The 110337-nt window shown below is 58.9% G+C and carries 118 protein-coding genes, 2 tRNA genes and 2 pseudogenes (1 of these 122 only partly in view); 79 read left to right on the forward strand and 43 right to left on the reverse strand.

Annotation, left to right across the window (positions count from 1 at the left end; translation table 11 throughout):
• A pseudogene (locus VMV64_RS01060) lies at positions 1-358 on the forward strand (MFS transporter); the annotation flags it as partial.
• 342 nt (positions 359-700) lie between these two features.
• Here the strand turns inward: VMV64_RS01060 and VMV64_RS01065 are convergent.
• Positions 701-774: transfer RNA gene (locus tag VMV64_RS01065), tRNA-Gly, on the reverse strand.
• A gap of 253 nt (positions 775-1027) precedes the next feature.
• Here VMV64_RS01065 and VMV64_RS01070 point away from each other — a divergent pair.
• The 4 genes from VMV64_RS01070 to trmB all read left to right on the forward strand — a co-directional run bounded on the left by VMV64_RS01070 (position 1028) and on the right by trmB (position 4666).
• Entirely contained in the window at positions 1028-2659 is a 1632-nt protein-coding gene (locus VMV64_RS01070) for a methyl-accepting chemotaxis protein (RefSeq protein WP_325328091.1), read from the forward strand.
• 193 nt (positions 2660-2852) lie between these two features.
• Positions 2853-3062: a sulfur carrier protein ThiS gene (gene thiS / locus VMV64_RS01075; protein ID WP_325328092.1), complete on the forward strand. Its 210-nt coding sequence runs from the start codon at positions 2853-2855 to the stop codon at positions 3060-3062.
• Positions 3063-3127: 65 nt separating this feature from the next.
• Positions 3128-3907, forward strand: a complete 780-nt coding sequence (locus tag VMV64_RS01080; RefSeq protein ID WP_325328093.1) for a thiazole synthase — start codon at positions 3128-3130, stop codon at positions 3905-3907.
• Between the two features lie 90 nt (positions 3908-3997).
• On the forward strand, positions 3998-4666 hold the full coding sequence (gene trmB / locus VMV64_RS01085; protein WP_325328094.1) for a tRNA (guanosine(46)-N7)-methyltransferase TrmB: 669 nt from the start codon (positions 3998-4000) through the stop codon (positions 4664-4666).
• Here trmB and VMV64_RS01090 read toward each other — a convergent pair.
• The 4 genes from VMV64_RS01090 to VMV64_RS01105 are packed head-to-tail and all read right to left on the reverse strand — an operon-like array spanning position 4663 to position 6475.
• Positions 4663-5268 carry a nitroreductase family protein gene (locus VMV64_RS01090; protein WP_325328095.1) on the reverse strand — a complete coding sequence of 202 codons (606 nt, stop codon included), beginning with the start codon at positions 5266-5268 and terminating at the stop codon, positions 4663-4665. The two genes, trmB and VMV64_RS01090, sit on opposite strands and share 4 nt — an antisense overlap.
• Positions 5269-5281: 13 nt before the next feature.
• Positions 5282-5509: a sulfurtransferase TusA family protein gene (locus VMV64_RS01095; RefSeq protein WP_325328096.1), complete on the reverse strand. Its 228-nt coding sequence runs from the start codon at positions 5507-5509 to the stop codon at positions 5282-5284.
• 51 nt (positions 5510-5560) lie between these two features.
• Positions 5561-5788: a hypothetical protein gene (locus VMV64_RS01100; RefSeq protein WP_325328097.1), complete on the reverse strand. Its 228-nt coding sequence runs from the start codon at positions 5786-5788 to the stop codon at positions 5561-5563.
• A gap of 60 nt (positions 5789-5848) precedes the next feature.
• The gene (locus VMV64_RS01105) at positions 5849-6475 is read right to left on the reverse strand and encodes a TetR/AcrR family transcriptional regulator (RefSeq protein ID WP_325328098.1); all 627 of its coding nucleotides are present in this window, start codon (positions 6473-6475) and stop codon (positions 5849-5851) included.
• Positions 6476-6656: 181 nt separating this feature from the next.
• On the opposite strand from VMV64_RS01105, the gene VMV64_RS01110 reads away from it, so the two are divergent.
• Positions 6657-6998, forward strand: coding sequence for a PsiF family protein (locus VMV64_RS01110; protein WP_325328099.1), 342 nt, complete (start codon positions 6657-6659; stop codon positions 6996-6998).
• A 44-nt stretch (positions 6999-7042) separates the two neighbouring features.
• Here VMV64_RS01110 and folE read toward each other — a convergent pair whose 3' ends face one another.
• The 5 genes from folE to VMV64_RS01135 all read right to left on the reverse strand — a co-directional run bounded on the left by folE (position 7043) and on the right by VMV64_RS01135 (position 10508).
• Positions 7043-7681: a GTP cyclohydrolase I FolE gene (folE, locus tag VMV64_RS01115; RefSeq protein ID WP_325328100.1), complete on the reverse strand. Its 639-nt coding sequence runs from the start codon at positions 7679-7681 to the stop codon at positions 7043-7045.
• 11 nt (positions 7682-7692) lie between these two features.
• Positions 7693-8310 (reverse strand): TetR/AcrR family transcriptional regulator, encoded by a 618-nt coding sequence (locus VMV64_RS01120; RefSeq protein ID WP_325328101.1) that lies wholly within the window; start codon positions 8308-8310, stop codon positions 7693-7695.
• A 138-nt stretch (positions 8311-8448) separates the two neighbouring features.
• Positions 8449-8655: a DUF2892 domain-containing protein gene (locus tag VMV64_RS01125; RefSeq protein ID WP_325328102.1), complete on the reverse strand. Its 207-nt coding sequence runs from the start codon at positions 8653-8655 to the stop codon at positions 8449-8451.
• Between the two features lie 14 nt (positions 8656-8669).
• Positions 8670-9842, reverse strand: coding sequence for an OmpP1/FadL family transporter (locus VMV64_RS01130; RefSeq protein WP_325328103.1), 1173 nt, complete (start codon positions 9840-9842; stop codon positions 8670-8672).
• Between the two features lie 27 nt (positions 9843-9869).
• Positions 9870-10508, reverse strand: coding sequence for a hypothetical protein (locus VMV64_RS01135; protein ID WP_325328104.1), 639 nt, complete (start codon positions 10506-10508; stop codon positions 9870-9872).
• 167 nt (positions 10509-10675) lie between these two features.
• Here VMV64_RS01135 and VMV64_RS01140 point away from each other — a divergent pair, with 167 nt between their 5' ends.
• From VMV64_RS01140 to VMV64_RS01150, 3 genes are all read left to right on the forward strand, one after another.
• A complete protein-coding gene (locus VMV64_RS01140; RefSeq protein ID WP_325328105.1) occupies positions 10676-12175 on the forward strand; it encodes a class II aldolase/adducin family protein in 1500 nt (499 codons plus the stop codon).
• On the forward strand, positions 12172-13212 hold the full coding sequence (gene mtnA / locus VMV64_RS01145) for an S-methyl-5-thioribose-1-phosphate isomerase (RefSeq protein ID WP_325328106.1): 1041 nt from the start codon (positions 12172-12174) through the stop codon (positions 13210-13212). The genes VMV64_RS01140 and mtnA overlap by 4 nt, the downstream gene beginning before the upstream one ends.
• Positions 13213-13458: 246 nt before the next feature.
• The gene (locus VMV64_RS01150) at positions 13459-15093 is read left to right on the forward strand and encodes a methyl-accepting chemotaxis protein (RefSeq protein ID WP_325328107.1); all 1635 of its coding nucleotides are present in this window, start codon (positions 13459-13461) and stop codon (positions 15091-15093) included.
• Here the strand turns inward: VMV64_RS01150 and hemW are convergent.
• The 9 genes from hemW to VMV64_RS01195 form a co-directional block, all read right to left on the reverse strand.
• Complete coding sequence (hemW, locus tag VMV64_RS01155; RefSeq protein WP_325328108.1) at positions 15077-16282, reverse strand: radical SAM family heme chaperone HemW; 1206 nt, start codon at positions 16280-16282, stop codon at positions 15077-15079. The genes VMV64_RS01150 and hemW overlap by 17 nt on opposite strands.
• Positions 16279-16878 carry an RdgB/HAM1 family non-canonical purine NTP pyrophosphatase gene (gene rdgB / locus VMV64_RS01160; protein ID WP_325328109.1) on the reverse strand — a complete coding sequence of 200 codons (600 nt, stop codon included), beginning with the start codon at positions 16876-16878 and terminating at the stop codon, positions 16279-16281. Before rdgB ends, hemW begins: the two co-directional genes overlap by 4 nt.
• Before the next feature lie 3 nt (positions 16879-16881).
• On the reverse strand, positions 16882-17547 hold the full coding sequence (locus VMV64_RS01165; RefSeq protein WP_325328110.1) for a hypothetical protein: 666 nt from the start codon (positions 17545-17547) through the stop codon (positions 16882-16884).
• On the reverse strand, positions 17544-18014 hold the full coding sequence (locus tag VMV64_RS01170) for a universal stress protein (RefSeq protein WP_325328111.1): 471 nt from the start codon (positions 18012-18014) through the stop codon (positions 17544-17546). The genes VMV64_RS01165 and VMV64_RS01170 overlap by 4 nt, the downstream gene beginning before the upstream one ends.
• Before the next feature lie 65 nt (positions 18015-18079).
• A complete protein-coding gene (locus VMV64_RS01175) occupies positions 18080-18205 on the reverse strand; it encodes a hypothetical protein (protein ID WP_325328112.1) in 126 nt (41 codons plus the stop codon).
• A 14-nt stretch (positions 18206-18219) separates the two neighbouring features.
• Positions 18220-19980: a YeiH family protein gene (locus VMV64_RS01180; RefSeq protein ID WP_325328113.1), complete on the reverse strand. Its 1761-nt coding sequence runs from the start codon at positions 19978-19980 to the stop codon at positions 18220-18222.
• 96 nt (positions 19981-20076) lie between these two features.
• Complete coding sequence (locus VMV64_RS01185) at positions 20077-20532, reverse strand: rhodanese-like domain-containing protein (protein ID WP_325328114.1); 456 nt, start codon at positions 20530-20532, stop codon at positions 20077-20079.
• Positions 20533-20714: 182 nt separating this feature from the next.
• Complete coding sequence (locus tag VMV64_RS01190; protein ID WP_325328115.1) at positions 20715-22112, reverse strand: bifunctional serine/threonine-protein kinase/universal stress protein; 1398 nt, start codon at positions 22110-22112, stop codon at positions 20715-20717.
• Positions 22113-22120: 8 nt separating this feature from the next.
• The gene (locus VMV64_RS01195) at positions 22121-22864 is read right to left on the reverse strand and encodes a metallophosphoesterase family protein (protein ID WP_325328116.1); all 744 of its coding nucleotides are present in this window, start codon (positions 22862-22864) and stop codon (positions 22121-22123) included.
• A 102-nt stretch (positions 22865-22966) separates the two neighbouring features.
• Between VMV64_RS01195 and VMV64_RS01200 the strand changes: the two genes are divergently transcribed.
• Positions 22967-23125 (forward strand): hypothetical protein, encoded by a 159-nt coding sequence (locus VMV64_RS01200; protein ID WP_325328117.1) that lies wholly within the window; start codon positions 22967-22969, stop codon positions 23123-23125.
• A 163-nt stretch (positions 23126-23288) separates the two neighbouring features.
• Positions 23289-23807, forward strand: coding sequence for a DUF302 domain-containing protein (locus VMV64_RS01205; protein ID WP_325328118.1), 519 nt, complete (start codon positions 23289-23291; stop codon positions 23805-23807).
• Positions 23808-23907: 100 nt separating this feature from the next.
• Here the strand turns inward: VMV64_RS01205 and rph are convergent, their stop codons facing one another.
• Genes rph through VMV64_RS01220 form a run of 3 tightly spaced genes read right to left on the reverse strand, consistent with a single transcriptional unit; the run spans position 23908 to position 26541 of the window.
• Positions 23908-24627, reverse strand: a complete 720-nt coding sequence (gene rph / locus VMV64_RS01210) for a ribonuclease PH (RefSeq protein WP_325328119.1) — start codon at positions 24625-24627, stop codon at positions 23908-23910.
• Positions 24628-24670: 43 nt separating this feature from the next.
• Complete coding sequence (locus tag VMV64_RS01215; RefSeq protein ID WP_325328120.1) at positions 24671-25585, reverse strand: PP2C family protein-serine/threonine phosphatase; 915 nt, start codon at positions 25583-25585, stop codon at positions 24671-24673.
• The gene (locus VMV64_RS01220) at positions 25582-26541 is read right to left on the reverse strand and encodes a serine/threonine-protein kinase (RefSeq protein WP_325328121.1); all 960 of its coding nucleotides are present in this window, start codon (positions 26539-26541) and stop codon (positions 25582-25584) included. The genes VMV64_RS01215 and VMV64_RS01220 overlap by 4 nt, the downstream gene beginning before the upstream one ends.
• A gap of 207 nt (positions 26542-26748) precedes the next feature.
• Here VMV64_RS01220 and VMV64_RS01225 point away from each other — a divergent pair, with 207 nt between their 5' ends.
• The 10 genes from VMV64_RS01225 to VMV64_RS01270 all read left to right on the forward strand — a co-directional run bounded on the left by VMV64_RS01225 (position 26749) and on the right by VMV64_RS01270 (position 36189).
• The gene (locus tag VMV64_RS01225; protein ID WP_325328122.1) at positions 26749-27615 is read left to right on the forward strand and encodes a YicC/YloC family endoribonuclease; all 867 of its coding nucleotides are present in this window, start codon (positions 26749-26751) and stop codon (positions 27613-27615) included.
• Positions 27616-27692: 77 nt separating this feature from the next.
• Complete coding sequence (gmk, locus tag VMV64_RS01230; protein ID WP_325328123.1) at positions 27693-28304, forward strand: guanylate kinase; 612 nt, start codon at positions 27693-27695, stop codon at positions 28302-28304.
• A gap of 29 nt (positions 28305-28333) precedes the next feature.
• On the forward strand, positions 28334-28540 hold the full coding sequence (gene rpoZ, locus VMV64_RS01235) for a DNA-directed RNA polymerase subunit omega (protein WP_325328124.1): 207 nt from the start codon (positions 28334-28336) through the stop codon (positions 28538-28540).
• 197 nt (positions 28541-28737) lie between these two features.
• Entirely contained in the window at positions 28738-30855 is a 2118-nt protein-coding gene (locus tag VMV64_RS01240) for a bifunctional (p)ppGpp synthetase/guanosine-3',5'-bis(diphosphate) 3'-pyrophosphohydrolase (RefSeq protein WP_325328125.1), read from the forward strand.
• A gap of 249 nt (positions 30856-31104) precedes the next feature.
• A complete protein-coding gene (locus tag VMV64_RS01245) occupies positions 31105-31485 on the forward strand; it encodes a RidA family protein (RefSeq protein WP_325328126.1) in 381 nt (126 codons plus the stop codon).
• The gene (gene recG / locus VMV64_RS01250; RefSeq protein ID WP_325328127.1) at positions 31482-33515 is read left to right on the forward strand and encodes an ATP-dependent DNA helicase RecG; all 2034 of its coding nucleotides are present in this window, start codon (positions 31482-31484) and stop codon (positions 33513-33515) included. Before VMV64_RS01245 ends, recG begins: the two co-directional genes overlap by 4 nt.
• Positions 33516-33673: 158 nt before the next feature.
• The gene (locus VMV64_RS01255; protein WP_325328128.1) at positions 33674-34204 is read left to right on the forward strand and encodes a chorismate--pyruvate lyase family protein; all 531 of its coding nucleotides are present in this window, start codon (positions 33674-33676) and stop codon (positions 34202-34204) included.
• Positions 34201-35091 carry a 4-hydroxybenzoate octaprenyltransferase gene (ubiA, locus tag VMV64_RS01260; RefSeq protein ID WP_325328129.1) on the forward strand — a complete coding sequence of 297 codons (891 nt, stop codon included), beginning with the start codon at positions 34201-34203 and terminating at the stop codon, positions 35089-35091. The genes VMV64_RS01255 and ubiA overlap by 4 nt, the downstream gene beginning before the upstream one ends.
• 10 nt (positions 35092-35101) lie before the next feature.
• Positions 35102-35722: a cation diffusion facilitator family transporter gene (locus VMV64_RS01265; protein ID WP_325328130.1), complete on the forward strand. Its 621-nt coding sequence runs from the start codon at positions 35102-35104 to the stop codon at positions 35720-35722.
• Positions 35723-35730: 8 nt separating this feature from the next.
• Positions 35731-36189, forward strand: a complete 459-nt coding sequence (locus VMV64_RS01270; protein WP_325328131.1) for a cytochrome c — start codon at positions 35731-35733, stop codon at positions 36187-36189.
• Between the two features lie 57 nt (positions 36190-36246).
• Here the strand turns inward: VMV64_RS01270 and VMV64_RS01275 are convergent, their stop codons facing one another.
• Positions 36247-36531, reverse strand: coding sequence for a hypothetical protein (locus VMV64_RS01275; protein ID WP_325328132.1), 285 nt, complete (start codon positions 36529-36531; stop codon positions 36247-36249).
• Between the two features lie 209 nt (positions 36532-36740).
• On the opposite strand from VMV64_RS01275, the gene VMV64_RS01280 reads away from it, so the two are divergent.
• Together VMV64_RS01280 and ubiD are read left to right on the forward strand one after the other, a co-directional pair.
• Positions 36741-37079, forward strand: coding sequence for a hypothetical protein (locus VMV64_RS01280; protein ID WP_325328133.1), 339 nt, complete (start codon positions 36741-36743; stop codon positions 37077-37079).
• Positions 37076-38539, forward strand: a complete 1464-nt coding sequence (ubiD, locus tag VMV64_RS01285) for a 4-hydroxy-3-polyprenylbenzoate decarboxylase (RefSeq protein WP_325328134.1) — start codon at positions 37076-37078, stop codon at positions 38537-38539. The genes VMV64_RS01280 and ubiD overlap by 4 nt, the downstream gene beginning before the upstream one ends.
• A gap of 99 nt (positions 38540-38638) precedes the next feature.
• Here the strand turns inward: ubiD and VMV64_RS01290 are convergent, their stop codons facing one another.
• The 4 genes from VMV64_RS01290 to VMV64_RS01305 form a co-directional block, all read right to left on the reverse strand.
• Positions 38639-39526 (reverse strand): OmpA family protein, encoded by an 888-nt coding sequence (locus VMV64_RS01290; RefSeq protein ID WP_325328135.1) that lies wholly within the window; start codon positions 39524-39526, stop codon positions 38639-38641.
• A gap of 12 nt (positions 39527-39538) precedes the next feature.
• Complete coding sequence (locus tag VMV64_RS01295; protein WP_325328136.1) at positions 39539-39943, reverse strand: DUF4398 domain-containing protein; 405 nt, start codon at positions 39941-39943, stop codon at positions 39539-39541.
• 456 nt (positions 39944-40399) lie between these two features.
• The gene (locus VMV64_RS01300; RefSeq protein ID WP_325328137.1) at positions 40400-41311 is read right to left on the reverse strand and encodes an ice-binding family protein; all 912 of its coding nucleotides are present in this window, start codon (positions 41309-41311) and stop codon (positions 40400-40402) included.
• A 521-nt stretch (positions 41312-41832) separates the two neighbouring features.
• Positions 41833-42483, reverse strand: coding sequence for an outer membrane beta-barrel protein (locus VMV64_RS01305; RefSeq protein WP_325328138.1), 651 nt, complete (start codon positions 42481-42483; stop codon positions 41833-41835).
• Between the two features lie 119 nt (positions 42484-42602).
• Here VMV64_RS01305 and VMV64_RS01310 point away from each other — a divergent pair, with 119 nt between their 5' ends.
• On the forward strand, positions 42603-43172 hold the full coding sequence (locus tag VMV64_RS01310) for a bifunctional pyr operon transcriptional regulator/uracil phosphoribosyltransferase PyrR (RefSeq protein ID WP_325328139.1): 570 nt from the start codon (positions 42603-42605) through the stop codon (positions 43170-43172).
• Between the two features lie 170 nt (positions 43173-43342).
• Entirely contained in the window at positions 43343-43693 is a 351-nt protein-coding gene (gene fliW, locus VMV64_RS01315; RefSeq protein ID WP_325328140.1) for a flagellar assembly protein FliW, read from the forward strand.
• On the opposite strand, the gene dacB is transcribed toward fliW, so the two are convergent.
• Together dacB and bioA are read right to left on the reverse strand one after the other, a co-directional pair.
• Positions 43690-45078, reverse strand: a complete 1389-nt coding sequence (gene dacB, locus VMV64_RS01320; RefSeq protein ID WP_325328141.1) for a D-alanyl-D-alanine carboxypeptidase/D-alanyl-D-alanine endopeptidase — start codon at positions 45076-45078, stop codon at positions 43690-43692. The two genes, fliW and dacB, sit on opposite strands and share 4 nt — an antisense overlap.
• A 20-nt stretch (positions 45079-45098) precedes the next feature.
• Positions 45099-46403, reverse strand: coding sequence for an adenosylmethionine--8-amino-7-oxononanoate transaminase (gene bioA, locus VMV64_RS01325; protein ID WP_325328142.1), 1305 nt, complete (start codon positions 46401-46403; stop codon positions 45099-45101).
• A gap of 106 nt (positions 46404-46509) precedes the next feature.
• Here bioA and VMV64_RS01330 point away from each other — a divergent pair, with 106 nt between their 5' ends.
• From VMV64_RS01330 to VMV64_RS01410, 18 genes and pseudogenes are all read left to right on the forward strand, one after another.
• Positions 46510-46746 carry a WGR domain-containing protein gene (locus VMV64_RS01330; RefSeq protein ID WP_325328143.1) on the forward strand — a complete coding sequence of 79 codons (237 nt, stop codon included), beginning with the start codon at positions 46510-46512 and terminating at the stop codon, positions 46744-46746.
• 240 nt (positions 46747-46986) lie between these two features.
• Positions 46987-47280 (forward strand): co-chaperone GroES, encoded by a 294-nt coding sequence (gene groES / locus VMV64_RS01335; protein WP_325328144.1) that lies wholly within the window; start codon positions 46987-46989, stop codon positions 47278-47280.
• 27 nt (positions 47281-47307) lie between these two features.
• Positions 47308-48957: a chaperonin GroEL gene (gene groL / locus VMV64_RS01340; RefSeq protein ID WP_325328145.1), complete on the forward strand. Its 1650-nt coding sequence runs from the start codon at positions 47308-47310 to the stop codon at positions 48955-48957.
• A gap of 148 nt (positions 48958-49105) precedes the next feature.
• Positions 49106-49927 (forward strand): annotated as a pseudogene (locus tag VMV64_RS17320) (MASE1 domain-containing protein); the annotation flags it as partial.
• 393 nt (positions 49928-50320) lie between these two features.
• Positions 50321-50692, forward strand: coding sequence for a sensor histidine kinase (locus VMV64_RS17325; RefSeq protein ID WP_414718809.1), 372 nt, complete (start codon positions 50321-50323; stop codon positions 50690-50692).
• Positions 50685-51320 (forward strand): response regulator transcription factor, encoded by a 636-nt coding sequence (locus VMV64_RS01350; RefSeq protein WP_325328146.1) that lies wholly within the window; start codon positions 50685-50687, stop codon positions 51318-51320. The genes VMV64_RS17325 and VMV64_RS01350 overlap by 8 nt, the downstream gene beginning before the upstream one ends.
• Positions 51321-51493: 173 nt before the next feature.
• Positions 51494-51898 (forward strand): hypothetical protein, encoded by a 405-nt coding sequence (locus tag VMV64_RS01355; RefSeq protein WP_325328147.1) that lies wholly within the window; start codon positions 51494-51496, stop codon positions 51896-51898.
• Positions 51899-51939: 41 nt separating this feature from the next.
• Entirely contained in the window at positions 51940-52401 is a 462-nt protein-coding gene (locus tag VMV64_RS01360) for a CBS domain-containing protein (protein WP_325328148.1), read from the forward strand.
• A 1-nt stretch (position 52402) separates the two neighbouring features.
• Positions 52403-53740 (forward strand): ArsB/NhaD family transporter, encoded by a 1338-nt coding sequence (locus VMV64_RS01365; RefSeq protein WP_325328149.1) that lies wholly within the window; start codon positions 52403-52405, stop codon positions 53738-53740.
• Positions 53741-53855: 115 nt separating this feature from the next.
• Positions 53856-54377: a pentapeptide repeat-containing protein gene (locus VMV64_RS01370; RefSeq protein WP_325328150.1), complete on the forward strand. Its 522-nt coding sequence runs from the start codon at positions 53856-53858 to the stop codon at positions 54375-54377.
• Positions 54378-54611: 234 nt separating this feature from the next.
• Entirely contained in the window at positions 54612-55478 is an 867-nt protein-coding gene (gene galU, locus VMV64_RS01375) for a UTP--glucose-1-phosphate uridylyltransferase GalU (protein ID WP_325328151.1), read from the forward strand.
• Between the two features lie 243 nt (positions 55479-55721).
• Complete coding sequence (locus tag VMV64_RS01380) at positions 55722-57923, forward strand: HAD-IIB family hydrolase (RefSeq protein ID WP_325328152.1); 2202 nt, start codon at positions 55722-55724, stop codon at positions 57921-57923.
• The gene (locus VMV64_RS01385; protein WP_325328153.1) at positions 57920-59197 is read left to right on the forward strand and encodes a cell wall biosynthesis glycosyltransferase; all 1278 of its coding nucleotides are present in this window, start codon (positions 57920-57922) and stop codon (positions 59195-59197) included. Before VMV64_RS01380 ends, VMV64_RS01385 begins: the two co-directional genes overlap by 4 nt.
• Before the next feature lie 2 nt (positions 59198-59199).
• Positions 59200-59901, forward strand: a complete 702-nt coding sequence (locus tag VMV64_RS01390) for a mechanosensitive ion channel family protein (protein WP_325328154.1) — start codon at positions 59200-59202, stop codon at positions 59899-59901.
• Positions 59902-60049: 148 nt separating this feature from the next.
• Positions 60050-61258, forward strand: a complete 1209-nt coding sequence (locus VMV64_RS01395; RefSeq protein ID WP_325328155.1) for a glycosyl transferase — start codon at positions 60050-60052, stop codon at positions 61256-61258.
• Positions 61255-61464, forward strand: coding sequence for a hypothetical protein (locus VMV64_RS01400; protein WP_325328156.1), 210 nt, complete (start codon positions 61255-61257; stop codon positions 61462-61464). Before VMV64_RS01395 ends, VMV64_RS01400 begins: the two co-directional genes overlap by 4 nt.
• Positions 61465-61620: 156 nt before the next feature.
• Positions 61621-62859: a sodium:proton antiporter gene (locus tag VMV64_RS01405; RefSeq protein WP_325328157.1), complete on the forward strand. Its 1239-nt coding sequence runs from the start codon at positions 61621-61623 to the stop codon at positions 62857-62859.
• A 173-nt stretch (positions 62860-63032) separates the two neighbouring features.
• Positions 63033-64943, forward strand: a complete 1911-nt coding sequence (locus VMV64_RS01410; protein WP_325328158.1) for a DUF294 nucleotidyltransferase-like domain-containing protein — start codon at positions 63033-63035, stop codon at positions 64941-64943.
• Positions 64944-64950: 7 nt separating this feature from the next.
• Here VMV64_RS01410 and VMV64_RS01415 read toward each other — a convergent pair whose 3' ends face one another.
• Both VMV64_RS01415 and VMV64_RS01420 read right to left on the reverse strand, forming a co-directional pair.
• Positions 64951-66327, reverse strand: a complete 1377-nt coding sequence (locus VMV64_RS01415; protein ID WP_325328159.1) for a sensor histidine kinase — start codon at positions 66325-66327, stop codon at positions 64951-64953.
• Between the two features lie 83 nt (positions 66328-66410).
• On the reverse strand, positions 66411-67076 hold the full coding sequence (locus VMV64_RS01420) for a response regulator transcription factor (protein WP_325328160.1): 666 nt from the start codon (positions 67074-67076) through the stop codon (positions 66411-66413).
• Positions 67077-67195: 119 nt separating this feature from the next.
• Here VMV64_RS01420 and VMV64_RS01425 point away from each other — a divergent pair, with 119 nt between their 5' ends.
• The 6 genes from VMV64_RS01425 to VMV64_RS01450 all read left to right on the forward strand — a co-directional run bounded on the left by VMV64_RS01425 (position 67196) and on the right by VMV64_RS01450 (position 74584).
• Positions 67196-67516, forward strand: a complete 321-nt coding sequence (locus VMV64_RS01425) for a DUF485 domain-containing protein (protein ID WP_325328161.1) — start codon at positions 67196-67198, stop codon at positions 67514-67516.
• A gap of 2 nt (positions 67517-67518) precedes the next feature.
• Positions 67519-69555 (forward strand): cation acetate symporter, encoded by a 2037-nt coding sequence (locus VMV64_RS01430; RefSeq protein ID WP_325328162.1) that lies wholly within the window; start codon positions 67519-67521, stop codon positions 69553-69555.
• Positions 69556-69685: 130 nt separating this feature from the next.
• Complete coding sequence (locus tag VMV64_RS01435; protein WP_325328163.1) at positions 69686-69943, forward strand: DUF4212 domain-containing protein; 258 nt, start codon at positions 69686-69688, stop codon at positions 69941-69943.
• Positions 69924-71975 (forward strand): sodium:solute symporter family protein, encoded by a 2052-nt coding sequence (locus VMV64_RS01440; RefSeq protein ID WP_325328164.1) that lies wholly within the window; start codon positions 69924-69926, stop codon positions 71973-71975. Before VMV64_RS01435 ends, VMV64_RS01440 begins: the two co-directional genes overlap by 20 nt.
• Before the next feature lie 75 nt (positions 71976-72050).
• The gene (locus VMV64_RS01445) at positions 72051-73883 is read left to right on the forward strand and encodes a DUF294 nucleotidyltransferase-like domain-containing protein (protein WP_325328165.1); all 1833 of its coding nucleotides are present in this window, start codon (positions 72051-72053) and stop codon (positions 73881-73883) included.
• Entirely contained in the window at positions 73880-74584 is a 705-nt protein-coding gene (locus tag VMV64_RS01450; RefSeq protein ID WP_325328166.1) for a 3'-5' exonuclease, read from the forward strand. Before VMV64_RS01445 ends, VMV64_RS01450 begins: the two co-directional genes overlap by 4 nt.
• A 92-nt stretch (positions 74585-74676) precedes the next feature.
• On the opposite strand, the gene VMV64_RS01455 is transcribed toward VMV64_RS01450, so the two are convergent.
• The 3 genes from VMV64_RS01455 to VMV64_RS01465 are packed head-to-tail and all read right to left on the reverse strand — an operon-like array spanning position 74677 to position 77149.
• A complete protein-coding gene (locus VMV64_RS01455) occupies positions 74677-75453 on the reverse strand; it encodes a ferredoxin--NADP reductase (protein ID WP_325328167.1) in 777 nt (258 codons plus the stop codon).
• The gene (locus VMV64_RS01460) at positions 75450-76385 is read right to left on the reverse strand and encodes an electron transfer flavoprotein subunit alpha/FixB family protein (protein ID WP_325328168.1); all 936 of its coding nucleotides are present in this window, start codon (positions 76383-76385) and stop codon (positions 75450-75452) included. The genes VMV64_RS01455 and VMV64_RS01460 overlap by 4 nt, the downstream gene beginning before the upstream one ends.
• Positions 76382-77149: an electron transfer flavoprotein subunit beta/FixA family protein gene (locus VMV64_RS01465; RefSeq protein ID WP_325328169.1), complete on the reverse strand. Its 768-nt coding sequence runs from the start codon at positions 77147-77149 to the stop codon at positions 76382-76384. The genes VMV64_RS01460 and VMV64_RS01465 overlap by 4 nt, the downstream gene beginning before the upstream one ends.
• A gap of 105 nt (positions 77150-77254) precedes the next feature.
• Here VMV64_RS01465 and VMV64_RS01470 point away from each other — a divergent pair, with 105 nt between their 5' ends.
• On the forward strand, positions 77255-78202 hold the full coding sequence (locus VMV64_RS01470; protein ID WP_325328170.1) for a LysR family transcriptional regulator: 948 nt from the start codon (positions 77255-77257) through the stop codon (positions 78200-78202).
• A 15-nt stretch (positions 78203-78217) separates the two neighbouring features.
• On the forward strand, positions 78218-79870 hold the full coding sequence (locus tag VMV64_RS01475) for an electron transfer flavoprotein-ubiquinone oxidoreductase (RefSeq protein ID WP_325328171.1): 1653 nt from the start codon (positions 78218-78220) through the stop codon (positions 79868-79870).
• 118 nt (positions 79871-79988) lie between these two features.
• On the opposite strand, the gene VMV64_RS01480 is transcribed toward VMV64_RS01475, so the two are convergent.
• Genes VMV64_RS01480 through VMV64_RS01490 form a run of 3 tightly spaced genes read right to left on the reverse strand, consistent with a single transcriptional unit; the run spans position 79989 to position 81487 of the window.
• Positions 79989-80597 carry a cytochrome b/b6 domain-containing protein gene (locus tag VMV64_RS01480; RefSeq protein WP_325328172.1) on the reverse strand — a complete coding sequence of 203 codons (609 nt, stop codon included), beginning with the start codon at positions 80595-80597 and terminating at the stop codon, positions 79989-79991.
• A gap of 12 nt (positions 80598-80609) precedes the next feature.
• On the reverse strand, positions 80610-81071 hold the full coding sequence (locus tag VMV64_RS01485; RefSeq protein WP_325328173.1) for a diheme cytochrome c: 462 nt from the start codon (positions 81069-81071) through the stop codon (positions 80610-80612).
• Positions 81068-81487, reverse strand: a complete 420-nt coding sequence (locus tag VMV64_RS01490) for a DUF1924 domain-containing protein (protein ID WP_325328174.1) — start codon at positions 81485-81487, stop codon at positions 81068-81070. Before VMV64_RS01490 ends, VMV64_RS01485 begins: the two co-directional genes overlap by 4 nt.
• Before the next feature lie 122 nt (positions 81488-81609).
• Here VMV64_RS01490 and VMV64_RS01495 point away from each other — a divergent pair, with 122 nt between their 5' ends.
• From VMV64_RS01495 to VMV64_RS01535, 9 genes are all read left to right on the forward strand, one after another.
• Positions 81610-82272: a response regulator gene (locus VMV64_RS01495; protein ID WP_325328175.1), complete on the forward strand. Its 663-nt coding sequence runs from the start codon at positions 81610-81612 to the stop codon at positions 82270-82272.
• On the forward strand, positions 82269-83630 hold the full coding sequence (locus tag VMV64_RS01500; protein ID WP_325328176.1) for an ATP-binding protein: 1362 nt from the start codon (positions 82269-82271) through the stop codon (positions 83628-83630). The genes VMV64_RS01495 and VMV64_RS01500 overlap by 4 nt, the downstream gene beginning before the upstream one ends.
• 126 nt (positions 83631-83756) lie before the next feature.
• Positions 83757-83832, forward strand: a tRNA-Phe gene (locus tag VMV64_RS01505).
• A gap of 122 nt (positions 83833-83954) precedes the next feature.
• Positions 83955-85205: a glutamyl-tRNA reductase gene (gene hemA, locus VMV64_RS01510; protein ID WP_325328177.1), complete on the forward strand. Its 1251-nt coding sequence runs from the start codon at positions 83955-83957 to the stop codon at positions 85203-85205.
• A 124-nt stretch (positions 85206-85329) separates the two neighbouring features.
• Positions 85330-86412 carry a peptide chain release factor 1 gene (gene prfA / locus VMV64_RS01515; protein WP_325328178.1) on the forward strand — a complete coding sequence of 361 codons (1083 nt, stop codon included), beginning with the start codon at positions 85330-85332 and terminating at the stop codon, positions 86410-86412.
• Positions 86413-86484: 72 nt separating this feature from the next.
• Positions 86485-87342, forward strand: a complete 858-nt coding sequence (gene prmC, locus VMV64_RS01520) for a peptide chain release factor N(5)-glutamine methyltransferase (RefSeq protein WP_325328179.1) — start codon at positions 86485-86487, stop codon at positions 87340-87342.
• 81 nt (positions 87343-87423) lie between these two features.
• The gene (locus VMV64_RS01525) at positions 87424-87684 is read left to right on the forward strand and encodes a DUF2249 domain-containing protein (RefSeq protein WP_325328180.1); all 261 of its coding nucleotides are present in this window, start codon (positions 87424-87426) and stop codon (positions 87682-87684) included.
• Positions 87685-87696: 12 nt separating this feature from the next.
• A complete protein-coding gene (locus VMV64_RS01530; RefSeq protein ID WP_325328181.1) occupies positions 87697-88818 on the forward strand; it encodes a hypothetical protein in 1122 nt (373 codons plus the stop codon).
• Positions 88819-89540: 722 nt separating this feature from the next.
• The gene (locus VMV64_RS01535) at positions 89541-90101 is read left to right on the forward strand and encodes a PEP-CTERM sorting domain-containing protein (RefSeq protein WP_325328182.1); all 561 of its coding nucleotides are present in this window, start codon (positions 89541-89543) and stop codon (positions 90099-90101) included.
• Positions 90102-90606: 505 nt separating this feature from the next.
• Here VMV64_RS01535 and VMV64_RS01540 read toward each other — a convergent pair.
• The 4 genes from VMV64_RS01540 to VMV64_RS01555 are packed head-to-tail and all read right to left on the reverse strand — an operon-like array spanning position 90607 to position 93543.
• On the reverse strand, positions 90607-91509 hold the full coding sequence (locus tag VMV64_RS01540; RefSeq protein ID WP_325328183.1) for a TauD/TfdA family dioxygenase: 903 nt from the start codon (positions 91507-91509) through the stop codon (positions 90607-90609).
• Between the two features lie 8 nt (positions 91510-91517).
• Positions 91518-92834 carry a hypothetical protein gene (locus tag VMV64_RS01545; protein ID WP_325328184.1) on the reverse strand — a complete coding sequence of 439 codons (1317 nt, stop codon included), beginning with the start codon at positions 92832-92834 and terminating at the stop codon, positions 91518-91520.
• On the reverse strand, positions 92831-93088 hold the full coding sequence (locus VMV64_RS01550) for a DUF2249 domain-containing protein (RefSeq protein ID WP_325328185.1): 258 nt from the start codon (positions 93086-93088) through the stop codon (positions 92831-92833). Before VMV64_RS01550 ends, VMV64_RS01545 begins: the two co-directional genes overlap by 4 nt.
• Positions 93089-93102: 14 nt before the next feature.
• Positions 93103-93543 carry a hemerythrin domain-containing protein gene (locus tag VMV64_RS01555; protein ID WP_325328186.1) on the reverse strand — a complete coding sequence of 147 codons (441 nt, stop codon included), beginning with the start codon at positions 93541-93543 and terminating at the stop codon, positions 93103-93105.
• Positions 93544-93968: 425 nt separating this feature from the next.
• Here VMV64_RS01555 and VMV64_RS01560 point away from each other — a divergent pair, with 425 nt between their 5' ends.
• From VMV64_RS01560 to VMV64_RS01595, 8 genes are all read left to right on the forward strand, one after another.
• Positions 93969-94403 carry a cytochrome c gene (locus VMV64_RS01560; protein WP_325328187.1) on the forward strand — a complete coding sequence of 145 codons (435 nt, stop codon included), beginning with the start codon at positions 93969-93971 and terminating at the stop codon, positions 94401-94403.
• 41 nt (positions 94404-94444) lie between these two features.
• Positions 94445-95821 (forward strand): cbb3-type cytochrome c oxidase subunit I, encoded by a 1377-nt coding sequence (locus tag VMV64_RS01565; RefSeq protein WP_325328188.1) that lies wholly within the window; start codon positions 94445-94447, stop codon positions 95819-95821.
• Between the two features lie 222 nt (positions 95822-96043).
• The gene (locus VMV64_RS01570; protein WP_325328189.1) at positions 96044-96634 is read left to right on the forward strand and encodes a cytochrome c oxidase subunit 3 family protein; all 591 of its coding nucleotides are present in this window, start codon (positions 96044-96046) and stop codon (positions 96632-96634) included.
• Between the two features lie 7 nt (positions 96635-96641).
• Positions 96642-96929 carry a cytochrome C oxidase subunit IV family protein gene (locus tag VMV64_RS01575; protein WP_325328190.1) on the forward strand — a complete coding sequence of 96 codons (288 nt, stop codon included), beginning with the start codon at positions 96642-96644 and terminating at the stop codon, positions 96927-96929.
• Positions 96930-96972: 43 nt separating this feature from the next.
• Positions 96973-97755 carry a CbbQ/NirQ/NorQ/GpvN family protein gene (locus VMV64_RS01580; protein ID WP_325328191.1) on the forward strand — a complete coding sequence of 261 codons (783 nt, stop codon included), beginning with the start codon at positions 96973-96975 and terminating at the stop codon, positions 97753-97755.
• Positions 97736-98134 carry a hypothetical protein gene (locus VMV64_RS01585; protein WP_325328192.1) on the forward strand — a complete coding sequence of 133 codons (399 nt, stop codon included), beginning with the start codon at positions 97736-97738 and terminating at the stop codon, positions 98132-98134. The genes VMV64_RS01580 and VMV64_RS01585 overlap by 20 nt, the downstream gene beginning before the upstream one ends.
• Positions 98127-99134, forward strand: coding sequence for a 4Fe-4S binding protein (locus tag VMV64_RS01590; RefSeq protein ID WP_325328193.1), 1008 nt, complete (start codon positions 98127-98129; stop codon positions 99132-99134). The genes VMV64_RS01585 and VMV64_RS01590 overlap by 8 nt, the downstream gene beginning before the upstream one ends.
• A gap of 24 nt (positions 99135-99158) precedes the next feature.
• The gene (locus VMV64_RS01595; protein ID WP_325328194.1) at positions 99159-99575 is read left to right on the forward strand and encodes a hemerythrin domain-containing protein; all 417 of its coding nucleotides are present in this window, start codon (positions 99159-99161) and stop codon (positions 99573-99575) included.
• Between the two features lie 12 nt (positions 99576-99587).
• Here the strand turns inward: VMV64_RS01595 and VMV64_RS01600 are convergent, their stop codons facing one another.
• Positions 99588-100982 carry a sigma-54 interaction domain-containing protein gene (locus tag VMV64_RS01600; RefSeq protein WP_325328195.1) on the reverse strand — a complete coding sequence of 465 codons (1395 nt, stop codon included), beginning with the start codon at positions 100980-100982 and terminating at the stop codon, positions 99588-99590.
• A gap of 169 nt (positions 100983-101151) precedes the next feature.
• On the opposite strand from VMV64_RS01600, the gene VMV64_RS01605 reads away from it, so the two are divergent.
• The 10 genes from VMV64_RS01605 (at position 101152) to VMV64_RS01650 (ending at position 108285) form a co-directional block, all read left to right on the forward strand.
• Complete coding sequence (locus tag VMV64_RS01605) at positions 101152-101505, forward strand: hypothetical protein (protein ID WP_325328196.1); 354 nt, start codon at positions 101152-101154, stop codon at positions 101503-101505.
• A 107-nt stretch (positions 101506-101612) separates the two neighbouring features.
• Positions 101613-101915 (forward strand): metal-sulfur cluster assembly factor, encoded by a 303-nt coding sequence (locus tag VMV64_RS01610; protein ID WP_325328197.1) that lies wholly within the window; start codon positions 101613-101615, stop codon positions 101913-101915.
• A gap of 28 nt (positions 101916-101943) precedes the next feature.
• On the forward strand, positions 101944-102198 hold the full coding sequence (locus tag VMV64_RS01615) for a DUF2249 domain-containing protein (RefSeq protein ID WP_325328198.1): 255 nt from the start codon (positions 101944-101946) through the stop codon (positions 102196-102198).
• A gap of 13 nt (positions 102199-102211) precedes the next feature.
• A complete protein-coding gene (locus VMV64_RS01620) occupies positions 102212-103300 on the forward strand; it encodes a hypothetical protein (protein ID WP_325328199.1) in 1089 nt (362 codons plus the stop codon).
• Between the two features lie 83 nt (positions 103301-103383).
• Positions 103384-104496, forward strand: coding sequence for a methyl-accepting chemotaxis protein (locus tag VMV64_RS01625; RefSeq protein ID WP_325328200.1), 1113 nt, complete (start codon positions 103384-103386; stop codon positions 104494-104496).
• 25 nt (positions 104497-104521) lie between these two features.
• Positions 104522-104791 (forward strand): hypothetical protein, encoded by a 270-nt coding sequence (locus tag VMV64_RS01630; RefSeq protein WP_325328201.1) that lies wholly within the window; start codon positions 104522-104524, stop codon positions 104789-104791.
• 180 nt (positions 104792-104971) lie between these two features.
• A complete protein-coding gene (locus tag VMV64_RS01635; protein WP_325328202.1) occupies positions 104972-105700 on the forward strand; it encodes a hypothetical protein in 729 nt (242 codons plus the stop codon).
• Positions 105701-105802: 102 nt separating this feature from the next.
• On the forward strand, positions 105803-107641 hold the full coding sequence (locus VMV64_RS01640) for a nitric oxide reductase activation protein NorD (RefSeq protein ID WP_325328203.1): 1839 nt from the start codon (positions 105803-105805) through the stop codon (positions 107639-107641).
• 15 nt (positions 107642-107656) lie between these two features.
• On the forward strand, positions 107657-108082 hold the full coding sequence (locus tag VMV64_RS01645) for an Rrf2 family transcriptional regulator (RefSeq protein WP_325328204.1): 426 nt from the start codon (positions 107657-107659) through the stop codon (positions 108080-108082).
• On the forward strand, positions 108079-108285 hold the full coding sequence (locus VMV64_RS01650; protein ID WP_325328205.1) for a SlyX family protein: 207 nt from the start codon (positions 108079-108081) through the stop codon (positions 108283-108285). Before VMV64_RS01645 ends, VMV64_RS01650 begins: the two co-directional genes overlap by 4 nt.
• Here VMV64_RS01650 and VMV64_RS01655 read toward each other — a convergent pair.
• Entirely contained in the window at positions 108282-109508 is a 1227-nt protein-coding gene (locus VMV64_RS01655; protein WP_325328206.1) for an NnrS family protein, read from the reverse strand. The genes VMV64_RS01650 and VMV64_RS01655 overlap by 4 nt on opposite strands.
• Positions 109509-109864: 356 nt before the next feature.
• On the opposite strand from VMV64_RS01655, the gene VMV64_RS01660 reads away from it, so the two are divergent.
• Positions 109865-110337: the start of a serine/threonine-protein kinase gene (locus VMV64_RS01660; RefSeq protein ID WP_325328207.1), read on the forward strand. 523 nt of this gene lie beyond the right edge of the window; only the first 473 of its 996 coding nucleotides appear in the window; the start codon lies at positions 109865-109867; its stop codon lies off the right edge, out of view.

A 110337-nucleotide genomic window follows, 5' to 3' on the forward strand; every position in this document is an offset into this window, starting at 1 on the left:
GCTGGTGGTGACCCATATCGGCGCCGCACCGCTGTGGCTGTGGCTGGTCTGCACCACGGCGTTTTTCGTGCTGGTCTCGGGACGCATGATCCCGGCGATGGCCATCATCACGTCGGCGGCGCAGCCAAAATTGCGCGGCACTTTCATGTCGCTGAATGCCACGGTGCAGTCGCTCGCCATGGGTCTGGCCACCACGCTGGCCGGATTCATCATCACGCAAAACGATGCGGGGCAGATCGTTGACTATGGTCTGGTGGGGGTTGTTGCGATAGCAGGGAATGTGCTGGCAATCCTGTTCGTCTCGCGCATCGTGATGCACGACCAGCACGTTACCGTGCCCGATGTTGCGCTGAAATAAGCAGGGATTATCCCCAAATCATTTTTGCGCGATGGTAGGCCGGACACGGCGATGCGAAGCATTTGGCGCGGGCAGCGCAAGGAGCCGCGCATAACCAGCGACTTGCCCGCCTGCGGGCTTAGTCGAATGGCTATAACCAATGACTTGCCCAGCGTCTTTTGCTGGGTTAGTCAGATGGCTAGTAGTCATATCAGTAGTTTTATCAGTGAACGACGCAGACATATCAGACAGATAGGCACACCCGCAAGGGGTAGGCCGAGCGGTACCCGTAACTGAAGCTACGACCGCTACGCACACGAGAGAGCGAGCATGCGACACAGTGTTTCGCGCGCAAAAACGATTTGGAGCGGGTGAAGGGGATCGAACCCTCGTATGCAGCTTGGGAAGCTGCCGTTCTGCCATTGAACTACACCCGCACGGTTCGCCATTGTAGGGGGTGGGACGACATGTTGGCAACATTGTTCGAAATGCCTGCGCGCAAACCGATCCAATTCGCCTCATGCATTTGACCTAAAACAAATCAAGGGAAAAAGCAATACATGATACACAGTATTCAGTATGCAATATGATGCGTGATAACATTATTTCAACTCAAATCCCCGTCACAGGGCGATTTGATTGCGGCGTCCAATGTGCGCAAATCCTCTCTAATATCCCGGAGTTATCGATATGTTCAAGAATATGACCGTTGCCGTGCGCCTCGGCGCAATTTTTTCCCTTCTGGGTTTCGGCCTCGTCATCGGTTCCGGCATCGCATTATGGAAAATCGACGAGCTGAAGAACAGCATAGACAAGCTGGCCTACGACAGGGTACCCAAAATCCTGCTGGCAAAAACCGTCACGGACAATGTCAACCAGAATATGCTTTCCGTGCGCAACATCCTGCTGATGGACAAGGAGGAGGACATTTCCAGGGAAATGGATTCCATGGCCAAATCACGCAAAATAGTAGTCGAAACCATCGGCAAGCTGGAAAAAACCGTCACCTCGGAAAAAGACAAGCAACTATTAACCACCGTCAAGGAACAAAAGGAACCCTATCGCCTGCTAGTGCAAAAAGTGCTGGGAGCCAATCAAGCCGGAAAGAAAAACGAGGCTACGGACATCCTCAACAATGAGATCCGACCGGTGCTTGCCAAATACACGCAAGCCTTGAACGAACTCAGCGCATATCAAGTCGAGCAGATTGATAATGCCGCCGCCGAAGCACAAACGCTTTATCAACGCACCTTCCTGCTCATTACCATCGCTGCTTCCGCGCTGGTGATCGCGGTGGCGATCGCCGGTTTCCTGATTATTCGCTCGCTCACCCGTGACCTCGGCGGCGAGCCGGCTTATGCTGCAGAAATTGCCCGCAGCATTGCCGCCGGCAACCTTGCCATGACAGTGGTCACCAAGCCGAACGACAGCGGAAGCATGCTGGCTGCGATGAAGCAAATGCAGACCAGGCTGAAGGAGATGGTCGCCGGAATTCTTGCCGACGCCGACCAGGTATCCAGCACCGCCACGGAGCTCGCCGCCGCCTCCAGCCAGGTCGCGGAAAGCTCGCGCCAGCAGTCCGAAGCTGCCTCTTCCATGGCTGCAGCAGTCGAAGAAATGACAGTCAGCATCGACCAGGTTTCCGAAAACGCCGATGAAGCACGAACCCTCTCCAAGCGCTCCGGCGAATTGTCGGAACAAGGGGCTGGCGTGATCCAGAATGCGGCAACGGAAATGTCGCAGATTTCAGATTCCGTCAAGGAATCCTCTCAAATCATCGCAGCGCTGGAACAGCAATCGGGAGAAATTTCCTCCATCGTCAACGTCATCAAGGAAATCGCCGACCAGACCAATCTGCTCGCCCTCAACGCCGCGATCGAAGCGGCCCGCGCGGGCGAGCAAGGCCGGGGCTTCGCGGTGGTCGCAGACGAGGTGCGCAAGCTGGCGGAACGGACAAGCAAGTCCACCCAGGAAATCGCCGTGATGATAGAAAAAATCCAGGGGGGCACTCACAGTGCTTTTGCCAGCATGGAAAGCGGCGTCGCACGGGTAAGTAACGGGGTGACGCTGGCGAACGAAGCTGCCGGTTCGATTACCCAGATCAAAACCGAGGCGGCACGGGTGGTTCAAGTCGTAGGCGATATCTCCAACTCGCTTAAAGAGCAAAGCGTGGCCAGCAATGACATCGCCAAGAACGTGGAAAAAATCGCCCAGATGAGCGAGGAAAATAGCGCCGCAGTGCAGGAAACCGCGAAAGCCGCCCAGCATCTGGAACATTTGGCCACCTCCATGCAGAACACTATTGGCCGTTTCAAAGTCTAGGGAAGCGCTGATTTATTCGCTCCGTTCGGGCTGAGCTTGTCGAAGCCCTTTATAACATTATGATTTACATGGAACACCCTTCGACGAGCTCAGGGCGAACGGATTTAATCAGCGTTTCCCTAGGCTTGGTGCGGCCTATCATTGAACCGCTGCAACATGATAAAATTCAGCGCATAGTCAACCTTGGAAATTAATGCAAGTGATTCAACTTTCGGTCAATGGCGCCCCTCTTGTTTTCGATCAATCTCCCAGCCTCGTTCAATTACTGGAACATCTGTACCTGATCGGCAAACGCGTTGCAGTCGAGCGCAATGGCGAGATCGTGCCACGCAGCCAGTTTCCAGAAACAGTGCTTGCTGACGGGGACAAACTGGAAATCGTCGTCGCCGTAGGCGGCGGCTAATATTCGTGAGGCGGTAAGGCGGAAAACCCGTTACCCCTTACCCTTCACCCCTTACAGGTTAAGACATGGACGAACTCATTATCGCAGGCAAATCCTACGCCTCCCGGCTGCTGATCGGCACCGGCAAGTACAAGGATTTCGACGAAACCCGCCGCGCCGTCGAGGAAAGCGGCGCGCAGATCGTGACGGTGGCGATCCGCCGCACCAACATCGGCCAGACCGCCGGCGAGCCGAGCCTGCTCGATGCGCTGCCGCCCTCGAAATACACCTACCTGCCCAACACCGCCGGCTGCTACAGCGCTGACGACGCCATCCGCACCCTGCGCCTGGCGCGCGAACTGCTGGACGGCCACGACCTGGTCAAGCTCGAAGTGCTGGGCGACCCGAAGACGCTCTACCCGAACATGATGGAAACCCTCAAGGCGGCGGAAGTCCTGGTCAAGGACGGCTTCAAGGTGATGGTCTACACCTCCGACGATCCGATCATCGCCAGGCAGCTGGAAGAAATCGGCTGCGTCGCGGTGATGCCGCTGGCCTCGCTGATCGGCTCCGGCATGGGCATCCTCAACCCCTGGAACCTGCAGATCATCATCGACAACGCCAAGGTGCCGGTGATCGTCGATGCAGGCGTGGGAACGGCATCGGATGCCGCCATCGCCATGGAACTGGGCTGCGACGGCGTGCTGATGAATACCGCCATCGCCGGCGCCGGCAACCCGGTGCTGATGGCCTCGGCCATGAAAAAAGCGGTACAGGCCGGGCGCGAAGCCTTCCTCGCCGGTCGCATGCCGAAGAAGCTCTATTCCGCCAGCCCGAGTTCGCCCACCTCCGGCATGATTTCCTGAAACCTTTTTTAGCCACGGATTAACACAGATGTTCACGGATTGCCCCGATTTTATCCGTGTAAATCTGTGTTAATCCGTGGCAAAGACTTTATGAACCACCGCCCAATCAGAAGCTTCGTCCTGCGCCAAGGGCGCATGTCCAATGCCCAGACGCGGGCGCTGGAAACCCTGCTGCCGCGCTGGGGCATCCCCTATCAGGAATCGCGGCTCGATCTTGACGCCGCCTTTGGCCGCAGCGCGCCGAAGATCCTCGAAATCGGCTTCGGCATGGGGGATTCCACTGCGGCCATCGCTGCCGCCCATCCCCAGAACGACTATCTCGGCATCGAGGTTCACGGCCCCGGCGTCGGCAGCCTGCTCAACCAGATCGAAGCCCTGGGCCTGACCAATCTGCGCGTCATCCAGCACGACGCGGTGGAAGTGCTCAAGCACATGATCGACCCGGCCAGCCTCGACGGCGTGCACATTTTCTTCCCCGACCCCTGGCACAAGAAAAAACACCACAAGCGCCGCCTGATCCAGCCGGAACTGGTCGCGCTGCTGTGTGAAAAACTCAAGCCCGGCGGTTATCTCCACGCCGCCACCGACTGGCAGGAATACGCCGAGCACATCCTCGCCGTGCTTGCCGCCGAACCCGGACTTGCCAACACCGCCGCCGATTACGCTCCCAAGCCGGACTATCGCCCGCTCACCAAATTCGAGCAGCGCGGCATTAAACTCGGCCACGGGGTGTGGGACATCGTGTTCAGGGAAATCTAGCCGAACCGGTTCTGTACCACCACCTCGCCCAACGGCAATTGTCCGCCGCGCGGCCACGGCTCATTGATTCCCTTGCCGATCGCAACAAACATGGTGAGTACATAATCCTGCGGCAAGTTGATGAGCTTGCCCACCGCGTCGAAGTCGAAGCCATCCATCGGGCAGGAGTCGTAACCCATTTCCTTCGCCGCCAGCATCAACGACATGGCCGCGATCCCGCACGAGCGCATGGCCTCGTCGCGCTGCACCTGCTCTCTGCCGGCATAATATTGGCCGATGGCGGGCACGATAAAATCCTGCACCGGCTGCGGCGCGTTCCTCCAATACCGCCCCGGCTCCTTATCCCACGCCTTGAGGTCTGCGCACAGCACGACCAGCAACGAGGCATCAGTGACCTGCGCCTGGTCCCACGCAGCCTGCCTTATTTCCTTGCGCAACACCGGGTCGCTCACCAGCACGAAGCGCCAGTTCTGAATATTGAAGGCGGTGGGGGAAAGCAGGGCGAGCGACGTCAGCTTCTCGATCTCCGTCTCACTCATGCGCTGGTTGGGGTCGTATGACTTGACCGAACGGCGCGACTCAATCGCTTCTGCAACATTCATGATGCCTCCTGTATTAATGTTTACGCATTAAAAACACGAATTCGCCGCCCGCTTCGGCGGCAGAAAGCAGCTCGTTTCCGGTCTGCTTGGCGAAGGCCCGCATGTCTTTTACAGCGCCGGAGTCTGTTGCAGTGATTTTTAATATCTGCCCCGCCCCGATCTCAGCCAAAGCCTTCTTGGTACGTAAAATCGGCAGGGGGCAGTTCAAACCGCGCGCATCCAGTTCTTTGTCGATGCTCATGGCATTTCTCCTTAAGGAAAATCAGTCTTCATCTTGAGGTATACAGAAGAGTCACGCGCCGACCAGCTGCGCCTTGTAACCATGCGTCCGCACTCTTCCCAGAAGCGAGGCGTGAGTCACTTTGTCGGCATCGAATGCGACCAGCATCAGATGGTCCCGACCGGGGTTAAAGCGTGGCGCAACAACGCCGGGAAGCGCCCGCATATCTTCCTCCAGCGCATTTCTTTGCTCCACGCTAAGCTCTTCATCGATATGCACCAATACATCGCATAAATTCATGGCAATCTCCTTTAAGATACCGACCATCCGGTATGTTACTGGTTTAAAAAAACGCCACACTTACTTCTTCCGGCCCTTTTCTGCCTTGACCGGCATCAGCCCCTGCACGTAACCATGCAACTGCTTCATGCAGATTCCAAACGTCTTGGGGGATTGCATGCTTTTCGCCACGCCGATGCACCCCTCCCAGGCTGAAACGATAAACAGCGCCGCCGCCTTGTAATCCACCTCCGCCCGAATCTCGCCCTGCTTCTGCCCACGCTTGAGGGCGCCTTCAACCGTTTTCTGCCACACCCCCAGCACCCCTCCGAGCCGCTTCTGAAACAGCTCGTCCAGAGGACTCATCTCCTGCATCAGATTATTGAGCGGACAACCCAGCATGACGAAATCCGACGGCACTTTCTTGTCAATGGTGGCAATAATCTCCAGCAGCATTTCAATGGGCCGTTCGCTTTCACGTAGCGGCTTGAAGATCAAGCCTTCCAACTGCTCCTTGATAACCTCCTCGATCACCGCCAGACCCAAGGCATGCTTGGTAGGGAAGTGATGGTACAGCGCTCCCTTGGTCAGGCCCGTATCCTGCAGGATATTGGCGATGCTCGCGGCCTGAAAACCTTGACGGTGAATCTCGCAAAAGGCCGATTGCAATAGTTTGTCTCGGGTAAGGTCGGGTTGTTTTGTTTGCATTTGGCAATTACATACCAACCGGTATGTCTGTGTCAAGAGCTTTTCTGCAAAATCTCTTTGACGCTCCCATTCGGCATTCTCCTAGCTTGGAAAACTTACCGAATTAAAAGGCTCGCGCTATAATCTGGAGGCGCCGCCCAGAAATGGCGGCCGCCATTCCAACCCACCCAAAGGAGTCGCCATGAAAAAACTGTTGATCTCACTGTGCCTGGCTGTCGGTTTCGCTTCCCCCACCTTCGCCGCTGATGAAAAAGCGCCGACCGCGCAGCAGAGCAAGATGGGCGCGTGCAATAAGGAAGCCGGCGAGAAGGCGCTGAAAGGCGACGAGCGCAAGAAATTCATGAGCGAATGCCTGAAGGGCAAAGCGCCCGAGCCTGCAAAAGAAGCCTCCGCGCCGAAAGGAAAGCTGACGCCCATGGCCACCTGCAACAAGGCTGCCGGCGAGAAAAGCCTGAAAGGCGATGAGCGCAAGAAGTTCATGAGTGCTTGCCTCAAGGCCAAAGGCCCGGAAAACATGAAGTAAGCCACCCGGCTTACCTGTTGAGAAACCCGCCGCGGCGGGTTTTTTTATGGCATGCGGCCGCTGATGGCGCGCAGGAATTCCTGGCGAAACAAATCGTTATCCTTGAAGCAACCGGCAAAGGCCTGGGTATAGACCCGCTCGTCGCCGCGCCGGTCCTCGCCCAGCAGCAGGCAAAGCTGCTCCGCCTCGATCACGCAGGCGGCGCCCTTGGCCTTGCCGTGCGTGACCAGCGCTTCTGCGACATCGCGCGTCATCCACTCCTGGTAGGTGAAGCGGTGGCCGATCGCATCCACCAGCCGCGCGATACGGCCGAAGCCGTGGAGCCGGCCGCCGGGGATGTAGGCAACGTGGGCGATGCCGCGAAACGGCACGAGGTGGTGCGGGCAGACGCCGTGCACCGCGATACCGCGTATCACCACCATGTCCTCGCGTGGATCGGCAAAGCCTTCGCCCAAGACATCGGCGGGATCCATGTCGTAGCCGCCGAGCAGACGCTTTTCCCATAGTTCGCGCACGCGCTGTGCGGTCCTGCCGGTGTGTGTGCTGTCCGGCGAGACGCCGCAGGCACGCAGCAAGTCGGTCACCGCCTGCTCGAAGGCGGCAGCATCGAACTTGCCGACGCGCGGAATGCCCAAACTGCCTGGAGTCGGCGCGGGATGATCGTGATCGCAACAGTCAGCCATGGTGTGCCCTCTTAATTTTTCTGACGCGGTATCCAGCCTTCCAGCAGGGTGTTGATGACTGCGTCGGCCTGTTCTGAAAGCACGAAACGGTCATTGGAAAGTATCCAGCGGAAAGCCAGCCCCTGCACGGAGGAAATCAGCAGACAGGCGCTTTGCTCCGGATTGATATCGGTGCGAATTTCTCCCGCCGCCTGCGCCGCCTTGATCTGGCCGGAGAGGAATTGCAGGAAGGTCATCACCAGTTGGTTCATGCGCTCGCGGAACACCGGGTCGCCCGACTGCAGCTCTTCGGAAAAAAGCAGGCGCGGGATGCCCGGCTGGCTCTGGATGAAGTTGAGGTGAAAACGAATCACCGCGCGCAAGCGGTCGATCGGTGTCAGCCTGTCCAGCCCGAGCTGGCCTATACCCTGCTGCAGCCGGTTCTGGACGGCATCCACCAGCGCCACCAGCACGTGGCTCTTGTCGCCGAAATGCAGGAACAACGTCGGCTGAGCGATTCCCACCGCCTTGGAAAGCGCGCGCGTGGTCAGTTTCGCCACGCCTTCATGGCGGATGATCTCCATCGCCGCCTCGACGATGTCGTTGCGCCGGGCTTCGGCAGATTTGCGCTTGCGTTTTGGCTCAGCCATCAGTGGCTGTGGTTTTTGGGTTCCATTTTCCGTAATTATAGCCATTAATCCCCTTTATTCGCTTCGATTTCAGGCTGATCACACAATATCAAAAAAAGCGGCCCGAAGGCCGTAAAAAAACACACTCAAGCAGGCATGTTATTTGGTGCAGCAATCACCTTCAGGTACGCCCGCTTTTTTCAGCATGAAGGAGAGCGGGCAAAAATTGGTCAGGCCGCTTTGTGCCAGATTGGCGCCCACGAACACAGTCAGCCAAACCCAGGCGGGATTGTGGAAATGGCTCAATGCCACACTGAGTAATACCATGCTGCCGGCCATCAAATGTACTATTTTATCAACGGTCATGTTTGTTCCCTTTCTTAAAATGCATAGCTGATCTGCACATTGGCGACGTTCTGCTCAAGCCCGATCTTGGTTGTGCCATCTGTCGAGGTTACTTCGTTGTGGAAAGCGCGGACGTAAGACAGAGTGCCGGACACCTTCTGGCTTATCTGTCGGGTCAGGCCGAGTGTAAAATGCTTCTCGGTGACAGCCAGGGAGCCGATATTCGACTTCACATCCTCCGGCCCGATAGGTGATTTACCGTAGTTGAATCCAAAGCGGAGCGTGGTTTTTGGATCGATTTCCTTCTGCACGCCAATCATGTAAACAGTCTGATCATCCCAGCCGAAATCCAGACTTGCCGGTCCCGGGGTGCCAGCGGCATGGATCAGCGGAACCGATCCCAGCACCTCGCTGAACTGGATGCGTTTGATGTCAGCTTCGATCAACAATCCTGGTGTCGGCTTGAAAGCCGCGCCAAGGACGAATTGCTGCGGGCCATCCATGGTCATGCGGTATTCCCCCGAGTTCGTGTTCCACTTGAACTCGCCCATGTTTTGCTTGCTGACCCAGGATGCGCCAATCTGGACTTTGTCGTTCACATGGTAGATCAGGCCGGCTGTCATGCCGTAGCCATAGACTTGGTTTTGGGGCAATGAAAGACCCGCCGCTCCGATCAGTCCATTGTGCATCGCCAGGCTCTGGTAGTCGATGTTGAGCGCAGCGCCGACGGAAAGCTTGTCACTGACCTTGTAGCCGAAGCCCGGTGCGATCTTGTAGAACTGCTTGGTGGTCACAAATGCCTGGTTGCCGGCAGCAGGTGCGACATCGGAGAAATCCACCCCCATCCCGGACAGCCCGCCCATTCCCATGCCGAGGTATAGTCTGTCGTCGACGTTGAACCCCACTGCACCGGCAGGGATCAGGTAATAGTTCGAATCGCTTTCACTGCTATTGACCGTGCGCGTCGGATTCAGAACCCCGAATCCCAAATCGAATCGCACTTCCTTCATGCCCAGTTCCGCCAATCCAGCGGGGTTGGTCATCACTGTCGCCGAATCAGGCGGCGCTGCCACCACCGCGCCGGCCATGCTCCTCTGAATTGCCGTTACTCCAAACAACTGGTCGCCATTGGTGGCCAGCGCGGCCTGGCCAAACCCTAACAATGTCGCGCCCATGGCGCCTGCTGCAATATATTTGTTATTCATCATGTCCTCTCCTCCAAATTTTTATGATGTTTACTTCCCTTTCACGGCAACCGGGGTCATCAGTTGCGGACTCACCCCAGGTATGCCGCGAAATTTTTGATGGCAGGCCACGCAACCGCTCATGATGTCGCTCATGTGCGTCGCCGCCGTGGCCATGTCGCCCTTTTCAGCCGCCTCGGCCAGCCTGAGTGCGCTGCCCTCGACCGCATCGTTCATCACTGGCAACACCGCCATGTCCGTGCTGTTCATCTTGTCCAGCGGGAAATAAGGCAGCAAGCCGCCTTTCGGAATGCGGTGATTGGCAAGCCGGCGCGCGCTGTCGACCGCCTGTTCGGCGTTGTCGACCGCCAGTGCGGCGGCGATGCCCTGATAGTCCGACAGGATTTCCTGCATCACCTGGCGCAGGGTCAGCTGGTTGCTCTTGCGGGTATGCTGGGCGTGCACCTTATTCATGGTGGCCCGTATGTCGGGGGAAAGACCCATCACCTTCTGCCTCAGTTCCGGCGTATAGCTCATGATTTGTTGCTTCATTTCCGGTGACATCTTGGCCATCTGCGCTTGCATCTCCGGCGACATTCCGTTGCCCGCCGCCTGCTCGGCCATTGCGGGTAAAGATGCCGCGGCAAAGGCCAGCAGCATGATTCCGGCTTTCAATTTGTTGTGTCGCATTTGTATCTCCTGTCGATTAATCGGGTTTACCAACTGCCGGCCTTGGATTGACCGATCCTCACATGATCATGCGATCATATGTTCGGCAGATTATAAACTGGTATTTTTTACGAATGCAATAATTTTGTTTAAGATGCTGCGGAAGCCTTCACTACCCTGCGCACCCAATGAAAAGTCTGTGGAATAACGAGGAAGCCGCACACTTCCAAAGCGAGCTCGCCCTGCGCGCTTACACCTCGCGCCTGCTCGGCGGCGAAAAGGCGCTGGTGATGTATGGCGGCGGCAACACTTCGGTCAAATTGCAGGAAAATGGTGAGGACATCCTTTACATCAAGGGTTCTGGCGCCGACCTCGCCCAAGCCACGGAAAAGGATTTTGCCCCGGTGCGGCTGGCGGCGGTGCAACCGCTGATCCAACGCGATGTCATGAGCAACGCGGAAATGGGCGCTCAATTCCGCACCGCCCTGACCGACCCGCAGGCACCGCGCCCCTCGATAGAAACCCTCCTCCACGCCATATTGCCCTTCAAGTGGGTGGAGCACACCCATGCCGACGCGGTACTCTCAGTGGCGAACACCGGCCACGGCGAACGTCATATTCGAGCCGCCTTCGGCGATACCGTGGTGATCGTGCCCTACCGTCATTCCGGCTTCGAACTGGCGAAAGCCTGCCACGATGCCTTCAGCCGCGAAGCCACCGCCAGTACCATCGGCATGGTGCTGATGCATCACGGCATCTTTGCCTTCGGCGATAGCGCCCGTGTATCCTACGAGCGCATGATCGCCCTGGTCACTCGCGCCGAGAACTATCTGAAAAGCTGCGGCGCCTGGGACATTCCACTGCGCTTTCCTTCCGCACAGGCAGCCAGCAGTCAGGAGATGCTGACGCTCGCCGCCCTGCGCCGCGACATCTCGCACGCCGCTGGCTTCCCCCTGGTGATGACGCTTTCATCCGACCTGATGAGCCTGGCTTTCGCCCGCCGCCCCGACCTGGAATCGCTCTCCCGACGCGGCCCGGCCACTCCGCAGCACGCAGTGTTAACCAAACGCGTGCCGATGCTGGGGCGCGACGTCGCCGCCTTCACCGCAGCCTACCGCCGCTATCTGGCGGAAAATACCCCCAATCAGGCAGAGCGCCTGCCCGACCCCGCACCTCGCATAGTGCTCGACCCGGAGTGGGGGCTGATTTCTGCCGGCATCACGGCCTTCTACGCCGACGCGGCCGCCGAGATTTACCGCCACAGCATGAAAATCCAGTCGCGCGCCGAAGCGCTGGAGGCTTATGCTTCCCTGCCACCAAGTGACGTGCTCGCCGCCGAGATCGAATATGGCGGGTTCGAGCAGACCATTCGCAGCCAGTACGACCTGGCCGGCCAAGTCGCGCTGGTAGACCTAGCGCTCTCCAACCGGGCCAAGGTGGAGGAACTGCTCGCAAAGGGCGCCGCGGTGATCGGGCTGGATAACGATCCGGCCGTCAAAGCACTCCACCCCCAACCGGAATATCTCGGCCTGTGCTGCAGCCCGGGCAACCCGACCGAAACAAAAGCCGCGCTGGAGCAGTCGGTACGCCGCTTCGGCGGCATCGACCTGCTCATCGCCGACAACCCGACATTGGCAGCAGCCTGTGAGCCGCTGCTTGAGCTTTCACCCGTAAGGAAAACCGCATGAATATCGAAACCCTGCGCTGGCGCGACAACCGCCTGGAAATGATCGACCAGCGCGTGTTGCCGGCGCGCTTCGAGTATCTCTCCTACGATTCCGCCGCCAGCGTCGCCCACGGCATCCGCGCCATGGTGGTGCGGGGGGCCCCGGCGATCGGCTGTGCCGCCGCCTACGGCGTGGCGCTGGAAGCATTGCGGCTAAAGGAAACCGCCCCGGAAGTGTTCCGCAACGGAATGGAAAAAGGTTTTGCCAGCCTGGCACAGAGCCGCCCCACGGCGGTCAACCTGTTCTGGGCGCTGCAACGCATGCGCCAAGTCTGGCAGGGCATGGGCGCAGCCGCACCGGCGGTCGTGGCTGATCGCTTATTGAAAGAAGCCCATGAAGTCCATGCCGAAGACATCCGTATCAATCGCACCATGGGCGCAGCCGGTGCAGCCCTGCTCGCCGATGGCGCGCGCGTGCTCACCCACTGCAACGCCGGAGCCTTGGCCACGGCAGGATGGGGCACGGCACTGGGCGTGATCCGCTCGGCAGTTGAGGCGGGCAAAAAGATCTCGGTCATCGCCGACGAAACCCGCCCATTCCTGCAAGGGGCACGCCTCACCGCGTGGGAAATGGTGCAAGAGAATATCCCGGTGACCCTGATCACCGACAACATGGCCGGCCACCTGATGGCCCACGGCGAGGTCGATGCAGTCATCGTCGGCACCGACCGTGTGGCGGCCAACGGCGACGTGGCCAACAAGATCGGCACCTACATGGTGGCGGTGCTGGCACGGCGCCACCATATCCCGTTCTACGTCGCCTGCCCGCTCTCCACCATCGATTTGAATATTGCATCGGGCGCAGAAATCCCGATCGAGGAACGGGCTCAGGAGGAGGTGACAGGCTTCCGCGATTGCCAGTGGGCGGCGCAAGGGGTAAAGGTGCGCAACCCGGCTTTCGATGTTACCCCGGCCGAACTGGTCACGGCGCTGATCACCGAGAAGGGCGTGGTGAGACAGCCCAACCGGGAAAAGATCGTGGCGCTGTTCGTGGTTTAACATCCATCCCGGCCCCTGTGAATATGGCCAGTTTTGGACAGTCTTCAGGCTGCCTGCCACAACACAATATTTAACAAACCGCCATGCCGTCATACTCAGAAATTTGATAGTACAATCGAGCTACTCAAGATCGCGTTTTATTAGAAGAACAAGCCCCGCTCCGGCAAACAGGGACACATCCTTTCATAAGTGTGATATACCCTGGCAAGCATCAACCAACCCGCTGACTACATTAGGAAATTCATCATGCTAAGCAACCTGAGCATCAAGACAAAATTGTTTAGCAGCACGCTATTGGCCGTAGTGATCATATTCATTCTGGCTGGCATGAACGTTTACTCTATCCGCCAGGGATCGACAGCTCTCGCGGACGTGTACGAAAACAATGTGCAACCCCTGTCCATACTGCAGGAGCTGGACAGCGTATTCAAGGAAGTGCGTTTCAGGATGGTGGCCGTTCCGCTCGACCAAGTGTCGATAAAAGGCTCACACGACCAGCTCAAGGAAGCGAGAAGCAGGGTTCCCCAGCTATGGGCCGAGTTCAAGGGCAAGCTTGTCCATATCAAACTGGATAAGGGTCAGCAGGAACAGGTTGAGAAAATCGACAAGCAGATTGCATCAATCGATTCCTTTTTCGGGAAACTGGACGGGATCTACGCCCTGAACGACAAGGAGGCGCTCCTCCCGCCTCTGCAGGAAGACTGGCCGCAGATCAACCGCAACCTGATCAAACCGATGGCTCAGCTGATTCCCACGCTGGAAGGCGCGGTCAAACAGACTTATGAAAAAAGCGGCGCGCTTGGGAAAAGGCTGACCGCAACTGCCCTGATCGTGATGAGTGTCAGCGTGGTCGTGCTGCTCGCCTTCACCCTCAGGCTGGTCCAGGTCATCAACCGCAACATACTTAACCTCAACCAGGCGCTTTCGGCTGTTTCCCGCGGCGACCTGAGCGCAAAGGCCCACATTGCCCAGCAGGACGAACTGGGCGCGATGGCGGATTCACTCAACCAGACCGTGAAAAAGCTGCAGGAGATGATTGGCGGGGTCAAGCTGGCTGCAGATAATCTGGCGGCATCCTCAGTCCACCTTTCGAAGGAAACGGGAGAGGTGTCCAAGCGCGCCGACATGCAGGCAGACCGGGTGATGCAGACCAGCGCCGCCATGGAGCAGATGAGCGTTTCTGTCACCGAGATATCGAATGGTTCGCACAATGTGGCCAATGCTTCCACCCAAACCGAGTCGATCGCCCAGGAAGGCCGCGAACTCATGGCAAAGAGCATAGACGCCACGCGCAAGACCGTGGAAACCGTGGACTCTTCAAGTGCCGTCATCATGGAGCTGAGCGAATCCATCGGCAAGATCAGCGAAATCACCAAGGTCATCAAGGATATTGCCGGCCAGACCAACCTGCTCGCGCTCAACGCGGCCATCGAGGCCGCCCGCGCCGGCGAACAGGGAAGAGGCTTCGCGGTGGTTGCCGACGAGGTCAGGAAACTGGCGGAACGCACCACGTTGAGCACCGCCGACATCAGCAACACAGTGGATGCGATCCGCAGCAAGGCGGAATCCTCGGTGCGCGCGATGGAAGAAGTCAGGCGTGACGTGGAAGCGGGCGCCAGCTACAGCAGCTCAACCAGCAATACCCTTAACCAGATTGCCGATGCCGCGGTGCATGTCACCAGCCTGGCGAACCAGATCGCATCCGCCACTCGCGAACAGTCCATCGCCAGCGAGGAAACCGCCGGCAACATGGAAACCATCTCCAGCCTCACCGAAGAAAACGCCATCAGCATACACCGGGTCGGGAAAGAAGCCGAAAACATGGCGCGAACCGCCGCCGAGCTGCAAAAGCTGGTGGGGCAGTTCAGGCTGGCAGGCTGAGCAGGAAAAGTTGCAGTAGTTCGTTGAGAAAGCGCTGACCCAGCGCGGTCGGACGGATGTGCAGGGCATCGCGTTCGATCAGGCCGCGCCGCTGCGCCTCTTCAAGCATGGGCTGGGCAGCGGTCAGCGACAGTCCGGTGCGGGCAGAGAACAGGCTGACCGGGAAGCCCTCGGTCAGGCGTAGGGCGTTCATCATGAATTCGAAGGGCAGTTCTGCCACTGCCACCGTATGCTCCTGCTCCACCGGATTGCCCTCCAGAGCCCGCTCCATGTAGGTTTTCGGCTGACGGCAGCGCACCTGGCGTAGGACGCGGTCGTGCAGCGTGAGCTTGCCATGCGCCGCCGCGCCAATACCCAGATAGTCGCCAAACTGCCAGTAGTTGAGGTTGTGCAGGCAGCGTCGATTCTTTTTGGCAAATGCGGAAGTCTCGTAATGTTCGTAGCCGGCCCCGGCCAGTTCAGCCTCGATCGCCTCCTGCATCGCCGCCGAGGTGTCATCGTCGGGCAGCTGCGGCGGCTTATTGTAGAACACCGTATTGGGTTCCAAAGTGAGGTGATAGGCCGAGATATGCTGCGGCCCGAAAGACACCGCCTCGCGGATGTCGGCCAGCGCCTCCTCCATGGTCTGCTCCGGCAGGGCGTACATCAGGTCGAGATTGATGTTGTCGAAATTGCGCAGTGCCAGCTCCACTGCGAACCGTGCCTCGCGGTCATCGTGGACGCGTCCGAGCGCCTGCAGGTGGCGCGGGTTGAAGCTCTGAATGCCGAGTGACAGACGATTCACCCCGGCAGTGCGGAAATCGGCGAACTTCTGCGCTTCGGCCGTGCCGGGATTGGCCTCCAGGGTGATTTCGGCGTGGGCTTCGGCCGGCAGCAGGGTGCGCACCTGGGTCAGCAGCGTATCGATAGCCCGTGCCGAAAACAGGCTGGGCGTGCCGCCCCCCATGAAGATGCTCACCACCTTGCGCCCCCATACCAGCGGCAGCGCAGCTTCCAGATCCTTGATCAGCGCCGCAACGTATTCCTGCTCAGGCATCCCCTCGCGCGACTCGAAGGAGCTGAAGTCGCAGTAGGGGCATTTCCTGACGCACCATGGCAGGTGGATGTAGAGGGAAAGCGGGGGCGGGGCGGTGAGGGGTGAGGCATGAGGGGCAAGGCGTGGGGTGGTTTTCTCCCCCTCACCTCTCACCCTTCACCCCTCACGCTTTTAAGTTTTTCCACCAGTTCGGCCAGCGCCTTGCCGCGGTGGCTGATCTTGTTCTTCTGCTCCAGCGGAATTTCCGCGCCGGTCTTACCAAGCTCGGGAATGAGGAAATAAGGATCGTAACCAAAACCGCCCGAACCGCGCGGCAAATCGATGATCTCGCCGTACATCGCGCCCTCGGCGATGATCGGCTGTGGGTCTTCCGGCCAGCGCACCAGCACGATCACGCAGTAATAGTGGGCCTTGCGGTTGGTGTGTCCCTGCAGCGACTCGATCAGCTTCTGGTTGTTGCGCTCATCCGATTTCGGCTCACCGGCAAAGCGGGCGGAATACACGCCGGGCGCACCGTTGAGGGCATCGACGCAGATCCCTGAATCATCCGCCAGCGCGGGCAGGCCGGAGTGCGCCGAGGCGTGACGCGCCTTGGTCAGGCAGTTCTCGATAAAGGTGCAATAAGGCTCTTCCGCTTCGGGAATGTTGAAGGCGGATTGAGGAAAAACCTCGAAATCCAGTGGAGCGAGAATGGCGCCGATTTCGCGCAGCTTGCCGGGGTTGTTGGAGGCGATGACGAGTTTTTTCATGATTTAGGTGCGGCCCAGCTCCAGCCAGTAAATGATAAAGATGAACAGAAACACGACAAATTCCAGCGCTGTAGTCCAGATGATCAAGCGGGCGATGCGTCGCTGGCGTGGTGGCATTTTAAGCCAGAATCGATCCTGAAACCATCTGTAGAAAGGCAGCCACCCCCATCGTGCACGGCGCAGAAAATAGCGGCGGATAGCTGCGCCCCACGGCACCAGGCTCTTGTCCACTTCGCTTGCACGCGCTTCCCGCTCGGCCGCGTCGATCTCCGCCGGATAACAGTCCTTCACCACCATCCGGGAGGAGGATGGCGCAAGCGCCTGCACTGAAACAACGGTAGCCTGCTTCAGCCCGCCAGCGTAGCCGAGGGTGAACGATGCCCCCGGCTGCAGTCCGGTCACGGTCAGGAGCGCGTTCTGCCGCAAGCCATTCATTTCATTCACCGACTCGATGCGGACCTGTTTGCCCAGGTAAAGCTGCCCCGGGTTTTCCTCCTGCCAGGATTCGATTTCAAGATAAGGATTGAGCCGGAACAGGCGTTCAAGATTCTGGAGAGAGACGTACAGTTCTCCGGGCGGCAGCGGCAAATCCACGCTGACCCATGCGGCGTCTTCATCGCTTGCAGCAACCGAGATTGAATTTCCGGCCAAGGCCACGCTTTCGCTCATGATGCAGCGCGCGCCGCCACCAACAGAGGCACCTGCAACCCGCGCGCCAGCTTCTCCAGATCCATGCGCGAACGGTAACCAGGTGTTCCCTTGGGGCGAGGCGGGCCGATCACCACCATCGAAGCGCCTTCCTGCGCTGCCGTTTCCACCAGACACTCCGCCGGGTCGCCATAGCGCATGATGGATTTGTAGGCAATCCCGCGTTCCGCGCAGCGTCCCTCAAGTGCGCGCAACTGTTGCGCGACATCCTTTTCCAAAATCCCTTCCACATAGCTGCCGAAAGTGTCCCGAGTCGAAGCGTTGTTCAGCCAGTCGTCCCCCTGCATGCCCGCCCAAAAGTCGGGCACGACCAGCAGATGCACGATCAGCGTTTGGCCGGGGACGGCAACATCCAATGCCAGCGCCTCGGCCAGCAAGGCCCCTGCCGTCCCGTGATGCGCCAGCAATAATGTTTTTGAATTTAACATGGAGTACCAAAAAAAATGCGCGGAGACCCCGTTTTCACAGAGCCCCCGCGCTGGGTTGATTTGCCTTAACCGACGATGAGCATGACGCTGAATGCAATAGCGAATGCGAAGATCAGCGCGCTGAAGTCTTCCCGCCGGTCACTGATAAAAATCGACAGACTGGTACCGCGTACAAATTTTGGAGCTGACATGGTTTATCTCCTGGTTAAACGAACTCTTTAACGAACATCAACACCACGATCAGGGAGCCGACGGCCTTCAACGTGCCCACTACGCCGCCGATGATCAGTGGAGCACCACCAGCCTGCTTGAGCGCCTTGCCGGTAATCTGCATGCCCAGGCCGATGAGACCGAAAGCGAACAGCCAGGCAATCCAGTCGCGGTATGCCTTGATAGTCTTGGAATCGTGCGTGGCTGCCTTGCTCGCTTTCTCGATAGCGCCCTTGGCTACCGCATCCAGGCCCCCCATTTTGGCTACCGCCTTGAGGATAGTATCCTGCTCGCGGGTCATCAGCTTCTTGTTGGCGATCAGTTCATCCATGGCCTTGTAGGCATCGTCGGCCGTCACTTTGCGCTGTCCGAGGGTGAAGTTATTGTCCGCAAGGTACTTGTTCAGGGATTGCGCTCCCTCCGCCGCGCGCAGGCGCGCCAGCTCACCCTCAATCGCGCGCGTTTCCTTGCCCTTGAGCAACTTGTCTTCCTTGACTTCCGCGCTGCTGAAGTACTTGCCCTGGTAGTGTCCGGCAGGAGCAAAGGTGCCGGCTGAACTCAGGACAAACATGGCGATGAAGCCCAACACGAAGACCGGGAACTTGGCGATTACCACCTGGGCAAGATTGACCTTCTCCGCACCTTCTTCGTGCTTGACATACCAGGCAGCCAGCCAGAGCACGATGATAGGCAGGAACAGCACGCGGGTGATGTTGAAAATCTCCGCCACCTTGAGCGTTTCGATGCCATGCGGATCGAACGCCAAGGCTGCGCCCGCGACCTGCGCCGAATTCAGGATGCCGGTGCCGGCCCAGGCGCCGAATTGCACCGGACCCATGCCGAGAATATGTCCGACGGTGGGGAACAGGAACATGCAGCCCACGCCCCAGATCAGGATGGTGCCAATGGTGTAGGCGATCTCCTCGGCCTTGGCCTGAACCACGGGAGAAGCCGCCACTGTAGCCGACACCCCGCATACGCCCATGCCAGCAGACAGTACCGCCGTCATGGAATTAGGCGTCCCCATGCGCTTGCCCATGAAGAGCACGATGCCTACCGAACCCAGCACGAAGATGCCGATCATGATTACGGAAAGCCCGCCCAGTTGCGCTAGTTCGGCCGCGCTGTAAAGGGTACCGAGCAGAATCACGCCGGTCTTGAGGAAGAAGCGCGCGGTACGCACGCCGTTGGCGGCCCACGCTGGAATCTTGAACACGTTGACGACGACCATGCCGATCACGATACCCAGCACCACGTAGTTCAGGTTGAAGATCTTGGCGAAGTCCCAGGTCAGTACGCCCGCATCTTTAACCGCCTTGCCCCAGTTGGCGAAGACCGGATCCAGCCCCCATCTCACAATAAAGGCGATGAGCAGAATGAAGGCAATGCCCGGCACCACCGAAACATAGTAGTCGAGGTTGCCTTGCTTGGGTTTCCAGGCCAGCGAGAACAGGCCGATCAGGACAAAAGCGCCACCGAAAACAAACGACAACCTCGCCTGGTTCTGCTTCTCGTGGTCGAACTTGGAAGCCGGCATTTTCATCTCCGGCGCGGGCTTACCTTCAGCGGCGGCCATTTCCGTGGCCACGCGCGATTCCGCATCGAACTTTTCCTTGACTTTCATGTGGTCGCTGTAGGCACTCTTTTGCAGATAGGACTGCATGCCGTCAACAGCGCCCGAATTGTTGAGCCCGCCCCAGATCAGCATGAGCATGCCGATAATGAGCAGGGCGGGCGACTTCATTGTGTAGACCATTTGAGTTCCCCTCCCGATAGAGATAATTTGACCGATTTTCTTCAATAAATAGTGGCTCCCTGCGGGAGCCGCTATTTTCGGTTTCAGGCGAGGGGGTTATTCGATGGGGAGCTTGCGCGCTTTCCAGTCCGGATAGCCATTGCGGTACCAGTTGACGTTCTTGTACCCGTTTTTGGCCAGCACGACCGCGGCCTTGTAGGATTTCCAGCAGGAGCCGGAGTTGCAGAATACGACGATATTGGCGTTTTTATCCGCCAGCTTGCTCATGTCGAACTTGTCCTGGCTGGCGTCGAAGTTGGCGTCCTTGGCGCTTTTCTCCGGATCGTAGGGCACCGAGATCGCGCCCTTGATGCTGCCTTCGCCATACTCCGCGGCCTTGCGCGTATCGACGATGGTCGCGCCCTTCGCCTGGAGGTCCTGCACCGCCTTTGCGTCCACCAGTTTCACGCCGGCTGGCGCAGTTTCAGGAGTTTCGCCGGGAGCTGCCGCCAAAGCGCCGGCTGCGAACAAACAAAGACCAAGATAAAGGGAAAATTTTTGCATCAGTTTCATGGTGTGTGTCTCCTTTGTAAGAATTATTATGGGCACCGAATTTTTTATCGTTATTGCGATCCGGAGCCTGAATGCTAAATATAGGCCAACTATTTTTTACGTCAATAGTCTAAAACTACTACCTACTAAAGTAGGTGGGTTAGTACCAATTTTATTGAAATCAAACAGGATTTATCTATCCGCTATACCGGGCTGCGCGGCGGCCGCACCACGGTGACCGTGCAGGGGGCCTCCGCCACTACCCGAGTGGATACGCTGCCAAGCACCCTGCGCAGGGCTGAACTGCCGCGCGCCCCCAGGATGATCTGATCCACCTGATTCTGGCGCGCATACTCCACCAGTGCAGAGGCGGCGTGAGCGCCCTCCAGTACGTGGAAACGCACCCTGTCCAAGGGAAGCTGGAGGGGCGCGGCCCAGTGGCGCATCTCCACCAGCCGCTGGGTGTATTGACTGTTGGCAAGCTCTTGCCCCGACTCCTGCTGGGTGGAGAGGTCAGGCTCCAGCACCGTCACGCACACCACACGGCAATGAGGCTCCGCAGCGACCACCCGGCGCACCGCTATCTGCATGGCCTGCAGCAATGCATCCTGGGCATATCCGGGATCGAGCGCCACCAGAATCTGCGGCGCTTGGGCCAGATGAGAAGTGGGCGCGGCGCACACCGCCGGCTTCAGCCACAAGGACTGCCACCAGCGGCGGAGGGCAGTGGGCAGCCCGGCGCGCTTGAGACGCCCGGCGCGCTCGGTGAGGGGTACGTGGTAGGGATGAGTCAGGTCGAAAGCGATCTGGGCCGCCGTGTTGTAGCGCTGGTCCGCGTCGACTTCCAGGCAATGCAGGATGATTTCCTGCATCCATGCCGGCAAATCCGGCACCAGTTGGCGCGGCGGCGGCGGTTCCAGGTAAAGCCGGCGGCGGAATCCGCTCAGGCTGGCAGGCTCGCCGAAAGGCAGCCGCCCGGTGCAGAGTTGATAAAGTATCACCCCGATGGCAAACAGGTCGCTGCGGGGATCGCAACGGCTGCCTATCACCTGCTCCGGTGAGATATAGGCAGAGGTGCCCACCGGCTTGTGGAATTCCTCCTCCACCAGATCAGGAAAATGGCCGTGCCGCGCCAGCCCGAAATCAATCAGCACCGCCTCGCCTTGCGGCCGGTAAAGCACGTTGGCGGGCTTGAGGTCGAGGTGGATCACCTCCTGCCGGTGCAGATCATGCACCGCAGTCGCCAGCGCCGCGCCCAGACGCGCCGCCTCATCGGCCGGCAGCGGCGCGCGGGTAAGGCAAGTGTGCAGCGACTCACCCTCGATATACTCCATCACCAGGTAAGGCGCATCTTCCAGGCTTCCCTTGGCGACCCAGCGCGGAACATGGGGGCCGGTCAGCACTTCCAGGATCATCTGCTCGACCTCGAAGCCGACGTAACAACCGGGATGGCTGCCGAATTCGAGCCGGGGCACTTTCATCAGCATGGGGAATTCGCCACCCTCCCGCTCCACGCGGTAAAGCACCGCCATCCCGCCGTCGTAGACTTTCTCCCTTACGCGAAAGCCGTCGACCTCACTGCCCGCGTGCAAATTAGTCAAGTCCTGCATCAATGTCCAGTCTCCAGCCTTTGCGCCAGACGTTCCGGCAAGCCGGCGGCGCGGATTTTGCGGGCGGCGCTCGAATAGTCGTAGGGCACCCGGAAAAAAGTGATCGTATTGCGTTGCTGGTCGTGAAGCGCGTAAGCGGCAGCGGGATTGCCGTCGCGCGGCTGCCCCACCGAACCCGCGATAGCCAGCCACCGGCGGCGCGGCGTCAGCGGAATCGCCGCGCCGGGAACCGGGGTGAAAGCCTGGGCCTTGCCGCTTCCGGTAGTGTAGTACAAGGACTGATGATGCACATGGCCGCCAAAGGTCAGCGGCAGGCCGGAAGCCTCCATGCAGCGCGCTGCTTCCACGACGCCGGTCACGTACCGCCAGCGCTCCGGGGTTTCGGCGCTGGCATGGACGTAGAAGGCATTGCCGTTTCGCGCCACCAGTGGCAATGCCCGCAGAAAATCGCGTTGCTGCGGTGTCAGCTGTTCCCTGGTCCAATAGATCGCGTCACGCGCGGCAAACGCCATGTTTTCGCATAGCCCCCCAAGCGCTGCCTCGTCATGATTGCCCCGCACCACCCAGGCGCCATTTCGCGCCAGCTCCGCAATCACTTCCAGGCAGGCGCAAGGGTCGGCGCCGTAACCCACCAGATCGCCGAGAATGGCGTATTGCTCCGCCCCCTGCGAGCGGGCATGGGCGAGACAGGCGGCCAGGGCCTCAAGATTGCTGTGGATATCGGTAAAGACGGCGATTTTCATAATGCCTCTGCATGATGGGCAATTATCAGTCTTGGCATCGCCGGGCGCAATGACATGGGTGCGCCGCCCAGTCGGTTGCCGTACAAGCCGCTTACGGAATGGATGAAAATCATCGCTAAACTTCGCGCCGACGCCGCCAACCCGCGCCGGGCCGAGGGCGTGCGGGCGCGCAAGCGGTGTATCGCCAAGGGGCAGGGCGCGGCGCACGGGATTCAGTACGACCTGGAAGAACAGCTCGGGTTCAATTTGAACGCAGCTTGAGGGAGAGGATATGGCCAGGCTGACTCTTTTTGGCTATTACTCCGGATCGTAATGAAGTCGGCCCCACGCCATTTTCAACATGTAAGAATGCGAGTACATTTCCCTGTGTCCCACACGCGCCTCTCGGCTCGCGCATTTGTTCCTACCCACCAAGGAGACTGCAATGAAAGCCAATACCATGCTCAAATCCGCGCTTCTGACATCCGCTCTCATCGGCTTCGTCAGCCTTTCGGCGCCCAGCTTTTCCGCTGAAAATCCGGCTCTATGGAAGTACCAGGTGAAGGGCGATTTCAACACCGTGCTCACGCAGCTGAAATCGGGGCTCGAGGCCCACCAGTTCCAGATCACCGGCGAAGAGAACCTGTCCAAGGGGCTGGAGAACAACAAGAAGATCTGGGGCGAAAGCAAATGGAACACCATCGGCTTCCAGAATGTGACCGCCGTGCATTTCTGCTCGCTGGTCTTCAACCACGAGGTCTACAACATCAACATGGATTGGGCGGTTCTGTGTCCGTTCAAGGCGGTGGTCTACAACATGAAGGCGAAGCCCGACCAGATCACCATTCAAATGACTCGCCCGACCTATCTTATGGCGCAGGATACGCACCCCAAAGCGAAGGAGGTGGGCAAGAAGGTCGAGGACAGAATCGTTACGGCCATCAAGGAGGCGGTGGCGCAGTAAACACACGGCCACACCTTCAAAAGGGCGGGAATGCTTCGCTCCCCAACGTGTCGTCGGACCACGAGGGCATAAAGATAAAGGGGGCTGGCAGTTAATGCTTTTATGCCAAACCCAGCGCCGCCTTCTGTTTGGCGACCAACTGGGCGATACCGCTTTGCGCGAGGTCGAGCATCGCTTCCATTTCAGCACGCGAGAACGGCGCGCCTTCCGCCGTGCCCTGCACTTCGACGAAACCGCCGCTACCGGTCATGACGATGTTCATATCGGTATCGCAATCGGAATCCTCGGCGTAGTCCAGGTCCAGCACCGGTACACCCTGATAGACGCCGACCGAAACCGCGGCGATGAAGTCGCGCAACGGCGACTCACTGAGCCTGCCTTCTTTCAGCAGGAAGGAAACGGCATCGTGCAGCGCGACGTAAGCGCCGGTGATGCTGGCGGTACGAGTGCCGCCGTCGGCCTGGATCACGTCACAATCGATCTGGATGGTGCGCTCGCCGAGCGCTTTCAAATCCACCACCGCTCGCAGGGAGCGCCCGATCAGCCGCTGGATTTCCTGGGTGCGCCCGGTTTGTTTTCCCCTGGCCGCCTCGCGATCGATGCGCGTATTGGTGGAGCGCGGCAGCATGCCGTATTCGGCGGTAGTCCAGCCCTGGGCCTTGCCGCGCAGGAACGGCGGCACTTTTTCGTCGATGCTGGCGGTGCAGATCACCTTGGTGTCGCCGCACTCGATCAGCACCGAGCCTTCGGCATGCTTGGTGTAATTGCGGGTAATGACGATGTTGCGGAGCTGGTCCGGGTTGCGTTTGCTGGGCCGCATGGTGTCCTCTGGTTCAGAAAAATGGCGCCATTATAACGCCTGTTTATTTGGAGTATTTCCGGATCGCCGCCTGGATCTCGGCAATCGCGCGCTCGATGTCCGCCTCCGTCACATCCTGCTCGCCTTCCGTACCTCGCTCCACACTGAAGGTATTAAGTTGCACCGTATAGCTGTCCAATGGCATGGTGGCGGTGGATATCGAGCGCGGGGTGAACAGTTTTTCGTCACCCCAGCGCATGCCGATCGCGCTCAGGTTGTCGCCATCCTCGCCGCTGCGCAATTCGGCATGGTCGAGCAATTCGGGAACGGCGGAAGCAATCGGGTAGGTATTGAGAATCGAGGCGATCTCGTCCGTCGAAAGCGGGCTCCACAGGCCGTCGGAACACAACAGCAGGGTGTCCCCTTCGCGCAGCTGCATCTTGCGCGACAACTCGATATCGGGGGGAATGGGGCCGCCCAGGCAACTGTAAACCTTGTTGCGCTCGGGATGCGTGGTCATCTCATCCTCGGTGATTATGCCCTGCTCGAACAGTTGCTGGACCAGGGAATGGTCGCGGGTGCGGGACGCCAGCTTGCCGCCATGAAAGAAGTACAAGCGAGTATCCCCGACATGAGCCCAGTAGGCATGATCATCCTGCACCACGCAAGCCACGCAGGTGGTGCGGGGGTGCTCGCTCAGGCCATGCGCCAGGACATAATCGCCAATGGCTTCGTGCGCCTGGCTAATGGTGTCGATCAGGAAGCGGAACGGATCTTTTAGCGCCGGCGTCGCCTGCTTCTGAAAGTTTTCCACCAGAAACTGCACCGCGATCTGGGAGGCGATCTCACCGTGAAAATGGCCGCCCATGCCATCGGCCACCACCATCAGCAGCGCGTCCCGACTGTAGGAATAGGCCAGGCGATCCTGGTTGTATCTGCGTCCACCCTGACGGCTGGACTGGAAAATCGAAAATTTCACCGGCCACCCGTTTTTGTTTTGCTGAATTTATTGCGGATGCTATGCAACAGCGAGGCTTTTTTCTGCACTTCCGGCACCTTATCCTTCTCCAGCAGTGCCTTTTGCACCACGAACACGCTCTGCGGCCGTTCCAGCGGATCCAGTTTCAGGCACCAGTCGATGAGTTCAAGCAAGTGCTCGGAATAATGACCGCTCCATAGTTTTTTTACCGACTCCTGCTTGTCCTGTTCCAGGCGCATATTGGCCGCCTGGGGAGCAAAGCCGGAAAGGCAGGCGAACATGCTCGCGCCGACGCCGTAAATATCGGTCCATGGGCCGAGCGCATCGCGGTCGTGACCGTATTGCTCCGGCGCGGCGAAACCTGGCGTGTACATCGGGGTGAGGCTGGATTTTTCCTGGGTCAGCGTCTGCCGTGCCGCGCCAAAATCCAGTAACAGCGGGGAGCCGTCGAGACGAATGTAGATATTCGATGGCTTGATATCGAGGTGCAGTATTTTGTGGGCATGTACCTCGCGCAGGCCACCGAGCATTTCGGCGAAAATGCGCCGGATGAAGTTTTCCCCGATCTCTTTCTTGCGATGCAGGATGTAATCCTGCAGCGTCCGGCCGCGCTCGTACTGCATCACCAGATAAACCGTTTCATTGGCACGAAAGAAGTTGGTCACCCGTACCACGTTGGGGTGAGCGATCCGGGCAAGCGCTAACCCTTCCTCGAAAAAGCATTTCATTCCATAACGAAACACATTCAGATTTTCCGCTGAAGAAGCTTGCACCAGTGAGCCTGATTCCCGTAGCACCAAAGCGCTGGGCAGATACTCCTTGATCGCCACCGGCAATTCGTTCTCGTCATGCGCCAAGTAAACCAGGCTGAAGCCGCCTGAGCTGATCTGCTTGTCGATACGGTAATTGAGCAACTGGTGGCCGTGAGGAAGAGCCTGATTGGGTTGTGAGGCCATCGCACCATCTGTATGATTGAACCTCAACCATTATTCTGATTTGGCTGGGCAAAGTAAAGCCTAAACAGTAAGGGGTGAAAAGTGATGGGTGACGAGTAAAGCCAGCCGCTTTTGACTTTTCTCCTCACTCCGCCCTCTATTAAAACGCCCTACACCCGAAACCCGAAGTAATGATTTTGTGAAGATCGAAGCAGAAATGAGACGCCCATGATTTACAGCATGACCGGATTTGCCGCAGTGACACAGGAACTGGAGCCGGGCTCCCTGAGCCTGGAACTGCGCTCGGTCAACTCGCGCTACCTTGAAACTCACTTCCGCCTGGATGAATCTTTCCGCGCGCTGGAACCTGCCCTGCGCGAGATGATCAGCGGTGCACTAAGCCGAGGCAAGGTGGAATGCCGGCTGAATTTCACCGCGCGCAGCGCGGGTCAAACCTCCCTGCGCCTCAACACCGTGCTGGCCGATCAGTTGGCCGAGCTCGGACGCTCGCTGCAGGAGCTGCTGACCCACGGTCAGCCGCTCGGCGTGGCGGACTTGCTGCGCTGGCCCGGCGTCATCGAAGGCGAAAGCGTCGGCATGGAAGGGCTACAGGAAGCCTGTCTGCCCCTGTTGCGCAGGGGCCTCGACGAGCTCTCCGCCACTCGCCAGCGCGAGGGAGAGAAGCTCAAAACCTTTTTGCTGCAGCGCGTCGGGCAGATGGACACCCTGGTGGCGGACGTATTGCCGCATATTCCAAGGCTGATCGCGGCCTACCAGGAAAAACTCGCCGCCCGCCTCAAGGAAGTCATGGGGACTGGCGACGATGACCGCATCCGCCAGGAAATCGCTTTGTTCGCCCAGAAGATCGACGTGGACGAAGAACTGTCGCGGCTGCAAACCCATCTCACCGAAATGCGGCGCATCCTCGAAAAAGGCGGCGCCGTGGGCAAACGGCTGGATTTCCTGATGCAGGAGCTCAACCGCGAAGCCAATACCCTGGGTTCCAAATCGGCTGCGTCCGAAACGACGCAGACGGCGATGGAACTCAAGGTACTCATCGAGCAGATGCGCGAGCAAATTCAAAATATCGAGTGATGGGGAATGGGTAACGAGTCCACCACAACTCACCCATGACCCATCACTCATCACCCCTTTACCCATGGAATGACATTATGGCCAGTGGAAATCTATTCATCGTCACCGCGCCATCCGGTGCGGGCAAGACCAGCCTGGTGCGGGCGCTGCTGCAAAACGACAGCCAGGTAAAGCTATCTGTTTCCTACACCACTCGCCCTGCGCGGCCGGGCGAAGTGGACGGCAAGGACTATCATTTCGTCACCGAACAAAAATTTCTCGAGATGCTGGAACGGGGCGATTTCCTCGAAAGCGCCCAGGTTTACGGCAACCGCTATGGCACCTCCCAGCCTTGGATCGAAAGCGCCATGAATTCCGGCACCGACATCTTGCTGGAAATCGACTGGCAAGGTGCCGCCCAGGTCAGGAAAATCTTCCCCCGGGCAACCGGCATTTTCATTCTGCCGCCCTCGCTGGAAGCCCTGCTCGCGCGGCTCACAGGGCGTGGACAGGACTCCGAGGAAATCATTGCGCGTCGTCTGGCTGCCGCCCGTGAGGATATCGGTCATGTGGAAGAGTTTGATTATGTTATAATTAACGATATTTTCGAAACGGCGCTGCAGGATCTGATCAGCGTGATCCGCGCACAGCGGCTGACTGCAAGCCGGCAACTCAGCGTCCATGCCGACATGATCGGCAAAATGAAATAACCAGCATCACTCAATCAAAGGAAGCTAGCATGGCACGCATTACCGTAGACGACTGCATGAAGACCATCACCAACCGTTTCGAGCTGGCCCTGGTCGCCACCGTACGCGCTCGCCAGATTGCCCAGGGCGGCACTCCGATGGTGGAAGCCAACCGCGACAAACCCACCGTCATCGCCCTGCGCGAAATTGCCCAGGGCAAGGTTGGTGTGGAGATCCTCAACCGCGGCCTGGCCTGATCGAGTGCTGAGTGGCCCAAACACAGAGTCCCTCTGCACAAATTACGCAGATAAATGTAGGTTGGGTTAGCGGCTTTATCGCATAACCCAACAGACCCAACCAAAAGTAGGTGCCTCTAGGCAAAACCAACACACGAAGGAAGATTGGGTCTGTTGGGTTACGGCGCAAAAACCGCGCCTAACCCAACCTACATAAAATGCCTAACGTTTCGGATCTCACCTCCCGCCTCACCTACCTCAAACCAGAGGACACCGCCCAGATCGAGGCGGCCTACCGCTTCAGCGAGTCCGCCCACACCGGCCAGTTCAGGGTAAGCGGCGAACCCTATATTTCCCACCCCCTTGCGGTCGCCGGAATCCTGGCAGAGTGGCACCTCGACGGCCAGGCGCTGATGGCTGCGCTGCTGCACGACGTGATGGAAGACACCGCCATCACCAAGCAGGAAATCGGCGAAAAATTCGGCAAGGCGGTGGCCGAGCTGGTAGACGGCGTATCCAAGCTGGACAAGATCGAGTTCCAGACCGAAGTCCACGCCCAGGCCGAAAATTTCCGCAAGATGCTGTTGGCGATGGCGCGCGATGTGCGCGTCATCCTGATCAAGATCGCCGACCGCCTGCACAACATGCGCACGCTCGGCGCAATGGCCCCGGACAAACGCCAGCGCATCGCGCGCGAGACTCTGGAAATCTACGCACCGATCGCCAACCGCCTGGGGCTGAACAGCGTTTACGACGAGCTGGAGGATTTGAGCTTCCGCCATCTCTACCCCAACCGATTCGATGTGCTGGCCAAGGCCGTCAAGGCTGCGCGTGGAAACCGCCGCGAAGTAGTGGGAAAGGTGCTGGAGGCGATCAAGCAGAAGCTCAAGGATAGCCAGATCGAGGCCGCCATCACCGGGCGCGAGAAGCATCTGTACAGCATTTACAAAAAAATGCAGGGCAAATCCCTGACCTTTTCCGAAGTTTTCGATATTTACGGGTTTCGCGTCATCGTCAAAGACGTTCCCACCTGCTATCTCACCTTGGGGGCCCTGCACCAGCTCTACAAGCCGATTCCGGGAAAGTTCAAGGACTACATCGCCATCCCCAAGGCGAATGGCTACCAGTCCCTGCACACCACCCTGTTCGGGCCGTTCGGCACGCCGATCGAAATCCAGATTCGCAGCCAGGACATGCACAAGATCGCCGAAGCCGGCGTCGCCTCCCACTGGCTCTACAAGAGCGGCGAAGCCGAGATCAACGAGATGCAGCAGAAGACCCACCAGTGGCTGCAAAGCCTGCTGGAGATTCAGTCGGAAAGCGGCGATGCCACCGAATTCCTGGAACACATCAAGGTCGACCTGTTCCCCGACGAGGTTTACGTCTTCACCCCCAAGGGCAAGATCATGGCGCTGCCGCGCGGCGCCACCGGGGTGGATTTCGCCTACGCCGTGCATACCGACGTCGGCAACCGCTGCGTCGCGGTGAAAATCAACCAGGAACTGATGCCGCTACGGACAGAACTGAGAAACGGCGACCAAGTGGAAATTGTGACCGCCGCCCATGCCAAGCCCAACCCGACCTGGCTCAATTACGTCATCACCGGCAAGGCACGCTCGCACATCCGGCATTTCCTCAAGACCATGCAGTACGATGAATCCGCAGCTCTGGGCGAACGCCTGCTCAATCAGGCGCTACGTGCCCTGGGCGCAGATCCGGCGGAAATCAGCGAAGCCCAGTGGGACAAGCTGCTGCGCGAATGCAGCGGCAAGCACAAGCAGGAAATCCTTGCCGATATCGGCCTCGGCAAACGCCTCAATATTATCGTTGCGCGCCACCTGCTTGCCATCACCGAAATGGCGGAAGAGCGCAAGCATGTTCCGGTTGGGCCGATCACCATCCGCGGCACCGAAGGCATGGCGGTGCAGTTTGCCAAATGCTGCCGGCCGATTCCGGGCGACCCGATCATCGGCTTCATCAAGAAAGGCCAGGGCCTGGTCATCCATACCCACGACTGCCCGGTGATTGCCAAGGATCGCGCCGACACGGACAAATGGCTGGATGTGGAATGGGACCCGTCCGCGCCGAAAAAACCGTTCGACATCAACATCAAGCTGGTGGTGGCGAATCAGCGTGGAGTGCTGGCCAAGGTCGCCGCCGCCATCGCCGACGCCGGATCGAACATCGACAATGTCAGCATGGAAGAAGAGGACGGCAGCGCCTACACCACCATGAACTTCACCCTGCAGGTTGAAAACCGCATCCACCTCGCCAACGTGATGCGCAGTTTGCGCAAGATCACGGAAGTGGTGAGGATTACGCGGGTGAAGGGGTGATTTAGGAGTAGGGTGCGCTGCGCGCAGGTGTTTGGGTGCCGGGGCTGCCCGGCTTGACGAGCAACACAGGGAACCCGCAGCGTAGCGGAGGGCGGCGGAATGGGGTCGCCTTCTTTGGGTTACCTTTCTTGGCGAAGCAAGAAAGGTAACCAGCCCGCCGGGCTGCCCCCGGCTATAAAACAAATGGGTGCGCAAGGCGCACCCTACAAACTCTTTGTTTACATAAAATTTGCACAGAAAGGAAACGCCATGGCCAAACAAATCCTCTCCACCCCCAGTGCCCCTGCCGCCATCGGCACCTATTCCCAGGGAGTGAAGGTCGGCGACACAGTTTACCTGTCCGGCCAGATCGGACTGGATGCGCAGACCATGATCCTGGTCGAGGGCATCGAGGCCCAGATCCACCAGGTGTTCCTCAACTTGGGCGAGGTCGCCAAGGCCGCTGGCTGCAGCCTCAACCATACTGCCAAGCTCAACGTCTACCTGACCGACCTGACCCACTTCGCCAAAGTCAACGAGATCATGGCGCATTATTTCGACCAGCCCTACCCAGCGCGGGCCGCGGTAGGCGTGAAGGAACTGCCGCGCGGCGCGCTGGTGGAAATGGACGCCATACTCGTCACTGAATGACCGCAGCGCCGTCCATCAAGGCAAGCAAGGCGATCCAGGCCAAGCTCGACAAGCTCGGCCTGTTCACCGCCCACGACCTGCTGCTGCATCTGCCGCTGCGCTACCAGGACGAAACCCGCATCCATCCCATCGCCCATGCACCACTGGGCCAAGGCGTCCAGGTCGAAGGCGAAATTACCGACACCACCGTCCAGTATCGCCCGCGCCGTACCCTGGTATGCCGGGTTGAGGATGGCAGCGGCATGATGACGCTGCGTTTTCTGAATTTTTACCCCAGCCAGATCAAGCAGCTTGCCCCGGGCAAGCGCGTGCGTCTGTTCGGAGAAATGCGCCACGGCTTTTTCGGCATGGAAATGGTGCATCCGCAGTACCGCATGGTGAGTGAAAACATGCCGGTCGCCGAGGCGCTGACGCCGATCTATCCCACCACCGCCGGACTGGGGCAAGCCGCCCTGCGCAAACTGGTACAGGCCGCCCTCGCCGAATGCGACCTGGCCGATACCCTGCCCAACGAGGTACTGCATCCGCTGGGTTTGCCTGCCTTTGCAGAAAGCATCACCTATCTGCACCAGCCCCCGCCGGATGCGCCTATCGAGTTGCTGGCCGAACGCACCCACCCTGCCTGGCAGCGGCTCAAGTTCGACGAACTGCTGGCACAGCAGCTTTCCATGCACCAGCATTACCGGCGGCGGCGCGCGCAGTCCGCCGCCCCGATGCCGCCCCGGCAACACCTCACCCACGCCCTGCTGGCAGCGCTGCCGTTCCCGCTCACCAACGCCCAGCAGCGCGTCATGGCGGAAATCACCAGCGACCTGGCCAAGCCTCACCCGATGCAGCGGCTGTTGCAGGGCGACGTTGGCAGCGGCAAAACCGTGGTTGCGGCGCTGGCGGCTTTGCAGGCAATTGAAAACGGCTTTCAGGCGGCGATCATGGCCCCCACCGAAATCCTCGCCGAACAGCATTACCAGAAACTCTCCGCCTGGCTGGCGCCGCTTGGCCTGCGCGTCGTCTGGCTGGCGGCAAGTCTGCCGAAAAAAGAAAAGCAGGTGGCACTCACGGCAGTCGCGGAAGGAGAAGCCCAGCTCGCGATCGGCACCCATGCCCTGTTTCAGGAACAGGTCGTGTTCTGCAACCTCGGTCTGGCGATCATCGACGAGCAACATCGCTTCGGCGTCCACCAGCGTCTCGCGCTGCGGCAGAAGGGTACCCAGCCGCACCAGCTGATGATGAGCGCCACCCCGATCCCGCGCACCCTGTCGATGAGCTATTACGCCGACCTCGACGTTTCGGTGATCGACGAACTGCCGCCGGGACGCATGCCGGTGGTCACCAAGCTGGTCAGCGACAGCCGCCGCGACGAGGTGGTCGCGCGCGTGCGCGAGGCCTGCCTTAATGGCCGCCAGACCTACTGGGTGTGCCCGCTGATCGAGGAGTCGGAAACCCTGCAGCTCAAGACCGCGATGGAAACCTTCGAAACCCTGACCGCCACCTTCCCGGAGCTTAAAGTGGGGCTGGTGCACGGCCGCCTGCACGCACGCGACAAGGCGGCCACCATGGCAGCCTTCAAGGCGGGGGATATCCAGCTGCTGGTCGCCACCACGGTGATCGAGGTCGGGGTGGATGTGCCCAATGCCTCGCTGATGGTGATCGAGCACGCCGAGCGCTTCGGACTGTCCCAACTCCACCAGTTGCGCGGGCGAGTCGGCCGGGGCGCGGCAAAAAGCGCATGCATCCTGCTTTACCAGACCCCGCTGTCGGAAACGGCGCGTGCGCGCCTGAAGATCATCTACGAAAACAGCGACGGCTTCGAAATCGCGCGCCAGGACTTGCTGCTGCGCGGCCCCGGCGAATTCCTCGGTGCGCGTCAGAGCGGCGTGCCGCTGCTTCATATCGCCGATATCGAGCTGGACCAGAAGTTACTCGAGGCGGCACGGCACGCCGCCGAGAAAATCATCGCCGAGCAGCCGGAGGTAGCGGAACGACATTTGCAGCGATGGCTGGCGGGTGCGGAACAATACTTGAAGGTATGATGCTGGCGCTGTTAGGAGCGGGCTTGCCCGCGATAATGGGCACTAATCGCGGGCAAGCCCGCTCCTGCACAACCTCACACCTAGCTCCCTACTGTGGCTCTGCGGTTCTAAGGTTTTTGTAGGATAATGTCGCAACAATAATCCTTTAGGAACCCGAATTGCACCCTTCGTGGCAACAACGCCTGTCGGAAAGCTGTGCCCGTTACCGCCCCTGGCTGCTCGACCGTGGCTCGCTCACCCGGCGCATCCAGGCCCGCTGCGCCGCCTTCAGCGTGCGCCATGTGCAGCAGCACTACGGTGTGGCCCTGCCTTCCGAGCGCCACATGGTTGCGTTGAAGCGCCACTCGCGCGCGCTGCTGCGCGACGTGTTTCTGTACTGCGGAGAAACGCCGCTGATTTTCGCCCACAGCGTGCTGCCCGCCACCAGCCTGCACGGCACCTGGCAAAGCCTGGGCCGGCTCGGCAGCAAACCGCTGGGCGCGGCACTATTTGCCAACCCGCGCGTGCAGCGCACGCCATTGCACTTCAAGAAACTCAACCGGCGCGATGCGCTGTATCGACGTGCCTGCACCGTCCTGCCGAACCCGCCTGCCAGCCTGTGGGCGCGGCGCTCGGTGTTTTACCTGGAAGGCCGGCCAATCCTGGTCACGGAAGTGTTCCTGCCGGGCATTCTGGAGTTAAGTCAGTGACGCTGGCAGAACGGCTCACCCAATACGAAAGACTGATGCGGCTCGACAAGCCGATCGGCATCCTGCTCCTGCTGTGGCCGACGCTGTGGGCGCTGTGGCTATCCTCGAATGGCCAGCCGAACTGGATCATCCTGTGGATTTTCGTCCTCGGTACGGTACTGATGCGCTCGGCCGGCTGCGTCATCAACGACTACGCCGACCGCGATTTCGACCCGCATGTCGAACGTACCAAGAACCGTCCTCTCGCCGCCGGGCTGGTAAGCAAGAAGGAAGCTCTGGCACTGTTCGCAGTGCTGGTGCTGCTGTCCTTCCTGCTGATCCTGCGCCTCAATACCCTGACCCTCCAGCTCTCGGTCGCGGCAGTGTTTCTCGCCGCCAGCTATCCCTTCACCAAGCGTTTCTTCGCCATTCCCCAGGCCTACCTCGGCATCGCTTTCGGCTTCGGCATCCCGATGGGGTTCGCCGCCCAGACCGGCGCAGTGCCCGCTGTGGCGTGGGCGATGCTCGCCGCCAACGTATTCTGGGCGATCGCCTACGACACCGAATACGCCATGGTGGATCGCGACGATGACCTCAGAATCGGCATCAAGACCTCGGCCATTACCTTCGGCCAATACGACATTCTGGCGGTAATGCTGAGCTATGGCGCAACGCTGACCATCCTCGCCGGCGTCGGGTTCAAACTCGGAATGGGCTGGGCCTATTACGCCGGACTCGCTGCCGCTGCCGGCGTCGCCGCCTACCATTACACCCTGATCAGACAACGCGATCGCGCCAAGTGTTTCAAGGCGTTCCTGCATAACAACTGGTTCGGCGCTGCGCTGTTCTGCGGTATCCTGCTTAACTACTACAGCGCGACTTTGTTCGGTCTGCGCGGTTTTTTGTAACGGATTTTTCATGACCGGCTGCTGTGAAAACAAATCCTGCACCCTGAATGCCATGCGCGCCAACCATGGCCGCGTGCTTAAGATCGTGCTGGCCGTCAACGTCGTCATGTTCGTGGTGGAAGCTGTCGCCGGCATGGCCGCACATTCCACTTCCCTGCTAGCGGATGCCTCGGACATGCTGGGTGATGCGCTGGTGTATGGCTTCAGCCTGTATGTTCTGACCCGCGACGAGATGTGGCAGGCACGGGCGGCGCTGCTGAAAGGCCTGATCATGCTCGCCTTCGGCCTGGGCGTGGCGGCGGAGGCGGTTTACAAAACGCTCCATCCCATCCTGCCCGACGGCGAAGCCATCGGCGTCATTGGCTTGCTGGCGCTGGCCGCCAATACCGGATGCTTCCTGCTGCTCTATCGCCACCGCGCCGACAACCTCAACATGAGCTCGGTGTGGCTGTGCTCGCGCAACGACCTGTTCGCCAATGCGGGCGTGATCGTGGCCGGCATCGCGGTCATCTTCACCCAGTCGCGCTGGCCGGATATTATTGTCGGCGGCGCCATTGCCGCCCTGTTCCTCAAATCTGCGTTCTCCGTGCTATGGCAATCCATGGCAGCATTACGCACCCAATCCCACTAGGAGGCTCCATGCGCCACGCTCTGATTTCCCTTGCCCTGCTGTTACCAAGCCCTCTGGCTCTGGCGCAGCAACCCATGCAGCCACCGACCCCTCCGCAGGATCACCGCCAGCTGGTCACCATGCCCGAACTGCCCCGTACCCTGATGCGCACCGACATGCAGGATCACCTCGTGGCACTGAATGAAATTTTCGGATATCTGGCGGAAAACAACCTGGCTGCCGCTGCGGAAACCGCAGAAAACCGCCTGGGCTACAGCTCCATGGGCAAGCACGCCGTGACGGCGCGCGGCCAGGGGCCGGGGCGTTTCATGCCTGATGCCATGCGTCAGATAGGCTGGGACATGCACGCTGCGGCCAGCGAATTTGCCCAGGTGGCGAAACGAGGCGATACGGCCAAGACCTACGCCGCACTGCAAAAAGTCATGGCTAGCTGCGTGGCCTGTCACATGGCTTTCCGCACGCGCTGACCACCCCATGACCGGCTGGTTGTGACACCGGGCAAAATGCACGGCGATGGCGAATGATTAAGACCCGACCTTAAGGCTGGCGGCAAAAGCGGCTTCCAGGCTCTCAGGGAGCTGGAACTGGGCAAAGGCACGGTGAATTTCAGCCTCGTTCACGCCGGCGCTACGGCCTTCGAAACGGATGCCGATCCTGCCACCGTTGGAAGCCAGCGTCGCGAAAGCAAAGCGCCAGCGCTGGACTTCCGCGAGCCGCTCGCGCAACTCGCGCTCGTTGCTGATGACCACACCCGCTTCCTTCAGAGAATCCAGGAATTCATCAAAGGACTCATTGCTAAGACTGCCCATCTACGCCTCCGTTATGAAGTACGGTGGTTTCCCACCTGTGAATTCAATAACGTGGCTCGCGTATAGCGGTTGACAAACCATTCAGAAAGAAGCGATCAACATAACGAACTGCACTCTGCCTGGACAAGAGTTGCCTGAGCAAAACCATTCCGCTACTCTGTACATTTTGAAATTCGCTGGCCTATCCGTGTAGGCTGGGAGGAAAAATCATGACCGACCCGGTCAGCGACACCAACCTAAAAACATTGACCACTGTGGTCTATGCCCTGCAGGCGATTGCGATTCTAGGGTTCGGTCTTCCCTACATCGTCGCCATCATCATCAACTATGTGAAACTGGACGACGTCAAGGGCACCTGGCTGGAATCCCACTTCCGCTGGCAGATCCGCACTTTCTGGTTCAGCCTGCTGTGGGGGGCAATCGGCGCCATCACCTTTATCCTCATCATCGGCTGGTTTATCCTGGCAGCTGACTGCATCTGGGTGATTTACCGCATCGTCAAAGGCTGGCTACGCCTCAACGAAGGCAAGGAAATAGTGCCGCAATGAAATACAAAGATCTGCGCGACTTCATTTCGCAACTGGAAAAACAGGGCGAACTCAAGCGCATAGTCGCTGAAGTCGATCCCCGCCTGGAAATGACCGAAATCTGCGACCGCGTGCTGAAAGCGGGGGGACCGGCGATCCTGTTCGAAAACCCCAAAGGCCACGGTATCCCGGTGCTGGCCAATCTGTTCGGCACGCCCAGGCGCGTCGCCATGGGCATGGGCGAAGACAGTGTCGAGGCGCTTAGAGAAGTTGGCAAGCTGCTGGCTTTCCTCAAGGAACCCGAGCCGCCCAAGGGGCTGAAGGACGCCTGGGACAAACTCCCGCTGTTCAGGCAGGTGCTCAACATGGCGCCGAAGGAGCTGTCTTCCGCGCCCTGCCAGGAAGTCGTCTGGGAAGGCGCGGATGTGGACCTGGCCAGTCTGCCGATCCAGACCTGCTGGCCGGGCGACGTGGCGCCGCTCATCACCTGGGGGCTGGTGATCACGCGCGGGCCGCTGAAGAAGCGGCAGAACCTCGGCATCTACCGCCAGCAGGTAATCGCCCCGAACAAGGTGATCATGCGCTGGCTCGCCCACCGCGGCGGCGCGCTGGATTTCCGCGATTTCAAGCAGGCCCATCCCGGCCAGCCTTTTCCCGTGGCAGTGGCGCTGGGCGCCGACCCGGCCACCATCCTCGGTGCGGTGACGCCGGTGCCCGATTCCCTGAGCGAATACCAGTTTGCCGGACTCCTGCGCGGCTCCAAGACCGAGGTGGTCAAAGCCCTGGGATCCGACCTGCAAGTCCCGGCCAGCGCCGAGATCGTGCTGGAAGGCGTGATCCATCCCGGCGAGATGGCACTGGAAGGGCCTTACGGCGACCACACCGGCTATTACAACGAACAGGCCGAGTTTCCGGTGTTCACCATCGAGCGCATCACCATGCGCCGCAACCCGATCTACCACAGCACCTACACCGGCAAGCCGCCGGACGAACCGGCCATCCTCGGCGTGGCGTTGAACGAAGTGTTCGTGCCGCTGCTGCAGAAACAGTTCCCCGAAATCACCGATTTCTACCTGCCGCCGGAAGGCTGCTCCTATCGCCTCGCCGTGGTCAGCATCAAGAAGCAGTACGCCGGCCACGCCAAGCGGGTGATGTTCGGAGTGTGGTCGTTCCTGCGCCAGTTCATGTACACCAAGTTCATTATCGTCACCGACGACGACGTCAACATCCGCGACTGGAAGGAAGTGATCTGGGCCATGACCACCCGCATGGATCCGGCGCGGGATACGTTATTGGTCGAAAACACGCCGATCGACTACCTTGATTTCGCCAGCCCGGTCAGCGGCCTCGGCTCGAAGATGGGCATGGACGCCACCAACAAGTGGCAGGGAGAAACCGCGCGCGAATGGGGCCGGACGATCGTGATGGACGCCGACGTGAAGCGCAAGGTGGACGAAATATGGGGAACGCTCGGCTTGTAATCGTACAACCCCCGCCTTGGTGGAAGTGTTGCTGCGCGACGTTCACATTAAAACGAACGCCATGACCTTACTGCATGGCTCAGGTTTTTCCTCGAGCGCCTAGCGTGGAGCGATATTGCCGTTGCCGTTGGAGAGGATGATTTCCACCCGCCGATTCAACAGACGTCTGGCGGCATTGTCGTTGCTGGCAATCGGAAACGCCTCACCATAACCGCGCGTAGCGACACGGTTGCCGCTAATCCCCCTGTCGACCAAAGCCGTCCGCACGGCATTGGCGCGTCGATCAGAGAGCTCCTGATTGAGGCTGCTACTGCCGGTGCTGTCGGTGTAACCTTCAACCAACACCTTGTGTTGCGGGTATTGCTTGAGGAAATCGGCCAGTTGTTGCATCTTGCGCATCCCGCCCAATTCCAGCTGCGCCTTGTTGGTGCTGAACAATACGTCGCCTAGCGTCATCACCAGGCCGCGTTCCGTTTTCTTGGCATTCAACTCCTTGAGTTGCATTTCCTGTTGAGCAATCAGTGCCTGGTCACGTTCCGCTTCGGCGCGGCCAGCCGCCAATGCAGCCGCTTGCTGATCGGCGGTTTCCTGCATGATCGCAACCTGCTGATTGGCCGCATCGGCTTCGATCGTTCTCGCTTCGAGACGGACTTGGTCGCGTTTGGTGCTGGCATTGGTGACCGCTAATTCATATGTTTTCCGCTGGGCAGTTTCCTGCGCGATTCCCACTTGCATCTTGGTCATATGGGCTAGTTGATTGACTGCGGCATCACTTTCACCTTTGTTCAATGCCGTGTCCGCCTTATTCAGAGTCTCGCCGGCTTGCAACAATTCAACCGCAGCCAGATTCATGACCTGTGGGTCGGATCGTGCGCTGTTGTAACTGCTATGCGCTTCTGCGAGAGATGAATTTTGCGGCCCGGAACTGCAACCAGAAAAAACCGCGACCGCGATCAAGGTCATGGGAAAGTACAGATTTTTTTGCATGATGAACTCCATTCAGGATGACTTGTTTTTACGGCCGATTTCTTGGCGTAGCACGCGACTATCTTCCTGCAAGGCGTCAGCTGCTTTTTTTGCCTTGACTGAATGCGCCATCGCTCCGGCTAGTTGGGCGTCTGCCTGTGCTTGTTCCGCCAGTTGCCGGGCATGCACATAATCTTTCTCTGCCATTGCCTGCTCTGCGGCATCCATCTTTTCCATCGCAGACTTGAGCTGTAGCGGTGCAAACTCATTCCCCCCGGCGCTGCTTGCATTGCTAAGCGCAGCCTTGGAAACGGCCATCTGTTCTGTAGGTGCCGGAGTGCTTGCGCAACCCGCCATAGAGATTGCAGCGGCTACGGTTACACCGATCCTGCGCATCATTTGATTTAATTTGTTTATTGCGTTTGCGACAATTTTCAATTTTTCCTTAAGTCGGAATCCAACCCATGGCGACAGCGAGGACGGCGAGGCAGATCCACATCATCTCGATGCTGAGGTGGGGAAATTTGTCAGCTTTGAGGGCTTGCGTTTTCATGTTGCTACCTTTCTGGCGATTCTGCCCTGAGTGACGCTCATGCCGATCTCCCAAGACTGAGGTCCGCGGCATGAAATATTCACGCCGCATCAAAATTTGAATGGCCCTATCGGAAAAAACCCGGTTCTTCGAACCGTCTGCAATAATTAGACTCCTCCTAACCGACGCGCACTGTGCGGTGCCGCACATAATGCATAATCAGATCAATTGGCTATCCCAAGGTTTAAGTACCGGCTTTAGTCAGTCTGAAAGGGGGGCGATAATGGACGCCAATGGATAATGCAAAAGGCCGTCTCGCGACGGCCTTTTATTAACTGCTTCACATCTCTGTCCTGCAGGCCTTATGGAGCAGGTTGTGTAACCGTGTTCTGATCAAAATTGACCGCAGTCCCTGCCAACAATCTGCCGTTTATCGATGCACCAGTCTTCATGGTGATTGATGTTTGAGACAGTATTACCCCATTAAATTTCGAGGTTGTTCCAAGGTCAGCAGCTGCGAAGGTCGCCCAGTAAACGTTTTTGGGCAGTGCGCCACCGGCAAGGATAACCTGCACACCCGAACCTACGGTGAGGCCTTGCGCTATCTGGAAGATCCAGACATCGTTCGGGCCGCCTGTTAGCGTGACATCCGCCGGTATTGAAACTCCGGTCCCCCATTTGTAGGTGCCGGGGGAAAGATTCATCCCGCCAATATTTCCGGTCCCCAGTTCAGTGTAATCGGGCGCTCTTCCTGTAGCATCGGTGTACGCTAACCCCTTGTCGCCTATAGCTGCGGTTAACCGAGCAGCGTCCGTCACCACACAGGGAAGAGGGCCAGCAGCATCGACGCTGTATATTGTCCCAGTCACTTGCGCGCATGTTAAGCCTATGCCAGCGCCTGTCCCAGGACTCAAGCCTACATCCCCGGCAACCGCGGAAGTCGGAACGTTTGTAATCGCCGATTCAGCCAGAATCACAAAATTGCCAGCAGTTCCCATCACCACGGGCGCCGGGCCTTTACCCAGGTTGTTTAAGCCTGTGCCGGTACCTGGGGCGGTTGTGGGTTCAATTGTAGACGAGCCCCCTCCCCCGCCGCTTCCACATCCGGCGGCAAAAGCGACCAGCAAGAATGCCATCAACCACGTCAGCGGTTTGAAAATGTTTTCGGACCTGTCCATTTGCGTTTCTCCTGAAAAATGAATCTCGATTTGTTGCACCAAGGCAAAGACCAATATCCGCTTCTGTTGCGGGATATTCCGTTCGCTATCGCACATAAGGAGAAAAGCATGGATTGGCAGCGCATCTTCGGGAATGCCTGTTTTACTTGAGCTTCAGTTCGAATTTCTTGCGCTGTTTGAAGCGGAAGGAATCAATCAGTGCCGCAGGCGTGGATTTGCCCTACAGCGTCCCACGTAGTCGCCGCACATAAAGGGGCCAGGTCGAAATGCACACCACCACCGCGAAAAGGATGGCGGGAATGAACGGGAGGAGTATTGAGGAACAACCGACTATGACGAGGACAATCGCGGCCATCTGCGCGAATTGTCTACCCGCTGCTTCAGGAAATCCGCGCCGACTTCCACAAATGTTCCGCAGGCATCATGCGCCAAGCCGATGACTGCGATTAAGGGGGCGCCCGTCGCGGGGAACATTTCAACTTTCGCAACGCATCAAGGCCAAGCTCGCACTCCTCCACATGGAGTTGAAGAGCATTTAGGACCCATCTCCAACTTGCCGAACCCAACAAGATCGACCGGACACCGCTCCGGTCGATCTTGTTGCTCAAAGTCCAGCGTCAGAATTTGTAAACAACACCGACAGACAGTAAGTCGACATTAGCCTCGCCGGTCTTGTCCTTGTTGCCGACATCGTTGAATCGCTCCCATTCCAGCCGCGCCCCAATGTTCTTGTCGAAGTCGTAGCCTGCGCCGACCCCCCAGTGGAAGTCGCTATCGGTAGAGCTTTGGTTCACGGAGCCGGAAGGGCCGGATGCGCTCAGCTCGGTTTTGATACTGTACGCCCCTAACTTGCCAAACACTGAAAACTTGTCAGTTGCCGGCCAGATGCCCACTGCGTCCACCAAGAATCCATTTTTTGTCTTGACGTTGCCGCTCAAGCTACCCGTTGTATAACCGGCTGGCGCGGCGGTAACGGTTGTATTGAATGAAAACTTGCCAAGATCGACATACCCGCCTTCTACCGCAAAATTTGGATTGAACTGATAACCGGCGAACAACTTCCAGCCGGTGTCTTTGTCGTCCACCGAGGAAGAACTGGTGAAGCCCAAGCTTCTAAATGTTGAGTCCAGCTCGCCACCATTGGTGTCAGCCTTGCTCTGACCCCCGCTCAGCCCGACATACCAACCAGGATCGGCCGCCGCCAAAGGAATAAAACCCGCAGTCAACCCAAGCGCCAGCCCAGCGGAAGCCAATAATTTCACATTCATCTTGTTCCCTTTCAATTAAACTGTGATAAAAAACCAATGGCAAAAAAAAACCACATACTAGTTATAGTTCAAAATTTTCCGGATATGATCTTTTTTTACCGGTTTTAAGCAGAAAGCCAATGACGACCGCAAAACCATCCGGAATGCGCACCTGCCTTTATGACTCTGCTCAACTGGAAGTGGTGCTGGGCGATATGGCGATGCAAGCTGCCGGCTTTCTGACCCGCAGATCGCGCGTGGTGATCGTGGGTATCCTGCGCCGCGGCGCGCCCCTGGCGGAAATGCTGCGCGACCGGCTAGCGCATGATTACGGCCTCTCCAACCTGCCGCTGTACAAACTCCATGTCAAGCGCTATGCCGACGATCTCACCCTGCTGCATCCAGAAACCGAGCTGACCGAAAACGCCGAACAGGCTGCCCTGGATCTGACCAATGCCACGGTAGTGGTCGTGGACGACGTGCTCTACCGCGGCCACTCGCTGCTCAAGGCGGTGGAATATCTGGCGAGAAAAAATCCGCTGGAGATACGCACCGTGGTACTGGTGGACCGCGGCGTCACGCTGCTGCCGATCCGCGCCGACATCACCGGCATGCGACTGGATGTTGCGCCGCTAGACATCATCGAGTGCAACGTCCCTCCCTACGAACCCGAATTCAGGATCGACCTGCTGCGGCCAGACAAAGGCTAAAGCGCTTTACAGCGCCGTCAAATCACACTGCATTCTTGTCCAATACCATCAGGTAATTAAAAATCATGAAATTTCATTCCACGCCATTCGGCATGCAGGAAGTTGATCCGGAAAGCATCCTGACCTTCCCCAATGGAATGCCGGGATTTGAAAGTTCCACCTGTTAGAAATTGTTTCACCAGGAAGAGAACCCGGAACAACCCGTCGTGGTCCACTGGCTGCAATCCATCGACGAACCGGATGTCGCCCTCGCGCTGGTTGATCCGGCAGTGTTCGGCCTGAACTACGAATTTGCCCTGTCCGATGAGGAAGAGCGTCTGCTGCAGATGGAAAAGGTGGAAGATATCGCGGTTCTGCTCATTGCCTACAAGCCGCAACCGGATGCAGACTCCAAAGCCAATATCAACGCCAACATCAACGGCCCTATCGTGCTCAACACCCGCGCCCGCCTCGGCATGCAGAAGGTACTGGTCGGGCTTGAAGCCGACGTCACCCTGAAGAGCAAGAAGCCTGCCGCTTAATTCCGGCTGTACACCCACTCCAGCAGCGCATCCTGCGCCGCCTGGCCAGCGCTGGCATTGGGGTGATTGATGAAGAACACCACCGCCACGCTACGTCCCTTGCGGTCATGCACATAGCCCGCGATCGCCTTCGTCCCATTTAGCGAACCAGTCTTGATATGGGCATGGCCGGCCATTTCATGGTCTCGCAGCCGTTTCTTCATGGTGCCGTCCACCGCCGCGATCGGCAGGGAGGAGACAAACTCCGCCATCAGCGGCCCGCGGTAAGCCTCCCGCAGCAGCCAGCCCATATGCGCCGGGGTAATGCGCTCGGTGCGCGAAAGACCGGAACCGTTCTCGATCTCCAGTTCGGGAAACGCCATACCCCGCTCCGCCAGCCATTTATCGACGACCTGCACCGCACCACGCGTCGAACCTTCGCCGCCGATTTCGCGGCCGATGGTCAACAGCAGCTGGCGCGCCATCACGTTGTTGCTGAACTTGTTGATATCGCGTACCACCTCGGCCAGCGCCCTGGACTCGCGGCTTGCCAGCAGCAGCGCGCCGGGAGCAGCGCCCCCCTCGCGCACGCTGCCTTGCAATGTGCCGCCCAGCTCCTGCCACAATTGCCTGAACAGCGCATCGACATGGCCGGTGTTATCGAACAGGCCAAGGTACAGCGACTTTTCGCCGCAAGCGCGCGGATAAACCCCGCTAATCAGCACCGTGACCGCATCGCTACCGTTCTTGCCGATTTCCGTGGTGACACCCTCACGCCAATCGTTGCACGGGCCATCAAACGGTAGCAAACGGTTGACGATGCGCAGCCGGGCCGGATCGGGATCGGCAATGACGCGCACGCCGCCCTCCGCTTCCGGCACGAGGCGGAAGCGGACGGTCTTGAAGTTCACCAGTAGCGCCTCGGGCATCACGTTGTAAGGACGGTAAGGCTCGTTATCGAAAGAGCCCGGATCGCCGCCTGCCGCCTGAAAATAGCTGTTGTCCAGCACCAGATTGCCGCGGATTTCGCGTATGCCCAGCTTGCGCACGTCGCGCAGCAGGTTCCAGAAACTTTCCAGCGTCAGCGCCGGGTCGCCATAGCCCTTGATGATCAGGTCGCCGTTCAGCACCTCCCCGGCCACCGTCCCGCCCGTCAGCACCTCGGTTTTCCAGGTATAGGCCGGGCCCAGCAGTTCCAGCCCAGCATACGTGGTCACCAGCTTCATGGTCGAGGCCGGGCTCATCGACTGATTGGCCTGGTAAGCGATCAGCGGCTTTCTGGCCGCCACGTCCTGAACAAACACGCCGACGCTGGCGGCGGGGATGCCGGCTTCGCGCAGCGCCTTGGCAACGGGCGCGGGCAGAGGCGCAGCCTGCACCGACACCGTCCACATCAACATCAACATCAGTAAAAGCCATATCCTGTTCATAAACCCTCGATAATCTCCAGCGCGCCCGCCACCAGCATCCGGATTTCCTCTTCGTTGATGATATAGGGCGGCATGAAATAGACCGTGTTGCCGATCGGGCGCAGCAGCAGGCCGCGCTTCAGTCCTTCCTCGAAGAATCTTCGGGCGAAGCCGGGTGCGGCGTCCGCCACTTCGAACGCCCAGATCATGCCGCTATGGCGAAAATTCCTGACGCGCGGATGTGCCTTGAGCGGCACGGCGATATCGTTAAAATGGGCAGCCTTGACGCGGTTGGCCGCAATCACGTCGTCCTGTTCGAAAATATCCAGCACCGCCAGCGCCGCGCGGCAAGCCAGCGCGTTGCCGGTGTAGGAATGGGAATGGAGAAAGCCGCGCGCCGTATCGTTGTGGTAAAACGCCTGGTAAACGGTATCGGTGGTCAGTACCACCGACAAGGGCAGGTAACCGCCGGTGATGCCTTTGGACAGGCACAGGAAATCAGGTCTTATCCCGGCCTGCTCATGGGCGAACATCGTCCCCGTGCGGCCGAAGCCCACGGCGATTTCATCAGCGATCAGGTGTACCTCGAATTCGTCGCAGATCGCTCGCGCCTTGCGCAGGTAGTCGGCATCGTACATCCCCATTCCCGCCGCGCCCTGCACCAGCGGTTCGAGAATCAAGGCAGCGGTTTCCTGGTGGTGATGCTCCAGATGCGCGCGCAAAGCCGCCGCACAGCGCAGCGCGTAATCCCGCGCCGACTCTCCCGGCTCGGCATAGCGCCAGTCGGGCGTCGGTACCTGCGCACTTTCCCGTAGCAACGGCGCATAAGTGTCCTTGAACAGCGCCACATCGGTCACCGACAGCGCACCCACGGTTTCGCCGTGATAGCCGTTTCGCAGGCTGACGAAGCGGGTCTTGGCCGGGCGGCCCGCGTTGCGCCAATAGTGGAAGCTCATCTTGAGCGCGATCTCGGTGGCGGAAGCGCCGTCCGAGCCATAGAAACAATGCCCCAGGCCGGACAGGCGCGACAACCGCTCCGACAGCTCGACCACCGGCTGATGAGTAAAACCGGCCAGCATCACATGCTCCAGCCTGCCCAACTGATCCTTCAGCGCCGCATTGATGCGCGGATTGCAGTGGCCGAACAGGTTGACCCACCACGAGCTCACCGCATCGAGATAGCGCTTGCCGTCGAAGTCGTGCAGCCACACCCCCTCGCCGCGCGCAATCGGCACCAGCGGCAAGGTCTCGTGCTGCTTCATCTGGGTGCAGGGATGCCAGACACTGGCCAGACTGCGATGGAGAAATTCCTGGTTAGACATTGAGCGCGGCATGCCCCGGAAAGATGGATTGGATAGCGTTCATTATGTCACAGCAGAATCGCCCTTAGGATCGCCCTGAAGCTGTAGATTTCTTTATAATTGCACCATGCTCTACTGGGAAAAACACGACCACGACAAAAACCGCCACAGCTGGTATGCCGTTACCTTCGGCCACGACCTGCTCGGCGACCTGGTGCTCACCCGCAGCTGGGGCAGTCTCGGCCGGCGCAGCCGGCAGCACCGCAAACAGCCGGTCGACTCGGCGGACGAACTGCGCGCCTGGCTGCAAATCATCGGAGAGGAACGCGAAGTACACGGCTATGCCGTGGTTGCCGTCGGCTGATCAGTAGAATCTCTACCTGTGGGCGCTGCGAATTTCCCGACTGATAACCACTTTTTGATAAATTGTTGGACATCCAAACCTTCTTCCCCTTGAAATTAGCGCGCTCAGCCCCTATTATTAGCACTCGTCGGGCATGAGTGCTAACAGCGCCATCCCCGAAATTTTTTTTAACCGGCAAACAGCGCAGGCGGTTTGTCGGATTTTATTTTGTTAACCTAGACCTGACAGGAGATTGAAACAATGAAAATTCGTCCGTTGCACGACCGCGTTATTGTCAAGCGGCTGGAAGAAGAGCGCAAGACCGCTTCCGGTATCGTGATTCCTGACTCCGCTGCAGAAAAACCTGACCAGGGCGAAATCATCGCCGTGGGCAAGGGCAAAGTGGGCGATGACGGCAAGGTCCGTCCGCTGGATGTCAAAGTCGGCGACAAGGTGCTGTTCGGCAAATATTCCGGCCAGACCGTCAAGGTTGAAGGCGAGGAACTGCTGGTGATGCGCGAAGAAGACATCATGGGCGTGGTCGAAGGTAAATAACAAATTCAGCATTAGGAGATTTAAAACATGTCAGCAAAAGACGTAAGATTCGGTGACGACGTTCGTCACCGCATGGTGGCCGGCATCAACGTTCTGGCCAACGCAGTTAAAGTCACCCTCGGCCCGAAAGGCCGCAATGTAGTGCTGGAGCGCTCCTTCGGCGCCCCGACGATTACCAAGGACGGCGTATCCGTGGCCAAGGAAATCGAGCTGAAAGACAAGTTCGAGAACATGGGCGCGCAGATGGTGAAGGAAGTTGCTTCCAAGACCTCCGACGTTGCTGGCGACGGCACCACCACTGCTACCGTATTGGCCCAGGCGATTGTGCGCGAAGGTATGAAATTCGTTTCCGCCGGCATGAACCCGATGGACCTGAAGCGCGGCATCGACAAAGCAGTTGAAGCCTGCATCGTCGAGCTGAAGAAAAACTCCAAGCCTTGCACCACCAACAAGGAAATCGCCCAGGTGGGTTCCATTTCCGCCAACTCCGACAGTTCCATCGGCGACATCATCGCCGAAGCCATGGACAAGGTCGGCAAGGAAGGCGTGATCACCGTGGAAGACGGCACCAGCCTGCAGAACGAGCTGGAAGTGGTTGAAGGCATGCAGTTCGACCGCGGCTATCTGTCACCCTACTTCATCAACAACCCGGATCGCCAGATCTCGTTGCTGGAAAATCCTTTCGTGCTGCTGCACGACAAGAAGATCTCCAACATCCGCGATCTGCTGCCGGTACTGGAGCAAGTCGCCAAGGCCGGCCGTCCGCTGCTGATCATCGCTGAGGACGTGGATGGCGAAGCGCTGGCCACTCTGGTGGTGAACAACATCCGTGGCATCCTGAAGACCTGCGCAGTTAAAGCGCCTGGCTTCGGCGACCGTCGCAAGGCCATGCTGGAAGACATCGCCATCCTCACCGGCGGCACCGTAATCGCCGAGGAAGTGGGCCTGTCTCTGGAAAAATGCACGCTGACCGAACTGGGCCAAGCCAAGCGCATTGAAGTGGGCAAGGATGAAACCATCGTTATCGATGGCGCCGGCGATCACAAGAACATCGAAGGCCGCGTCAAGCAGGTTCGCAAGCAGATCGAAGAAACCACCAGCGACTACGACCGCGAGAAGCTGCAAGAGCGCGTCGCCAAGCTGGCAGGTGGTGTGGCCGTGATCAAGGTCGGTGCCGCCACTGAAGTCGAGATGAAAGAGAAAAAAGCCCGCGTCGAAGATGCCCTGCACGCCACCCGCGCTGCGGTGGAAGAAGGCATCGTCGCCGGCGGCGGCGTAGCTCTGCTGCGTACCCGTGACGCCATCGGCAAAATCAAGGGCGACAACGCCGACCAGGATGCCGGCATCAAGATCGTGCTGCGCGCCCTGGAAGAGCCACTGCGCCAGATCGTCGCCAACGCCGGCGTCGAGCCGTCGGTGGTGGTGAACAAGGTTGCCGAAGGCAAAGGCAACTACGGCTTCAACGCCGCCAACGATACCTATGGCGACATGGTGGAAATGGGCGTACTCGATCCCACCAAAGTAACCCGTTACGCGTTGCAGAACGCGGCTTCCGTAGCTGGCCTGATGCTCACCACCGAATGCATGGTGGCCGAGATGCCTAAGGAAGAGGCCGGTGGCATGGGCGGTGACATGGGCGGTATGGGTGGCATGGGTGGTATGGGCGGCATGATGTAATTTTGCCCCCGGCTTTCCCGGTCCAACGAAAACCCCGCTTCGGCGGGGTTTTTTTATGGCCCCGCAACATTCAAACTTGCTTGGCCAACGCGCGCGAACTGCATGGTGGGTTAAAATAGGCTTATTTAAGCAACCTGGCAGATTCTTGATGAAATCCTGGCCGCTTTTCGCGGGCTATCTTGTCCTCTATGTTTTCATGGACTGGGTAAGCTATATCCATCCGCTGCTGCCGCTCGCGATCACGCCCTGGAACCCACCGCCAGGATTGAGCCTGGCATTTCTGTTGCTGCACGGACTGGGAAAATGGCCGGCTTTGTTCGTCGCCGCCTTGCTGGCGGAAATTTTCGTGCGCGAGATTCCGGCGCCCTTCGCCTATCTGGCCGCATCCTCGCTCGCACTGACGGCCTGCTACAGCGGCGCCGCGGCCCTACTTCTCGGGCCGTTGCGCTTCGACACCGAATTCCGCAGCCTGCGCGACCTGTCATGGTTTCTGGCGGTGGCACTCGCCGGAGCGCTGTTGGCAGCCCTGGTCTATGTCGCCATCTACACCTTTGCCGGGCTGGTGCCGCCGGGTAAATTCCTGGACAGCATCCTGCGTTTCTGGGTAGGCGATGTGATCGGCATCATGGTGATCGTCCCCCTGCTGCTCGTCCACGCCCAGCTCAAGACGATCCGCTGGCGCCCGACCAGAGAAACCACCGCCCAGGCAGCCAGCGTAGCATTGGCGCTATGGGTGATTTTCGGGCTTGAATTCACTGACGAGTTCAAATTCTTCTATCTGCTATTTCTTCCCCTGGTCTGGATCACTATGCGACACGGCATCAGGGGTGCGACCCTGGCCATACTCGGAACGCAACTAGGCCTGATTGCGGCCGTCCAGGTCGGCGGTCACAAAGCCGCTGCCGTCATCGAACTTCAACTACTCATGCTGGCTCTGGCAATTACCGGACTTTTTCTGGGCATGGCTGTTACCAGCCGCCGTATGCTGGAAGGCCGGCTGCGCGAGCAGCAAGTCGAACTGGACCGTGCGCTGCGCTTTGCCGCTGCCGGCGAGATGACTTCCGCCCTGGCACATGAACTGAACCAGCCGCTTTCAGCGCTGACCAGTTATCTTCATTCCTGCCAGCTATTGCTCATCCAGCCAGAAATCCAGCACGCCTTGCTGACAGGCACTATGAAAAAAGCCGTTGACGAAGCCCGCCGTGCCGGCCAAGTAGTCCACCGCTTGCGCAACTTCTATCGCGGCGGCATTGTTCAGCGCCAACAGTTATCCGTACCGTCCTTTCTGCAGGAAGGCATCGTTGCTCTGCTGAATCGCGCAGAGCGGCACAGCATTTCGATACGCATTTCCTGTCCTCATCAATTGCCTGATATCCGAGCGGATCGGGTACAGCTGGAAACCGTGCTCCAGAACCTGGTATACAATTCCATCGATGCCATTGCCGGAGCCCAGAGCGCTCACCGGGAAATCATCATCGATGCCTCAGTATTGGCGGCGGATGAAATTTGCATCTGCGTCTCCGACACCGGCCCTGGCATCCCGTCGAAAATGCAGCCACAAGTTTTCGAGCCCTTCACTACCGGCAAAATCGATGGCACCGGATTGGGGTTGGCTATCAGCCGCTCCCTGGTTGAAGCCAATCGTGGAAAAATATGGCTGGACAAATCATTTGCGGCCGGAGCACGCTTTTGCTTCAGCGTGCCGGTGAGCAAACCGACAGGAAATCATGACTGAACCGACGATTTTCATTGTGGACGACGATGCACCCGTCAGGGATTCGCTTGCCCTGCTGCTAGGGCTGAAAGGCTATGCAATCCGCAGCTTCGCTTCGGCAGAAGATTTTCTCACCGCCTGCCAGCCCGACTGGCATGGCTGTCTGCTGCTGGATATCCGCATGGTCGGAATGAACGGTCTGGAGTTGCAACAGCAACTGATTTCCCGCCAGATAGTCCTGCCCATTATTTTCATCACCGGCCATGGCGATGTGGCGGCAGCACGTGCCGCACTGAAAGCTGGTGCGGCCGATTTTCTCGAGAAGCCGCTGGATGACCAGATACTGATCACGACCATCGCCGATGCGCTGGAACGCAGCGCTAATCAGCGTGATGAAGCGGCAGCCGCGCAAGAGATCATGGATCGGATGTCCCGACTCACGGCCCGCGAGCATGAAGTCATGGAAAAAATCACCCTCGGCGAACCCAACCGGGAAATCGCCCGGCAGCTTGGCATTAGCCCGCGCACCGTGGAAGTCTACAAGGCGCGCATGATGGAAAAAATGCAGGCACGCAGCCTGCCTGAACTGATCCGCCTGGTGCTCAGCATCAGAAAAAAAGCGACTAGACTGGTCTCTGCCCCACCCTGAAGCCGTCTCTCCCCCCGAAGTAAGTGATTCCCTTACGGGCATCGCTTACGTGTTATCCCGGATTTTCTCACCCCCCTCACGGAACTATCATTGGGTATCGGTAACGGCCTTGAAACATCGGCCGAAGCGCTTTATCGGGCCAAATTTTGGCCCTACGAATCACGGGAGGTTAGATGGAAAAAACCACCCACCCGGCATTGCACAAGGTCCGTCGCATCTGCTTTTCCAGCCTGCCGCCACCCAACCTGTCTCGCGCCCTGAAACTACTTGATTCGATGGCACAGTTAGAGGCGAGTATCGAGACAGAGGATGGATGCCTGTCTGTGCGCTACGATCTGAGCCAGCATACGCTGGAGGCACTGGAAAATCGGCTAGTGAGCCATGGATACCATCTCGACAATTCCTTGCTACAGAAAATCAAGCGGGCATTAATCTACCACTGTGAATCTTGCCTGCTTGAAAACCTCCGAGCGCCCACCCGCGAACAGCACCTGCGCTCGATATACCTGAGCAGTGCGCACTTACCGGAGCACAGACCCACCATAGAGCCTGCCGACGGACACCCGGATCGCCGTTAGCGATACCTCCAGGACATCGCCGCACATCCAGAAAGTTATTTATGAGCATTCAATCCATTCCCTATTGCCCCCCAACCATCGGACTACGTCCTGGATCCAGCCTGCTTGACGCCCTCAAGCTAATGCTGGAAAAGCACATCAATCACCTTCCACTCAGCGATGACACTGGCAAATTCGCCGGCATCGTCAGCACCCAGACCATCCTTTCCGAGCTGATTCCGGCCAGTGCCCGGGTCGAGCATGGCCTGTCAAACCTGAAATTTGCCGGCGACGCCACCCGGCTGCTGTCTTCCCACCTGCATGGCCTGGAGCATCGTAACGTAGGCGAATTCGCCGAGAAGAACGTGCCGGTGCTGGAAGAGGATTGCCCGATTCTGGAGGCGGCCCTGCTACTCAGCCAAAACACATCCCCACTGCCGGTAATCGGCAAGGACGGCAAGCTGCGCGGCATGCTGAGCCGGCGCATCATGCTTGCCTACCTGGTTCAGCAGGCGGAGAACTGAGATGCACGGCACCGCTTCCACCGCCCAGTTATTTCTGGGGCTCAGCCCGCTGGCGGTTTCGCTCGCCGTATTCGTGCTGACCTACGCCGCCATCGTCACCGAAAAGATCAACCGATCCATCGTCGCCTTGCTGGGCGCCGGATTGATGATCTTCTCCGGCGTATTGCAACAGAGCGAGGCCGTCTCCGGCATCGACTTCAACACCATCAGCCTGCTCACCGGCATGATGGTGCTGGTGGCGATCACCCAGAAGAGCGGTGTGTTCCAGTATGTCGCCGTGAGCGTGGCGAAATTGGTGAAAGCCGATCCGTGGGGGCTGCTGGTGATGCTGTCCGTGATTACCGCAGTTTTTTCCGCCCTCCTCGACAACGTGACCACGGTGCTCCTGATTGTCCCGGTGGCCCTGCTCATCACCGACTCGCTCAGGATATCGCCCTATCCCTACCTGTTCTCGATCATTTTCGCCTCCAACATCGGCGGCACCGCCACCCTGATCGGTGATCCGCCCAACATCATGATCGGCTCGGCGGTCGGGCTGACCTTCACCGATTTCGTGGTGAACCTGGCGCCGATCGCAGCGATCGTCTTCGCCCTCACTCTAACCCCGATCTACCTGATCTGGGGCCGCAAGATGCGCGCTGCGCCGGAGGACCGGGCGCAAGTGATGGCGTTCGATGCCAAGGCGGCGATCACCGATCCCCTCCTGCTCAAGCAATCCCTTGCGGTGATCGGGGTAGTGATCGCCGGCTTCGTCATGGCCCACCACATTGGCCAGCAACCCGGCACCATCGCCATGTTCGGTGCCGCATTCCTGCTTTTGTTGCGCGTTCTAGGGAAAAACTCGGAAGAGCAGTCCCACGAGACGCATCGCACCTGGGCCGAAGTGGAATGGGTAACAATCTTTTTTTTCGTCGGCCTGTTCGTGGTGGTAGCCGGCGTGGAAAAGGCCGGCGCGCTCGACCTCCTGGCCGGGAAGCTTCTGGAACTGACCGGCGGCGATTTCCCGACTACCGCCATTACCATCCTGTGGGCCTCGGCGATATTTTCAGCGGTCGTCGACAACATTCCGTTCGTCGCCACCATGATTCCCGTCATCCAGAAAATGGGGGCGGTGTTCAGCGCGGAACAGCTCAGTACCCTGTGGTGGTCGCTGGCGCTGGGCGCCTGCCTGGGCGGAAACGGCAGCTTGGTCGGGGCAAGCGCCAACCTGGTGGTGGCCGGCTTTGCCGAGCGCGCCGGCCAACCGATCCGCTTTCTGCCCTTCATGCTGCTGGCCTTCCCGCTGATGCTGGCCAGTATTGCGGTATCCAGCATTTACCTTTATCTGCGCTACCTATAGAAAGTTGGTCATGAAAAAACTCAGCATTGCATTTTTGTTTACATGCTGTTGCGCAGCCCCTTCTCACGCCGCCTCAACGGATTGCCAGCCCGTTCCGGGCGCGCAGTGTGCCGGCATGAAGCTGAATTGGGCCATGTGGCAAGGCAAGAATCTTGAAGGGGCCAACCTCGAGGGGGCAAGTCTCGAATGGGTAGAAATGAGTGGCGCCAATCTCAAGGGTGCCAATCTCAAGGGCGCAAAACTAAAATACGCTCACCTTCGCAACACCAATCTGAGCCAAGCCAATCTGGAAGGAGCCAATCTCGACAACGCCGACCTCGAAAACGCCAATCTTGAACGTGCCAACCTAAGACGCGCCAGCATGGTGAAATCCGATCTGAAGCTGGCCAGCATGGAACAATCCAATCTGGAGGGAGCCAATCTGGAGCGCGCCGACCTCTCTGGTGCCGATCTGGAAAGCGCTAATCTGCGCGCAGCCCGCCTTGTTTCGGCTCTGCTCGGGATGGCCAACTTTAAGCGTGCCGACCTGACCGGCGCAAACCTTAATGACGCTTTCCAGCATGGCGCATTGTTCAAGCGAACCATCTGGACCGATGGCCGCACCTGCGCCAGCGGTTCGATTGGGAAGTGCAAGTAAGCCTTGCCGCAATGCGTTTCGGCTCAAAGTAGCGAAGCGGACTTTGCCGCCCCTGCAGGGGGTGGCTTTTTCTGGGATTTTCCTCTGCAAATTGGCATAAGCGCACGGCCAGATTCCATATAGAATCTGTAAACCCATTTCGACTTTCGCTTGCGTGAAGCCAAGATGGGCTATATTTTGTATGAGTAACGCAAAGACAAAATTAGGGAAGCCATCAGAGTGGCTGCATAAGTTATGAAAAAAATTACCAAGGCAGTATTCCCAGTGGCCGGCCTGGGCAGCCGTTTCCTGCCTGCCACCAAGGCCAGCCCAAAAGAGATGATGCCGGTAGTAGACAAGCCGCTGATCCAGTATGCGGTGGAAGAAGCGGTGGCGGCTGGCATCACCGACATGGTGTTCATCACCGGGCGCAACAAACGCGCGATTGAAGATCACTTCGACACCGCTTACGAGGTAGAGGCTGAACTCGCCGCACGCGGCAAGCAGGAACTTCTGCGCGCGGTGCAGGAAGTCATCCCGAAGCATGTGAACTGCATCTACATCCGCCAGCCCGAGGCACTCGGGTTGGGCCATGCCGTGCTGTGCGCGCAGCCGGTAGTACAGGATGAACCGTTCGCAGTGATTCTTGCGGATGATCTGATTGATGGCGAGCCGCCGGTCATCAAGCAAATGGTGGATGTGTACGAGCGTTACCAGTGTTCCGTGCTGGGGGTACAGGACGTGCCCCGTGAACAAACGGGCCAGTACGGCATCGTCAGCGCAACCAACCTGGAACCGGGCGTGGAGCAGGTAAATGGCCTCGTTGAAAAACCCAGCCCGGAAGCCGCACCTTCCACCTTGGCGGTGGTCGGCCGCTATATCCTGACACCGCGCATCTTCTACCATTTGGCACGAGCGCAGGCGGGCGCCGGCGGCGAAATCCAGTTGACGGACGGCATCGCCGCGCTGCTGCAGGAGGAGAAATTGTTGGCCTATCGTTTCAACGGCACCCGCTACGATTGTGGTTCAAAGCTGGGTTACCTCAAGGCACAGGTGGCATTTGGGCTGAAACATGAGGATTTACGCGAGGAGTTTGCCGCCTATCTGGCAACGCTGAAATGATGCGGTTCCATGGTTAAGGGACCAAACGCTTAACTTTCCGCCAGACAATTTTAAGTTTTTCAACCGCCCCGAGGCAGGGTACGTCTGTCCATTTTACGGGGCCATCTCTCTTTGATATCCTAATAAGGCCGCAGCATCCGCCGATCGGTTCGGCAGTCAACAGGTCATACCTGGATCAGAAAAAGTAAGTCACAGGCCACGCCGCTTGGTACACGAAATCACGGCAACCACAGAAAGGGACAGATGCGGAAAACGATCCTGTTTAGCGATCTGGACGGAACCTTGCTCGATGCGGTGAGGTATTCCTTCAATGATGCGCTACCGGCCTTAAGCCTGATACAGGCGCACGGCGTTCCGCTGGTTCTCTGTTCCAGCAAAACGCGCGCTGAAATAGTGGCCTGTCGCCAGCGCATGCACAACTTCCACCCTTTCATTACTGAAAATGGTGGCGGAATCTTCATTCCGCAGGGCTACTTCTCCGCACTGGTTGACTCTGTGGACGGCTATCAGCGCATCACGCTCGGCACGCCCTATGCAGAGATCAGGCGCCACTTCGTGGCGCTCCGGGAACGTCTTGGGGCAAGCGTACGCGGCTTTGCCGACATGACGGCAGAGGAAGTCGCCGAGTTGACGGGCCTCTCTTGCGATGACGCAGTCCTGTCCAAGCAGCGTGATTTCGACGAGCCTTTCGTCTTCGATGGCGCGCCTGACGCGCGCTTTCTGCAGGCTATAGAAGACGCCGGCCTGCACTGGACCCAGGGGCGAGTTTTTCACATCATGGGCAAGCACGACAAAGGCCTTGCCGTAAAAACCCTGAAGGCGCTCTACGAGCGCGAATATGGGGAAATCTTCAGCATCGGTCTGGGCGACAGCCTGAACGACCTGCCCTTGCTCCAGGCGGTGGACCGCCCGGTGCTGATCCGGCACGAGGACGGAAGTTTTGATTCCCGCATCGCCATAGCCGGCCTGATGAAGACGCAAAGCCCCGGCCCGCAGGGCTGGAACGAAGCGGTGCTGCAATTGCTCGCAGGAGATGGCGAAGAAGAAACACCGGCATCCATGCTCACCCATATTTTTAGTGCTGCTCTTGCCGCAGTCGATCCCTTCCAGGCAGTGCTCAACGCCGCAAAACTTGAGAACGACCGCCTGACCGTTGCCGGAGCCGCCTACCCGCTTGATGATTTTAGCCGCATCGTTGTGGTCGGAGCTGGAAAGGGCACTGCGCGCATGGCGTTGGCCATGGAAGTGTTGCTCGGCGAAAGGATTTCCGCCGGGCTGATTATTGTCAAAGAAGGCCACGCGGCAAGCCTGGACAGGGTTGGGCAGGTCGAGGCTTCTCACCCGGTGCCCAATGAGGCCGGGGTGGAGGGCGCGCAACGCATATTCGAAATGGTGCGAACCGCTGACGAGAAGACGCTGGTCATTTGCCTGCTCTCGGGCGGAGCGTCAGCGCTGCTGGTCGCACCCGTCGCGAAGGTGACGCTGCAAGACAAGCAGCAAGTCACCGCCTTGCTGCTGAAAGCGGGCGCGACCATCGGCGAACTGAATGCCGTGCGCAAGCATCTTTCCGCCGTCAAGGGCGGCAGGCTCGCGCAGGCCGCCTATCCGGCGCAGATGGTAACGATGATACTTTCCGACGTGATCGGCGACCGGCTCGACGTCATCGCTTCCGGGCCAACCGCGCCGGACGAATCAAGCTTTGACGATGCCTGGGCGGTGATCGAGAAATACGGGCTAAAGGGAAAAATCGCCGAACGCGTCATGAGTTATTTGCAACGGGGCATCGCCGGGCAGGAACCGGAAACGGTAAAAGCCGGCGACCCCTGCCTGCTCGGAACCCGCAACGTGATTGTCGGCGGGATAGGTCGAGCCCTTGCAGCGGCGCAGGCAAAGTCCCGGCAACTCGGGTTAGGCGCGAAGATCGTCACCGCCGAACTCCAGGGTGAAGCGCGCGACGCCGCACGCTTCCTGGCGCTTACCGCACGCAGGGCGCAAGCCGGCTTGGCAGAGGGCGAACGAAGCTGTTTGCTGTTTGGCGGCGAAACCACGGTCACCGTGAGAGGAACGGGAAAAGGCGGCAGGAACCAGGAGCTGGCCCTGGCTTTTGCCCTGGAGATCGCGGGGCAATCCGGGGTGACCCTGCTTTCCGCCGGCACGGACGGCAACGACGGACCGACGGATGCTGCCGGCGCACTGGTTGACGGCGACACGGCCGAGCGGGCGCGCCGGCTTGGAATGGGGCCTGCCGCCTTCCTTGACGACAACAACGCCTATGGATTCTTTCGGCAACTCGACGCCTTGTCCGGGGGGCGCAGCCATTTCATGACCGGGCCGACGGGAACGAACGTCATGGACCTGCAGATCATCCTGCTAGAAAAGAAGCCGATGCCGAACTACGCAACGGTGAACAGTGACGAAGAAGCAGAGGAACTAGCCAGACAATGAATGACATTACCTTCAGAGCGGAAGTGCATGACCAGATCGGGAAGATCAAGTCTGCCGACATCGTCGTCGGCATCCCGAGCTTCAATAACGCAAGAACCATCGGTCATGTCGTTCGTGCGGCACAGGCGGGCCTTGCCAAATACTTCCCCTCTCACCGAGCAGTGATCGTGAATTCCGACGGCGGCTCCAGCGATGGCACCATAGAGGTAGTGCAGAACGCATCGATCGAGGACTTCAGCGCCATCCTCCTTCATCACCGCGTGAAGCCCATCTCCAAGATCGCGTTCCCCTACTCGGGCATCCCCGGCAAGGGGAGCGCCTTTCGAAGCATTTTCGAGATTGCCCAGATGCTGAATGCAAAGGCCTGCGTGGTGGTCGATTCGGATCTCAGGAGCATCACACCCGAGTGGATCGAACTGCTGGTGAAGCCGGTACTGGACGGCGGCTTTGACTATGTGGCCCCGCTCTACCACCGGCACAAGTTCGACGGGACGATTACCAACAGTATCGTCTACCCCCTCACCCGCACGCTCTATGGCAAGCGCGTGCGGCAGCCCATCGGCGGGGATTTCGGCTTTTCCGGCCGACTGGCGCAGTTCTACCTGACCAAGGACGTGTGGGAATCGGATGTGGCCCGTTTCGGCATCGACATCTGGATGACCACGACGGCGATTGCGAATGGCTTCAAAGTCGCCCAATCTTTTCTCGGCGCCAAGATTCACGATGCCAAGGACCCCGGCGCCGACCTGAGCAGCATGCTCTATCAGGTAGTGAGTGCCACCTTCGACCTGATGGAGAGCTACACGAATACATGGGCACTCATACGCGGGTCCGAGCCGGTAACGACTTTCGGCTTCGAATACACCGTCGGGCTCGAACAGGTCAACGTCAATACCGCCAGGATGTTGAACCTGTTCCGGGAAGGCCTTAAAAACCTGCGCGAGATTTGGCTCGACATCCTTGGTGCCGGGGATTTCATGGAAGTGGAACGGCTGGGCGCCTTGGCCGATAGCGAGTTCTGCTTCCCCATCGGGTTGTGGACACGGGTCATCTATGATTACGCCATCGCTTTTCACCAGAAAAAACTGCCGGCTGAGCACCTGATAAAGTCCCTGACCCCGCTTTATCTAGGAAAAACCGCAGCGTTCATCCTGGCGGCGGAACACATGGAGGGGCCTGAAGCGGAGGCCGAGATTGAAAAGCTTTGCATGGAGTTTGAAAACAACAAGGACTACCTGGTAACCAGTTGGAAACAATCTAAAGGAGATAGATAATGATGGATTTTCTAAACCTGATACTCGAACCCTTGCAAGAGGTATTTCTTAAGTTCAAGATCTTTTTGCCCAATCTTTTGGCCATGCTTGTGATCATGGTGCTGGGCATCGTTCTGGCCCAGATCGTCAGGATCATACTCATAAAATCCCTGACGGCCATCAACTTCGACAGCTGGTCTGACCGGATGGGCTTTACGACGCTGATGCGCAAGGGTGACCTGTGGGCCAAGCCATCCGCCACTCTCGGTGATATCATTTTCTGGTTGCTGATCATCGTCACGCTGATGATCGGCCTGAGTGCCCTCAATATCCCAACGATCGACAGTCTGGTCGAGCAGTTCTTCGGCTATGTGCCCCGTGTTTTTTCCGCTGCGATGATTCTGATTATCGGCTATGTGCTTGCCGGATTCATCAGCCAGGGGGTATTGATTGCTGCGGTAAACAGTGGCTATCACTACTCTAAACTTCTTGCCAAGGCCATACGCACCTTGTTGATGGTTCTGATTCTGGCCATGTCCATGGAACAGCTCCAGATTGCGCCCAGCATCGTACACGCTGCCTTTTCAATCATTTTTGGTGGAATTGTGGTGGCGCTCTCCATATCCTTTGGTGTGGGCGGTATCGATGCGGCGAGACGGATTATCGAACGGGAGAATCCGGAAAAGGATGCGGCAGAAACCAAGGATGACATCGAACACGTCTAACCGGTCATGGCGCTTGCGCCACCCCTGAATATGAAATTGTTGCAAGCACCCCGCCCGGTTCCCTTTACCCCTGACCCTCTCCCGCTTCGCGGGAGAGGGAGACGCAGAGCGCCGATGCCGCATTTTCACGGTAACTGAAGGAAAAACCATGTCCGATTTTCACCAGACGGGAATCATCACGACCCTTCATCAACTCGGCAAACCTTCGCTGGAGCGGCTGGAAACCGAGTTGTACGGCTTTTCGAAAGCCAGGCCGGTGGCCCTGGTGCTGCCGGCGCTTTATTCGGAGTTCGAAGGGCCGGCCATGCCCGGGATAGTCCAGGAACTCGCAAAGGTAAAGTATCTGAATGAAATCGTGCTGGTCCTCGACAAGGGCTCAGAGAAAGATTTTCAGCGGGTGCGGGAGTTCATGTCGCCGATATCAACGGAAGTCAAGATCATCCACAATGACGGCAAAAGGATAAGCGAAATATATGAAACGTTCGCCCGCAACGGATTTAATGTGGGCGAGCGCGGCAAGGGGCGCTCGGCATGGCTTGCCTACGGGTATGTGCTTGCGCGGGGCCGGTCCGACGTCATTGCCCTGCATGACTGCGATATCATCACATACAGCCGCGAGCTGCTGGCAAGACTGTGCTACCCCGTAGTCAATCCCAACCTGGACTACGCGTTTTGCAAAGGCTACTACAGCCGTGTATCTAACAAACTGAACGGGCGGGTCACCCGGCTATTGGTCACCCCCCTGATTCAGTCTATCCAGCAGCTCATCGGGCCGCATAAGTTTCTCACTTTTCTCGACAGCTTCCGCTATCCCCTCGCTGGGGAGTTCTGCATGACTACGGACCTGGCCCGGGTGAACAGAATCCCGTGGGACTGGGGGCTGGAGGTTGGCTCCCTGGCCGAGGTGCACCGGAACTATTCGCCACGTCGGGTTTGCCAGGTGGATATTGCCGCGAACTACGACCATAAACATCAAGCGCTTTCTGCCGATGATGCGGGTAAGGGTTTGATGAAGATGACGGTGGATATTTGCAAATCCATCTTCAGGACCCTGGTGTCGGAGGGAGTCGTGTTTTCGGACGGCATGTTCAAGTCCTTGCTCGTATCCTACCTGCGGCAAGCCGAAGACACGATCATGAAATACGAAGCGGATGCGGCAATCAACGGGCTCAAGTTTGACCGGCACGAGGAGGCAATGGCGGTGGAAGCATTTACCAGAGCCATTGCCATGGCAACCCAGGCGTTTATGGAAAATCCGATGGCCACACCGCTCATCCCGAACTGGAACCGGGTGACCTCAGCCATCCCGGGTATTTTTGAGATGCTGAAAATGGCCGTGGATGAGGATAACAAGTGATGGCCCCTCGGGGCTTTGATACGGAGCAGAAGACGGCAAAGCGATTGATATCGCTGGCAACCCGCTACCAGCAAGCCGGCAAGCGCCAGCACTTGCGTCACCTCAGCCCGGATAGCCTGGAAGTGCTAGACAAGGCCAAGGACATAATCGAGCTGAACGTGCAGGAAGACCCGCACTACCACATCGCCGACAACAAGCTCGGCTGATTGGAAACGCGTCAATGGGAATGCGGGACGCCACTCGACATTGATTTTCTGAATATGGAGTGTAACCACACATCGTTATGCACTTTTCCCCATTCCGTGCCAGAATAAACAGATAATTACCGCCATTTTCTTATAAATTAACGTAAAAACAAAGACATGGAATCTTCTGCATCCTTGGAGCTGGCCAAGCACACCCTTCTAGTGTTCGGCATCATTCTCGCGGTTGGCACGTTCTCCGGCTTGCTGGCGCGACTGGCGCGGGTGCCCGACGTTGTCGTGTTCCTGCTGATCGGCATGTTGATCGGCCCTGAAATTTTCGGGCTGGTGAATATCAAGACGGATTCGTCAATCAACCAGTTGATTCTGATTTTCGGCTCCAGCTACATCCTGTTCGACGGCGGCGCCTCGATTCGTCTCAAGGTGCTGAAAGAAGTCTGGATTACCCTTGTCGTCATCGCCACCATCGGGGTGCTGATCACTGCCGCCATTACCGGCGCAGCGGCCTATTACATCTTCGGCGTCCCGGTCATCGTGGCCCTGCTGCTGGGCGCCACGCTCGCATCCACCGATCCGGCCACGCTGGTGCCGGTGTTCAAGCAAATCAAGATCAAGGATCGCGTCGCGCAGACGGTAATGACTGAATCCGCATTCAACGACGCGATGGGTGCAATCGTCACTTTCACCGTGCTCGGCGTGGCGATGGGAGCAGGCGAATTCTCCGCCGGCGATGCACTTGCGGATCTGGTCAAACAATCGGTGCTCGGCATCGTGATCGGCGGCGTGCTGGGCTACTTGGCCGCCCTCATGATTTCGCACGAGAAATTCGGCTTCCTGGCCGAATATGCGCCGGTAGTCACCCTGATGGCCGTGATCGGCGCCTACATGGCGGCCGACGGCCTGCAGTCCAGCGGCTTCATGGCGGTATTCGTGTTCGGCATCATGCTCGGTAACCAGGAATCCCTCGGTTTCAAGCGCGCCCACCAGGACGATACCATCCTCGAAGATTTCGTCATGACCACTGCTCTGATCATGCGCATGTTTATTTTCATTCTGCTCGGCACACAGGTCGATTTCGCCCTGATGAACCAGTACCTGCTCGGCGGCGTTGCAGTGGTGACAATTTTCATGCTGGTGGCGCGGCCGGTAACAGTGTTCCTGTGCGCCCTGCCAGACCGGCGCGCCAAGTGGAGCTTCAAGGAAATGCTGTTCATGTGCTGGACGCGCGAAACCGGGGTGATTCCGGGTGCGCTTGCCGGCCTGCTGCTGGGCATGAAAGCGCCGGGTGCGCAGCTCATCGCCTCAGTCACCTTCATCGCCATTTTGATGACTATCCTGATCCAGGCCACAACCACCAAGTGGCTGGCAAGAAAGCTAGACCTTCTGGTAGAGGAATAAACCGGGGAAAAGCAATTAAAGCCAAATTGTCCATTGGAATGCTCGTGCATGGCAGGAGCGGCGCTCCCCGGCGCTAATGCGGCCGCAAATCGCGGTGAGGGCGCCGCTCCCACAGCGGTGTTTTGACTCTATCCGGGTTGAAGCGGTTTTAAAGTTCAATAAAGATTCCGACTATGTCCAGCGCACCTCCCAACTCCCTGATCCATGCAACCATGGATCACCTTCGTCGCTTCGCACCGTTCGACCGGATGGAGCGCGAGCATCTGGCGTGGCTGGCGCAGCGGCTTTCCCTGGGCTACTACGCCAAGGGCGAGGTGGTCGCTTCGCCCGAGCAGGGGGTGGCGTCCCGCTTCCTGGTGATCAAGCAGGGCGTGGTCCAGGGCGAGCAGGATGTGGTCCGCGCCCAGGAAGATGCCGCCTGGCTGGAACTGCACGAGGGCGAGTGCTTCCCCCTCGGCGCCCTGCTCTCCAAACGTGCCGTCACCAGCACCTATCGCGCCAAGCAGGATGTGTTCTGCTACGAGCTCGCTGCGGCGGATTTCCATGAGTTGATCCGCTTGTCGCCGCCCTTTCAGGATTTCTGCACACGTCGCATCGCTTCCCTGCTCGAGCAGTCCAAGCAGATCATCCAGGCGCAGTATGCGCAGTCGAGTTCGGAGCAGCAATCGCTGTCCAGCCCCCTGTCGGCGATCATCCGTCGTGATCCGGTGACGTGCTCACCCGAAGCGCCGGTGCGGTCGGTGCTGGAAACGATGCATACCCTGGGCATCGGTTCGATGGTGGCGGTCGATGATGCGCAGAAGCCGATCGGCATCTTCACCCTGCACGATGTGCTGAACCGGGTAGCTCTGGCGCAACTCGACCTGGACCAGCCGATCTCTTCCGTGATGAGTGCCAGCCTCACCACTCTGCCGCCCCAGGCATTCGCCTACGAGGCGGCGCTGGAAATGGCGAAGCATGGTTTCCGCCATGTGCTGGTGACGCAGGACGGGAAGCTGGTCGGCATCATTTCGGAGAAGGATTTGTTTACGCTGCAGCGGGTCGGCCTGCGCCAGATCAGCGCTGCCATCCGCGGGGCAAAAGATATCGCGGCATTGCAGCATGCTGCCGGCGACATCCGCCAGCTTGCCCATAACATGATGGCGCAAGGGGTAGCAGCGGAGCAGCTGACGCAGTTCATCTCCACCTTGAACGATTTGCTGACGGTGCGAATTATCGAGCTGGAGTGCATGGCCGCAGGAATATCGGACAGTGCGCTGTGCCATACGGGATTCTGCTGGATCGCGCTGGGATCGGAGGGGCGATACGAGCAGACACTCAATACCGATCAGGATAACGGGATCATTTTCCAGGAACCTGAAGGGATGACTGCCGAGCAGGTGCGCGCCCAGCTCCTGCCCATAGCCCGACGCATCAACGAGGCACTCGATGCCTGCGGGTTCCCCCTGTGCAAGGGCAACATCATGGCGAGCAACCCGCAGTGGTGTCTTTCGCTGGGCGAATGGAAGGACAGGTTCGCAGGGTGGATACAGCGCGGCGATGCGCCAGTCCTGCTCAACGCAATGATTTTCTTCGATTTCAGACCGCTGTTCGGCAAACACGCACTGGCCGAGGAACTACGCATCTGGCTGCATTCAACAATCAAGGAAAATCGGCTGTTTCTCAAGCACATGGCAGTCAACGCACTGGCCAATCAACCCCCTCTCGGGCTGGTACGCGATTTTGTGGTGGGCGAGGAACATACCCTAGACCTCAAGCTCAACGGCATCACCCCATTCGTCGATGCAGCGCGGATATTCGGCCTGTATGCCGGAACCAGCGAAACCAGCACCATTCGACGGCTGCGCGCATCCGGCGCGCAATGGCAAATCGAACCTGCCACGCTGGAAGCCTGGATCGACGCCTTCCTGTTCATCCAGCTGCTGCGCCTGCGGATACAGCACGAACAGGACGAACGTGGCGCGGCGCTATCCAACAAGATCGACCCCGACAGCCTCAACGACCTCGATCGCCGCATCCTGAAAGAAGCTTTCCGCCAGGCGCGCAAGCTGCAGGCGACACTGGAGAAATACTTCCAGTTTTAGCCAGCTGTCAAACTGCGCTGTGGTGCGGAAAATTCACCGTCACCAAAGTGCCCTTGCCATCCGTCCCCGCCCCGAGGCTGATCCGCGCTTCGTGCAGATTGACCACTTCACGCACGATCGCCAGCCCCAAACCGCTGCCAACCTGGCCGCTACCGAGGATGCGGTAGAAGCGTTCGAATACCTGCCCGCGATGTTCCTCGGAAATGCCCGGCCCGTTATCCTCGACCCGCAGCACAGCACCGCCCTCTTCGTAGCCGGCACGCAGCGTCACCGTCCCACCGGGCGGGGTATAGCGGATGGCGTTGTCGAGCAGATTGCCGATCATTTCCTGCAAGCCGATGGCGTCCCCACGCACCGGCAACACCTGCCTTGAACCTTCAAAGCCCAGATCGATATTTTTCTTGAGCGCCTCCGGCACCCACAACATGGTGGTTTCCTTCGCCACCCGGTTCAGGTTCAACATCGCGAAAGAGCTGTAGGTGTGACCGCCCGGCTCGTTGCGCGCCAGTGACAGCAACTGGTTCACCAGGTGGCTGCAACGCTCGGCACTGGCGAGAATTTGATGCAGCGCATGGCGTACCAGCGCAGGATCAGCTTCGCGCAAGGCAAGTTCCGCCTGCGTTTTCAGTCCGGCAAAGGGGGTGCGAAGCTGGTGCGCGGCATCGGCGATGAAGCGCTTCTGCGACTCCATGACCTGCTTCAATCGCTGCAGCAGATCGTTGACCGCCTCGATCAGCGGCTGAACTTCCACCGGCGCTTTTTTTTCGTCCAGCAGGCTCAGGTCGTCACGCGAACGCTGCGCCACTTCCTGGCGCAAGTGTTCCAGTGGCTGGAGGCCACGCTTCAGGGCATACCACACCGCACCACCCGCCATGATGATGAGCAGCAATTGGGGAATCACGATGTTGCCCAGAATACCCCGTGTCAATGCCTGACGCTTGTCGATGGTTTCAGCCATCTGCAACAGCGCATAACTATTCGTATCCGCCGGATTGGTCTGGTAGCGCAAACTGACCATGCGAATTTTCTGCCCTTTGAATTCACCATCGCTGAACACCGGCTCATTCCTGTTGGCCTGGAACACTGGGCGATGAGGCAGCGCCGCATTGCCGGCGATGACGCGCCCCTCCGCCGTGGTGATGGTGTAAAAGGTGCGGTCTCCGGTTTCGGCCGCGGGTGCGCCGTCAGGATGCGTCTGCCCACCCAGATTCATCTGCCCCGCCAAGGATAGTGCCCGCTCTTTCAAGGCGAGATCGTAAGGCTGATTGGCGTAATTCAGGGTCGCCATATAGCCCGCTGCCGTACTGAAAATCCACAATACGAACAGGGGAGTGAACAGCCAGTTCATCAGATGGTTGCGCAGCGAAAGGATGTCATTGTCCATGGGAAGTCGCTTTCAGCTCTCGGCAGTCAGCCATCGGCAATCAGTCTCAGTGGCCAGTTGACCACTGCAAGCCGATCACTTAATTAAATTTTATCCAGCAGATAACCCAGCCCGCGTATGGTGCGGATGGTAATGCCGGCTTCTTCGATCTTTTTGCGCAGGCGGTGGACGTAGACTTCAATGGCATTGCTGCTGGCTTCCTCGTTGTGACTGTAAAGATGTTCCAGCAACAGCTCCTTGCTCACCACCTTGCCCACCCGTGACAGCAGAATTTCCAGCACGCCCAGTTCGCGCAGGGAAAGTTCGACAGGTTCGACATTGATCGTCACACGTCGCCCGACGCTGTCGAAGGCGAGCGCCCCATACACCATCATCGGGCTGGCACCGCACTGCCCGCGCCGTAACAATGCGCGCACCCTGGCTTCAAGCTCGGGCAGGTTGAACGGCTTGGTGAGGTAATCGTCAGCGCCCAGGTCCAGCCCCTTGACGCGGTCTTCAACCCCGTCGCGGGCGGTCAGGATGATCACCGGCACATGCTGGTTGTGCACGCGCAATTGCTTCAGCACGCTCAGGCCGTCGAGCTTGGGCAGCCCCAGGTCGAGGATAACCAGATCGTACAATTCACCCAGCAGCATCTGGACAGCCTCTTTGCCGTTGCCGGCGCAGTCCACCGCATAGCCGGACTGGCGCATGGAACGGCACAACCCGTCACGCAGAACTTCGTCATCTTCAGCAATCAGGATGCGCATATCACTTTTTATCCGGCTGTAAGTTTTGTGTAAGCATGCAGGTATACCATGAAATGATGGCCTGCATGGGGTGGGCTACAGGCACCTACGGACAATCAATTTTAGTTGGAGGCGTTGAAATGTCAAAACCTAGCATGAACTGGGCCGCGATCGATGCGGACCCCCGGTTCCAAGCCTTGCACCGCAAGAAGACCACCTTTCTCTGGGGACTGATGTTTATATCGACGGTGTATTACTTCCTGTTGCCGATCGGGGCAGCCTATTTCCAGGAACTGTTCAAGATCAAGGTATGGGGCGTAGTCAACGTCGGCATCCTGTTTGCGCTATCGGAATTCATTGTAGCCTGGGTCATCGCCTTCATCTACTCGAAAAAGGCCAATGCCGAATTCGACGCCATGGCGCAGGAAATCATCAACGACGCGCACAAGATGGGAGCCTGAACATGACAAAAACCTTTAACAAGTTCGCCTTGTTCGCCGCAGCGCTACTCGCCAGCGGCTCCGCCCTGGCGGCTACCGGCGCAGTTGCCGACGAGTTCAAGTGGATGACCTTCGCGGTGTTCGGTGTGATCATCGCCATCACCATGGGCATCACCTACTGGGCGGCAAAGCACACCCACACCACCTCCGAGTTCTACGCCGCCGGACGTTCGGTGAGCGGCATCCAGAACGGCTGGGCGATTGCCGGCGACTATCTGTCCGCCGCATCCTTCCTCGGCATCGCCGGTTTGATCTCGCTGTATGGCTACGATGGCTTCATGTACTCGGTGGGCTGGCTGGTCGCTTACATCACCGTACTGCTGGTGATCGCTGAACCCTGCCGCAACATCGGCAAGTACACCATGGGCGACATTCTGGCCTTCCGCAATGAGCCGAAGAAGGTCAAAACCGTGGCGGCACTGTCCACCATCACCGTGTCCACCTTCTACCTGACCGCTCAAATGGTCGGTGGCGGCGTGCTGATCAAGACCCTGATCGGCATCGACTACGAAACCTCCATAATCGGCGTGGGCATCCTGATGCTGGTCTATGTCGTGTTCGGCGGCATGAAAGCCACCACCTGGGTGCAGATCATCAAGGCCGGCCTGCTCGTGACCGCCTCGATCCTGCTGGTGATGTTCGTGTGGTTGCCCTACGGTTTCAGCCTGCCGGATTACCTGCAAGCGGTCGTGGGCGACACCAAGGTGCAGGCGCAGGTCGCCAAGCTGCTGGGCGACAAGGCCACCACCATGACGGCGGCTGAACTCGGCCAGCGCTTCCTCGAACCCGGCCTGTTCCTGAAGAGCCCGATCGACCAGATCTCCCTGGGCATGGCACTGGTGCTCGGCACCGCCGGAATGCCGCACATCCTGATGCGTTTCTTCACCGTGCCGACAGCCAAAGCCGCACGCCTTTCCGTAATCTGGGCAATGGCGATCATCGGCGGCTTCTACGTGCTGACCCTGTTCCTCGGCACCGGCGCCGCGATGCTGGTCGGTCCGGACAAGATCGCCTCGATCGACCCCGGCGGCAACATGGCTGGCCCGCTCCTGGCGCAATACCTGGGTGGCGGCGCAGACTCCATGCTCGGCAACTTCTTCCTCGCCTTCGTCGCGGCCGTAGCCTTTGCCACCATCGTCGCGGTGGTGGCCGGCCTGGTGCTGGCAGCGGCTTCCGCCATGGCGCACGACATCTACGTCGGTGTCATCCGTGGCGATCATGCCACGCCACAGGAACAAGTGGTAGCGGCCCGCGTCGCCTCGGTGATCGTTGGCATCATGGCGATTACCGTCGGCATCATGGCCAAGGGTCAGAACGTAGCTCACCTAGTTGCACTGGCTTTCGCCGTGGCTGCCTCGAGCAACTTGCCGGCCGTGCTGCTCACGCTGTACTGGAAGAAGTGCAACACCGGCGGCATCATCGCCGGCATGCTGGTCGGTGCAATCACCGCCATCGGGCTGGTGATGATCTCCCCCAACATGACCTACCCGCAAGCCGTCATCAAGGCCGCGAACAAAGTCATTGAGGGCGATCCCGCCTCTGAGGCCAAACCTGCGGTGGAAGCCAAGTCTGGCGAAGGCTTTAGCTGCGAGTTGTTCGCGACCTGCAAGAAGGCGGAACCTGCGAAAGCCGCCGAGGCCGCCAAGCCTGCCAAGCCCGGCACCAGGGAAAAACTGGTGACGCTCCAGGCCAAGCTGGATGCCGCAACTGACGAGGCCGACAAGAAGAAAGTCCAGGCCGACTTCGACAAGGTGAAGAAAGCCCACGACAAGGCCGAAGGCGACCTGAAGAAGTTCGAGGGCCAGACCACCAGCATGGTAGGCCTGGAGAAGCCTTTCTTCCTGCTCAAGAACCCCGGCCTGATCTCCATCCCGCTCGGCTTCCTGGCCGTAATCATCGGTTCGCTGCTGTACCGCGACCAACGTGCCGAAGACATGTGGGACGAGCTCTACGTGCGCCAGAACACCGGCATCCACGCAGAAGCCGCCAGCGCACACTAAGCGCTACCCCTGCCGTTCCTTACCAGCCCCGGCCTTGCGGCCGGGGTTTTTTATTGCGGTTTTTCTTTGCGAATTCAAACTGGCGGCGCTATGATCAACGCCGGGTTTCAGCGCTTTCGTTACGATCATCATGCCTCTATCCAAAACACACCAGGAATACTGGAACAAGAATCTGCGCATGACGGCGGCCTTGCTGCTGATCTGGTTTCTGACCACCTTCCCGGTCATCTGGTTTGTCCGCGACCTTAACACCCTTTCCTTCCTTGGTTTTCCGCTCGGCTTTTACATGGCGGCCCAGGGATCGCTGATTATCTACGTTGCGGTGGTCTGGTTCTATGCCCGCTACATGAACAAACTCGATAAAAAATATGGCGTCGCAGAAGAATAAACACAAGATATTTTTCCTGAGCCTGTCCCGCTACTACGGTTTTTATACCGGCGGCTTCATCGGCTTCGTCATCCTGCTGGCGATCGCCGAGCAGATGGGGATGCCCAACGCCTGGATCGGCTATATCTTCATGGCGGCCACTTTCGGGCTCTATGCCGGCATCGGCGTAATGAGCCGCACCGCCGACATCTCCGAGTATTACGTTGCCGGGCGGCGCGTGCCCGCCGTGTTCAACGGCATGGCCACCGGCGCCGACTGGTTGAGCGCCGCCTCCTTTATCGGCATGGCGGGGACCTTGTATCTGTCCGGTTACGACGGCCTGGCCTTCATCATGGGCTGGACCGGCGGATTCGTCCTGGTGGCGCTGTTCATTGCCCCCTATCTGCGCAAGTTCGGCCAGTTCACCATCCCCGACTTTCTCGGCGCCCGTTACGGCGGCAACGTGGCGCGCACCGTCGGCGTCTTCGCGGCAATCCTCGCCTCCTTCACCTACGTGGTCGCGCAAATTTACGGCGTAGGCCTGATCAGCAGCCGCTTTCTTGCCATCGACTTCACCACCGGCATCCTGGTCGGCATCGCCGGCATCCTGGTATGCTCTATGCTGGGCGGCATGAAAGCGATTACCTGGACGCAGGTGGCGCAGTACGTCATCCTGATCATCGCTTACCTGGTGCCGGTGGTGATGCTGTCGCAACGCATCACCGACGTTCCCATACCCCAGCTGATGTCGGGCCAGGTGCTGCAAAAGGTGACCGAACGCGAAAAGGACATCTTCAACGACCCTCAGCAGCTCAAGGCGCGTGAGCTCTTCAGGCACAAGGCGGATGAAACCGATACCAGAATCAAGGGGCTGCCAGGTTCCCTAACCGCCGAAAGGCACAATGCAGAGCGCGGCTTGGCCCACACTAAAGCAGCGGTCGTACCTGACGCTAGCGCCATCCGGGGTGCCGAACAGGCTCTCCAGAATTTACCCCGGAACGAGATTGAAGCCAGGGAAACATGGGGACGAGAAGCAGAACAGCTGCGTGCCAGCGCCAAAGCCCCCCGCCCCCATGCCGAGCCGTTCCCCGGCGAGAACGAAAAAGAGCGGGACACCGCCCGGCTCAACTTCATGGCTTTGGCCGCCTGCCTGATGATCGGCACCGCCGCGCTGCCGCATATCCTGATGCGCTATTACACCACGCCTAGCGTGAAGGAAGCGCGTCAGTCGGTGTTCTGGTCGCTGTTCTTCATTTTCATACTGTATTTCTCCGCACCCGCGCTCGCGATCCTGGTTAAGTTCGAAATCTACACCAAGCTGATCGGCAGCAGTATCGCCGACCTGCCTGCCTGGGTCGCGGCGTGGGGCAAGATCGGCCTGGTCAAGATCGACGACATCAACCAGGACGGCATCCTGCAGTTGGCCGAACTCACCCTCAACCCGGACGTAATCCTGCTCGCCACGCCCGAGATTGCAGGCCTGCCCTACGTCGTCTCCGGCCTGGTGGCGGCGGGCGGTTTGGCGGCGGCGCTCTCGACCGCGGACGCACTGTTGCTGACCATCGCCAACGCCTTGTCGCATGACGTCTACTACAAGATGATCGACCCCTATGCCTCGACCCCGCGGCGCATGATTATTTCCAAAATTCTGCTCTTGCTGGTGGCACTGATCGCCGCTTATTTCGCTTCCCTCAAGCCCGACCACATCCTTTCCATGGTGGCCTGGGCCTTTTCGATTGCCGCCTCGGCGTTTTTCCCCGCACTGGTACTCGGCATCTTCTGGAAGCGCGCCAACAAGTGGGGCGCGGTCGCGGGCATGGCGGTGGGTTTGGGCCTGTGTCTGTTCTATCTGGTCAGCGTCAAGTTTTATGGCATGGCCCCCTGGTTCGGCATCAAGGATATCGCTGCCGGAGCCTTCGGCGTGCCCGCCGGCATGTTCACCCTTATCGTGGTCAGCCTGCTGACACCGGCACCCGACATAGGGGCTCAGAATTTGGTGGAACATTGTCGCTACCCGCACCTAAAATCTGATGCCGACGGGAAGCCCGCCTGATCCATGACAACTTCCGCCAATTCACTGATTTACGCCACTGCGGACCATTTAGGTCGCCACGCCCCGTTTGACCAAATGGAACGTGAACATGTGTTGTGGATGGCACAGCGGCTGGAATTGGGTTACTACGCCAAAGGCGGAGTCATACTCTCTCCCGAGCAAGGGGCGAACATCAAGTTCTATGTCATCAAGCAAGGTGTGGTTCAGGGGGAACAAGCCGTGGCGCGTGCACAGGAAGGTACAGCCTGGCTCGAACTGCATGAAGGCGAATGTTTTCCCCTTGGCGCCTTGTTATCGAAGCGCCCCGTCACCAGCACCTACCGTGCACGGGAAGGCGTCTTCTGCTACGAGCTCTCGGCAGAAAACTTTCTCCAGCTTACCCGCCTGAGTATCGCCTTCCACGACTTCTGTACCCGCCGTATCGCCAATCTGCTGGAGCAATCAAAACACATCATTCAGGCGCAATACTCCCACTTCAGTGCCGAACAGCAATCCATGTCCAGCCCGCTGTCCGCCCTCATTCGCCGCGAGCCGGTGACCTGTTCTCCAGAAACGCCAGTGCGAGAAGTACTGAAAACCATGCATGCTTTGGGCATCGGCGCAATGGTGGCGACAGATCCGGATAACAAGCCGGTCGGCATCTTCACCCTGCACGATGTATTGAACCGCGTGGCACTGGCTCAACTGGATCTGAACCTGCCCATTGCCTCGGTGATGAGCATCGATCTCAAGACATTGCCGCCCCAGGCGCACGCTTATGAAGCGGCACTGGAAATGGCGACGCACGGCTTTCGCCATGTACTGGTGACAGAAAGCGAACGGCTGGTCGGGATCATTTCCGAGAAGGATCTGTTTTCGCTGCAGCGGGTAGGCTTGCGCCAGATCAGCTCGGCGATTCATCATGCCGACACGCTCGAGGCGTTAACACAGTCTGCCCACGATATCCGTCAACTGGCCCACAACATGATGGCTCAGGGCGTGGCGGCAGAGCAGATGACGCAGTTCATCTCCACCCTGAACGATCTGCTCACTGCCCGTATCATCGAGCTGGAGTGCATGGCGGCGGGTGTCATGGAGGGTCCGCTATGCGCGTGCTTCTGCTGGATCGCGCTGGGATCGGAGGGGCGATACGAGCAGACGCTCAACACCGACCAGGATAACGGGATCATCTTTCTGGTGCCCGAGGGGTCAAACGCAGCCCAGATGCGCCAGACCCTGCTCCCCATCGCACGCCGCATCAACGAGGCGCTTGACGCCTGCGGCTTTCCATTGTGCACGGGCAACATCATGGCATCCACCCCTGAGCTGTGCCTCTCCCTGGACGAGTGGAAAGAGAAATTTTCAAGATGGATCGACCACGGCGACCCACAGGGCTTGCTCAACGCAACGATATTTTTCGATTTTCGACCCCTTTTCGGACAATCCGAGTTGGCCGAAAAACTGCGCCGATGGCTGGCGAAACTGGTCGAGAGCAACCCCCGCTTTCTCCACCAGATGGCGACAAATGCGCTGCGCAACCGGCCTCCCCTAGGGCTGGTGCGGGATTTTTCAGTGGGGGAGGATCATACTCTGGATCTCAAGCTGAACGGGATATCGCCGTTCGTGGATGCTGCCCGCATCTTCAGCCTGGCTACCGGCGGACTGCAAACCGGCACCCTGCAGCGCCTGCGCCAAGCCGCAGCGCCATTGCACATATCCCCCAAAGAGGCAGAAGCCTGGGGGGATGCATTCCTCTTCATTCAGCTGTTGCGCTTGCGCCTGCATCACGAGCAGATTGAAGCCGCGCAACCGATGAGCAACCGGGTGGATCCCGACCATCTCAACAACCTCGACCGGCGCATCCTGAAAGAAGCGTTTCGTCAGGCGCGCAAGCTTCAGGCTCGGCTGGCGCTGAATTACCATCTATGAACTGGCTATCCCGTTTTTTTACCGCCCAACCCGAGCTCACGCCGGAACAGGCCCAGCGCCTGGCGGCCTGGCAGGCCCTGCCGGCAGCCGACTTGCGGCAGTCTTTTTCACAAAGCCGTTATGTGGTGGTAGACGTAGAGACCAGCGGCCTGAATCTCGTCAAAGATCACCTGATCGCAATCGGTGCCGTGGCGGTGCAGGCAGGGAAAATCAATTTCGCAGACAGTCTTGAAATCGTGTTGCAACAAAGACACGCCAGCGACCGGGACAACATCCTCATTCACGGCATCGGTGGCACGGCCCAGGAAGAGGGGGTGCAACCCGTGGAGGCGCTACTGTTGTTCCTGGAGTATCTCGGCAAGTCGCCACTCATTGCCTTTCATGTCGAGTTCGACGAAACCATGGTCAGGCGTGCGCTGAAAAGTAAAATCGGGATGGATCTCAAACATCCCTGGGCGGATCTAGCCTATATCGCGCCCGCCCTTTACCCGGATTTGGCACGCCAATTCCGCGCTTTGGACGACTGGACAAATTACTTCGGCATTCGCAACTATGCCCGCCATAATGCCTTGGCAGACGCTCTATCCACTGCACAGTTGTTTCTTGCCTTGAGCGAACGCATGGCGGAAAAGGCGATCGAGAACTACAAAGAACTGCAAGAACTGGACAAAGCCCAGCGTTGGGTGAATCGAATCAGCTGATTCCGACCAAAATACAGCCGCTGATCAACTCATCTTATCAATACAATAACCTGGGCCTTCGGACCCCGCTTTTTCCCCTGTCATCAGGTAGGTTATTTCTCTACAAATGCCCGCTCAATCACATACTGTCCCGGGACGCCGATGCGTGGCGACACGACAAAGCCCAGACTGTCGAGTAGCGCCGTAGTGTCTTCCAGCATGGCCGGGCCGCCGCACAGCATCGCTCGATCCTGTTGAGGGTCTAGGGCCGGCAATCCCGTGTCAGTAAACAGCTTGCCATTGGCAATCAATTCGGTCAGGCGGCCCTGGTTGCGGAACGGCTCCCGCGTCACCGTCGGGTAATAGACCAGCTTTTCCCGTACCCAATCGCCCAGATATTCGTGCTGCGCCAATTCGCCGGTGATGAAATCGGCATAGGCGAGGTCACTCACCCGTCGCACCCCATGGATCAGCACGACATGCTCGAAACGCTCATAGGCATCCGGGTGCTGGATGATGCTGAGGAAGGGGGCGAGCCCGGTACCGGTCGCCAGCAGGTAAAGGTTGCGGCCGGGCAACAGATCATTGAGGATCAGCGTACCGGTCGGCTTGCGACTTACCAGGACCGGATCGCCAGGCTGCAAGTGTTGCAGGCGAGAGGTGAGCGGCCCGCCAGGCACCTTGATGCTGAAGAACTCCAGATATTCTTCATAGTTGGGACTGGCAATACTGAAAGCCCGCGTTATCGGTCGGTCCTCTCCGGGCAGGCCGATCATGACGAACTGGCCGTTTTCGAAACGCAGTGCCATATCGCGTGTGGTTTTGAAGCTGAACAGCGATTCGTTCCAGTGATGTACGCTCAACACCTTCTCGGTGGCAAAAGCACTCATGCCTGTCTCTCCTGCAATTGTTGGATGGCCCGGGTAACTGCCGGCACGACCTCGAAAAGATCCCCAACCAGCCCATAATCGGCCACTTTGAAAATCGGTGCTTCCAGGTCCTGGTTGATCGCCACGATTACCTCGCTGTCGCTCATTCCGGCCAGATGCTGGGCCGCGCCGGATAGACCGACAGCTAGATAAATCGCCGGTGCGACAACAACGCCAGTCTGGCCTACCTGCAACTCGTTGGCCGCAAAGCCGGCATCGACTGCCGCCCGGGTAGCACCTACTGCAGCGCCGAGCGTTTCGGCCAGCGGTGCCAACACGGCATCAAATTTTTCTCCCAGCGCCCGGCCGCCCGATACCACAATACGGGCGCTGGCCAGCTGCGGCCGTTCGGAGACCTGACGGTTCACGGCCACCCGGCGGCTTGCTCCTCCGCTCGCCAATGCTGGCAGGGCAAATACCGGGACCGCTTGCGATTCGCCAACCGGCGCAAAGAGCGGTGCGCGTACGGTCAGCACCTGGATAGCATCCCGGCTGGTCATGCTAGCCAGCAGGCGCCCTGCATAAAGGGGACACACATAGGAGGCCGGACCGGTGATGCGAACCACATCGCCAATCATCGCGACATCAAGCAGGGCGGCAACTCGCGGCAACACATCCCGCGCCAGACTACTGTGGGCTGCCAGCAAGACCTTGCGTTCGTGCATCAGGTCGACCAGCAGCGGGGCTAAATCTTCGGCCACCGGCATCGCGTCACTGTCGACATGCAGCACCCTCTGCACACCGGCAAGGCATGCCGCTTCGTTCGCTACGACCGCAGGGCCGATAACCAGCAACTCGACGGGCTGCTGCCAAAAACCGGCGGCGCCTACCACGCGCCGGGTGGCTGGCTTGAGTGCCAATCCATCGTGTTCAGCAAGAATCAATACACTCATAACAACTCCCTGATTTCCAGCCGGCGACCTTCGGCCTGTAGGCATTCGACCAACTCGGCAACATTGGCCACGCGGCGGCCGGCTGCACGCACCGGGGGTTCGCTGAGCCGCTCCACCACCAGGCGGGACGTGTAATCGACACCCAGTTCATCGGCCGTCAGCGTCTCTATCGGTTTCTTGCGTGCCTGCATCAGGTTTGGCAGCTTGATAAAGCGCGGATCGTTGAGGCGCAAATCGGCGGTCACCACCGCTGGCAAGCGCATGACCAGCGTTTCGGTACCGCCTTCGATTTCCCGTACCGCCTGCAACTCCTGGCCCTCGATCTGCAAGGATGATACAAATGTGGCCTGTGGCCAGCCCAGCAAAGCGGCCAGCATTTGCCCTTCCTGTCCGGCATCGTCATCGATGGCCTGTTTGCCGATCAGCACCAGTTCCGGCCCTTCACGCATCACCACGGCTTGCAGGAGCTTGGCTACCCCCAGTGGTTGCAGGCTGGTCTGCGTATTCACCAGCAACGCCCGATCCGCACCCAGCGCAAGAGCATGACGCAAGACGTCCTGAGTGGCGTCATCACCCAGTGCTACCGCAACAATTTCGCTGGCGATGCCGCGCTCCTTCAGGCGCACCGCTTCTTCCAGAGCCACTTCATCAAACGGGTTGATGCCCATCCGGGCACCCTGTGTTTCGACTTCCAATCCATCAGGCCGAATGTGAACAGGAGCGTTCGCATCCATAACCCGCTTAACCGCAACCAATATCTTCATTTAAGTACCCCTGTTTGCATCGCAGTTTATTTAGCGGCACAATATATGTAAAACTGATTTTATAAATAATGTATATCTCTAAAATAGATATATATGGGCAACCCCATGAAATTCACCCTGCGTCAGCTGGAAATATTCGTCGCCATTGCCCGGTTGGGCAGTGTCTCGCGGGCCGCGGAGGTGCTGGCCCTGTCGCAATCGGCCACCAGTACCGCGCTGGCCGGGCTGGAAAAGCAATATGACACCTTGCTCTTCGACCGAATGGGCAAGCGGCTGCACTTAAGCGAATCCGGCCGTGCCTTGCTGCCGCGCGCCAATGCCCTGATCGATCGGGCGAGTGAAATCGAGCTGCTGCTGAAACAGGGCAGCGGGCCGGCTACCCTGCACTTCGGCGCCACGCTCACCATCGGCAACTATCTGGCCACCTTGCTGGTGGGGGAATTCCTGCGCCGAGAGCCTGCCAGCAAGGTGACGCTGGAAGTCCACGATACGGCTACCATCATCCGGCAAGTTGCGCAGTTCGAGATCGATTTCGGCTTGATCGAGGGGCATTTTCTGCATCCTGACTTGCAGACCGAGCCCTGGGTTGCCGACGAACTCGTTGTGTTTGCCGCGCCCGACCACCCGCTGGCGGGAAGGGATGAAGTCAGCCTGGATGAACTGGTAGCCTGTCCATGGATCGTTCGGATGGCCGGATCAGGTACGCGACAGACCTTTGAATATGGCATGCGTGAATTTTTGCCGCAGTTGCAGATCCGGCTGGAGCTTGAACACACGGAAGCGATCAAACGCGCCGTGGAATCCGGCATGGGCCTGGGGTGCATGTCGCGCCTGGCGCTGAAGGAAGCCTTCCGGCGCGGCAGTCTGGTGGAAATCCCCACCCCGGCACTGGATTTCCGGCGCCAGTTTCATTTTGTCTGGCACCGGCAGAAATTCCTCTCGCCCGGGATCGAGCGCTTTCTGGCGCTGTGTCGTACGGCCGCATCCAATATCCAGCGCAGCGATGAAATCATCCTGAGCCGCGATGATGGCACTCCCGCCCGCTTTATCTGAATCAAGGAATGAAAAATGGAACGCGACGTCCTGCAATTTGACGTACTGATCATCGGCGCCGGCCCGGCCGGACTGGCTGCGGCTATCCGTATCAAGCAACTGGATGCCCAAAGCGGGCGTGATACCAAGGTGTGTGTTCTGGAAAAAGCCGCCAGTTTTGGTGCGCACCAGCTCTCCGGTGCGGTGGTCGATACCCGGGCGCTGGATGAGCTGATCCCGGACTGGCTTGACCGTGGCGCACCGGCAGGTACTGCGGTTGATTCGGAGCGTTTCTGGCTGCTCGGGCGCAAGCGGGCCTTTTCAATTCCTGTTGGTCTGATGCCGCCACAGCTGGATAACCATGGTTGCCGGATCATGAGCCTGGGCAAGCTCTGCCAGTGGCTTGCCAGCGAGGCCGAAGCCCTCGGCGTCGACCTCTTTGCCGGTTTCAATGCCAGCGCACCCGCGTATGACGAGCACGGCCGGTTACGCGGGGTGATCACCGGCGATGCCGGGCTCGACCGCCATGGCAAGCCCAAAGCGGGCCATGCGCCGGGCGTGCTGATCGAAGCCGCCTACACCCTTGTCGCCGAAGGCAGCCGGGGTTCGCTGACGCGCGAGCTGGAAACCCAGTTCGACCTGCGTCGGGCCGCCGACCCCCAGCAATATGGTCTCGGCCTGAAGGAACTCTGGCAGACCATACCTGGCTCTCCTCATCAGGCAGGTACGGTCTGGCACACGCTGGGCTGGCCCTTGGGGGGTGATACGGGTGGCGGAGGCTTTGTCTATCAGCAGGAAGATGGACAGGTCGCTATCGGCTTTGTGGTGCACCTCAACTACCGCAATCCGTACCTGAATCCCTACCAGGAATTCCAGCGCTTCAAGACCCATCCGCTGATTGCCGGTCTGCTCGCAGGGGGCAAGCGGGTTGCCTATGGGGCACGCTCCATTACCGAAGGTGGCATCCAGGCGCTGCCGGAACTGGCCTTTCCCGGAGGGGCGCTAATCGGTTGCACCGCCGGTTTTGTGAATGTGCCGCGCATCAAGGGCATCCACAACGCGATGAAGTCCGGCATGCTGGCCGCCGAAGCAGCCCATGCCGCGCTCGGCCAGGGGCGCAGCAGCGACCTCCTGGCCGATTACCCGGCGTCGCTGCGCGCATCCTGGGTCTGGCAGGATCTCGATGCCGTGCGCAATACCAAACCGATGCTCTCGCGCTGGGGTACGCTGGCCGGCACGCTGGCCACCGGTGCCGAACTCTGGCTTGCGCATCTGGGGGTACGTCTGCCCTGGACACTGCGCCACCGCAAGGCCGATCACCAGAGTTTGTTGCCAGCCAGCGCCTGTCAGCCCATCGACTACCCGCGTCCGGACGGGAAACTGAGTTTTTCATTGAGCGATTCCCTGATGCTCGCGAATTTGGCTCACGATGAGGATCAGCCTTGCCACCTGGCTCTGGCCGATCCGGATCGGGTCGTGACCGAGAACCTGCCGCGCTACGCTGCACCGGAAACGCGTTACTGCCCGGCGGGTGTCTACGAAATTGTGGAAGAGCCACAGGGACCACGCCTGCAGATCAACGCCGCCAACTGCCTGCATTGTAAAACCTGCGACATCAAGGACCCTGGCCAGAATATTACCTGGCGGCCGCCAGAGGGAGGCTCGGGCCCCAACTATTCGGGAATGTAAATGGTAACCATGGGTTAGCGTAGTGCCTTATCGAAATTTCATTGTAGCTACATCACCACCAGGGCACTCCGCCTTTCACGGGCTGAAGCCCGTGAAAGTTCATATGCAGCCCAAATTTTCAGGGCAGGAATGCCACCACCGCCGCCCATCCAGCAAGCCCGATCAGCAACACCGCCCACAGTATCCGACTGGATGAAATCGCCTCTTCGCTGGACCCGATCTTGTAGCCGTTGATCATGCTCCGCACCAGGTTCTCGCGATGTAGCAATCCGCTCACCACGACACCGGCTACGTGCAAGCCGACCACGGCAAGCATGGTGTTGGCCAGGACTTCGTGAAATTCCTCCAGCCATTCGCCACCAAGCTCGTTATAAGCCGCCCAACCGCTACCCACCGTGGCGAATCCGAACAGGATCAGCAGGTAGATCGCGTAGCTGCCTGCCGGGTTGTGACCGACCCAGTGGCTCTTTTCCCCGCGGAACAAGCCCGCGAGATAGTCCAGCGCCTGCCGCGGCGAAAACAGAAACGAGGTGAAGCGTGCGTAACGTGTACCGGCAATTCCCCAGAATATCCGGAAAGCCAGCACAGCTACCATCGTATACCCGGCTGCGACGTGAACCAGGCGCCATTCCTCGCTCTCCCCGGTCAGCCAGGCCACGGCGAAACTCGCCACCAGCAGCCAGTGGCCGACGCGCGTCGGCAGGTCCCAAACCAGAATCTTTTTCATGATTTGTTCTCCCTATTCCCAGCGCCGCCCGTCGGGCATGCGGATGCTGTGCTCCGACCAGTCGCCGCGTTCGGCAGTGACATGGCAGGCGGTGCAGTTGGCGCGGCTTTTGACCTTGGCATGCGACCAGGCTGAATTCGACACCTCGCGGTGCTTGCGCTGAAACCACGCCGTGTCGCTGATGCGCAGCGTGTTCGCGCTGTATTTCTGATCCCGCGCCGCATAGCGCTCGAGGAAGGCGAGTATTTCAGCGTTTTCCTTCGCATCCAGCGTGGCGTTTGCGCCAAAATGTCGATCCAGCCCTTTCATCATCTGCCGCCAGTTTTCCGCCGTCAGCAGTTGGGGTGGATAGGCCATGTGGCAGCTGCCGCACTCGGTCTGCCATTTCGGGTTGCCAGGCACGGCAAGCTTGTGGCCATCGGCCAGCGCCGAAGATGAGATCGCGATTAAAAGAATGGCAATGAACGTTTTCATACCCGGCCTCCTTTACTGACAAATTGAATGAAATCGGCTTTTTCCGCCGCGCTGCACTCGCGCCCAACCACCTCCTGGCAATTGCGCCTGAACCATTTCTCGACCTTGGCCGAACTGGCAAAGCGCTCCGGGTTTGCAGCGGGAGAAAGCGGGGCGATGCGCTTGCTGGTCACGACATGCTTTCCTTCCGCCGTGGGCTGATCGCTATGGCAGGTCGCGCAACTCGGCATGGTTTGCGACACGCCCCATTTTCGGGCGAACAGACCCTGACCGCGCTCCGCCGAGGGGGTAAAACCCGGCGTGGCGCGCGCGGCTTCGGCCGTGTAGCCGGCAATCAGGCTGGATGGGGTTTCCGCGTAGGCGACGCCGGCGCCTACAATAAACAGCATGGCAATTCCTATTTTCTTTGCAGTCATAATACAATCTCCTTTATCTACCCAACATTTCCCGGGCTGCATGCTCTTTGCCTGAGTCCCGGAACAGAGTGTGAACCCTAAGTCTTAACCGATGCTTAATGGAGAATTATGAAGGCACCGCGATGAGAGTCCTGCTGGTCGAGGACGATCCCCTGCTCGGCGACGGCGTACAGAAAAGCCTCGGCCACCTGGGGTTCACCGTTGACTGGCTGCGCGACGGCAAACAGGCGGAGCACGCCCTAGCCAGCGAGGAATATGCCGCGGTGGTGCTCGACCTTGGCCTGCCGCAGCGCGACGGCTTCACCCTGCTGCACACCGCGCGTGAAGGCGGACTGCGCACGCCGGTGCTGATCCTGACCGCACGCGACACCACGCCTGACAAACTCAAGGGCTTCAGCCTCGGCGCCGACGATTATGTGGTCAAGCCGGTCGACATGGAAGAGCTGGCCGCGCGGCTGCATGCGCTGATTCGGCGTTCCGGCGGCCATGCTACGGCACGCCTCCGTATCGGCGCCATCGAGATTGACCCGGCAGCGCATCAGGCATGGCGCGAAGGCGAACCGGTCGAGCTGTCGGCCAGGGAATTCGCCATTCTCGTGCAGCTGATGCAAAACGCCGGCCGCGTCCTCACCCGCGCGCAACTCGAAGAGAGCCTTTACGGCTGGGGCGACAGCGTCGAAAGCAACACCATCGAGGTATTCATTCACCACCTGCGCAAAAAACTGGGCGCCGATTTCATCCGCACCCTGCGCGGCATCGGCTATAGCGTGGAGCGTCAGCCATGAATTTCAGAAAACTCTCCCTGCAGGCGCGGCTGGTTGCCCTGATGCTGGTCGCGGTGACGCTGTTCGGCTTGCTGGCGGGTTATGAAAGCTACAAGAATGCGCTCCACGAGGTGGACGAAATTTTTGATGCTCAGCTCGCCCAGCTTGGGCAGACCTTACTCGCCATCGCCATCCATGCCGATGACGACGAAACCGAAAGCACCGGGCCGATCGCCCACAAATACCAGCGCGCCCTGGCCTTCCAGGTGTGGAGCACGGAACACGACCAGCCTCGCCTGCTGCTGCATTCCGGCAAATCCGCGGCTGCACTGCCCGATCGTCTGCCGGAAGAGGGCTTCAGCCATGGCGAATGGCAGGGAGAACGCTGGCGCTTCTATCGGCAGAGCGACCCCAGGCGGCAGCTGGAAGTGGTCGTCGGCCAAAACGACCTGGCGCGCAACGATCTCGCCAGGGGAGTCGCCTGGCACAACCTGCAGCCTTTCCTGTTCGGGATTCCCCTGCTGGCCCTTGCCGCACTGATAGCGATCAGCTTCGGTCTGCGCCCCCTGCGCAAACTGGCGCAGGAACTGAACTTGCGCTCACCGGAACGGCTGGACCCTATTCACCTTGACGACACACCAAAAGAAATCAAACCGGTCCTCGATGCGCTCGGCCAACTGCTCACCCGTGTCGCCGGAACGCTGGAGAACGAGCGGCGCTTCACCAGCGACGCCGCACATGAACTGCGCACCCCCCTTGCCGCATTACGGGCGCAGGTCCAGGCAGCCATGCTGACCGATGAGCCTGCGGAACGCCTGGAAAGCCTGCACAAGGCATTGCAGGGCATGGACCGGATGAGCCATCTGGTCGGGCAGTTGCTGACACTGGCCCGGCTTGATGAGCTTTCCGCCTCGACCCACCTCGAACCGGTAGACCTTGCCGCAGTGACACGCGAATGCTGCGCCGAAATTGGGCCCGAGGCGCTCGCCAGGAATATCGAGCTGGAACTGAACGGAGAAGACACCGCGCCCATTTCAGGCTCGCCCGACCTTCTGCGCGTGCTGGTGCGCAACCTGCTGGACAACGCCATCCGCTATACGCCAGAGGGAGGGCATGTTGTCGTGACGATACAGGCCCTGAAAAATTCAGCTCATCAACTCGATGTCTGCGATAGCGGCCCCGGCGTGTCGGACGAGCAGCTCGCCCAACTGGGTCAGCGTTTTAGCCGCTTCAGCCCGACACTGGCCGAGGGCGTCGGGCTGGGGTTATCCATCGCCCTGCGCATTGCGGAAATTCACCGGGCCCGCATTGCCTTTTCCCGTGCCACGACGGCGGGCGGACTCCGGGTGCGCGCCGAATTCCCACCTCTTTCCCATTGATTACCAGACCGGCGCGCGGCAATCGGTTCTTGACTAATCCCCGGTTTAAGGCTTTAATAGCGCGCTTTGGTTTTAGCTGGTTTGATCTTTCATTCTGACTAAAATCAGTTCCCGCTTAAATAGCATGGCCCGGTAGCTCAGTCGGTAGAGCAGAGGATTGAAAATCCTTGTGTCGGTGGTTCGATTCCGCCCCGGGCCACCAGAATTTCTAGTAAATAAAAATCCCCTTGGGGTTTGCCCTTGGTCACCACCATATTTGGGTGCTGCCTCATCAAGCGGCACCGCTCCTTGCCAAGCCCGTGGCGAAAAGTGCACAATTGAGCCATGCAGTTATTCACCCTCGGAATCAATCACCAAACCGCGCCCCTGGCAGTTCGCGAACAGGTCGCCTTCCACGCTGAAAGCCTGGAACAGGCGCTGCACGACTTGGTCGGCCACCGTCCGGTGAAAGAGGCGGCGATTCTTTCCACCTGCAACCGCACTGAAATCTACTGCAACACCGACAGCCCGCAGCAAGCCATCGAATGGCTGGCGGACTACCATCACATCAAGAAACAAGCGATCGAGCCGCATCTCTACACCCTGCCGCAGGGCGAGGCGGTCAAGCACGCCTTCCGCGTCGCCAGCGGGCTGGATTCGATGGTGCTGGGCGAGACCCAGATTCTCGGCCAGCTGAAACAGGCGGTGAACACCGCAGAACGCGCCGGCACTCTGGGCACGCTGCTGCACAAGCTGTTCCAGCGCACCTTTTCGGTTGCCAAGGAAGTCCGCACCCAGACCGAGATCGGCGCCAGCAGCGTTTCCATGGCCGCCGCCTCGGTGCGGCTGGCGGAACGCATCTTCCCCTCGATCAGCGAACAGCGCGTCCTGTTCATCGGCGCGGGCGAGATGATCGAGTTGTGCGCCAATCATTTCGCGGCGCATCACCCCAAGCACATCACCGTCGCCAACCGCACCCTGGAGCGCGCCAGCGCGCTGGCCCTGCGACTGGGCGGCAGCGCCATCACCCTGAACGAACTGCCGGATCACCTCGCCACCCACGATATCATCGTCACCTCCACCGCCAGCCCCCTGCCGATTCTGGGCAAAGGACTGGTCGAGCGCGTCATCAAGCAGCGCAAGCACCGGCCGATATTCATGGTGGACCTGGCGGTGCCGCGCGACATCGAGGCCGAGGTCGGCGAACTGGACGACGTGTTCCTCTACACCGTGGACGACCTCGCCCTGGTAATCGAGGCCGGTCTCGGCAATCGTCAGCTGGCCGCCGAGGAAGCCGAGGCGATCATCGAGGTTCAGGTGGAAGATTTCATGCACTGGATGGATACGCGCAGCGTCGTGCCCACCATCCGCGCCCTGCGCGATCATGCTGAACGGCAGCGCCGCCATGAGCTGGAACGCGCCCAGCGTCTGCTCGACAAGGGAGAAGACCCGCGCGAAGTGCTCGAACAGATGAGCCGGGCGCTCGCCAACAAATTCCTGCACGACTCCAGCCACGCCCTCAACCACGCCAGCGGAGAAGACCGCGCCCAGCTTGAAGCGCTGCTGCGCCGTCTGTATCACATTCACCCGGAATGAAAATTCTGACCACGAATAACACGAATTTCCACGAATGTTCACGAATAAAAAGACACCGGCAATCACGCGGCTTTTCATTCGTGTTTATTCGTGTCATTCGTGGTGAAGCTTTTTTCTCAAAACCATGAAACCCTCCATCCAATCCAAGCTCGACCAGCTTGCCGAGCGCCTGGTTGAATTAACCCAGCGCCTGAGCAGCAACGACGCCACGTCGGACATGGAAAACTATCGCCGCCTCACCCGCGAGCATTCCGAAATCACGCCGGTGGTCGAGCTCTATCAGCGCTTCCAGCAAGCTGAACTGGATCTGAAAACCGCCCAGGAAATGCTCTCCGACCCGGAGTTGAAGTCGTTTGCCGAAGACGAGGCACAGAGCGCCAGGGAGCAACTGGCGCAGATTGAAATCGACCTGCAGAAGCTGCTGCTACCGAAGGACCCCAACGACGAACGCAATATTTTCCTGGAAATCCGCGCCGGCACCGGCGGCGACGAATCGGCCCTGTTCGCCGGCGACCTGTTCCGCATGTATGCACGCTACGCCGAAAGGCAGCGCTGGAAAGTGGAAATCCTGTCGGAGAGCCTGGGCGAAATGGGCGGCTACAAGGAAATCATCGCCAAGATCATCGGCCAGGGCGCCTACTCCAAGCTCAAGTTCGAGTCCGGCGGCCACCGCGTGCAGCGCGTACCGGCGACCGAAACCCAGGGGCGGATTCACACTTCAGCCTGCACCGTCGCCATCATGCCGGAAGCGGACGAACTGGCGGAAGTGAACCTCAACCCCGCCGACCTCAGGATCGACACCTACCGCGCCTCGGGCGCCGGCGGCCAGCACATCAACAAGACCGACTCGGCGGTGCGCATTACCCACCTGCCCACCGGCATCGTGGTGGAGTGCCAGGACGACCGCTCGCAGCACAAGAACAAGTCGCAGGCGATGTCGGTGCTGGCGGCGCGCATCATGGACGTGCAGTTGCGCGAACGCCAGTCCAAGGAGGCCGCCACGCGCAAGTCGCTGATCGGCAGCGGCGACCGCTCCGAGCGCATCCGCACCTACAACTTCCCGCAGGGGCGCATCACCGACCACCGCATCAACCTCACCCTGTACAAGATCGAACAGATCATGGATGGCGACCTGGACGAACTGGTTGGCGCGCTGATGTCTGAGCATCAGGCGGAACTGCTGGCTTCCCTGGGCGGGGAAGAGTAATGAGCAAACCTCGGTGGGCGCAGAGGGAACCCTGTTTTATTCGCATTCCTCCGCACCTTCTGCAGTGAAGTAATGCCTTTGATCCTTCACAACCTGTTGCAGCACGCCACTGCCATGCTGGCCACTGCGCTCGATCTTGGCACCCGCGAAGCCCGCCTCGAAGCCCAGATCCTGCTCTGCCACGTTATCCAGCAGCCCCGTTCCTGGCTCGCGGGCCACGACCGCGACCCGGTTCATGCCGGCCAGGCTGCCGCTTTTGATGCGCTGCTGCAGCGCCGCCTCGGTGGCGAGCCCATCGCCTACATTCTGGGCGAGCGCGAGTTCTACAGCCTTGATTTCAAGGTCACCCCGGCGGTGCTGATTCCGCGCCCGGAAACTGAGCTACTGGTCGATCTGGCGCTGGAACGCATTCCTGCCGGCCATCCCTGCCGGGTGCTGGATCTGGGTACCGGTAGCGGCGCGGTGGCGGTGACGTTGGCTCTGCACCGCCCCCAGGCAGAAGTGGTTGCGGTAGACCAGTCCGCCGCGGCGCTGGCCGTGGCCGAGGGAAACGCCCGGCAGATGGGCGCGCGCAACCTGCGCCTGATTCAAAGCGACTGGTACAGCGCCCTGGACGGAGAAAAGTTCGACCTGATCGTTTCCAACCCGCCCTACATCGCCGCCACCGACCCGCATCTCGCGCAGGGCGACCTGCGCTTCGAGCCCGCTGCGGCGCTGGCTTCAGGCGCGGATGGGCTGGACGACATCTGCGCCATCGTCCGGAGCGCCGCCGCCCACCTCCATCCCGGCGGCTGGCTGCTGTTCGAACACGGCTACGACCAGGCGGCAGCCTGCCGCGAACTGCTGGCCCAAGCGGGCTTCGAACAGGTTGCCTCGGCCGCCGACCTGGCCGGCATCGAGCGCGTGAGTTATGGCCTATGGGTGTCCTGATTTGTAACTTGCATTTTTTATATATCTTATTAAAATAGTCGGACATTAACCTCCGATTAACTGTTTTAAAGGAACCCGAAAATGTCCCACAACTGCGCCAACATCATCTCCCCCGACATGCGCTACCCGTTCGATGCTCGCGGCGTTGCCAAGCGCTTCCGCCATGCCGCCATCTTCGGCGCGCTGGATTCGCTGCATCCGGGCGAAACCATGCGCTTCGTCAACGACCACGACCCGCTACCGCTGCTGGCGCAATTGATGGAGCGCTACGATGACGCCATCGAGATCAATTACGTGGCCCGCGAACCCGGCCAGATCGTGATCGACTTCGCCCGCAAGTAATAGTCAGCTGGCATGCTGGCTGCACTGGCACTGACGGCGCTGGCAAGCTTCGCCGGCGCCGTTTTCCTGGCATGGTCCCAGCCCCTGCCTCCAGCCGCCCACATCCACCTCGCCCTGGCCGCGGGCGTCATGCCGCTGATCTTGGGCGCAATGAGCCATTTCGTGCCGGTGCTGACGCGCAGCGGGGCGCCCGCCAGCGGCGTGCAATTGGTCCCCTTGCTGGCGCTGGCAGCTGGGGCGCTGGCCGTTTTCTCCTTTATCGCACCCAACCAGGCTTATTATTTCGCCGCACTGCTCGCGCTCGCCGCTGCGGCCGCGTTTGCCGGCTGGATCGTCAAGCGCGGCAGGTCGGCTCTGGGCAAACCCCATCCCTGCCTGTACTGGTACCTCGCCGCGATCGCCTGCCTGATGCTGGCGCTGGCGGCAGTGGCCGCAATGGCGTTGTGGCCGGAGCAGCGGCTGGCACTGAAGCGGCTGCATCTCCATCTCAACACCCTGGGTTTCATTGGGCTGACCGCCATCGCCACCCTGCAGGTGCTGATGCCCACGGCAGTCGGGCGGCCAGATCCGCAGGCTGCAACCCGGTTGCGTCAGGATTTGAAGTGGGCGCTAGGCGGCACGCTGCTGATCGCCGTCGGGACTGCCTGGCTCACGCCGCTGGCATGGCTGGGCACGCTGTTGTGGGCGCTGCCGGTATTGCGGCTGGGTCGGGCCTGGCTCACGCTGTATCGCGCTGAAATTCGGCGTATGCACGGCGCAGCGCCCTCGCTCGCTGCGGCCTTGGCTGGATTTTCCGCCACCCTGGTGTTCGGGATCCTGCACGCTGCTGGCGTACTCCTCCCTAGCGATAGCGCCCATGCCTTCATCCTCGCCTTCCTGTTCCCGCTGGTGACCGGCGCGGTCAGCCAGTTGCTGCCGGTATGGCTAAAACCCGGCCCACAAACCGTCTGGCATGGGCGAATCCGGCAACGACTGCAGTGGGGCGGCGGGATACGCGGCCTGATGTTTCTTGGCGGCGGTCTGCTCCTTGCCAGCGGCTGGCGCGGCGGGATGATACTGGCTGTGGCAGCGCTTGCACTGTTCCTGCTGCAGCTAATCGGCGCGGCCAAAACCATGCTTAACCGGGGCGACTGATTGGAGCATCACATGCGTTCATAAGTGGCAACCTTATCCACCAAGGCCACAAAATTCAGATAGCATCGCAGCATGAATTTTAAGCGGGATTAAGGTCAATCCTGACGTAGACCAATGGTTGCTCGCGGCTGAAATGAATGATTCCGTTGTGCCAAATTGCAGACTTGCGCCAATAACTCGATGCACTTGTCGGAAAATTTTACACTAGCAGAATGCGATCCTCAGCCCATTCGGCGCGTATGTGCCAATAGTTGCCTCCTCCTTAAGTCATCTGGCCAACTAACCGACAGGCAGCTAACAGCGTACGTTGGTGCGCCATCAATCGCGGAAATCCTGAATGGGGTCGCTGGAAACATAGAAGAATCAAGCCTCCGTGAACAGCCAGTACCCGGCCTTGAGTTTTTTGCCCGAAGAGTCGACGCAACGGACGCGGGCGCGTGTCGGATATTCTTACACTATAGGAATTCAAAATCTCTAACCAAGTGCTGTTAAACAAAATTAACACTTTTTTCAATAACCTATAAACAAATTCAGCGCATGGTACGCTATTTGCTATGATTGCTTGTAGGCTACTTGCCCTTAACCGTTGCAGGGAGAATTTCAATGAACATAATAATAAAACTGGCGCTAGCCGTCACCAGCATCTGCCTCCTCGCAGTTGCTCCGGCAGCTCAGGCCGTGTCTGTGCCATTTTCAATTACCACTGCGACAGCGGATATGGTGTGGATAGTAATGAGAACAGCCCTACGCTACTCGATGTCCGTTTCACCAATTCATTTTCCGCTCAAAGCTTCTCACTTAACGCAATAAACGACTCATCCTCTTTCGGCATTGGTACGGTCGACTTCCGTGAGTCAAACGCCCACGGTGGAATAACTGGCAATGAAACTGACGACCTCGGTGTAACTTGGACTTTTACTTTCACCAACCCATTGGCGGCAGGTCAAGTCCTATCCGCTACCGCTACCGCCACCGTCGGCGCAATTAACGATCCAGGTGCCCCTTCTGCGGTCGATTACCTGCTTGATTGGAGCCCGGTGACGGTCAATTTCGGGACAGGCGGTCAATTCAGCATCAGCTTGAACGATCTGTCGTTTAGTCAAACTGGCGCTAGCAATGGCACTGACGCCAAAACGCAAACAGCAACCATAACACTGCTTGCGGCGGGTCAGGACCCTGCTCAACCAGTTCCCGTTCAAGCAGTTCCCGAACCTGGCTCGATGGCCCTGATTGGCCTTGGTCTGGCTGGTCTTGGCCTGGCACGGCGCAAACGCACCAGTTAAGCGCTATCAACTGTCAGCAAGCAACAACGGTGATCTGCGCACCGCTGTTGCTTTTGTGGCTCACATCAGCACAAAGCGTAAGGCGCCGGGTATAAGCCAAGAGCAATCCAGATAACTCATCACTCCACCAATGGAACACACCCGACCCTCAAAAGACACCGATTGACTTCTATTCGCTCGGAACCGGCAATAATTTAAGTCTACCCCGGATGGCTTGAGCGGGTTGGTAACGGAAGATCGTCGCTGATGCCAGTAAAAATCAGCCTAAGAAATTCCGACGCCTGAGCTTATCAGCATGCGAATGTCTCTAGGGAAGTCCTTGCAAAGAGAATAGGTCGAAACCAGCCTGTCGGTCCAGTCCAACTTGTCCATAAAAGTAATTGGCGGAGGCAAATCTTTTTGCCGCGTGAGAATGCAATGGCACGCGGAAATCAATCAGGCCAGCGCAGCTTTTAGATTTGCTCTACTCTGCGGCCTCCGCATTCTCTGCGTTTCTGTTGCCTTTCTATAACTCGTACACCTCACCCACCCCCGTACCGGCAATCCGGTCGTAGTAGCGCGCGCGGTAAAGCAGGCGACGGTGGGTCTCATCATCGCTGAAACCGGCCCGGTCATGCAGCACGTTGTTGCAGATCAGGCCCATCCCCGGCTCCAGGCGGGCGCGATAAATGTAGGGCAAATCGCTGTCCAGCAGCTTCCCCAGGAAAGCCACCGCCGCCAGCGTCGCGGCATCCTGCTTCCACGCGATACTGCGGATGCGGGCGGTGTAACGCATGTGCAGATCGCCGCTTGACGGGTGTACTGAAAACACCGGGCCGGTCTCGTCCGGCCGCGCCACGCCATCTTCCTCGACCCGAGCCGGAATGGTCATGGCATCCGGCTGCATCAGGGCCCGAATCAGATCAGGGTTCTCGTCGCGCATCAGCAGATAGGCGATTTCATGATCCATCAAGGCATTCTCGCCGCCCTGCGCAGCACTCTGCACGCAGTGCAAAATCATGCCGCGTATCTGCCGTTCCGGCCGATTGTAGTAGCCGTCGGTATGCCATTTGATCGGGCGGTTGGTATAAGGAATGTAAGCCTGACGCGGCGCGCTCTCCACCACCTTGAGCGAGGTCACCCCGTCTTCATCCGCCAGCATGTTGCTGTCCAGCCGCTCCAGACCGAGCCGCCGCCCCAATAGCCGCGGAATATCCTTGTCCGGATCGGCACCCGTCCTGCCGGCATAGATCGCCATGTTGGTCTTGCGGCAGGCCTGCAGGATCGCCGCGTATTCGGCCTGGGTTGGTTTGCGCGGATCGCCGACCTCGACGATCAGTTGCGCCGCACTGGTCGGATAATTTTCAAGTTTTCGGCTGCGCCATGCCTGATAGGCGCTTTCGTTTTCGAGCAAAAATGGGCTTTGCATGATTCCCCTCAAGTTGGCGACGGCTCAACCTTTGACGCCAGTTTAGCGTTCTGTTGATAGATCCGGAAAGCGTACAGCAGATTGACCTCCAACAATATCATGGAAGTGCCGAACAGCAACGCCGCCAGGTAAATCAGCGGCGGCCAGAACGCGGACAAAACCAGCATGGGCACCGCGGCGAAATGCAGCCACATCTGCCGGCGCATTCCCGGCTCAGGCATGATCAGCTTCATGTTCGGCACCCTGACTACACCCATCAGCAGGCTTTGCAGGTGAAACCAGATCAGGAACGGCACGATTTTATACAACATACCGTTGACCACCGACACTGCAAAACCGGCAATAAACAGAAATGCCAGCGCGAAGTTGTCGCCTTGCACTCTATCCAATACAGGAAGGACCTGCCCGGCAATGCCCAGCGCCAAAGCAAGCAGCAGACACACCATGCCGAAACGCCAGAACAGCAGCGTCACATCCGACTGCTTGCGGCGTCGCTGTAACTGAAGGCGCAAAGTAACCGCCGCATACACCGTGAAACCGATTGCGGCGGCTATGCCCACCGCCAGCATCGCCGGTTCCTGTACTCCCTCAGGCAACATTTGGACGGCCGACCACAGCAGCAAAAGCGCAAATAGCGCCGTCGTCAGCCAACGCGTCAGCGGCTTGGGGTAGGAAGGAGTGAGCTGGAACATCGGCACCACCTGGAAGGAAACGCCTGCCACCAGCAACCCGACCCACCCCAGCAGGCCCCAGGTCAAGTGAAGATTGGTCAGTCGCACCCGCTCGATCAGCCACCAATCCCAGCCATAATTGCTGGCCAGAGTCAGCCCGATGGCTGCGGTGACCACCAGTGCGCCGACTGCAAAGCGCATCCCAACCACAGTCGGGTTGTTTGAAGACGCCCGTTTCAGGCTTAGGCCCACGGCGGCGACAAACACCGCAAGGCCGCTACCCAGCAGTAACATTGCGAGACGCATCGGCCAATACATGCCGGAGAGAAAACCGCCCGCCAGTAGAAGCACGCCCGGCAGCAGCAAAACATGGACGGCGCGAGCCACGCCCACCGGATGGGCAACCGGCGAACCGGCCACTACCGGCAGCATCTGCATCATGGCGCCAACCATCGCCATGCCAAGAAAACCGAGCGTCATCAAATGCGTCAGCGCCAGCACCGACGGCTGCCAGCGGCTGTCCATCAGGGAAGGGCCGTACCACAGTGCAAGCAGGGCGGCCAACAGGCCGAAAAGCGGGGCGCTCAGAAAAAAACGGAACGGCACCCGGATCGGCGGCGCCTGACTGAAGGAGAGACCGGCCGGCAAGCTCATTCTTGCAGGCCGTATGGCGCAGCCGCCGCATCCCCCCTGCGCCAGATCAGAATCTCGTGATGATCTTCCGATTTGGCTTCGGCCAGATGGTTAAAACCCCGTTTCGACAGCAGTGGGTACAGCAAGCATGGCTCGCGATGATGGATCATGCGCACACGTTCGCCCGGTTGCAGCGTGGCGATAGCATCCAGCACCCTTTCCAGCGGCTCGGGCGGCTCCAGTCCGCGAACATCCAATACGCGCTCCTGACTCATCACCGTTTCGCCCGCTACGCGCCTACAGCACGCATCTGTTGCAGCACTTCTTCCATTTCACCTGCCAGTGCCCGGTCGGCCATGAGATAGAGCATCTGCTCTTCCTTCATGTTGTGCTGCTGCATCATCACCAGCAGCGTCTCAGCCTGACCCAAGAATTCGTCCCGGTCCTGTTGCTTCACTGCATCGGCCATTTCATCGAACAATTCGCGCATCTGGACGTGCTCCATCCGCATCACCTGGGTCGGCCCCATGCTCATGCCGGTGCACTCCTCGAAAGCGGGAAACAATACTTCTTCCTCCATCTTGAAATGATGGTGCATGGAATCGAGAAAGGCCTGCAAATCGGCAGCGATCGTGCCCCAATCCTGGCCGGAAGCGGCAGCTTCCGCCTGCGAGAATAATTCGTCGCAGCGATGGTGGTCGCTGGTCATATAACTACTGATGGTGTCCATGATAATCCTGTGAGCCAAATTTAATGTTACAAAAATGAAATTATATCAGGCCGGAGACAACTGATGATCATACGATCACATGCAAACTCATGCCCGCCATTGAATTGAATAAAACCCCACTTCAATCAGGGTGAAAACCCGCGACAGTAGGCGCTCTCATTCTTGTTTAAGCGCTTCTCGGAATCCTTGACCTAGATCAAGGTTGGTTTCTTCCCTATCCACTAAATTGCAGTCTGCGCCGTAAAGGATAGCAGAGCCGTCTTCGTTTCAAGCAGGATAATAGACCAAACCAACTACCAGGCTATTTAAAGGGGGACCATTTAAAAAGGGGCCATGCAAAAAATGTATGCGCAATACATGATTAAATGATTAAATAAATTAAGAAGCGAAAAGAAGCTTTCTTGTATTAACTTTAGGAGGTAAACATGAGCCAAGCATTTACCAAGTCAATGGCGCGAAACATTTTCTTCGGGGGAACAACATTCTTTTTCCTGCTCCTCGTCGCCCTGACTTTCGACACCATGCAGGTCCTGCCGAAACGCGACCACCGGGAAAATCTCACTCCCGCAGTGGAACGCGGCAAGATGGTATGGGAAAAGAACAACTGTATCGGTTGCCACACGCTGCTCGGTGAAGGCGCCTACTACGCACCCGAGCTTGGCAATGTCTACGCACGACGTGGTGGCGGTGAATTCATCAAGGCGTGGATCAAGAGCCGCCCCGCCGAAGGCACACCAGGCAACCGTCGCCAGATGCCACAATTCAACCTGACCGATCAGGAACTGGATGACATGGTCGCATTCCTGAAATGGACCGGCGAAATCAACACCGCCAAATGGCCACCGAACATCGAAGGTTAATTTCGGCCACCCTGATTTCTTAAAGGTTTAGGAGGAAAACTATGCAATATCAATCTCAGGCGGTAGCGAAGCCCTACTTTATCGCTGCCATTGGCCTATTTGTCGGACAGATCCTGTTCGGTCTGATCATGGGCCTGCAATACGTAATGGGAGACTTTCTGTTCCCGGCCATTCCCTTCAACGTCGCCCGCATGGTGCACACCAACTTGTTGATCGTGTGGCTGCTGTTCGGCTTCATGGGTGCGGCCTACTACATCATCCCGGAAGAATCGGAAAGAGAGTTGTTCAGTCCCAAGCTGGCGCTGCTCATGTTCTGGATTTTCCTGGTCGCTGGCGCACTGACCATCGTCGGTTACCTGTTGGTACCTTACGCCGCTCTGGCAAAGATGACCTTCAACGACCTGTGGCCGACGATGGGACGCGAGTTCCTGGAACAGCCACTACCCACCAAACTGGGTATCGTGGTCGTGGCACTGGTCTTCCTCTTCAACATCACCATGACCATCCTGAAGGGCCGCAAGACCTCGATCAGCCTGGTACTGCTGATGGGCTTGTGGGGCCTGGCGGTGTTCTTCCTGTTCTCCTTCTACAACCCCTCCAATTTGGTGCTGGATAAATTCTTCTGGTGGTGGACCGTGCACCTCTGGGTGGAAGGCGTATGGGAACTGATCCTCGGCGCGCTGCTGGCCTTCGTGCTGATCAAGGTTACCGGTGTCGACCGTGAAATCATCGAGAAGTGGCTGTATCTGATCATTGCCATGACCCTGATCACCGGCATCGTCGGCATGGGCCACCACTACTTCTGGATCGGCACGCCTGAGTACTGGCAGTGGTTCGGTTCGGTGTTCTCCGCACTGGAGCCGATCCCCTTCTTCATGATGACCGTGTTCGCGTTCAACATGGTGAATCGTCGTCGCCGCGAGCATCCCAACAAGGCTGCCACGCTTTGGGCGCTGGGCACTGGCGTGATGTCGTTCCTGGGTGCCGGCGTGTGGGGCTTCCTGCACACCCTGGCTCCAGTGAACTTCTACACTCACGGCACCCAGATTACTGCTGCCCACGGCCACATAGCTTTCTACGGCGCGTATGTAATGGTGGTGCTGACCATCATTTCCTACGCCATGCCGATGATGCGCGGACGTGCCGCCAACAGCGAAAAGTCCCAGGTACTGGAAATGTGGTCGTTCTGGCTGATGACCATCTCTATCGTGTTCATCACCCTGTTCCTGACCGCCGCCGGCATCCTGCAAGTGTGGCTGCAGCGCGTCTCCACCGCACCGCTCGGCTTCATGGCGGCGCAGGAGCAGATCTCGCTGTTCTACTGGATGCGTGAGTTCACAGGCCTGGTCTTCTTGACCGGCCTGACTCTCTACATCATCAGTTTCTTTGTTGGAGGCAAAAGCAAGGAAGTCGCTTAAAGCCTGAAAGGGAGGGGTTCGCCCCTCCCTTTTTTAACTTCAAATACCAGACTGTTTTAATAGGCTATTATCCCCGGACGGCAAGCGCTAGAATGTCGCGTTTTGCGCCACACCGGTTATTCCAATTCCGAATAAACAGGAAAACAAGGCGCCAGAACCAGGCAACCAAGGCGGTACCTACGTACAGCGATCATATTTATTCGGAATCGGAATCAAACATCAATGTCTACACAAACTCATGCCCTGGATAGCCACATGCCCGGCACGCCACCAGGAGACCTGGCAATCTGGCTGTTCATTTTTGCCGAGCTGCTGGCATTCGGCATATTTTTTCTTTCTTACGCTTTTGCCCGCGCCCACAATGTCGAGCTATTCAACGAATCGCAACAACACCTCAATCGCGAATCCGGCGCCGTCAATACCGTGGTCCTGATCACCAGCAGCTATTTCGTGGTGCGTGCCGTTGCCGCCATCCGCGAAGGACTGTCGCGCCAGTGCGCCCACTGGCTGAGTGCGGCCATCGGCCTGGGCGGCGTGTTTCTGGTCATCAAATTGTTCGAGTTCCAGGCCAAATTTTCGGCGGGAATCTCGCTCAGCACCAATACCTTCTACATGTTCTACCTGTCGCTCACCATCTTCCACTTCATGCACGTCATCCTCGGCATGGTGATCCTGGCGGCAGTGATGCTGAAGGCGCGGCGCGGAGGCTACAGCGCAGAGCACCACACCGGCGTCGAGACCGGCGCTTCCTACTGGCACATGGTAGACCTTCTGTGGATCATCCTGTTTCCCCTGGTTTACATCATTCGTTAAGGCGCTCATGAACAACATCGAAAACCAACGCAGCCAGTTCATCCGTCCCTGCACCCGCGTCTGGCTAGGGCTGCTGGCGCTGACCAGCGTCACCTACGGCATCGGCAGGATGGAACTGGGCGGCACACAGATCGTGATGCTGGTACTGATCATCACCTTCATCAAGGGCGAAATGGTCGCCGGCTTCTTCATGGGCCTGCGCAAGACCAGCCTGCTGTGGCGCGCCATCATGGCGTCCTGGCTGGTAATAGTCGGCGGCGGCATCGCCATCGCTTACCTGGTCGGACTTAATTAACTGCAACCAACTCGCCCACCCTCGTCGAATTGAAAGTGTAATCATGAGCAACGCACCGTTCTACAAACCGCACAGCAACGAAATCGAATTGTTCGAACACGCATATCGCAACCAGTTGCCACTGCTGATCAAGGGGCCGACAGGCTGCGGCAAGACCCGGTTTGTCGCGCACATGGCGGCCAAGCTCAACCGGCCGCTGTACACCGTGGCCTGCCACGACGACCTGACTGCCGCCGACCTGGTCGGCCGCCATCTGATCGGCGACGGTCTCACCTACTGGAGCGACGGCCCGTTGTCGCGCGCAGTGCGCGAAGGCGGCATTTGTTACCTGGACGAGGTGGTAGAGGCACGCAAGGACACGACAGTCGTCCTGCACCCCCTCTCCGACGATCGGCGCATCCTGCCGATCGAGCGCACCGGTGAAATTTTGCAGGCGCCGCCGGAGTTCATGCTGGTGGTGTCGTACAACCCCGGCTACCAGAACTTTTTGAAAGGGATGAAGCCGAGCACGCGCCAGCGCTTCGTTTCCCTGCGCTTCGATTTTCCCGAGAGCGCGCTGGAGCAGGAAATCCTGATCGGCGAGACTGGCGCCGACGCGATGCTGGCGAAGCGCCTGGTTAACCTCGCCAACGCCCTGCGCGCGCTCAAGGAGCACGACCTGGAAGAGGCCGCCAGCACGCGCCTGCTGGTCTATGCCGCGACACTGATCGGCAGTGGCTTCGACCCGGTGGATGCGTGCCGTGCAGCAATGGTGGAAACCCTGACTGACGACGAAGAAACCGCCGACGCATTGATGGAAATCGTCCATGCCAGTTTCGGCAGATAGCGAACAGGAAATCCCCGGCCAGTCCCAAGCGGTCTGGGCGGAAGTTCTGTATCTGAGCAACCTGCTGATTGCACCGGGACTGGCCTTTGCCGTCCTGCTCTGGCTGTATTTCAAGCGCAGCGCAAATACGCCTGCGCTCGCCCTCTGCCACCTGCGCCAGGCCATCAGCGCCAGCATCTGGGCCGGCGCCCTGCTGGTGATCGCCAACCTGCTCATCATCCTGCTCGGCGGCTATGCAGCGCCGAAAACCTGGGTCATCGTAATCATCTACTTCACCACCTGCCATTCCACCCTGGTACTGCTTGGCGTGCTCGGCCTGGCCAAGGCGATGGCGGGGCAGAAGTATGTTTATCCGCTAGTAGGAAGACCCTGTGAGTAACACTCAGCAAAAACGATTATGGTTCCAGGCCGGATTCTTCATCCTGTTCGTGATGGCACCGATATTCGACCTGTTCCGCTTCGACCTCAACGTCAAACATTTCTTTTTTCTCGGCTTCAATTGGACACTGGGACTGGATGACCTTCTTGCCCAAAAAATCAGCGCCGGCGAAGCGGCGCTTAACATCGTCCTGCGCGGCGGCCTGCCGATCCTCGGCGTGATCGGCACCGGCATCTGGATCTCGTGGAAATACGGCCGCCTCTACTGCGGCTGGCTGTGCCCGCATTTTTCGGTGGTGGAAACCATTAACAGCGTGCTGCGCCGCGCCATCGGCAAGCAGAGCCTCTGGGACAAGCACCCTCTGCCGGAACGCAATGCCGACGGCAGCATCACCAAGGCCAATCCCCTGTACTGGCTGGTGGTGGTGCCGCTGGCGCTGGCCTTCGCCTTCACCTGGGCAGTGGCGCTGCTCACCTACCTGCTGCCACCGGCCGAAATCTACGGCAACCTGTGGCACGGCGAATTGACCGGCAACCAGGCGCGCTTCATCGGCGTCGGTTCTTTCCTGTTCTTCATCGAGTTCATGTTCGCGCGCCACCTGTTCTGCCGCTACGCCTGCGCCGTCGGGCTATTCCAGTCGTTGGCCTGGATGGGCAACCGCAAGGCGATGGTGATCGGCTTCGACCGCAAGCGCGCGGAATCCTGTGTCGACTGCAACGCCGCCTGCGACAACGTCTGCCCGATGCGCATCAAACCCCGCTCGATCAAGCGCCACATGTTCACCTGCACCCAGTGCGGCCAGTGCGCCAATGCCTGTTCCCAAGTACAGGTCAACAACCCCAGGGGCACGCTGTTGAAATGGGTGGAAGATGAATGCGCCCTCGACAAGTCTGCGCGTGATTTCGGCCATCACGAAAGCATTCCATCCCACTGCTTCGGGTCAAACCTTGGGCCGGAAATCAAGACGATCACCTCTTTACGCGGTGAAATAGCGAAGTAACGATTTCGCGTTGAAGGGGACCTCATGAAACGCCACTCCGCCTTGCAATCTCTCTCCCGCGAACATCACGGCGCATTGGTCCTGGCACTGGCATGCACGCGTGCGGCAAGTTCCGGCAGCAATGAGAAAATCCACGCGGCCTGTGAACGGGTGGCTCGTCAATTCGAAACCGATTTGGAGCCGCACTTCCGCCAAGAGGAGGATGCTCTGCTCCCCCTGCTGCGGAATGCCGGTCAGGACGCACTGGTTCGCCGCACGCTGGATGACCATGCCTGCCTGCGCGCCATGGCGAATGCGCTGTGCAGCCGCGATCCAGCCTGTCTGGGCGAATTTGGCAAGACTCTGTCCGACCACGTCCGCTTCGAGGAGCAGGGACTGTTTCCGATCGCCGAACAGGTGGTGCCGACTGAACTGCTCAATGCTGCCCTGGGCGCTGACTGAAAGCGGGGTGATTCAGCCGTGATTCTGCTTAAGCCGCTTCCATAAACTAGTACGTGACATGCCCAATCTGCGTGCGGCTTCAGCCTTGTTTCCTCCCGTTTCGGCAAGCACGCGGGCAATGACTTCCATTTCGTTTTCAGTCTGCTGGGGACGGCGGTAATAGGGTCGCACCAGCATTGGTTCGGGTGATCTTGCGACCGGTGAGGGTTGAGATACCAATTGGACCTCCGGCGGAAGGTGCGGCAGCAGGATGTTCGGGCCATCCGCATTCACTACCGCATATTCAAGCGCATTGAACAGCTGCCTGATATTTCCGGGCCAATCGTAGGCTTCCAGGGCAAGCAACGTTTCGTGGGCAAGCCTCATGTTGTCCCGCTTGTACCTGTTTCCCAGATCATTAAGCAGCTTATTGGCGAGCATGGCAATGTCTTCTTTGCGGTCACGCAGCGCCGGGATATGCAAAGGGAGGACGCGCAATCGGTAATAGAGGTCTTCGCGAAATTCCCCGCGCTCAACCATTGCGGTCAGATTCCGGTGCGTAGCCGCGATGACGCGAACATCGACCGGACGGGCGTGATTTTCGCCCAACCTCACCACCTCCCGCTCCTGCAGTACACGTAACAATTTCACTTGAGTGCCCAGCGGAATTTCGCCGATTTCGTCCAGTAGCAAGGTCCCCCCCTCTGCGGCTTCGAAACGACCAATTTTTGCCAATGTCGCGCCAGTAAAAGCGCCCTTGGAATAGCCGAACAGTTCTGATTCAAGGAGGTTTTCTGGTAGCGAGGCACAGTGCACAGGAACATAAGGCCCTTTGCAACGATCCGAATTGTCATGCAGCGCCTTGGCGACCAATTCCTTTCCAGTTCCGCTCTCGCCCGTCAGCAGCACGCTGGCATCGCTCGGGGCTGACCGCAGAATTTGCGAATACAGTTTCTGCATCGCGGGGCTATGGCCGACCATGCTGCCGAGTTGCATGCGTTCTGTCACTTCCTGCTCCAGTTCCACCTCGTGCGAGCGGTCGCGCAAAATGATCGCGCAATACAACGGCAGACTCTCCGCCGGCGGGAGCAATATGGCCCACATTCGCAGAAATACAGAAGTATCGTCCGGCCGCTGCAGCACGATATTCTGAATAATATCGCTTGCATTCCAGTCGGGAGTCAGCGCGCAGCTCCCCCGTTTTTCGCAAGCCTGTGCGCACTCTGTCCCCTTAAAAATGCTGGGGCATAGCAGATTAACCAGGTTCTCATCTTCGTGCCCGATCATCTGCGTTGCGGCCCGGTTAACCGCCACCACCTTCCGGTTCTTGTCCAGAAACAGCACCCCTTCTTCCAGGCTATCCAGAAACAGCTTCAGCATGGGAATCGTCATCATAGTTAACACCTGTACGTTCACAATAAACGTCACTCTATATGTTTACTGTGAACTATTGCAAGTTTTATTCTTGGCGGAAAACTATAATAACCTACAAAAACAGCATGATGAGATTCTGGCACGGTTTTAGCTAATAGGTAACTGCGGTTTACGATACACCAGGTAAACACGATTTTTTTAAAACCAACGAAAGGAAATCATCATGAAAAGCAAATTTGCATGGACCTTAACCGTGGCATTTGTCGGCCTTGCCGCCCTATCAGCGAAGTCCGCCTATAGCGATGGCTTATCCTGCTCTGACTGGAGCTTCAATACATCGGGCTGCTCGGCGCATATCGAAAAAACAAGCCAGGCGCCCGCCAGCGCAACGGCTCAGGGCAACAAGCAGCAACTGGCCTCCTGCTCTGACTGGAGCTTTAACACCCCGGGTTGTTCGGCTAACATTGAGAGAACGAACTCGGCTCCCGCCAGCGTAGCCGCCCAAGCCAACAAGCAGCAACTGGCCTGCTCCGACTGGAGCTTCAACACCCCGGGTTGCTCGGCTCACATTAATTAATCCTGCTTCGGAAGCATCGAGTTAAGCCATCCATCCCTCCTTCCCCCGGGGATGGGTGGCTGTTACTTTGACTCAAAGCCAGTTTAGTTATGTAAATGGAAACGATCATGCTCACCGAGAAAGAAGTTCGAACTGTTCTGCGTGGCGTTATCGACCCGGAAATCGGGATGAATATCGTCGATCTGGGCCTGGTGTACGGCGTGGAAATTTCGGATAACAGGCTGCATGTCGATCTGACCATGACCACGCCGGCTTGCCCGATGGGGGAGATGATACTCGATGATGTCCATGAAGCGCTGGCAGCGCTGGCGCCAACCGATGTCGAAATCGACATCAACCTGGTATGGGATCCCCCGTGGAGCCCGGACAAGATGAGCGAGCACGCACGCAAACATTTAGGCTGGAGTTAAACCCACCTCAAACCACAGGAGATTCATCATGACGACTGCAACCACCAACACCACCGTCGACGTCCGCACCATTGCCCCGCGCGACCGCCATCCGCTGATTTTCGGCACCTTCTCCAATCTGGCTCAGGATGAAGCCCTGCTCCTGGTCAACGACCACGATCCCAAACCGCTCTATTACCAGTTCCAGGCCGAGCATGGCGGCGAGTTCAGCTGGGAGTATCTGGAAGAAGGCCCCGATGTATGGAAAGTGCGTATCGGCCGCGTCGCGGCCTGCTGTTCTTGATCTGAGAAAAGCCATGCGACCCGGCGACCTGGGCGTTCCGTTCCGGCTGCCACTCCTGATTCTGGGATTCGCCTCCCTGACATCGGGGGTGTTGGCCGGCCTCGCGCGGTTGGGCTGGAGCGTACCGCTTCCCTCGGCACAACTGGCCTTGTTGCACGGGCCGCTGATGGTGTCAGGCTTTCTCGGCACCGTCATCGGGCTGGAGCGAGCCGTTGCCATGGGACGCCGCTGGGCCTATGCCGGGCCACTTCTGACCGGGCTGGGCGGTGCTGCCATCCTGCTCGGCTTTCCCTCTTCCATCGGCGCGACGGCCATCGCGCTGGGCAGCGCAGTGCTACTCGCCGGGACTTTCCTGATCATGCTGCGCCAGCATGAACTATTCATGGTCACCATGGTGCTGGGTGCATTGAGCTGGCTAGCAGGCAACCTGATGTGGCTGGCAGGCACCCCGGTGCCGGAGGTGGTGACGCTGTGGGTCAACTTCCTGATACTGACCATCGCCGGCGAACGGCTGGAACTATCCCGCTTCCTGCCCCCATCGCCCGTTGCCAAACGCGTCTTTGCGGCCATCCTAGCAACACTTTTGGCGGGCAGTTTCTTCAGCGGAACCGGCGCCGGCATCGTCCTGTATGGTGCCGGGCTGCTCGGACTGGCTTTGTGGCTGCTACGCCAGGACATCGCACGGCGCACGGTAAAAGAGCATGGTTTGACCCGCTTCATTGCCGTCTGCCTGCTCTCCGGCTACGCCTGGCTTGCCGTCGGCAGCATTACGCTGCTCGCTGCCGGCAGCCTGACCGGAGCGGCTTACGATGCGGTGCTGCATGCCATCCTGGTCGGCTTCGTGTTCTCGATGGTATTCGGCCACGCGCCGGTGATATTCCCTGCCGTGGTGCGGGTCAAGATGCCTTATCACTGGACATTCTACCTGCCGCTGCTGGCGCTGCATGCGTCGCTACTGGTGCGTCTCGCCGGCGATGGGCTGGCGCTGCCCGATCTGCGCAGCCTCGGCGGATTGTTGAACGCAGCGGCGCTGGCGCTGTTCATTTTGAGTACTGCCAGCAGCGTGATCCGCGGCTTCGGCATCAGGAAAGGGAACCTGTAATACCACACCTGCCCACGCCATCCGCTTTGCTCATTCCGGCTGGAACGGGATGAAACTGACAGATAAAGGTCAAGGAGAATGAAATGTTTTGCACTACACTGAAAAAAAAGCTGGCACAGCTGCAGGCGGAAAATGCCAGCTTGCGGGTAGAAAAATCCGAACTTCAAAGCGGCCTGAAGCAGGCCGAAAGCCGTACGGCAATGCTTGAATCCGAAGCGGCACGGTTGCGCAGCAAGCAGACCCTCTATCAGGGGATGTTCGCCAGCCTGTCAAACTTCGGCAAGTCTCTGGACGATATCCGCCAATCCTTCTTCGGCCTCGCCGGCACACTCAACCAGGAAAAGGGATCAGCGGTGGCGGCAGCCGCAGAGTCAGACAGCAACCGCCTGGCATTCGAGAAAATCGCCGACAATCTCAAGGTCATGTTCGGCAAGATCCGCGACATCGCCGCCAGTGTCGACAGCCTCAACCAGCGTGCCGGCCAGATCGGCGGCATCGTCCAGTTGATCAAGGAAATCGCCGACCAGACCAACCTGCTTGCCCTCAATGCGGCCATCGAAGCAGCGCGGGCGGGCGAACAGGGGCGCGGCTTCGCGGTAGTGGCGGACGAGGTGAGGAAGCTCGCCGAGCGCACAGCCAAGGCAACCACCGAGATCGCCATCCTGGTCACCTCGATTCAGGGCGAGACCCAGCAGGCCAAGGCCACCATGGAAGTGGGCGCGGAAGACGCCAGTCTCTACAGCAGCGAAAGCGAATCGGCAGTGCAGGGCATGAAGCGGCTGCTTGCTCTATCGCACCAGATGGAATATGCCATTGCCAACGCTGCCCTGCTGGCCAACGTCGAACTGGCCAACATCGAGGAGCTGTCCCTCAAGCTGGAGGTTTACAAGGTGTTCATGGGCGAGTCCCAGATCAAGTCGGACGACCTGCCGGACTACACTGCCTGCCGCCTCGGCCAATGGTATTACGACGGTGAGGGGAAAGCCTATTTTTCCAGGCTGCCCAGCTACCGGAAAATGGAAGAGCCGCACAAGGCGGTGCACATCAACGCCAAGAAAGCGGTCGAGCTTTATTACGCCGGCGACTATGCCGGCGCCCTCGACGCCTTGGCCGCAATGGAAAAAGCCAACCTGACCGTGATGGCGGGCATGGGGCAGATGCTGCAGGGCAGCGGCGAACTCAAGAAGGCCGCGTAGATTATTTATGCGAAATTCAATCGACATGGCCGAAACCGTGGCTCGGGAAACGGGCATCAATGCCGCCGAGATGAATGCCAGCTTTCCCCTTCAACCGATAATGGAGCTGACCATGACCAATGAGGACCAAGGCGATTTATTACACCAAATCCGCGAAAGCCTGGAACGGATTTATGCCGAGGAAAGCCCGGAGAAAAAACGCATACGGCAAATGAATAGAGAGCAAGTCGATATTGCAGGCTCGGGGGAGTGGGACGACCCATACGGCAGGCCGGCGCCTCGAAAAAAGCAGTGAATTAGGGCCACCCAGTTGGCGCTCGGTGCGATCATTTCGGCTGACCGATGGAAGCAGAAATGCTCACCCGTCTCCGGGCAGCGCTGAAGAGTCTTTACCAAGCAAACAAGCCGCTGTTGTTGTGTTGTAAAGCACCTGATCGGCATAGACTGTCACCATCCGCATCGAGGAGGGGTCAGGATGAAAGGGAAGCGCTTTTTCAGCTATGAATGGGATGCCATCGCCGGAGTGCTGGCGGCGGTGGCGGCAATCGTACTGCATTTGCTGCACATCGTGGACGAGCACGTCATCATGCCCATTGTGCTCGTCCTGATGGCGCTCCTGTTCATCAACTTCATGCGCCACGAGCGCAACAATGAGCGTACTGCCGGGCAGGTGGAACAGATCCAGAGAATGGCGGCGAAGATCAAATCATCCCTGACCATTCCAGACGTAGTACTGATCGGCCCACGCCAACTGCGTGAAGCAAACGAGCAGTTCGCACGCAACATGAGCGGGGAGGTGATATTGTTCAATGTCTGTCTGTCAATGTACCGGACACAGATGCTTTTCGATATGCTGCTGCGCCCTGCAATCGAGAACTCTCAAGTAACTTCCATCCATTTCGTCCTCGATGAAAACCAGAAAGAGTTGTGGCAAACTGAGGTTCTGCAGAAGATCACTGCCTGTAATGATGGCAGCAAGGTGCGGGAACCCCGTTGGTGCAATCTCAACAAGAACCTGTCTTTCATCCTCGCCGACACCCAGCCCGAAGGGGCAACCGAAGCCCTGCTGAGTTTCTGGGGTGAGCCGTTTATGGCCCAGTCCACTGAACAGAACGTTCCGCGCTATATTTTTCATGTCCAGGCGCATTCTGAACTGCTGCCCCATTTCGTCGAACTGGAGCGGAACTGCCGCATGCGCGGTTAAGCAAGGCAGCATGAAAGGCACGCCCGACTTCTTGACGCAGAGCAAGGCCGAACAAAAAAAACGGCGTAAACTATCGCATTTATCCTCACCCGGCAACCGGACATGGAAGAAACAGTCGGCGCCCTCTGGCACAAGCTGATCACCGGCGCGGCGGAGAAGCGCTATCCGCAGGAAGCAGTGACGCTCGAGGGTATCAGCAAGACCGCCGGCATCTTCTTCCGCGCCCTCGGCGGCGATAGCGGCCTCAGCGTCAGGGCAACCGGTGCGACCGAACATGGCGCGCGCCGCAGCCTGCTGCAGCGCATTGCCGGCAGCGGCGAAAGAACCGAGCTGACCTGGCTCGACGAAGATACCCTGCGCCTGCCCGCGGTACTCGACATCCTGCCGCAGCGCAGCCTCAACCGTGATCTCTACCTGTGGCTGATTGCGCTGGCGGCAGTGGATAAACCTGACACACCATCCTGGGTGGTGCGCAGCCAGCAGGCGACCTTGACGGTATTCGACCGCTTCCCCGGCATCCGCTCGCGCTATCAGCGTCTGCTCGATGCCACGCTGGCACTGCGCCCCGACCCGGCCAAGCTGCCGGAAGATGAAGCCGCCATGGAACAGGCCATCCGCGCCGCGCTGGCCAACCCGGGCAGCGTGGACAAGCTGCCGCGCGCCAGCCGGCCGCCGCATCCAGTACACCTGTGGCTGCACCCCAACCCGCCACGAACATTGCCGATTCAGACCGGCAACCCCGCTCCCTCCGGCGAGCCGCAGCAGGAAGGCGACGGCAACAGCAAGAAAATCGACGACACCCAGCGCCGTCAGGCCGAACGGGTGGACATGCCGGACAACAAGAACCCGTTCATCCTGTTCTTCCGCGCCGAAAGCATTTTCAGCTGGGCCGAATACATCAAGGCCAACCGTCCCACCGAGGATAACAGCGACCCCGGCGCCGACCCGGCCGTCGATGACCTCAACCACCTGAGCGTGGCACAGGACGGCAAAAGCGTCGCCTCGCGCCTCAGGTTCGACCTCGACCTGCCTTCCGCGGCACAGGACGACATGCCGCTTGGGCAAGGCATCCGGCTGCCGGAGTGGCACTACAAGAAGCAGATCCTGCAACCCAACCACTGCCGCCTGCAGCCGATGATCGCGCGCGCAGCGCCGCCCTGTACCCTGCCTCACCACCTCGCGGCCACCGCGCGCCGCATCCGCAGCCAGTTCGAGGCGCTGACCCCGGCGCGAGTGTGGGTCAGGGGCCAGTTCGACGGCACCGAGCCCGACCTCGATGCCTGCGTCCAGTTCACCGCCGACCGCCTCACCGGCCACGCCGCCGAGCGCGGCCTGTACCGCGCCCACCACTACCGCGACCGCGACCTGGCCTGTCTAATGCTGGCCGACCTGTCGCTCTCCACCGATGCCTGGGTCAGCGATACCGCCCGCGTCATCGATGTCATCCGCGACAGCCTGTTCCTGTTCGCCGAAGCGCTCTCCGCCACCGGCGACCGTTTCAGCCTGTACGGCTTTTCCTCGCTCAAGCGCGACAACGTGCGCTTTCACGTCCTCAAGGAATTCGGCGAGAAATACAACGCCGGCGTGCGCGGCCGCATCGCCGCCATCAAGCCGGGCTACTACACCCGCATGGGTGCCGCCATCCGCCACGCCAGCCAGCTTCTGGCGAAACAGCAGGCAACGCAAAGGATTTTGTTCATCCTCACCGACGGCAAACCCAACGACCTCGACCAGTACGAGGGGCGCTACGGCATCGAAGACACCCGCGTCGCCTTGCTCGAAGCGCGCCAGATGGGGCTGCGTCCGTTCTGCGTCACGATCGACGAAAAGGCCGGCAGCTATCTGCCGCACTTGTTCGGCATCGGCGGATATGTTGTAATCAGGAAACCCTCTGAACTTCCGAAACAGCTGCCGCTGCTGTATGCGCAGCTGACCCGCTAACCCACCGAACCCTCCATGCACCTGACGCGCTACACCGACTATTCCCTGCGAACGCTGATCTATCTCGGCATGAGACCGGAAAAGCTCGCCACCATCAGCGAAATAGCCGCCTATCACGACATCTCGCGCAACCACCTGATGAAGGTGGTGCACCAGCTCGGCGCAAACGGCTATATCGACACCCTGCGCGGCAAGGGCGGCGGCATCAAACTGGCGCGCCCGCCGGAGCAGATCGTGGTGGGTGACGTGGTGCGCAGCATGGAAGAGAACATGGACATCGTCGCCTGCTTCCAGCCCGACTTCAGCGCCTGCGTCCTGGCTCCCGCCTGCCGCCTGAAAACTGCCATGAACGAAGCCCTGCACAGTTTCCTTGCGACGCTGGATCTGTACACCCTGGCCGATTTGATCGGTGAACCACAGAAAGACACGAAATTAAGATGACCGAAGACCGGCTGATCGATATCGAAATCAAACTCTCCCATCAGGAAGATGCGGTCGAAGAGTTGAACAAGGTGGTCTGCCAGCAACAGAAAAAGATCGACCACCTGGAAGCAATTTGCGAAGCGCTGATCCGGCACGTCAAGGAATTATCGGACAGCGCAGCCGAACCGCGTTCGACGAATGAAACCCCTCCCCATTACTAGCCCGGCTGCCCATCCGAGCGTGGCCGCCAATACTTGGGCGCATATTTGACGAACCAGGGAACAAAGCAGGCGAGCCAGACCACAGCGGCAAGCAGGTAGAAGTGGCCTGCCGCCGCCCCAGCCAGCGGCAGGTCACCGCCGATGCGAGCCAGCGCGGCAAGCTGGAACCCCCAGAACAATACCCAAGTGGCGCTATCCGCGTCGAGTTCCGCACCGGAATGGCCCAGCGTGACGCGCGAGGCCATACCCAGTACCATTGAGCCGAACATGCCGATGGTCAGGGCATGTAACGGCGCGAAACCCAGCATGCTGACACCAGCCAGCAGCGCAAGGCTCTGCACAGCATACAGCGCCAGTGCGATAGAGACCCAGGCAAAACCGACGTGCAGCACCGCCAACAAACGCACTTCGAAGCTGCGGCGCAGCTGCCAGTGCCCGCTCAAATACATCGCCTGCGCCAGCAGGGGCAGGTCGAACAGCCACAACCAGGCGTTCCAGCCCAGAATTTCCAGCATGCCGTGACCATAAGCGCACACCAGCATCACACCGAGCGCGCCTGTGGGCCGGACGATTTGATAGTTGTCCAGCACCCGGCTGGAGAAGAACGGAATCATGCGGTGGCCGACGGTGAAGAAGATCGGCAGCAGCAAGAACCACACTCCGGCCTTGAGGGAAAACACCGCGAACAGGGCGTTACCGGTCACCAGCCAGAGCAGGTAGGCAAGTAGTCCGAGCCAGCCCATGCCGAGGGCGACGCTGGTAATTCTGGGGTGCAGCTTGTCAGGGTGGCGGGCGGTGATCAGCACGTCGAGCAGAGCATGAAAAGCGATACCCCAGCCGGCGAGCATCAGTACCAGCGCGACGATCAGCAGCCCTTTTCCAGCCAGCAGACCGAGGTAGAACAGCAGCACGCCGCACGCCAGCAGCAGGAAAGCCGGCACATAGCGGCGCGGCGGCACCTTGGTACCGTTCATCCAGCTGGGATAGACGGTCATGAGGAAGCCGAAGATGAAAAACGGGAAGAACCCGTAAATCATCAGGAAGCCGTGCGCCCAGGTAGCCGGAATCGCCCAGATCGGCGGTAGCCATGCTGAAGTATAGCGGCCGATCAACTCGATCAGCCACCAGGCGATAACGGCCAGCCCCTGTACCGCACCAGCCAGGAACATCATGCGATGGGGCGCGGCGGAAAACGTGCGCCAGGCAGTATTAACTTGTGACATGTGATTCCATTTCTAGATCAAAAAAACACTAACCGCAAAGGACGCAAAGGGACGCGAAGGAAAAGCAATCAGGCTGGCATGTCTGAGGGTTGGAGTTTCCCTTTGCGAACCTTTGCGTCCTTTGCGGTGAAAGATTTTTGCGGTTTATTGTTGGATTGAATTCAAATTCAAATAGGTCTTGATTCAATCGAAAAACGCTATTTTACTCCGGTTCCACCCGGCTGGCCGCGATTGGCTCACCAAAAGTAGGCGCCTCTAGGCGACAATCTGCCGGATCTATTGCAGAATAGCGTTGTATAACGATTCCCCCGTTTTTTTCCACACAGCCAGGCAGCGAGTACCTCCCTGAAAACAGCATGAATCAAGCCATACAAAAAATAGACCGATTTGAATTGACCCGGATTCTGGGCAAGGGTGCGCAGAGTGTGGTTTATCTCGCTTACGATCCCAAGCTGCAACGCGAAGTGGCGATTAAAACCCTGCATTTCGCAGAACAGAAGGACCGGCAGAGCGAGATTCAGGCGCTGATCCAGGAATCGCGCACCGTCAGCAAGATGCGTCACCCCAACCTCGTACCTATTTTCGAGGCCGGCGAATACGATGGCGATCCCTATCTGGTGTTCGAGTATGTCGAGGGGCAGACCCTGGCCGATCTGCTGCGGGAAAAGGGGACTCTACCCGCCGACGAGGCAATCGGCATTATCGGCCCGGTGCTCGATGCCGTCGCCCATGCTCACCAGAACGGCATCATCCATCGGGACCTCAAACCCTCCAACATCCTGATCAGCCCGGAAGGCATCCCGCGGGTCATGGATTTCGGCATCGCCGA

It is taken from the genome of Sulfuricella sp. (assembly GCF_035531155.1).
Classification (GTDB): Bacteria; Pseudomonadota; Gammaproteobacteria; order Burkholderiales; family Sulfuricellaceae; genus Sulfuricella.

Excerpts from the sequence above, each read along its gene's own strand:
- VMV64_RS01070 (WP_325328091.1), top strand. The coding sequence starts at position 1,028 with ATGTTCAAGAATATGACCGTTGCCGTGCGCCTCGGCGCAATTTTTTCC.
- thiS (WP_325328092.1), top strand. The coding sequence starts at position 2,853 with ATGCAAGTGATTCAACTTTCGGTCAATGGCGCCCCTCTTGTTTTCGAT.
- VMV64_RS01080 (WP_325328093.1), top strand. The coding sequence starts at position 3,128 with ATGGACGAACTCATTATCGCAGGCAAATCCTACGCCTCCCGGCTGCTG.
- trmB (WP_325328094.1), top strand. The coding sequence starts at position 3,998 with ATGAACCACCGCCCAATCAGAAGCTTCGTCCTGCGCCAAGGGCGCATG.
- VMV64_RS01090 (WP_325328095.1), bottom strand. The coding sequence starts at position 5,268 with ATGAATGTTGCAGAAGCGATTGAGTCGCGCCGTTCGGTCAAGTCATAC.
- VMV64_RS01095 (WP_325328096.1), bottom strand. The coding sequence starts at position 5,509 with ATGAGCATCGACAAAGAACTGGATGCGCGCGGTTTGAACTGCCCCCTG.
- VMV64_RS01100 (WP_325328097.1), bottom strand. The coding sequence starts at position 5,788 with ATGAATTTATGCGATGTATTGGTGCATATCGATGAAGAGCTTAGCGTG.
- VMV64_RS01105 (WP_325328098.1), bottom strand. The coding sequence starts at position 6,475 with ATGCAAACAAAACAACCCGACCTTACCCGAGACAAACTATTGCAATCG.
- VMV64_RS01110 (WP_325328099.1), top strand. The coding sequence starts at position 6,657 with ATGAAAAAACTGTTGATCTCACTGTGCCTGGCTGTCGGTTTCGCTTCC.
- folE (WP_325328100.1), bottom strand. The coding sequence starts at position 7,681 with ATGGCTGACTGTTGCGATCACGATCATCCCGCGCCGACTCCAGGCAGT.
- VMV64_RS01120 (WP_325328101.1), bottom strand. The coding sequence starts at position 8,310 with ATGGCTGAGCCAAAACGCAAGCGCAAATCTGCCGAAGCCCGGCGCAAC.
- VMV64_RS01125 (WP_325328102.1), bottom strand. The coding sequence starts at position 8,655 with ATGACCGTTGATAAAATAGTACATTTGATGGCCGGCAGCATGGTATTA.
- VMV64_RS01130 (WP_325328103.1), bottom strand. The coding sequence starts at position 9,842 with ATGATGAATAACAAATATATTGCAGCAGGCGCCATGGGCGCGACATTG.
- VMV64_RS01135 (WP_325328104.1), bottom strand. The coding sequence starts at position 10,508 with ATGCGACACAACAAATTGAAAGCCGGAATCATGCTGCTGGCCTTTGCC.
- VMV64_RS01140 (WP_325328105.1), top strand. The coding sequence starts at position 10,676 with ATGAAAAGTCTGTGGAATAACGAGGAAGCCGCACACTTCCAAAGCGAG.
- mtnA (WP_325328106.1), top strand. The coding sequence starts at position 12,172 with ATGAATATCGAAACCCTGCGCTGGCGCGACAACCGCCTGGAAATGATC.
- VMV64_RS01150 (WP_325328107.1), top strand. The coding sequence starts at position 13,459 with ATGCTAAGCAACCTGAGCATCAAGACAAAATTGTTTAGCAGCACGCTA.
- rdgB (WP_325328109.1), bottom strand. The coding sequence starts at position 16,878 with ATGAAAAAACTCGTCATCGCCTCCAACAACCCCGGCAAGCTGCGCGAA.
- VMV64_RS01165 (WP_325328110.1), bottom strand. The coding sequence starts at position 17,547 with ATGAGCGAAAGCGTGGCCTTGGCCGGAAATTCAATCTCGGTTGCTGCA.
- VMV64_RS01170 (WP_325328111.1), bottom strand. The coding sequence starts at position 18,014 with ATGTTAAATTCAAAAACATTATTGCTGGCGCATCACGGGACGGCAGGG.
- VMV64_RS01175 (WP_325328112.1), bottom strand. The coding sequence starts at position 18,205 with ATGTCAGCTCCAAAATTTGTACGCGGTACCAGTCTGTCGATTTTTATC.
- VMV64_RS01180 (WP_325328113.1), bottom strand. The coding sequence starts at position 19,980 with ATGGTCTACACAATGAAGTCGCCCGCCCTGCTCATTATCGGCATGCTC.
- VMV64_RS01185 (WP_325328114.1), bottom strand. The coding sequence starts at position 20,532 with ATGAAACTGATGCAAAAATTTTCCCTTTATCTTGGTCTTTGTTTGTTC.
- VMV64_RS01195 (WP_325328116.1), bottom strand. The coding sequence starts at position 22,864 with ATGAAAATCGCCGTCTTTACCGATATCCACAGCAATCTTGAGGCCCTG.
- VMV64_RS01200 (WP_325328117.1), top strand. The coding sequence starts at position 22,967 with ATGAAAATCATCGCTAAACTTCGCGCCGACGCCGCCAACCCGCGCCGG.
- VMV64_RS01205 (WP_325328118.1), top strand. The coding sequence starts at position 23,289 with ATGAAAGCCAATACCATGCTCAAATCCGCGCTTCTGACATCCGCTCTC.
- rph (WP_325328119.1), bottom strand. The coding sequence starts at position 24,627 with ATGCGGCCCAGCAAACGCAACCCGGACCAGCTCCGCAACATCGTCATT.
- VMV64_RS01220 (WP_325328121.1), bottom strand. The coding sequence starts at position 26,541 with ATGGCCTCACAACCCAATCAGGCTCTTCCTCACGGCCACCAGTTGCTC.
- VMV64_RS01225 (WP_325328122.1), top strand. The coding sequence starts at position 26,749 with ATGATTTACAGCATGACCGGATTTGCCGCAGTGACACAGGAACTGGAG.
- gmk (WP_325328123.1), top strand. The coding sequence starts at position 27,693 with ATGGCCAGTGGAAATCTATTCATCGTCACCGCGCCATCCGGTGCGGGC.
- rpoZ (WP_325328124.1), top strand. The coding sequence starts at position 28,334 with ATGGCACGCATTACCGTAGACGACTGCATGAAGACCATCACCAACCGT.
- VMV64_RS01240 (WP_325328125.1), top strand. The coding sequence starts at position 28,738 with ATGCCTAACGTTTCGGATCTCACCTCCCGCCTCACCTACCTCAAACCA.
- VMV64_RS01245 (WP_325328126.1), top strand. The coding sequence starts at position 31,105 with ATGGCCAAACAAATCCTCTCCACCCCCAGTGCCCCTGCCGCCATCGGC.
- recG (WP_325328127.1), top strand. The coding sequence starts at position 31,482 with ATGACCGCAGCGCCGTCCATCAAGGCAAGCAAGGCGATCCAGGCCAAG.
- VMV64_RS01265 (WP_325328130.1), top strand. The coding sequence starts at position 35,102 with ATGACCGGCTGCTGTGAAAACAAATCCTGCACCCTGAATGCCATGCGC.
- VMV64_RS01270 (WP_325328131.1), top strand. The coding sequence starts at position 35,731 with ATGCGCCACGCTCTGATTTCCCTTGCCCTGCTGTTACCAAGCCCTCTG.
- VMV64_RS01275 (WP_325328132.1), bottom strand. The coding sequence starts at position 36,531 with ATGGGCAGTCTTAGCAATGAGTCCTTTGATGAATTCCTGGATTCTCTG.
- VMV64_RS01280 (WP_325328133.1), top strand. The coding sequence starts at position 36,741 with ATGACCGACCCGGTCAGCGACACCAACCTAAAAACATTGACCACTGTG.
- ubiD (WP_325328134.1), top strand. The coding sequence starts at position 37,076 with ATGAAATACAAAGATCTGCGCGACTTCATTTCGCAACTGGAAAAACAG.
- VMV64_RS01290 (WP_325328135.1), bottom strand. The coding sequence starts at position 39,526 with ATGCAAAAAAATCTGTACTTTCCCATGACCTTGATCGCGGTCGCGGTT.
- VMV64_RS01300 (WP_325328137.1), bottom strand. The coding sequence starts at position 41,311 with ATGTGCGATAGCGAACGGAATATCCCGCAACAGAAGCGGATATTGGTC.
- VMV64_RS01305 (WP_325328138.1), bottom strand. The coding sequence starts at position 42,483 with ATGAATGTGAAATTATTGGCTTCCGCTGGGCTGGCGCTTGGGTTGACT.
- VMV64_RS01310 (WP_325328139.1), top strand. The coding sequence starts at position 42,603 with ATGACGACCGCAAAACCATCCGGAATGCGCACCTGCCTTTATGACTCT.
- dacB (WP_325328141.1), bottom strand. The coding sequence starts at position 45,078 with ATGTTGATGTTGATGTGGACGGTGTCGGTGCAGGCTGCGCCTCTGCCC.
- bioA (WP_325328142.1), bottom strand. The coding sequence starts at position 46,403 with ATGTCTAACCAGGAATTTCTCCATCGCAGTCTGGCCAGTGTCTGGCAT.
- VMV64_RS01330 (WP_325328143.1), top strand. The coding sequence starts at position 46,510 with ATGCTCTACTGGGAAAAACACGACCACGACAAAAACCGCCACAGCTGG.
- groES (WP_325328144.1), top strand. The coding sequence starts at position 46,987 with ATGAAAATTCGTCCGTTGCACGACCGCGTTATTGTCAAGCGGCTGGAA.
- groL (WP_325328145.1), top strand. The coding sequence starts at position 47,308 with ATGTCAGCAAAAGACGTAAGATTCGGTGACGACGTTCGTCACCGCATG.
- VMV64_RS01350 (WP_325328146.1), top strand. The coding sequence starts at position 50,685 with ATGACTGAACCGACGATTTTCATTGTGGACGACGATGCACCCGTCAGG.
- VMV64_RS01355 (WP_325328147.1), top strand. The coding sequence starts at position 51,494 with ATGGAAAAAACCACCCACCCGGCATTGCACAAGGTCCGTCGCATCTGC.
- VMV64_RS01360 (WP_325328148.1), top strand. The coding sequence starts at position 51,940 with ATGAGCATTCAATCCATTCCCTATTGCCCCCCAACCATCGGACTACGT.
- VMV64_RS01365 (WP_325328149.1), top strand. The coding sequence starts at position 52,403 with ATGCACGGCACCGCTTCCACCGCCCAGTTATTTCTGGGGCTCAGCCCG.
- VMV64_RS01370 (WP_325328150.1), top strand. The coding sequence starts at position 53,856 with ATGAAGCTGAATTGGGCCATGTGGCAAGGCAAGAATCTTGAAGGGGCC.
- galU (WP_325328151.1), top strand. The coding sequence starts at position 54,612 with ATGAAAAAAATTACCAAGGCAGTATTCCCAGTGGCCGGCCTGGGCAGC.
- VMV64_RS01380 (WP_325328152.1), top strand. The coding sequence starts at position 55,722 with ATGCGGAAAACGATCCTGTTTAGCGATCTGGACGGAACCTTGCTCGAT.
- VMV64_RS01385 (WP_325328153.1), top strand. The coding sequence starts at position 57,920 with ATGAATGACATTACCTTCAGAGCGGAAGTGCATGACCAGATCGGGAAG.
- VMV64_RS01390 (WP_325328154.1), top strand. The coding sequence starts at position 59,200 with ATGGATTTTCTAAACCTGATACTCGAACCCTTGCAAGAGGTATTTCTT.
- VMV64_RS01395 (WP_325328155.1), top strand. The coding sequence starts at position 60,050 with ATGTCCGATTTTCACCAGACGGGAATCATCACGACCCTTCATCAACTC.
- VMV64_RS01405 (WP_325328157.1), top strand. The coding sequence starts at position 61,621 with ATGGAATCTTCTGCATCCTTGGAGCTGGCCAAGCACACCCTTCTAGTG.
- VMV64_RS01410 (WP_325328158.1), top strand. The coding sequence starts at position 63,033 with ATGTCCAGCGCACCTCCCAACTCCCTGATCCATGCAACCATGGATCAC.
- VMV64_RS01415 (WP_325328159.1), bottom strand. The coding sequence starts at position 66,327 with ATGGACAATGACATCCTTTCGCTGCGCAACCATCTGATGAACTGGCTG.
- VMV64_RS01420 (WP_325328160.1), bottom strand. The coding sequence starts at position 67,076 with ATGCGCATCCTGATTGCTGAAGATGACGAAGTTCTGCGTGACGGGTTG.
- VMV64_RS01425 (WP_325328161.1), top strand. The coding sequence starts at position 67,196 with ATGTCAAAACCTAGCATGAACTGGGCCGCGATCGATGCGGACCCCCGG.
- VMV64_RS01430 (WP_325328162.1), top strand. The coding sequence starts at position 67,519 with ATGACAAAAACCTTTAACAAGTTCGCCTTGTTCGCCGCAGCGCTACTC.
- VMV64_RS01435 (WP_325328163.1), top strand. The coding sequence starts at position 69,686 with ATGCCTCTATCCAAAACACACCAGGAATACTGGAACAAGAATCTGCGC.
- VMV64_RS01440 (WP_325328164.1), top strand. The coding sequence starts at position 69,924 with ATGGCGTCGCAGAAGAATAAACACAAGATATTTTTCCTGAGCCTGTCC.
- VMV64_RS01445 (WP_325328165.1), top strand. The coding sequence starts at position 72,051 with ATGGAACGTGAACATGTGTTGTGGATGGCACAGCGGCTGGAATTGGGT.
- VMV64_RS01450 (WP_325328166.1), top strand. The coding sequence starts at position 73,880 with ATGAACTGGCTATCCCGTTTTTTTACCGCCCAACCCGAGCTCACGCCG.
- VMV64_RS01455 (WP_325328167.1), bottom strand. The coding sequence starts at position 75,453 with ATGAGTGCTTTTGCCACCGAGAAGGTGTTGAGCGTACATCACTGGAAC.
- VMV64_RS01460 (WP_325328168.1), bottom strand. The coding sequence starts at position 76,385 with ATGAGTGTATTGATTCTTGCTGAACACGATGGATTGGCACTCAAGCCA.
- VMV64_RS01465 (WP_325328169.1), bottom strand. The coding sequence starts at position 77,149 with ATGAAGATATTGGTTGCGGTTAAGCGGGTTATGGATGCGAACGCTCCT.
- VMV64_RS01470 (WP_325328170.1), top strand. The coding sequence starts at position 77,255 with ATGAAATTCACCCTGCGTCAGCTGGAAATATTCGTCGCCATTGCCCGG.
- VMV64_RS01475 (WP_325328171.1), top strand. The coding sequence starts at position 78,218 with ATGGAACGCGACGTCCTGCAATTTGACGTACTGATCATCGGCGCCGGC.
- VMV64_RS01480 (WP_325328172.1), bottom strand. The coding sequence starts at position 80,597 with ATGAAAAAGATTCTGGTTTGGGACCTGCCGACGCGCGTCGGCCACTGG.
- VMV64_RS01485 (WP_325328173.1), bottom strand. The coding sequence starts at position 81,071 with ATGAAAACGTTCATTGCCATTCTTTTAATCGCGATCTCATCTTCGGCG.
- VMV64_RS01490 (WP_325328174.1), bottom strand. The coding sequence starts at position 81,487 with ATGACTGCAAAGAAAATAGGAATTGCCATGCTGTTTATTGTAGGCGCC.
- VMV64_RS01495 (WP_325328175.1), top strand. The coding sequence starts at position 81,610 with ATGAGAGTCCTGCTGGTCGAGGACGATCCCCTGCTCGGCGACGGCGTA.
- VMV64_RS01500 (WP_325328176.1), top strand. The coding sequence starts at position 82,269 with ATGAATTTCAGAAAACTCTCCCTGCAGGCGCGGCTGGTTGCCCTGATG.
- hemA (WP_325328177.1), top strand. The coding sequence starts at position 83,955 with ATGCAGTTATTCACCCTCGGAATCAATCACCAAACCGCGCCCCTGGCA.
- prfA (WP_325328178.1), top strand. The coding sequence starts at position 85,330 with ATGAAACCCTCCATCCAATCCAAGCTCGACCAGCTTGCCGAGCGCCTG.
- prmC (WP_325328179.1), top strand. The coding sequence starts at position 86,485 with ATGCCTTTGATCCTTCACAACCTGTTGCAGCACGCCACTGCCATGCTG.
- VMV64_RS01525 (WP_325328180.1), top strand. The coding sequence starts at position 87,424 with ATGTCCCACAACTGCGCCAACATCATCTCCCCCGACATGCGCTACCCG.
- VMV64_RS01530 (WP_325328181.1), top strand. The coding sequence starts at position 87,697 with ATGCTGGCTGCACTGGCACTGACGGCGCTGGCAAGCTTCGCCGGCGCC.
- VMV64_RS01540 (WP_325328183.1), bottom strand. The coding sequence starts at position 91,509 with ATGCAAAGCCCATTTTTGCTCGAAAACGAAAGCGCCTATCAGGCATGG.
- VMV64_RS01545 (WP_325328184.1), bottom strand. The coding sequence starts at position 92,834 with ATGAGCTTGCCGGCCGGTCTCTCCTTCAGTCAGGCGCCGCCGATCCGG.
- VMV64_RS01550 (WP_325328185.1), bottom strand. The coding sequence starts at position 93,088 with ATGAGTCAGGAGCGCGTATTGGATGTTCGCGGACTGGAGCCGCCCGAG.
- VMV64_RS01555 (WP_325328186.1), bottom strand. The coding sequence starts at position 93,543 with ATGGACACCATCAGTAGTTATATGACCAGCGACCACCATCGCTGCGAC.
- VMV64_RS01560 (WP_325328187.1), top strand. The coding sequence starts at position 93,969 with ATGAGCCAAGCATTTACCAAGTCAATGGCGCGAAACATTTTCTTCGGG.
- VMV64_RS01565 (WP_325328188.1), top strand. The coding sequence starts at position 94,445 with ATGCAATATCAATCTCAGGCGGTAGCGAAGCCCTACTTTATCGCTGCC.
- VMV64_RS01570 (WP_325328189.1), top strand. The coding sequence starts at position 96,044 with ATGTCTACACAAACTCATGCCCTGGATAGCCACATGCCCGGCACGCCA.
- VMV64_RS01575 (WP_325328190.1), top strand. The coding sequence starts at position 96,642 with ATGAACAACATCGAAAACCAACGCAGCCAGTTCATCCGTCCCTGCACC.
- VMV64_RS01580 (WP_325328191.1), top strand. The coding sequence starts at position 96,973 with ATGAGCAACGCACCGTTCTACAAACCGCACAGCAACGAAATCGAATTG.
- VMV64_RS01585 (WP_325328192.1), top strand. The coding sequence starts at position 97,736 with ATGCCAGTTTCGGCAGATAGCGAACAGGAAATCCCCGGCCAGTCCCAA.
- VMV64_RS01595 (WP_325328194.1), top strand. The coding sequence starts at position 99,159 with ATGAAACGCCACTCCGCCTTGCAATCTCTCTCCCGCGAACATCACGGC.
- VMV64_RS01605 (WP_325328196.1), top strand. The coding sequence starts at position 101,152 with ATGAAAAGCAAATTTGCATGGACCTTAACCGTGGCATTTGTCGGCCTT.
- VMV64_RS01610 (WP_325328197.1), top strand. The coding sequence starts at position 101,613 with ATGCTCACCGAGAAAGAAGTTCGAACTGTTCTGCGTGGCGTTATCGAC.
- VMV64_RS01615 (WP_325328198.1), top strand. The coding sequence starts at position 101,944 with ATGACGACTGCAACCACCAACACCACCGTCGACGTCCGCACCATTGCC.
- VMV64_RS01620 (WP_325328199.1), top strand. The coding sequence starts at position 102,212 with ATGCGACCCGGCGACCTGGGCGTTCCGTTCCGGCTGCCACTCCTGATT.
- VMV64_RS01625 (WP_325328200.1), top strand. The coding sequence starts at position 103,384 with ATGTTTTGCACTACACTGAAAAAAAAGCTGGCACAGCTGCAGGCGGAA.
- VMV64_RS01630 (WP_325328201.1), top strand. The coding sequence starts at position 104,522 with ATGGCCGAAACCGTGGCTCGGGAAACGGGCATCAATGCCGCCGAGATG.
- VMV64_RS01635 (WP_325328202.1), top strand. The coding sequence starts at position 104,972 with ATGAAAGGGAAGCGCTTTTTCAGCTATGAATGGGATGCCATCGCCGGA.
- VMV64_RS01640 (WP_325328203.1), top strand. The coding sequence starts at position 105,803 with ATGGAAGAAACAGTCGGCGCCCTCTGGCACAAGCTGATCACCGGCGCG.
- VMV64_RS01645 (WP_325328204.1), top strand. The coding sequence starts at position 107,657 with ATGCACCTGACGCGCTACACCGACTATTCCCTGCGAACGCTGATCTAT.
- VMV64_RS01650 (WP_325328205.1), top strand. The coding sequence starts at position 108,079 with ATGACCGAAGACCGGCTGATCGATATCGAAATCAAACTCTCCCATCAG.
- VMV64_RS01655 (WP_325328206.1), bottom strand. The coding sequence starts at position 109,508 with ATGTCACAAGTTAATACTGCCTGGCGCACGTTTTCCGCCGCGCCCCAT.